The sequence below is a fragment of the Streptomyces sp. NPDC127595 genome, assembly GCF_042671685.1.
In the GTDB taxonomy this organism is placed as follows: Bacteria; Actinomycetota; Actinomycetes; order Streptomycetales; family Streptomycetaceae; genus Streptomyces.
In genome coordinates this window covers 114510-229852 of sequence record NZ_JBHXWK010000001.1, presented here as the reverse complement: position 1 = coordinate 229852, position 115343 = coordinate 114510, and the positions used below count along the sequence as shown (strand labels likewise).

At 69.8% G+C, this 115343-nt stretch carries 97 protein-coding genes and 2 pseudogenes (2 of these 99 cut by a window edge); 38 read left to right on the top strand and 61 right to left on the bottom strand.

From position 1 onward, the window contains the following. Nucleotides 1-405: the 3' end of a serine hydrolase domain-containing protein gene (locus ACFVKT_RS00990; protein ID WP_385726203.1), read on the top strand. Its footprint begins 822 nt before the window's first position; only the last 405 of its 1227 coding nucleotides appear in the window; the start codon falls outside the window, past its left edge; it ends in the stop codon at nt 403-405. 6 nt (nt 406-411) lie between these two features. Here ACFVKT_RS00990 and ACFVKT_RS00985 read toward each other — a convergent pair whose 3' ends face one another. From ACFVKT_RS00985 to ribA, 5 genes are all read right to left on the bottom strand, one after another. After that, nucleotides 412-1578 (bottom strand): saccharopine dehydrogenase family protein, encoded by a 1167-nt coding sequence (locus ACFVKT_RS00985; RefSeq protein WP_385726201.1) that lies wholly within the window; start codon nt 1576-1578, stop codon nt 412-414. 41 nt (nt 1579-1619) lie between these two features. Next, the gene (locus tag ACFVKT_RS00980; protein WP_385726199.1) at nt 1620-2675 is read right to left on the bottom strand and encodes a saccharopine dehydrogenase; all 1056 of its coding nucleotides are present in this window, start codon (nt 2673-2675) and stop codon (nt 1620-1622) included. After that, nucleotides 2672-3817 (bottom strand): NAD(P)/FAD-dependent oxidoreductase, encoded by a 1146-nt coding sequence (locus ACFVKT_RS00975; protein ID WP_385726198.1) that lies wholly within the window; start codon nt 3815-3817, stop codon nt 2672-2674. Before ACFVKT_RS00975 ends, ACFVKT_RS00980 begins: the two co-directional genes overlap by 4 nt. Nucleotides 3818-3881: 64 nt before the next feature. Further along, a complete protein-coding gene (locus tag ACFVKT_RS00970; protein ID WP_385726196.1) occupies nt 3882-4889 on the bottom strand; it encodes an ornithine cyclodeaminase family protein in 1008 nt (335 codons plus the stop codon). A gap of 3 nt (nt 4890-4892) precedes the next feature. Next, the gene (ribA, locus tag ACFVKT_RS00965; RefSeq protein WP_385726194.1) at nt 4893-5624 is read right to left on the bottom strand and encodes a GTP cyclohydrolase II; all 732 of its coding nucleotides are present in this window, start codon (nt 5622-5624) and stop codon (nt 4893-4895) included. Nucleotides 5625-5662: 38 nt separating this feature from the next. Between ribA and ACFVKT_RS00960 the strand changes: the two genes are divergently transcribed. Beyond that, nucleotides 5663-6538: a creatininase family protein gene (locus ACFVKT_RS00960; RefSeq protein ID WP_385726193.1), complete on the top strand. Its 876-nt coding sequence runs from the start codon at nt 5663-5665 to the stop codon at nt 6536-6538. Between the two features lie 131 nt (nt 6539-6669). On the opposite strand, the pseudogene ACFVKT_RS00955 reads toward ACFVKT_RS00960, so the two are convergent. The 5 genes and pseudogenes from ACFVKT_RS00955 to ACFVKT_RS00935 all read right to left on the bottom strand — a co-directional run. Continuing rightward, nucleotides 6670-7434: pseudogene (locus ACFVKT_RS00955) on the bottom strand (lysylphosphatidylglycerol synthase transmembrane domain-containing protein); the annotation flags it as partial. Nucleotides 7435-7841: 407 nt separating this feature from the next. Next, nucleotides 7842-8810 (bottom strand): class I SAM-dependent methyltransferase, encoded by a 969-nt coding sequence (locus tag ACFVKT_RS00950; protein ID WP_385726191.1) that lies wholly within the window; start codon nt 8808-8810, stop codon nt 7842-7844. Beyond that, on the bottom strand, nt 8807-10009 hold the full coding sequence (locus ACFVKT_RS00945; RefSeq protein ID WP_385726189.1) for a glycosyltransferase family 4 protein: 1203 nt from the start codon (nt 10007-10009) through the stop codon (nt 8807-8809). Before ACFVKT_RS00945 ends, ACFVKT_RS00950 begins: the two co-directional genes overlap by 4 nt. Continuing rightward, entirely contained in the window at nt 10006-10404 is a 399-nt protein-coding gene (locus tag ACFVKT_RS00940; RefSeq protein ID WP_385726187.1) for a 6-pyruvoyl tetrahydropterin synthase family protein, read from the bottom strand. Before ACFVKT_RS00940 ends, ACFVKT_RS00945 begins: the two co-directional genes overlap by 4 nt. Before the next feature lie 128 nt (nt 10405-10532). After that, complete coding sequence (locus tag ACFVKT_RS00935; RefSeq protein ID WP_385726185.1) at nt 10533-11513, bottom strand: zinc-binding alcohol dehydrogenase; 981 nt, start codon at nt 11511-11513, stop codon at nt 10533-10535. A gap of 105 nt (nt 11514-11618) precedes the next feature. Here ACFVKT_RS00935 and ACFVKT_RS00930 point away from each other — a divergent pair, with 105 nt between their 5' ends. Next, nucleotides 11619-12353 carry a CDP-alcohol phosphatidyltransferase family protein gene (locus ACFVKT_RS00930; protein ID WP_385726184.1) on the top strand — a complete coding sequence of 245 codons (735 nt, stop codon included), beginning with the start codon at nt 11619-11621 and terminating at the stop codon, nt 12351-12353. A 104-nt stretch (nt 12354-12457) separates the two neighbouring features. Next, nucleotides 12458-13246, top strand: a complete 789-nt coding sequence (locus tag ACFVKT_RS00925; RefSeq protein ID WP_385728068.1) for an SAM-dependent methyltransferase — start codon at nt 12458-12460, stop codon at nt 13244-13246. Between the two features lie 3 nt (nt 13247-13249). Here the strand turns inward: ACFVKT_RS00925 and ACFVKT_RS00920 are convergent, their stop codons facing one another. Next, nucleotides 13250-14368, bottom strand: a complete 1119-nt coding sequence (locus ACFVKT_RS00920; protein ID WP_385726182.1) for a serine hydrolase domain-containing protein — start codon at nt 14366-14368, stop codon at nt 13250-13252. Continuing rightward, nucleotides 14365-15816, bottom strand: coding sequence for an MFS transporter (locus ACFVKT_RS00915; RefSeq protein ID WP_385726180.1), 1452 nt, complete (start codon nt 15814-15816; stop codon nt 14365-14367). Before ACFVKT_RS00915 ends, ACFVKT_RS00920 begins: the two co-directional genes overlap by 4 nt. Nucleotides 15817-16141: 325 nt before the next feature. Between ACFVKT_RS00915 and ACFVKT_RS00910 the strand changes: the two genes are divergently transcribed. The 4 genes from ACFVKT_RS00910 to ACFVKT_RS00895 all read left to right on the top strand — a co-directional run bounded on the left by ACFVKT_RS00910 (nt 16142) and on the right by ACFVKT_RS00895 (nt 19353). Further along, entirely contained in the window at nt 16142-16720 is a 579-nt protein-coding gene (locus ACFVKT_RS00910) for a TetR/AcrR family transcriptional regulator (RefSeq protein ID WP_385726178.1), read from the top strand. A gap of 118 nt (nt 16721-16838) precedes the next feature. Further along, a complete protein-coding gene (locus ACFVKT_RS00905; protein WP_385726176.1) occupies nt 16839-17978 on the top strand; it encodes an ABC transporter ATP-binding protein in 1140 nt (379 codons plus the stop codon). After that, nucleotides 17975-18682, top strand: coding sequence for an ABC transporter permease (locus ACFVKT_RS00900; RefSeq protein ID WP_385726174.1), 708 nt, complete (start codon nt 17975-17977; stop codon nt 18680-18682). Before ACFVKT_RS00905 ends, ACFVKT_RS00900 begins: the two co-directional genes overlap by 4 nt. Nucleotides 18683-18696: 14 nt before the next feature. After that, a complete protein-coding gene (locus ACFVKT_RS00895; protein ID WP_385728066.1) occupies nt 18697-19353 on the top strand; it encodes an ABC transporter permease in 657 nt (218 codons plus the stop codon). A 73-nt stretch (nt 19354-19426) separates the two neighbouring features. Here ACFVKT_RS00895 and ACFVKT_RS00890 read toward each other — a convergent pair whose 3' ends face one another. The 4 genes from ACFVKT_RS00890 to ACFVKT_RS00875 form a co-directional block, all read right to left on the bottom strand. Beyond that, complete coding sequence (locus ACFVKT_RS00890) at nt 19427-20038, bottom strand: ATP/GTP-binding protein (RefSeq protein WP_385726172.1); 612 nt, start codon at nt 20036-20038, stop codon at nt 19427-19429. Continuing rightward, nucleotides 19989-20423, bottom strand: a complete 435-nt coding sequence (locus ACFVKT_RS00885) for a DUF742 domain-containing protein (RefSeq protein ID WP_385726171.1) — start codon at nt 20421-20423, stop codon at nt 19989-19991. Before ACFVKT_RS00885 ends, ACFVKT_RS00890 begins: the two co-directional genes overlap by 50 nt. A 64-nt stretch (nt 20424-20487) precedes the next feature. Further along, nucleotides 20488-20961 (bottom strand): roadblock/LC7 domain-containing protein, encoded by a 474-nt coding sequence (locus tag ACFVKT_RS00880; protein ID WP_384386605.1) that lies wholly within the window; start codon nt 20959-20961, stop codon nt 20488-20490. Between the two features lie 2 nt (nt 20962-20963). Further along, a complete protein-coding gene (locus ACFVKT_RS00875) occupies nt 20964-23513 on the bottom strand; it encodes an ATP-binding protein (RefSeq protein WP_385726169.1) in 2550 nt (849 codons plus the stop codon). Nucleotides 23514-23897: 384 nt separating this feature from the next. On the opposite strand from ACFVKT_RS00875, the gene ACFVKT_RS00870 reads away from it, so the two are divergent. Together ACFVKT_RS00870 and ACFVKT_RS00865 are read left to right on the top strand one after the other, a co-directional pair. Then, complete coding sequence (locus tag ACFVKT_RS00870; RefSeq protein ID WP_385726167.1) at nt 23898-24854, top strand: glycine betaine ABC transporter substrate-binding protein; 957 nt, start codon at nt 23898-23900, stop codon at nt 24852-24854. A 92-nt stretch (nt 24855-24946) separates the two neighbouring features. Next, nucleotides 24947-25387, top strand: a complete 441-nt coding sequence (locus ACFVKT_RS00865; protein WP_385726165.1) for a PAS domain S-box protein — start codon at nt 24947-24949, stop codon at nt 25385-25387. 191 nt (nt 25388-25578) lie between these two features. Here ACFVKT_RS00865 and frc (ACFVKT_RS00860) read toward each other — a convergent pair whose 3' ends face one another. Then, nucleotides 25579-26835: a formyl-CoA transferase gene (gene frc, locus ACFVKT_RS00860; RefSeq protein ID WP_385726163.1), complete on the bottom strand. Its 1257-nt coding sequence runs from the start codon at nt 26833-26835 to the stop codon at nt 25579-25581. 129 nt (nt 26836-26964) lie between these two features. Then, nucleotides 26965-28716 carry an oxalyl-CoA decarboxylase gene (gene oxc / locus ACFVKT_RS00855; RefSeq protein WP_385726161.1) on the bottom strand — a complete coding sequence of 584 codons (1752 nt, stop codon included), beginning with the start codon at nt 28714-28716 and terminating at the stop codon, nt 26965-26967. A 266-nt stretch (nt 28717-28982) separates the two neighbouring features. Here oxc and ACFVKT_RS00850 point away from each other — a divergent pair, with 266 nt between their 5' ends. After that, nucleotides 28983-30575 (top strand): FadD7 family fatty acid--CoA ligase, encoded by a 1593-nt coding sequence (locus ACFVKT_RS00850; RefSeq protein ID WP_385726159.1) that lies wholly within the window; start codon nt 28983-28985, stop codon nt 30573-30575. 9 nt (nt 30576-30584) lie between these two features. On the opposite strand, the gene ACFVKT_RS00845 is transcribed toward ACFVKT_RS00850, so the two are convergent. After that, the gene (locus ACFVKT_RS00845; RefSeq protein WP_385726157.1) at nt 30585-31520 is read right to left on the bottom strand and encodes a LysR family transcriptional regulator; all 936 of its coding nucleotides are present in this window, start codon (nt 31518-31520) and stop codon (nt 30585-30587) included. Nucleotides 31521-31574: 54 nt separating this feature from the next. Continuing rightward, on the bottom strand, nt 31575-32549 hold the full coding sequence (locus ACFVKT_RS00840) for a 2-dehydropantoate 2-reductase (protein ID WP_385726155.1): 975 nt from the start codon (nt 32547-32549) through the stop codon (nt 31575-31577). Between the two features lie 144 nt (nt 32550-32693). Here ACFVKT_RS00840 and moaA point away from each other — a divergent pair, with 144 nt between their 5' ends. Next, nucleotides 32694-33683, top strand: a complete 990-nt coding sequence (moaA, locus tag ACFVKT_RS00835; RefSeq protein WP_385726153.1) for a GTP 3',8-cyclase MoaA — start codon at nt 32694-32696, stop codon at nt 33681-33683. A 78-nt stretch (nt 33684-33761) separates the two neighbouring features. Here moaA and ACFVKT_RS00830 read toward each other — a convergent pair whose 3' ends face one another. Genes ACFVKT_RS00830 through ACFVKT_RS00815 form a run of 4 tightly spaced genes read right to left on the bottom strand, consistent with a single transcriptional unit; the run spans nt 33762 to nt 38902 of the window. Further along, complete coding sequence (locus ACFVKT_RS00830; protein ID WP_385726151.1) at nt 33762-33944, bottom strand: formate dehydrogenase subunit delta; 183 nt, start codon at nt 33942-33944, stop codon at nt 33762-33764. A gap of 31 nt (nt 33945-33975) precedes the next feature. Further along, nucleotides 33976-36816, bottom strand: a complete 2841-nt coding sequence (fdhF, locus tag ACFVKT_RS00825) for a formate dehydrogenase subunit alpha (protein ID WP_385726149.1) — start codon at nt 36814-36816, stop codon at nt 33976-33978. Further along, on the bottom strand, nt 36813-38426 hold the full coding sequence (locus ACFVKT_RS00820) for a formate dehydrogenase beta subunit (RefSeq protein ID WP_385726147.1): 1614 nt from the start codon (nt 38424-38426) through the stop codon (nt 36813-36815). Before ACFVKT_RS00820 ends, fdhF begins: the two co-directional genes overlap by 4 nt. After that, nucleotides 38423-38902: an NAD(P)H-dependent oxidoreductase subunit E gene (locus ACFVKT_RS00815; RefSeq protein WP_385726145.1), complete on the bottom strand. Its 480-nt coding sequence runs from the start codon at nt 38900-38902 to the stop codon at nt 38423-38425. The genes ACFVKT_RS00820 and ACFVKT_RS00815 overlap by 4 nt, the downstream gene beginning before the upstream one ends. Nucleotides 38903-39126: 224 nt before the next feature. Between ACFVKT_RS00815 and ACFVKT_RS00810 the strand changes: the two genes are divergently transcribed. Then, complete coding sequence (locus ACFVKT_RS00810; protein WP_385726143.1) at nt 39127-39816, top strand: GntR family transcriptional regulator; 690 nt, start codon at nt 39127-39129, stop codon at nt 39814-39816. A gap of 41 nt (nt 39817-39857) precedes the next feature. Here ACFVKT_RS00810 and ACFVKT_RS00805 read toward each other — a convergent pair whose 3' ends face one another. Beyond that, the gene (locus ACFVKT_RS00805; protein WP_385726141.1) at nt 39858-40658 is read right to left on the bottom strand and encodes an acyl-CoA dehydrogenase family protein; all 801 of its coding nucleotides are present in this window, start codon (nt 40656-40658) and stop codon (nt 39858-39860) included. 319 nt (nt 40659-40977) lie between these two features. Here ACFVKT_RS00805 and ACFVKT_RS00800 point away from each other — a divergent pair, with 319 nt between their 5' ends. Next, nucleotides 40978-41673 carry a GntR family transcriptional regulator gene (locus ACFVKT_RS00800; protein WP_385726139.1) on the top strand — a complete coding sequence of 232 codons (696 nt, stop codon included), beginning with the start codon at nt 40978-40980 and terminating at the stop codon, nt 41671-41673. A gap of 70 nt (nt 41674-41743) precedes the next feature. On the opposite strand, the gene ACFVKT_RS00795 is transcribed toward ACFVKT_RS00800, so the two are convergent. The 5 genes from ACFVKT_RS00795 to ACFVKT_RS00775 all read right to left on the bottom strand — a co-directional run bounded on the left by ACFVKT_RS00795 (nt 41744) and on the right by ACFVKT_RS00775 (nt 48379). Further along, nucleotides 41744-42295 (bottom strand): beta-class carbonic anhydrase, encoded by a 552-nt coding sequence (locus tag ACFVKT_RS00795; RefSeq protein WP_385726137.1) that lies wholly within the window; start codon nt 42293-42295, stop codon nt 41744-41746. A 121-nt stretch (nt 42296-42416) separates the two neighbouring features. Then, complete coding sequence (locus ACFVKT_RS00790; protein ID WP_385726135.1) at nt 42417-44708, bottom strand: FdhF/YdeP family oxidoreductase; 2292 nt, start codon at nt 44706-44708, stop codon at nt 42417-42419. 206 nt (nt 44709-44914) lie between these two features. Further along, nucleotides 44915-46144, bottom strand: coding sequence for a formyl-CoA transferase (gene frc, locus ACFVKT_RS00785; RefSeq protein WP_385726133.1), 1230 nt, complete (start codon nt 46142-46144; stop codon nt 44915-44917). A 172-nt stretch (nt 46145-46316) separates the two neighbouring features. Further along, nucleotides 46317-47027 (bottom strand): response regulator, encoded by a 711-nt coding sequence (locus ACFVKT_RS00780; RefSeq protein ID WP_385726131.1) that lies wholly within the window; start codon nt 47025-47027, stop codon nt 46317-46319. Continuing rightward, complete coding sequence (locus tag ACFVKT_RS00775) at nt 47012-48379, bottom strand: sensor histidine kinase (protein ID WP_385726129.1); 1368 nt, start codon at nt 48377-48379, stop codon at nt 47012-47014. Before ACFVKT_RS00775 ends, ACFVKT_RS00780 begins: the two co-directional genes overlap by 16 nt. A 217-nt stretch (nt 48380-48596) precedes the next feature. Here ACFVKT_RS00775 and ACFVKT_RS00770 point away from each other — a divergent pair, with 217 nt between their 5' ends. Next, nucleotides 48597-49289, top strand: a complete 693-nt coding sequence (locus tag ACFVKT_RS00770) for an ABC transporter ATP-binding protein (protein ID WP_385726127.1) — start codon at nt 48597-48599, stop codon at nt 49287-49289. After that, a complete protein-coding gene (locus tag ACFVKT_RS00765) occupies nt 49286-51643 on the top strand; it encodes an FtsX-like permease family protein (RefSeq protein ID WP_385726125.1) in 2358 nt (785 codons plus the stop codon). The genes ACFVKT_RS00770 and ACFVKT_RS00765 overlap by 4 nt, the downstream gene beginning before the upstream one ends. A gap of 55 nt (nt 51644-51698) precedes the next feature. Here the strand turns inward: ACFVKT_RS00765 and ACFVKT_RS00760 are convergent, their stop codons facing one another. From ACFVKT_RS00760 to ACFVKT_RS00730, 7 genes are all read right to left on the bottom strand, one after another. Beyond that, complete coding sequence (locus ACFVKT_RS00760) at nt 51699-52658, bottom strand: Ldh family oxidoreductase (RefSeq protein WP_385726124.1); 960 nt, start codon at nt 52656-52658, stop codon at nt 51699-51701. A gap of 254 nt (nt 52659-52912) precedes the next feature. Then, nucleotides 52913-54559: a thiamine pyrophosphate-binding protein gene (locus ACFVKT_RS00755; RefSeq protein WP_385726122.1), complete on the bottom strand. Its 1647-nt coding sequence runs from the start codon at nt 54557-54559 to the stop codon at nt 52913-52915. Next, nucleotides 54556-55353 (bottom strand): cyclase family protein, encoded by a 798-nt coding sequence (locus tag ACFVKT_RS00750; protein WP_385726120.1) that lies wholly within the window; start codon nt 55351-55353, stop codon nt 54556-54558. Before ACFVKT_RS00750 ends, ACFVKT_RS00755 begins: the two co-directional genes overlap by 4 nt. Nucleotides 55354-55379: 26 nt before the next feature. Next, nucleotides 55380-57761 carry a bifunctional salicylyl-CoA 5-hydroxylase/oxidoreductase gene (locus ACFVKT_RS00745; RefSeq protein ID WP_385726118.1) on the bottom strand — a complete coding sequence of 794 codons (2382 nt, stop codon included), beginning with the start codon at nt 57759-57761 and terminating at the stop codon, nt 55380-55382. A 14-nt stretch (nt 57762-57775) separates the two neighbouring features. Further along, nucleotides 57776-59512 (bottom strand): AMP-binding protein, encoded by a 1737-nt coding sequence (locus tag ACFVKT_RS00740; protein WP_385726116.1) that lies wholly within the window; start codon nt 59510-59512, stop codon nt 57776-57778. A 40-nt stretch (nt 59513-59552) separates the two neighbouring features. Beyond that, the gene (locus ACFVKT_RS00735) at nt 59553-60473 is read right to left on the bottom strand and encodes an acyl-CoA thioesterase (protein WP_385726114.1); all 921 of its coding nucleotides are present in this window, start codon (nt 60471-60473) and stop codon (nt 59553-59555) included. After that, on the bottom strand, nt 60470-60952 hold the full coding sequence (locus ACFVKT_RS00730) for a cupin domain-containing protein (RefSeq protein ID WP_266473210.1): 483 nt from the start codon (nt 60950-60952) through the stop codon (nt 60470-60472). Before ACFVKT_RS00730 ends, ACFVKT_RS00735 begins: the two co-directional genes overlap by 4 nt. Nucleotides 60953-61206: 254 nt before the next feature. Between ACFVKT_RS00730 and ACFVKT_RS00725 the strand changes: the two genes are divergently transcribed. Further along, a complete protein-coding gene (locus ACFVKT_RS00725; protein WP_385726112.1) occupies nt 61207-61629 on the top strand; it encodes a RidA family protein in 423 nt (140 codons plus the stop codon). A gap of 105 nt (nt 61630-61734) precedes the next feature. Here the strand turns inward: ACFVKT_RS00725 and ACFVKT_RS00720 are convergent, their stop codons facing one another. Both ACFVKT_RS00720 and ACFVKT_RS00715 read right to left on the bottom strand, forming a co-directional pair. Further along, nucleotides 61735-62589: a PaaX family transcriptional regulator C-terminal domain-containing protein gene (locus tag ACFVKT_RS00720; RefSeq protein ID WP_385726110.1), complete on the bottom strand. Its 855-nt coding sequence runs from the start codon at nt 62587-62589 to the stop codon at nt 61735-61737. A gap of 93 nt (nt 62590-62682) precedes the next feature. Continuing rightward, nucleotides 62683-62928, bottom strand: a complete 246-nt coding sequence (locus ACFVKT_RS00715; protein ID WP_385726108.1) for a hypothetical protein — start codon at nt 62926-62928, stop codon at nt 62683-62685. A 54-nt stretch (nt 62929-62982) separates the two neighbouring features. Between ACFVKT_RS00715 and ACFVKT_RS00710 the strand changes: the two are divergent. Then, nucleotides 62983-63861 (top strand): annotated as a pseudogene (locus tag ACFVKT_RS00710) (3'-5' exonuclease); the annotation flags it as partial. A 34-nt stretch (nt 63862-63895) separates the two neighbouring features. Then, entirely contained in the window at nt 63896-67354 is a 3459-nt protein-coding gene (locus ACFVKT_RS00705; protein ID WP_385726106.1) for a type ISP restriction/modification enzyme, read from the top strand. A 13-nt stretch (nt 67355-67367) separates the two neighbouring features. Here ACFVKT_RS00705 and ACFVKT_RS00700 read toward each other — a convergent pair whose 3' ends face one another. Together ACFVKT_RS00700 and ACFVKT_RS00695 are read right to left on the bottom strand one after the other, a co-directional pair. Continuing rightward, nucleotides 67368-67763 carry a hypothetical protein gene (locus ACFVKT_RS00700; protein WP_385726104.1) on the bottom strand — a complete coding sequence of 132 codons (396 nt, stop codon included), beginning with the start codon at nt 67761-67763 and terminating at the stop codon, nt 67368-67370. Between the two features lie 380 nt (nt 67764-68143). Beyond that, entirely contained in the window at nt 68144-68347 is a 204-nt protein-coding gene (locus tag ACFVKT_RS00695) for a DUF6153 family protein (RefSeq protein ID WP_385726102.1), read from the bottom strand. 516 nt (nt 68348-68863) lie between these two features. Here ACFVKT_RS00695 and ACFVKT_RS00690 point away from each other — a divergent pair. Both ACFVKT_RS00690 and ACFVKT_RS00685 read left to right on the top strand, forming a co-directional pair. After that, nucleotides 68864-70243: an SWIM zinc finger family protein gene (locus ACFVKT_RS00690; protein ID WP_385726100.1), complete on the top strand. Its 1380-nt coding sequence runs from the start codon at nt 68864-68866 to the stop codon at nt 70241-70243. Further along, entirely contained in the window at nt 70183-73041 is a 2859-nt protein-coding gene (locus ACFVKT_RS00685) for a DUF6493 family protein (protein ID WP_385726098.1), read from the top strand. Before ACFVKT_RS00690 ends, ACFVKT_RS00685 begins: the two co-directional genes overlap by 61 nt. A gap of 369 nt (nt 73042-73410) precedes the next feature. On the opposite strand, the gene fusA is transcribed toward ACFVKT_RS00685, so the two are convergent. Beyond that, nucleotides 73411-75552, bottom strand: a complete 2142-nt coding sequence (gene fusA / locus ACFVKT_RS00680) for an elongation factor G (protein ID WP_385726097.1) — start codon at nt 75550-75552, stop codon at nt 73411-73413. Between the two features lie 643 nt (nt 75553-76195). Here fusA and ACFVKT_RS00675 point away from each other — a divergent pair. From ACFVKT_RS00675 to ACFVKT_RS00665, 3 genes are all read left to right on the top strand, one after another. Then, nucleotides 76196-76855 (top strand): MSMEG_1061 family FMN-dependent PPOX-type flavoprotein, encoded by a 660-nt coding sequence (locus ACFVKT_RS00675; protein ID WP_385726095.1) that lies wholly within the window; start codon nt 76196-76198, stop codon nt 76853-76855. 219 nt (nt 76856-77074) lie between these two features. After that, a complete protein-coding gene (locus tag ACFVKT_RS00670) occupies nt 77075-77809 on the top strand; it encodes a translation initiation factor IF-2 (protein ID WP_385726093.1) in 735 nt (244 codons plus the stop codon). 390 nt (nt 77810-78199) lie between these two features. Further along, complete coding sequence (locus ACFVKT_RS00665; protein ID WP_385726091.1) at nt 78200-79618, top strand: FAD-dependent oxidoreductase; 1419 nt, start codon at nt 78200-78202, stop codon at nt 79616-79618. A gap of 161 nt (nt 79619-79779) precedes the next feature. Here the strand turns inward: ACFVKT_RS00665 and ACFVKT_RS00660 are convergent, their stop codons facing one another. The 3 genes from ACFVKT_RS00660 to ACFVKT_RS00650 form a co-directional block, all read right to left on the bottom strand. Beyond that, on the bottom strand, nt 79780-81138 hold the full coding sequence (locus ACFVKT_RS00660) for an 8-oxoguanine deaminase (RefSeq protein WP_385726090.1): 1359 nt from the start codon (nt 81136-81138) through the stop codon (nt 79780-79782). Between the two features lie 242 nt (nt 81139-81380). Then, on the bottom strand, nt 81381-82019 hold the full coding sequence (locus ACFVKT_RS00655; RefSeq protein ID WP_385726088.1) for a DUF305 domain-containing protein: 639 nt from the start codon (nt 82017-82019) through the stop codon (nt 81381-81383). A gap of 91 nt (nt 82020-82110) precedes the next feature. Then, nucleotides 82111-82524, bottom strand: a complete 414-nt coding sequence (locus ACFVKT_RS00650) for a DUF6153 family protein (RefSeq protein WP_385726087.1) — start codon at nt 82522-82524, stop codon at nt 82111-82113. Nucleotides 82525-82629: 105 nt separating this feature from the next. Between ACFVKT_RS00650 and ACFVKT_RS00645 the strand changes: the two genes are divergently transcribed. Continuing rightward, on the top strand, nt 82630-83475 hold the full coding sequence (locus ACFVKT_RS00645) for a patatin-like phospholipase family protein (RefSeq protein ID WP_385726085.1): 846 nt from the start codon (nt 82630-82632) through the stop codon (nt 83473-83475). A gap of 79 nt (nt 83476-83554) precedes the next feature. Here ACFVKT_RS00645 and ACFVKT_RS00640 read toward each other — a convergent pair whose 3' ends face one another. The 4 genes from ACFVKT_RS00640 to ACFVKT_RS00625 all read right to left on the bottom strand — a co-directional run bounded on the left by ACFVKT_RS00640 (nt 83555) and on the right by ACFVKT_RS00625 (nt 87686). Continuing rightward, entirely contained in the window at nt 83555-84706 is a 1152-nt protein-coding gene (locus ACFVKT_RS00640; RefSeq protein ID WP_385726083.1) for an acyl-CoA dehydrogenase family protein, read from the bottom strand. After that, nucleotides 84706-85575: an enoyl-CoA hydratase-related protein gene (locus tag ACFVKT_RS00635; RefSeq protein WP_385726081.1), complete on the bottom strand. Its 870-nt coding sequence runs from the start codon at nt 85573-85575 to the stop codon at nt 84706-84708. The genes ACFVKT_RS00640 and ACFVKT_RS00635 overlap by 1 nt, the downstream gene beginning before the upstream one ends. A 120-nt stretch (nt 85576-85695) precedes the next feature. Further along, a complete protein-coding gene (locus ACFVKT_RS00630; protein ID WP_385726079.1) occupies nt 85696-86328 on the bottom strand; it encodes a TetR/AcrR family transcriptional regulator in 633 nt (210 codons plus the stop codon). A 95-nt stretch (nt 86329-86423) separates the two neighbouring features. Next, the gene (locus tag ACFVKT_RS00625) at nt 86424-87686 is read right to left on the bottom strand and encodes a TetR/AcrR family transcriptional regulator (RefSeq protein WP_385726078.1); all 1263 of its coding nucleotides are present in this window, start codon (nt 87684-87686) and stop codon (nt 86424-86426) included. 182 nt (nt 87687-87868) lie between these two features. Here ACFVKT_RS00625 and ACFVKT_RS00620 point away from each other — a divergent pair, with 182 nt between their 5' ends. Next, on the top strand, nt 87869-89083 hold the full coding sequence (locus tag ACFVKT_RS00620; RefSeq protein WP_385726076.1) for an acetyl-CoA C-acetyltransferase: 1215 nt from the start codon (nt 87869-87871) through the stop codon (nt 89081-89083). Between the two features lie 161 nt (nt 89084-89244). Next, a complete protein-coding gene (locus ACFVKT_RS00615; RefSeq protein WP_385726074.1) occupies nt 89245-91410 on the top strand; it encodes a 3-hydroxyacyl-CoA dehydrogenase NAD-binding domain-containing protein in 2166 nt (721 codons plus the stop codon). A gap of 27 nt (nt 91411-91437) precedes the next feature. On the opposite strand, the gene ACFVKT_RS00610 is transcribed toward ACFVKT_RS00615, so the two are convergent. From ACFVKT_RS00610 to ACFVKT_RS00600, 3 genes are all read right to left on the bottom strand, one after another. After that, entirely contained in the window at nt 91438-92169 is a 732-nt protein-coding gene (locus ACFVKT_RS00610) for a YoaK family protein (protein WP_385726072.1), read from the bottom strand. 122 nt (nt 92170-92291) lie between these two features. Then, on the bottom strand, nt 92292-93242 hold the full coding sequence (locus ACFVKT_RS00605; protein WP_385726070.1) for a LysR family transcriptional regulator: 951 nt from the start codon (nt 93240-93242) through the stop codon (nt 92292-92294). A gap of 58 nt (nt 93243-93300) precedes the next feature. Beyond that, a complete protein-coding gene (locus tag ACFVKT_RS00600) occupies nt 93301-93936 on the bottom strand; it encodes a TetR/AcrR family transcriptional regulator (protein WP_385726068.1) in 636 nt (211 codons plus the stop codon). Between the two features lie 308 nt (nt 93937-94244). Between ACFVKT_RS00600 and ACFVKT_RS00595 the strand changes: the two genes are divergently transcribed. Next, nucleotides 94245-95300 carry a phosphotransferase family protein gene (locus tag ACFVKT_RS00595; RefSeq protein WP_385726066.1) on the top strand — a complete coding sequence of 352 codons (1056 nt, stop codon included), beginning with the start codon at nt 94245-94247 and terminating at the stop codon, nt 95298-95300. Between the two features lie 88 nt (nt 95301-95388). On the opposite strand, the gene ACFVKT_RS00590 is transcribed toward ACFVKT_RS00595, so the two are convergent. Next, a complete protein-coding gene (locus ACFVKT_RS00590) occupies nt 95389-96567 on the bottom strand; it encodes a DUF3500 domain-containing protein (RefSeq protein ID WP_385726065.1) in 1179 nt (392 codons plus the stop codon). Continuing rightward, nucleotides 96557-97900, bottom strand: coding sequence for a zinc-binding dehydrogenase (locus ACFVKT_RS00585; RefSeq protein WP_385726063.1), 1344 nt, complete (start codon nt 97898-97900; stop codon nt 96557-96559). The genes ACFVKT_RS00590 and ACFVKT_RS00585 overlap by 11 nt, the downstream gene beginning before the upstream one ends. Nucleotides 97901-98163: 263 nt before the next feature. On the opposite strand from ACFVKT_RS00585, the gene ACFVKT_RS00580 reads away from it, so the two are divergent. From ACFVKT_RS00580 to ACFVKT_RS00570, 3 genes are all read left to right on the top strand, one after another. Further along, nucleotides 98164-98949 (top strand): SDR family oxidoreductase, encoded by a 786-nt coding sequence (locus ACFVKT_RS00580; RefSeq protein WP_385726061.1) that lies wholly within the window; start codon nt 98164-98166, stop codon nt 98947-98949. 33 nt (nt 98950-98982) lie between these two features. After that, nucleotides 98983-99918, top strand: coding sequence for a dihydrodipicolinate synthase family protein (locus ACFVKT_RS00575; protein WP_385726059.1), 936 nt, complete (start codon nt 98983-98985; stop codon nt 99916-99918). Between the two features lie 132 nt (nt 99919-100050). Beyond that, nucleotides 100051-100956, top strand: a complete 906-nt coding sequence (locus tag ACFVKT_RS00570; RefSeq protein ID WP_385726057.1) for a LysR family transcriptional regulator — start codon at nt 100051-100053, stop codon at nt 100954-100956. A gap of 84 nt (nt 100957-101040) precedes the next feature. Here ACFVKT_RS00570 and ACFVKT_RS00565 read toward each other — a convergent pair whose 3' ends face one another. After that, on the bottom strand, nt 101041-101760 hold the full coding sequence (locus ACFVKT_RS00565) for a TetR/AcrR family transcriptional regulator (RefSeq protein ID WP_385726055.1): 720 nt from the start codon (nt 101758-101760) through the stop codon (nt 101041-101043). Nucleotides 101761-101850: 90 nt separating this feature from the next. Between ACFVKT_RS00565 and ACFVKT_RS00560 the strand changes: the two genes are divergently transcribed. The 5 genes from ACFVKT_RS00560 to ACFVKT_RS00540 all read left to right on the top strand — a co-directional run bounded on the left by ACFVKT_RS00560 (nt 101851) and on the right by ACFVKT_RS00540 (nt 107686). Continuing rightward, nucleotides 101851-102915 carry a zinc-binding dehydrogenase gene (locus ACFVKT_RS00560; RefSeq protein WP_385726053.1) on the top strand — a complete coding sequence of 355 codons (1065 nt, stop codon included), beginning with the start codon at nt 101851-101853 and terminating at the stop codon, nt 102913-102915. Further along, entirely contained in the window at nt 102899-104047 is a 1149-nt protein-coding gene (locus ACFVKT_RS00555; protein WP_385726051.1) for an FAD-dependent monooxygenase, read from the top strand. The genes ACFVKT_RS00560 and ACFVKT_RS00555 overlap by 17 nt, the downstream gene beginning before the upstream one ends. Continuing rightward, on the top strand, nt 104044-104889 hold the full coding sequence (locus tag ACFVKT_RS00550) for an alpha/beta fold hydrolase (RefSeq protein ID WP_385726049.1): 846 nt from the start codon (nt 104044-104046) through the stop codon (nt 104887-104889). The genes ACFVKT_RS00555 and ACFVKT_RS00550 overlap by 4 nt, the downstream gene beginning before the upstream one ends. 78 nt (nt 104890-104967) lie before the next feature. After that, nucleotides 104968-105870 (top strand): alpha/beta fold hydrolase, encoded by a 903-nt coding sequence (locus ACFVKT_RS00545; protein WP_385726047.1) that lies wholly within the window; start codon nt 104968-104970, stop codon nt 105868-105870. Between the two features lie 16 nt (nt 105871-105886). Beyond that, complete coding sequence (locus ACFVKT_RS00540) at nt 105887-107686, top strand: AMP-dependent synthetase/ligase (protein WP_385726046.1); 1800 nt, start codon at nt 105887-105889, stop codon at nt 107684-107686. A 79-nt stretch (nt 107687-107765) separates the two neighbouring features. Here ACFVKT_RS00540 and ACFVKT_RS00535 read toward each other — a convergent pair whose 3' ends face one another. Continuing rightward, complete coding sequence (locus tag ACFVKT_RS00535) at nt 107766-108899, bottom strand: lipocalin family protein (RefSeq protein ID WP_385726044.1); 1134 nt, start codon at nt 108897-108899, stop codon at nt 107766-107768. Between the two features lie 226 nt (nt 108900-109125). Here ACFVKT_RS00535 and ACFVKT_RS00530 point away from each other — a divergent pair, with 226 nt between their 5' ends. Continuing rightward, entirely contained in the window at nt 109126-109896 is a 771-nt protein-coding gene (locus ACFVKT_RS00530) for a TetR/AcrR family transcriptional regulator (protein ID WP_385726042.1), read from the top strand. Between the two features lie 101 nt (nt 109897-109997). Here the strand turns inward: ACFVKT_RS00530 and ACFVKT_RS00525 are convergent, their stop codons facing one another. Genes ACFVKT_RS00525 through ACFVKT_RS00505 form a run of 5 tightly spaced genes read right to left on the bottom strand, consistent with a single transcriptional unit; the run spans nt 109998 to nt 114486 of the window. Continuing rightward, a complete protein-coding gene (locus ACFVKT_RS00525) occupies nt 109998-110714 on the bottom strand; it encodes an ABC transporter ATP-binding protein (protein ID WP_385726040.1) in 717 nt (238 codons plus the stop codon). 3 nt (nt 110715-110717) lie between these two features. Next, a complete protein-coding gene (locus ACFVKT_RS00520; RefSeq protein ID WP_385726038.1) occupies nt 110718-111449 on the bottom strand; it encodes an ABC transporter ATP-binding protein in 732 nt (243 codons plus the stop codon). After that, the gene (locus tag ACFVKT_RS00515; protein WP_385726036.1) at nt 111446-112495 is read right to left on the bottom strand and encodes a branched-chain amino acid ABC transporter permease; all 1050 of its coding nucleotides are present in this window, start codon (nt 112493-112495) and stop codon (nt 111446-111448) included. Before ACFVKT_RS00515 ends, ACFVKT_RS00520 begins: the two co-directional genes overlap by 4 nt. Further along, entirely contained in the window at nt 112495-113370 is an 876-nt protein-coding gene (locus ACFVKT_RS00510; RefSeq protein WP_385726034.1) for a branched-chain amino acid ABC transporter permease, read from the bottom strand. Before ACFVKT_RS00510 ends, ACFVKT_RS00515 begins: the two co-directional genes overlap by 1 nt. A gap of 3 nt (nt 113371-113373) precedes the next feature. Further along, nucleotides 113374-114486 (bottom strand): amino acid ABC transporter substrate-binding protein, encoded by a 1113-nt coding sequence (locus ACFVKT_RS00505; protein WP_385726032.1) that lies wholly within the window; start codon nt 114484-114486, stop codon nt 113374-113376. An 855-nt stretch (nt 114487-115341) separates the two neighbouring features. On the opposite strand from ACFVKT_RS00505, the gene ACFVKT_RS00500 reads away from it, so the two are divergent. Continuing rightward, nucleotides 115342-115343 carry a 2-nt sliver of an extracellular solute-binding protein gene (locus ACFVKT_RS00500; RefSeq protein ID WP_385726030.1) on the top strand. The gene runs 1378 nt beyond the window's last position, so only 2 of the gene's 1380 nt are visible here; the start codon is cut by the window's right edge — 2 of its three bases fall inside, at nt 115342-115343; the stop codon falls past the right edge of the window.

Below are 115343 nucleotides of genomic sequence, written 5' to 3'. Positions count from 1 at the left end.
ATGGTGGCCACCGCCCACGACTACCACCGCTTCATGGAGTTGCTCCGCCTGCGCGGCGAACTCGACGGCACCCGCCTGCTGAAGCCGGAGACGGTGGATCTGATGGTGTCCAACCACCTCCCCGGCAACGCCGACCGCCGCACCTTCGGCAGCCCGGTCCACCGGGAACCGACCAACGCGGGCCTCGGTTTCGGCCTCGGCGTCTCCGTGGTGGTGGATCCGGAGATCACCCTGTCCCCGGCCGGCCAGGGCGCGTACGGCTGGAGCGGCGTGGCCAGTACGACCTTCTGGGTCGACCCGGCCAACGACGTGACCGTGCAGTTCCTGACCCAGGTCCGCCCCACCTCCTCCCACTCGATCTTCCGCGAGCTGAAGCGGCTGGTGCAGGAGGCGGTGCTGGACTGAGCGCGATCAACCAGTTCGCACCGTCCGCAGTGCGAAGTCCACTCCGTCCGCTGCGAGTTCGGCCAGCCACTCCTCGGCCCGCTCCGCCGTCTCGGCGGCCCGGCTGAGGCCCGGCGGGAGCGTGCCGTCGAGGATGTGGCGGACACCGAGGGCGAGCGTGCGGGAGACACAACGGGCCATGGCGCTCTCGTCCGCGGTGCCTTCAAGGTCGAGGAGATAGCGCCCCGACCACGTCTCCCCCGGGCCCGGGCCACCGCGCACCTCCAGCGAAACGGCCAGGACGACCCGGTCACGGTCGGCCTCGGTGGTCGGGTAGGCCGCCGCCAACTCCCGTGCGAGGGCGGCGATCCGCTGGTCGTCGCCCGCCTTCAGCTCCTCGAAGACGGCGTCCCAGGCGCGCAGCCAGCCCTCCAGGCGCAGGGTGCCGCGCACGAAGGTGCCCGGCTTCCAGGACTCGGGCAGCCCGTACTGGCCGAGGAAAGGGACGCTGTCGCGGTTGGGGTAGACCTCGAAGGTCTCGCCGTCGATCTCGTGGGGGCGCGTCGCCTCCCAGGGGCGGACCGCCGTCGTCACCGCGCCGTCCTCGACGTAGCGGGCGGGCGAGCGCAGGGCGCCAAGCACCCCCGCCGGCGCCCAACTGAAGCGGTACTTGAAGTCGTTGGGCACGGCCGGGATACCGCCGCAGTACGAGGTGAGGCTGTACGAGGCGGCCGGCTCGGCGACGGTCGCCTGCTGGGCGCGGGCGATCAGACTGTGCGCGAAGAGATGGTCGATGCCCGGGTCGAGCCCGCACTCGGTCAGCACCACGACACCCGCCGCCTCCGCGGCCGGCACCTGCTCCAGGACCGCGTCCGACACATAGCTGGAGCAGGCGAAGTGGGCGCCGCGCTCGACGCAGGCGGCGAGCAGCGGGGCATGTTCGGGCGCGGGCAGCATGGAGACGACGACGTCTCCGGGGGCGAGTTCGGCGGTGAGCTCGGGGAGCGTGTAGGCGCGTGGCTCGGCGCGCCCGGTCAGGCCCCGGGCGGCCAGGCTCCGTTCGGCGCGCTCCTCGGTGCGGTGCCACAGTCGTACGCGGGCAGCGGCGTCACAGATCGCGGCAAGACCGCTTCCGGTGGACAGGCCGGCACCGATCCAGTGCACGGTGCCGCTCGCGCCTTTCGCCTCAGACATCGTCGGACTCCCCCTCTCGTGAACCCCTCGCGCCCTTCGCCTCAGTCATCGCGGAACTCCCCTTCATCCAAGCCGAGTTCACGGCAGGCCTGGTGGAACCGGTCGAGCCCGCGGCCCCATGCCCCGCCGGTCTCGAAGTCCAGGAGCAGCGGCAGCAGCGCCGCGGAGAAGTCGACGCTCGCCTCGCGCGGCAGCAGCGAGGGCAGATTGTCGATGGCGATCAGATCGAGGGCGGGCCGCTCGCGCAGTCGTCGGACGGGATCCGTCCAGTCCGTGGTGGTGTCGTAGACCGGCAGGACGTTCATGGGCGAGCCGACATCGCAGGTGACATCGCACAGCGTGCGCAGCCTGCGGCCGGTTTCGTCTAGGTCCTTGTCGGTGAGGAAGGGCGGGACCGGCCGGGTGGTCAGCACGGTGTTGACCATCAACTCGTGTGCCAGCAGGGCGGGTCGGTCCAGGTCCCGGGTCTCTTCGAGGTCCCAGCAGGTGGGCTCGACCCCGGCTGTCTCCAGCGCGACCCGCGCGCCTCGGCCGCTGCGGCCGAGGGCGCCGATCACCAGTGCCTTCAACTCCGAGCCGTCCGGTGCCAGTTCCGCGTCCAGTTCCTCCTTGGAGGTGGGCCGCAGCGGAGTACGGAGCCTGCCCCTGTGGTGCAGTACGGCCAGCGCGGCACCGAGATATCCGGCCCAGTAGCCGAAGGCGGCGAGCCTGCGCCCGTGGTCGTCCACCAGGTATTCGAGGTCGAGCAGGGCTCCGCCGCCCGTGCGGAACCTGCGCAGCAGGGCTTCGGCTCCGGGCTGCTGCTTGTAGGCGTGCCCGAAGAAGATGTGGCGGTGCGTCAGCTCGGCCGGCTCGTCGGGGAGTTCCTTGAGTCCGAGGACGACCGCGTCCGGCGGCGCCGAGACCCAGGATCCGGTCTCGGCGACACGGCAGCCGGCCTCCTCGTACGCCTCGATCGGGAAGACCCGCTGCGGTGACTGCTCGACGGTGAGTGTCACGCCGCTCTCGACGAGTCGTCGGGCGTCCGCGGGCACGATCGGCGTGCGGCGTTCGGTCGTACGGGTCTCGTGGCGGAGCCACAAATGCAGGGCGTTCATACGCAGTTGATCTCCGGGCGCAGGGCGTCGGCGGCGAAGCGTTCGGCGCTGAGGGGGCTGATGTCGACGAAGGGTACGCGGCCCAGGTAGAGGTCGCGGACCACCTCGCCGACCGCCGGTCCCTGGAGGAAACCGTGGCCGGAGAACCCCGTCGCGTACAGGAAGCGCGCGCACGAATCCGCCTCGCCGATCAGCGCGTTGTGGTCCGGTGTCATCTCGTACAGGCCCGCCCAGCCGCCCGTACGGCGGAGGTCGAGCAGGGCGGGGGCGCGTCGCTCCATGGCCTCGCCCAGGCGTGGGATCCAGCGGTCGTGCGTTTCGGTGGCGAAGCCGGGGGTCTCGTGGGGGTCGGACATGCCGAGCAGGAGGCCTGGGCCCTCGGTGTGGAAGTACAGGCTGCTGGTGAAGTCGATGGTCATGGGGAGGTCGGGCGGCAGCCCAGGTACGGCCTCGGTGACGGCGATCTGGCGGCGCAGCGGCTCCACCGGCAGGTCCACGCCCGCCATCGCGCCGACGGCCCGCGACCAGGCGCCGGCCGCGCAGACCACCGTGTCGGTCTCGATGCGGCCCCGGCTGGTGACCACCGCGGTGATCTCCCCGCCGCGCAGTTCGATGCCGGTGACCTCGCAGTGCCGCAGCACGGTCGCGCCATGCCGACGGGCCCCGGCGGCGTAGCCCTGGACGACGGATTCGGGTGTGCAGTGCCCGTCGTCCGGGGAGAAGGCCGCCGCGAGCAGACCGTCGGTGGTGATCAGGGGCGAGAGGCGGCGCGCCTCGGCCGGGTCGATCATGCGGCTGGGCACGCCGAGGGAGTTCTGCAGCCGTACGCCTGCCTCGAAGGACGCGACCTCCTCGGGTGTGGAGAGCAGGAACAGATAGCCGACCCGGTGCAGCCCGATGTCCTGGCCCGGCTCCTCGCCGAAGCGGGCGAACGCCTCCAGACTCCGGGCGCCGAGCTGGATGTTGAGCTCGTCGGAGAACTGCGCCCGGATCCCGCCCGCGGCCCGCGAGGTCGACCCGGAGGCCAGCTCGTCGCGCTCGACGAGCACCACCTCAGGTACGCCCGCACGCGCCAGGTGGTAGGCGACGCTCGCGCCCATCACCCCGCCGCCGATGACGACGACCCGCGCCGTCCGGTTCACCGGGACGACTCCTTCGCGCGCGCCACGTCCACCGGTGTGACTCCCGTGTCCGCATAGGCCGCGTTCACCCGAGGGCCCCCTTCGCCCGGGCCGCGTGGATGACGGCCCAGGCTGCGGCGGCGTCCTGGATGCCGAGCCCGACGCTGTTGTAGAAGACGATGTCGTCGGGGTGCCTGCGGCCCTGGTGCGTGCCGGTGAGCACGCCGCCGAGCGGAATCAGGTCCCCCGGAGCCAGCCGCCCGTACCGCAGCGCGTCGACGACCGGGCCGGCATGCTCCGCCGCCGTCGCCGGATCGTCGACGACCACCGCCGCGGCCCGCCGCAGGACCGCCGCGTCGACCTCGCTCCGGCTGGGCTCGAAGGAGCCGACGCTCACGACCGTGCAGCCCGGCGCCAGCCACTCACCTCGCACGACGGGCGTACTGCTGAGCGTGCAGGCCGCGACCATCGGCAGCCCCGCCACGGCCTCGTCGGCCGTCTCGACCGCCTTGACGGCGACACCGAGTTCGGCGGCGAGCCGGTGGGCCGCGTGCGCCCGGCGACCCGGGTCCGGGCTCCACACTCGTACGGCCCGCACATCCCGTACCCGGGCGACGGCCCGCGCGTGGGCCAGGGCCTGCGTCCCGGAGCCGAGCAGACCGAGTTCCGCGCTGTCTGCGTTGGCCAGCGCGTCGAAGGCGACAGCGCTCGCCGCGGCGGTGCGCAGGGTCGTCACCGCTGTGCCGTCCATGACGGCTGCCAGCTGCCCGGTGACCGGGTCGAGGGCGTTGATCACCGCGTGGACGGTCGGCAGGCCGGTCGCCGCGTTGCCCGGGTTGACGCTGCCGAACTTGGCGACCGTGCCGGTGTCCGCGGACAGCCGGGCGAGGTAGGCGAAGACGACGCTGTCGTCGAAGCGGCTGGGATGCATGATCTTTCCCGGCAGCTCGGCCGTGCCGTCGCCGAGCGCGGTGAAGGCCGCGCGCTGCGAGACGATCGCGGTATCCGTGTCGAGCAGCTCCCGCACCTGCTCGCGCGACAGATACAGCGGACCGGGGTCGGCGGCGTCCTCAGCGGCGTCGTCTTCTCTCATGCGTCAGTGATAGCCGTCTTTCCCGATCCGCAAAAGATCGCGGTCGACCAAGTGGCCGCCGTTCAGCGCCGACCCGCCCAGGCGGGCGCCGTCCAGGTGCGGGAGGTGGTGGTCCATGCGCTCGCGCTTGGTCAGCAGGTAACTGAGGTTCTCCTCGCACGGCGGGATCAGCAGCGGGACCTGCTCGGCGACCCTGATGCCGTGGCGCACCAGCGCCTCGCGCTTGCGCGGGTTGTTCGACATCAGCCGCACCGACCGCACGCCGAGGTCGTGCAGGATGTCCGCCGCCACCCCGTAGTCGCGGGCGTCCACCGGCAGGCCCTGGGCGAGATTCGCCTCGACGGTGTCCATGCCCTCCGACTGGAGCTGCATCGCCCGGAGCTTGGCGAGCAGGCCTATGCCCCGGCCCTCGTGGCCCCGGAGGTAGACGAGGATGCCGCGCCCCTCCGCCACGATGGCGCGCAGCGCGGCGGCGAGCTGATCGCCGCATTCGCAGTGCATGGACCCGAAGGCGTCCCCGGTCAGGCACTCCGAATGCAGTCTGGTGAGTGTGTCCCCTTCACCGATGTCGGCCAAGTCGCCGTACACCAGGGCAACTTGTTCCTCTCCCCGGTCATGGTCGAGGTAACCGACTGCGTGGAAAGCGCCGTACACGGTGGGCAATGGGGCAATCACGACGCGTTCGACACCTGTGCGGTGGGCATTCCCGCCGAGTGCTCCAAAGTTATCTGTCATGATCTGATTCCTAAGCAGAGTCGAAAGGCCGTGAAAACATGAGTGGTTCGGGAACGCGCTCGACGGTATCCGGTCTGTTGCCGGTTGACACCACGGAGGACGTACGGGCGCGGGGGGCGGGTGTGTCACGGCAGGTCGCCGTGCTTCCCGTCGGCAGCTTCGAACAGCACGGCGCGTTTCTGCCGCTCGCGACGGACACGCTGGTCGCGTGTGCCATCGCGCGGGAGGTCGCGGCCGCGTATCCGGTCCATCTCCTTCCTCCGGTGACGATGTCCTGCTCGCACGAGCACGCCGCTTGGCCGGGGACCGTCAGCATCTCTTCCGTCACGCTCCACGCGGTGGTCAGGGACATCGCGGACTCGCTCCGCCGCTCGGGCGTCGACACCCTGGTGGTGGTCAACGGGCACGGCGGAAACTACGTACTGGGCAATGTGGTTCAGGAATCCGCGAGCAGCGGTACGCGCATGGCGCTTTTCCCGGCCATGGAGGACTGGGAAACCGCGAGGGAGCGGGCCGGAGTAGAGACCTCGCTGCTCAGTGATATGCACGCGGGGGAAATTGAGACCTCCATTCTTCTGCACGCTCATCCGGAATTGGTCAGGCCCGGATATGAGACCTCCGATTTCCTCGCGGACGATCGCCGGCACCTGCTCACTCTCGGCATGTCGGCCTATACCGAGTCCGGTGTCATCGGCCGTCCCTCGATGGCGAGCGCGGGGAAGGGGAAGGAGCTGCTGGCGGCGCTGACCGAGTCGTTCGGGGCGTACTTCTCCCTGGTGACGTCGGCGAGGCTGCCCTTGGAGGAACTGGCCTTGGAGGACGAGAACTCGGGGACCGGGACCACGGAAAGCGGTACTGCGGAAACCGGTACCCCGGAGACCGGGACGTCGGCGGTCGTCGATCGTCGGCATTGATCGTGCCCTCCTGCGCTCTCCTGCCGGGGGCGCCGGAGCGCCGCCGACCACCGGACGATCAGGACGGCCACGCCCGGCAGGCTCGCGACGAAGCTGAGCACTCCGTAGACCACGGCGACGGACAGGCCCATGCTCGCGCCGAGCCCCGCAGCGCCGAATGCCCAGGCCGTGACGCCCTCCCGGGGGCCGAAGCCGCCGACGTTCAGGGGCAGGCCCATGGCGAGCAGGGCCAGCAGCGCCAAGGGCAGCAACTCGGCGGCGGACGCGGTGGATCCGGCGACTCGGGCGGCGAGCAGGAACATGGCCAGGTGACCGGCCATCACCACGACCGACGAGAGCGCGAGGCCGGGCCAGTTCTCCCGTGCGAGCAGGGCGCCGCGCGCTTCGACGAGTGCGGCGCGCAGAGCCGTGAAACGCCGGGAGCGGCTGGGGGCCCACACCCTGCGCGCCGCTGCGAGGATCACCACGGCGCACACCGAGGCGATCGCCAGGACAAGCGCGCCATGGCGCATCTGCGTGAGCACCGGGGACGGCTGGGTGAGCAGCACCGCCACCCCGACGACCATGAACACGGCCTGGCCCACGGTCCGTTCGAGGACCACCGCACGTACGCCGCGGCTGATGTCCCCTTCGCTCTGGCCGTGCCGTACGGCACGGTGCACATCGCCGAGGATCCCGCCGGGCAGCGCCGCGTTGAGGAACAGGGCGCGGTAGTAGTCCGCGACGGCCGGCACCAGCGGCAGCCGGATCTTCAGCCCGCGCGCGACCAGGCACCAACGCCAGGCGCTGAACACGGTGGTGAGCAGCCCGAGCCCGAGCGCCACGAGCAGCGTCACACCGTCGATCCGCCGCAGCCCGTCCAGAAAGACTCCGGTGCCGAGCCGCCAGAGCAGCACTCCGAGAATCGCGGCACCGGCGGCCGTGCCGAGGTGGGTGCGGATCCGGCGGGAGTCGAAGCGGACACGCTTCGAGCCGGTGCTCACCTCCGCTGCCGCGATCACATCCGCTGCCGTGCTCACCTCCGCTGCCGCGCTCGCCTCAGCCGCCGCGCTCGCCTCAGCCGCCGCGCTCGCGTCAGGCGCCGCGCTCACATCCGCCGCCGCGCTCGCGTCAGGCGCCGCGCTCACATCTGCCGCCGTGCTCGCGTCAGGCGCCGCGCTCACCTCCGCGGCCGCGTTCGACTCCACCGCCGCGGTCACACCCGCTGCCGTGCTCACCACCGCCGCGGTGCTCACATCGGCGGCCGCGTTCGCCTCCACCACCACGCTCACTTGCGCCGCCGCACTCGCCTCCACCGCCGCCCTCACAGCGCCCCGCCCGTCGGCCGGGGCAGCGCCAGCACATCGCTGTGGTGGACGACCACGCGCAGCTCGCCCGCGGCGATCGCCGCCACGCGGGAGCGCAGATACGTCTCTGCGCGGGCGGCGAGTTCGGGGCGCTGTTCGCAGGCCGCGGCGACCCAGCCACGCAGCCACTCCTCGGTGAGCGCGGCGGTGTCGGGGCCGAGGCGCCACGGGCTCGGGTGGGTGCGGACCGTCGCGCCGTAGTGGGCGAAGGCCTCGCAGGCGACGGTGATGGAGTCCGGGCCGAGCAGGTCACCGCGCCGCTGGTGGGCGTTGAACGCCTCGGTGAACTCGGCGTCGAGCGGGTCGGCCGGGGCGAATTCGACCCGGCCGACGACGGAGAGCGTCAGCAGGGCCGGGACCCCGGCGCCCGCGCACGCCGCCGCGAGTCGGTCGATCTCCTCGCCGGTGAGGACGTCGAGGAGTGCGGACGCGGTCACCAGTGAGGCCCCGGCCAGAGCCTCGGCGGTCAGCCGGCCGATGTCACCGCGCTGGGTGGTGACGGTGACCCGGCTGCCGTCGGCCGCCGCGCGCGGCGCCCCCACGGTCGCGAAGTGGAGGAGGTAGGGGTCACGGTCGTGCAGGATCCAGTGCTGGCCGCCGTCGAGCCGCGGCGCGAGCCAGCGGCCCATGGACCCGGTGCCGCAGCCGAGGTCGTGGATCACCAGGTCGTCGCCGCGCCCGGGCCGGTTCGCGAGCCGGATGCGCAGGGGGTCGAGCAGGTCGGACGCCCGCGCGGCGGCATCGGCGCCCTCGCGCAACTGCAGCCACTGGGGCGCGTATCGAGGGGCGTCATCGGCGCCGAACGCGTCGACGCGCTCCCCCGGCGCACCCGCCCGCACCTCGTGCCCGGAAACGCCCTGAACACCTTCAACGCCCTGCACATCGGGCACGTCCGGCACCTCCGGCGGCGTAAGAGCCGTACTCATGCGGCCCTCCGGGGTTCCCGCGGCAGCCGTGCCAGGACGCCGGCCAGGGTGCGGGCCGTGGTGGCCCAGCCGTTCAGCGCGGCGCGCCGGCCGCGGGCGGCCGCCTTCAGCCGGCGGCGTACGTCGGCCTCGCCGAACCAGCCGCGCAGCTCCGTGGCGAGAGCGGCCGGGTCCTCCGGTGGTACGAGGATCCCGGGCACGCCGCCGTCGGGTGCGCGGCCGACCGCCTCGGGAAGGCCGCCGACGTCGGTCGCCAGCACCGGGATGCCGCGCGCGAGCGCCTCGGTGACGGCCATGCCGTACGTCTCGGCGTAGGAGGTGAGGACCATGAGGTCGGCGGCGGCATAGCTCGCGTCCAGCTCCGCGCCCGCCTGCGGTCCCACCAGGTGCAGCCGGCTGCCGAGCCCGTGCTGCTCGATCAGGGCGCGGATCCGGGCGACGTACGCCGGATCCTGGGCGAGTCCGCCGACCAGGACGCAGCTCCAGGGCAGGTCGGTGACGGTGGCGAGGGCCTCGACCAGGCGGTGCTGGCCCTTGCGCGGGGTGACCGCGGCGACGCACAGCAGCCGCGAGACCCCGTCGGTGCCGGAGGCGAGCGGCGCGATGTCGGCGCCGGGCTCGGCGACATGGACGCGCTCGGGGGCGAGCCCGTGGTGGGCCACGAGCCGGCGTACCGCCCATTCACTGGTGGCCACGACGGCGGACACTGCTCGCAGCGTCGTACGTTCCTTGGCGTCCAGCTCGGCGGCGACGGCGGGCGCGAGTCCCGTCTCGTCGGCCAGCGGCAGGTGCACGAGGACGGTGAGGGACAGCCGCTCGGCCTCGGGGACGATGATCTCGGGGACGCCGCAGGCCACGAGCCCGTCGAGCAGGACGGTCGTGCCGTCCGGCAGCTCGCTGAGCGTACGGGCGAGTTCCCTGCGGGCGGCGGCGCCGGGGCGCGGCCACTCGCCGGCGACGGCGTGCCGGTGGACCTGCCAGCCGAAGCCGGGCAGGTCGAGGCAGAGCCGCCGGTCGTAGGCGTTGCCGCCGCTGGGCGCAGCCGGGTCGTCGACACCGCCCGGCATGACGAAGTGCACGGAGCTCAGGGACATGGGAATGATCTCGGCCTTCTGGAGAGCCGCGTTCTGTACCGGCACGTAGTTCAGGGAAGCCTGGTTCCCGTTCACAGACGGCTGGTCGATGGTCGTGTCGGTCACAGCGCACGCTCGTAACTCGCCCAGGCGATGTGCGACTCGTGCAGGGTGACGGTGATGCCCGCGAGCCCGTGGGCGCCCTCGCCCAGTGCCCCGGCGTGCACGCGGTCGGCGAGGCGGTCGGCGATGACCTTGGCCAGGAACTCCGTCGAGGTGTTGGTGTCCTTGAAGACCGGTTCGTTGTCGAGGTTGCGGTAGTTCAGGTCGCTCACGACAGCGCCGAGCTCCTGCGTGGCCAGCCCGATGTCGACGACGATGTTGTCGTCGTCCAGCTCGGTGCGCCGGAAGGTGGCGTCCACCAGGAACGTCGCCCCGTGCAGGCGCTGCGCGGGCCCGAAGACCTCGCCACGGAAGCTGTGGGCGATCATCAGGTGATCGCGGACGGTGATGCTGAACAACGGACGACCCTCCAGGTGCGGTGCGTCTGATCCCCTGCCGGGACCGTGCCGTGTAGTACGGCTGGTCCGTTCTCCTTGTTCAGCCGCGTGTTCCCCATTCTTCGGAGGTCAGGCAGCTGGTAGCCGAATCAAACCCCGTCGTAGACCACGCGGTGGCACAGGGCGGGTATCGATCCGGACGACAGTTTCGCCATCACGTCGGGCAGTTCCCCGAATCGGCACTCGCCCGTGACGAGCGCGTCGAAGGCGGGTTCGGCGAGCAGTTCGAGGGCGAGCGCGAACCGGTCGGCGTAGGTGCGGCCCGCTCGGCGCGCCGGAGAGAGGGAGCCCACCTGGCTGCTGCGGATCGTCAGGCGCCGGGAGTGGAAGGCCTCGCCGAGCGGCAGGCTGACCCGCCGGTCGCCGTACCAGCTCAGTTCGATCACGGTGCCTTCCGGGGCGAGGAGTTCCAGCGCCTTCGTGAGCCCGGCCTCGGTGGCGCTGGCGTGCACGACGAGGTCGAGGTCGCCCGCCGCGTCCTCGGGAAGCGCGAAGTCGACACCGAGTGCCCGCGCGGTGTCACCGCGGGCCGGATCGGCGTCGACGAGCTGGACCCGCACGCCCGGGAACCGCGCGAGGAGCGCGGCGGCGGAGCAGCCGACCATGCCACCGCCCACCACGGCGATCCGGTCGCCGATCAGTGGCGTGGCGTCCCACAGGGCGTTCACCGCGGTCTCCACGGTGCCGGCGAGCACGGCGCGCGAGGCGGGCACGGAGTCCGGTACGAGAGTCACGGCGCCAGCGGGGACGACGTACCGCGTCTGGTGCGGATAGAGGCAGAAGACGGTCCGGCCGAGCAGCTCCGGGGGCCCCTGCTCGACCTGGCCGACGTTGAGATAGCCGTACTTCACGGGTGCGGGGAAATCGCCGTCCTGGAACGGTGCGCGCATCGACGCGTACTGGTTCTCCGGTACGCCGCCGCGGAAGACGAGGGTCTCGGTGCCCCGGCTCACTCCCGAGTAGAGCGTGCGGACCAGCACCTCGTCCTCGGCGGGCTCCGGAAGGACGACTTCCCGTATCTCGCCGCGGCCCGGCGCGCCGAGCCAGAACGCGCTGGCTGTGAGTTTCATGAGCGTCCCCTGAACGATCCGGCAGATCTTCACGTACGGAGCTTTGACAAGCCGCGCACTGTACGCGGCGTTGATCGACTCTGTCATACGGCCGGAGGACCAGCGGTGGCCCTGAACAACACAATCGATCTGAGGCTCCCCCAGCAGGAGACCATCGTTGGAGCGGGTGTGCAGCTCCTGGTGCTCGCCCTGCTGGGCTCGGCGATCGGCATGGGCCCTGCGGGCTGGCTGACGGGGCTGGTCTTCGCGATCGCCACCTGGGCGGTCCTGAACCGCGCCCTGCGCCGCACACAGCCCCGTTCCTTCGGGCCCGCCAACCGTGTCACCCTCGGCCGGGCCATCCTGGTCGGCGGTGTCACCGCCCTGGTCGCGGACTCCTTCCGGAGCCCGCCGCCGGTCACGCTCCTGGTCGGTCTGACGGCGGTCGCCCTGATCCTCGACGGCGTCGACGGCAAGGTCGCCCGCCGCACCGGCACCTCCTCCGCGCTCGGCGCCCGCTTCGACATGGAGGTCGACTCGTTCCTGGTCCTGGTCCTGAGCGTGTACGTCTCCATGTCGCTCGGCCCGTGGGTGCTGCTGATCGGCACGATGCGCTACGCCTTCGTGGCGGCGTCCTGGGCGCTGCCGTGGCTGAACGCCCCGCTCTTCCCCAGCATGGCCCGCAAGACGGTCGCCGCCCTCCAGGGCATCGTGCTGCTCGTCGCGGCCGCGGGAGTCCTGCCGTACGAGGTGATGGCCGGGGCTCTGCTGCTGGCGCTCGCGGTGCTGGTCTGGTCTTTCGGGCGGGACATCGGCTGGCTGTGGCGTTCGGGGGCGCGGGGCGAGCACGCCTTCGAGTAGAGCCCGGACACCGGCGCTTCCCGCCGGGGCTAATGTGTGCCCACGGCAGGCGGGCGGCGGTGTGTGAGGAGCTGAGCGGCGTGAATGAGCGGTCGACGGGCGGAATGGTCCCGATCAACTCCTCGGTGGCGCATCCGGCGCGGGTCTACAACGCCTGGCTGGGCGGCAAGGACAACTATCCGGCCGACCAGGAGGCCGCCGAGCTGGCCGCCGCCGCCAATCCGGAGATCATCCCCGCGGTCCGCGCCAACCGGGCTTTCCTGGGCCGGGCGGTGCGCGAGCTCGCCGGGGTGGGCATCCGGCAGTTCCTCGACATCGGCACCGGCATACCGGCCGCCGACAACACCCACGAGGTGGCGCAGCGGATCGATCCCGGCGCCCGGGTGGTGTACGTCGACAACGACCCGATCGTGCTGGCCCACGCCCGTGCCCTGCTCGTCAGCACACCGGACGGAGCGACGGACTACCTGAACGCGGACCTGCGCGACGTGGACCACATCCTCACCGCGGCGCGGGACACGATCAACCTGTCGCAGCCGGTGGGCCTCATGCTGGTGGCGATCCTGCAGTACATCCCGAACGCGGATGATCCCTACGCCATCGCACGCCGCCTCCTCGACGCGCTCGCCCCCGGCAGCCACCTGGTCCTCTCCCACCCCGCCTCCGACATCGGGGCGGACGAGGTCGCCGAGTCGATGCGCGTCTACAACGAACGGGCCGCCGCGCACGCCTCCGCGACACCCCGCTCACACGCCGATGTCACCCGCTTCTTCGCCGGTACGGAGCTGCTGGCTCCGGGAGTCGTCCAGCTCCCCCAGTGGCGCCCCGGCCCGAACGACGTGCCGCCCGCCGGCCCCCTGCCCATGTGGTGCGGGGTCGGGCGCAAGGCGTAGGTCCTAGGACGCGAGTGACCGGACCTCGTCCGCCAGGACGCGGCCCGTGTCCACCTCGGGAGAGACCAGCCGGGTGCGGGTGAGGGCGAAAGAGAGGCCGCGCTCGCGGTCGGCGAAGGCGATGCTGCCGCCGCTGCCGTGGTGACCGAAGGACGTGAGCTCGCCGGCCATCTCCGGCAGGCCCAGGAAGTAGCCGAGCCCCTTGGCGTGCCTGCTGAGCAAGGACTTGTCCTTGCCCTCGACGGCCACCGCGGAGACGAGCCGCGACCGCTCCGGGGTGAGCAGCCGTACGCCGTCGACCTCGCCGAGGAGCGCGGCGTACATACGGGCCGCCGCCCGTGCGGTGGTGGTACCGCCGGCGGGGAGGTCCGCGAGCAGGTAGTCACGGCCGTTGGCCAGTTCGGCTGTCGTCCACACGCTGCGGTTGGGCGCGACGAGCCGGACGAAGGGCACGGACGGCGGCAGGCTCGCCAGGAACGCCGCCCAGCCGCCCTCCACCAGCGGTGCCGTGCGCGCCAGCTCGCTCTCCGGCAGTCCGAAGAAGAGTTCGTCGGCGACGCCGAGCGGCTCCGCGACGTACAACCGCAGGGCCTCGGCCGGTGTCAGGCCGGTGATCCGGCGCACGGTCTCACCGAGGATCCAGCCGAACGTCCAGCCGTGGTAGCCGCTCGCGGTGCCTGGCTCCCACAGCGGTTCCTGTGCCGCGACGATCGCGCACATCGTGTCCCAGTCGCACAGTTCGGCCGGGGTGATGGTGGCGGGCAGTTGCGGTACGCCCGTCGCGTGGGTGAGGGCGTGCCGTACGGTCGCGCGGTCCTTGCCGTGGGCCCCGAACTCGGGCCAGTAGTGGGCGATCGGGGTGTCGTAGGCGATCAGCCCGCGGTCGGCGAGGACATGGACGAGGGTCGCGGTGAAGCCCTTGCCGAGGGAGAAACTGTGGATCAGCGTGTCCGGTGCGACGGCACGGCCTTTGGAGGCCACACCCACACTCGCGTCGACGATCAGCTCGCCGTCCAGATACACCGCCAGTTGGAGACCGTTCTCCTGCCCCGACTCCACGAACCGTTCGAGGAGGGCGCCGACCCGCGCCCGCATCCGTGCACCCACGCCGTCGCGATTCACCTGGGCATCATGGCACCGGGCTTGGCCTCCGTGCGCGACCCCTCCTCGGAGGACGCGCGGCGAGTTCCGGAGATACGCCCGGCGCGCTGCACCGGCACGAGGAGTGCCGCGAGCGCCGCGGCGAGGCAGAGCAGGGCCAGCAGCGTGAACCCGTGGGTGTATCCGGAGGCGTACGGAAGGCCCGAGGGCTGGAGCCGGCCGGTGACCAGGACGCTGGTCACGGCCGCGCCGATGGAGCCGCCGATGGTGCGGATGTTGGCGTTCATCCCGGTCGCGGCGCCGGTCTGCTCGGCCGGGACGCTGCCGACGATCAGGTTGGCCATCGAGGCGAAGGCCAGTCCGATGCCGAGGCCGAAGATGCCCGCAGCGACGGCGACCTGCCACTGCTGGTCGTGCCAGAGGGCGAGGAAGCCGCAGGCCACGGCGCCGAGCGCGGCGCCGGCCGTGAGCAGTTTCTTGGCGCCCAGTACGGGTTCCAGACGGCCGCTGAGCACACCCGAGCAGAACATCGCGATGAGCATCGGCAGCATGAGCAGTCCGGCCGCGGTGACACTCGCGCCGAAGCCGTACCCCGCGGAGCTGGGGGTCTGTACGAAGCCGGGGAGGAAGGACCAGATCGAGTACATGCCCGCGCCGAACAGCAGCGCGGCGGCGTTGGTTGTCCACACGGCGGGCAGCCGCATGATGCGCAGGTCGATCAGCGGGGAGCGGGAGCGCGCCTCGGCCAGCAGCCAGAGCGCGAAGAGCAGTACGGCGGCGGCGAACAGCCCGACGACCCGGGCCGACCCCCACCCCCACTGGCTCGCCTGGCTGAGCGGAAGCAGCAGGGCCACCAGCCAGCCGGACAGCAGGACGGCGCCGAGCCAGTTGACGCGTCCCTCGGCCCGGCTGGGCGACTCGGGAACGTAGCGCAGGGCGATGAGTGCGGTGACGGCGACGATGCCGACGGGGAGCCAGAACAGCCAGCGGTAGTCGAGCGCGGCCACGATGGGACCGGCCGCGACCATGCCGACCCCGCCGCCGGCGGCGATCACGGCGGACAGGTTGCTGATGCTGGGGCTGACCTCGGACGGGGCGAACTCGTCCCGGATGATGCCGAAGGACAGCGGGAACAGCGCGCCGCCGATGCCCTGGACGACCCGGGCGACGATCAGCACCCCGATGGTCGGGGCGAGCGCGGCGAGCAGACAGCCGATCGTCACGGTCACCAGGACGGCGACGAGGGTGCGCTTCTTGCCGATGAGGTCGCCGACGCGGCCGAGGATCGGGGTGAAGACCGAGGCGGACAGCAGGTAGGCCGTCATCACCCAGGTCGCGGTGGACTGCGAGGTGTGCAGGGCGTGCTGAACGGTCGGCAGGGCCGGTGCGATCAGCGACTGGAGCATGGAGAACACGCCGGCACCGGTCGCGAGGACCGCGAAGGTGAGGCGGGTGGACTTGCTGGGCATCAAAGAGCCTCTCCGAGCAGAACAGAGCGGAGCTGAGGGGTAGTGCGGAGGAGTGGAGCTGAATCGCTGCGGGGCAGCGGTGAGCACGCCGACGACCACCCCGAGCGGTCGCCGAAGGACGGTGAGGACGGGCGGTGCACAGGAGGCAGGGCCCGGTATGCGGTCGAACGGGGGCGGAGGCGTCGACGATGCGTGCGGCCGCACGCATCCACGCGGAACACACCCCGACTGGTAAAGTGGAGGTACGCCTCCACTGTAGCGGAGGCACTCCTCCGCTTCAACCTCGGACCGCTCCTTCAACCTCGTACCGCCCCGGGAGGCAGCAGTGACGGCTCAGCCGTTCCCCGTCAGCGAGATCGTCGCGTCCCGGCGCCCGCACCGTAAGGACGCCGCGCGCAACTACGACGCCCTGCTGGCCGCCGCCCGCGAGGCGTTCGCGGAGAACGGCGCCGAGGCCTCACTGGAGGACATCGCCCGCCGAGCGGGCGTGGGCATCGGCACCCTTTACCGGAACTTCCCCACCCGCCGCCATCTCTTCGAGAGCGTCTACGCCGCCGAGGTGAACGACCTGTGCAAGGTCGCCCAGGACGTCGCCGCACAGGAGCCGTGGGAGGCGCTGTCCTCGTGGCTGCGCCGCTTCGTCGACTACACCGTGACCAAGCGGGCCATCCGCGAGGCGCTCAACAACGAGTCGGAGATCTTCCTGGCCTGCCGCGACTCGATGTACGCGGCGGGCGGCCCGCTGTTCGACCGGGCGCAGCAGGCCGGCCAGGCGCGCACGGACATCGCCTTCGACGACGTCCTGCGGATGGTCGCCGGAATCACCTCGACGAACTTCCTCGACGACGCCCAGCGCGACCGCGTCCTGGCCGTCGCCCTCGACGGCGTCCGCACCGCCCGCTGAACCGCCCTGCTTCCCTACGGGTGCCGCATCCGGCGCAGACCCCAACTGGCTAGACTGCGCCCCTCGTACACGTGATCGCACCACGTGCGAGCCTGCGCTCCCCGAAGGGTTTCGACGCTTGATAGCCATCGAAGATGTCAGCAAGCGATACGCCGATGGCACCGTGGCCGTCGATCGCCTGTCACTGCAGATTCCGAACCACTCCATCACCGTGCTCGTCGGGCCTTCGGGGTGCGGCAAGACCACCACGCTGCGCATGATCAACCGCATGATCGAGCCCAGCAGCGGCACGATCCGGGTCGACGGCGAGGACATCCGGCGCAAGCCGGTCAACGCCCTGCGCCAGTCGATGGGTTACGTCATCCAGAACGCGGGGCTCTTCCAGCACCGCACGATCGTCGACAACATCGCCACGGTGCCGCGACTGCTCGGCTGGTCCAGGCAGCGCTCCCGGGCCCGTGCCGCCGAACTCATGGAACGGGTCGGCCTCGACAAGGACATGGCCCGCCGCTACCCCTACCAGCTCTCCGGAGGCCAGCAGCAACGGGTGGGCGTCGCCCGGGCGTTGGCCGCGGACCCGCCGGTGCTGCTGATGGACGAGCCGTTCTCCGCGGTCGACCCGGTGGTCCGCCGGGGTCTCCAGGAGGAGTTGCTGCGTATTCAGGGCGAGTTGGCCAAGGCGATCGTGTTCGTCACCCACGACATGGACGAGGCCATCAGGATCGGCGACCAGGTAGCGGTGTTGCGCGCCGGCGGCAAGATCGCCCAATTCGCCGCTCCCGACGAGCTGTTGTCCTCGCCCGCCGACTCCTTCGTGGAGGAGTTCCTGGGCGCCGACCGGGGCATCCGCGGTCTGTCGTTCCTCTCCACCCGCGATCTCCCCCTCGACCGCTCCCGGGTCCTCCCGGTCGGCACCGACTGGCAGGAGACCGCCGTACGCATCGGCAAGGAAGCCCCGGTCCTGGTCACCGACGCGGGCGGCAAGCCGCTGGGCTGGGCCGACCTCACGACGTGGAGCGGTGACGTCAAGACGCTGGAACCGTACGGGCAGAGCTTCCGGACCGGCCGGGACTCGCTGCGGGTGGCCCTGGACCGGGCGGTGCTGTCGCCCGCCGGCCAGGCGGTCGCCGTGGACGGCGCGGGGAAGGTGCTGGTTCTCGTCGGGCAGGAGAGGATCGCCGCCGCGATCCGCGCGGCCCGGCAGCAGCGGGCGGCGGACTCGCCGGAGCTTCCGTCGCAGGTGAAGGCCGCGCGATGAACGGCTTCTTCGACATCCCGAGCGACCTCCAGAGCAGCTATCTCGGCCTGATCTCCACGCACATGCAGGAGGCGCTGGTCCCGGTGGTCGTCGGCCTCCTGCTGGCGCTGCCGGTCGGGCTGCTGTGCGTCCGCTACAACTGGGTCTATCCGCCGGTCCTCTGGTTCACCACGGTGCTGTACGCGATCCCCTCGATCGCCTTCTTCGTCGTGCTCATCGACTACACGGGGCTCAGCAAGACGACCGTGATGATCCCGCTGTGCCTCTACAGCCTGGTGATTCTGGTCCCGGCGGTCGTCGAAGGCGTCCGCTCGGTGCCCGAGGAAACGAACGCGGCCGCCGCCGCGATGGGCATCGGTCCCGTGCGCCGCTACCTCCAGGTCCAACTCCCCATCGCCGTACCGGCGATCATGGCGGGACTGCGGGTGGCGACGGCGTCGAGCATCAGCCTGGTCAGCGTCGGCGCACTGATCGGCAACGAGGGGGCGCTCGGCAATCTGCTGACCACCGCGATGCTCTACCACCGCCCGCTCCTCGCCGTGAACTCGGTGGTCACCACCGCCGTCCTCGCGGTCCTTGTCGACGCCGTGCTCGTCCTGCTGCGGCGCGTGCTCACTCCCTGGCAGCCGCCCTCCGGCCGCGGAACCGCACGCCGTACGTCCACGACCGCGAGCCCCGCCCGCATCCAGGAGAGCGTCTCGTGACCGTACTCCACTACATGCAGTCCTTCTTCAGCGACGGGTCCCACTGGCACGGGTACGACGGGATCCCGCAGCGTGTGTGGGAGCACCTCCAGTACACCGCCTGGGCGCTCGCGATCGCCGCGGCCGTAGGCCTGCCCGTCGGCCTCGTCACCGGGCACACCGGCCGCGGCGGCAACGCGCTGGCGTTCGTGTCCTCGGGGGCCCGGGCGCTGCCCACCTTCGGCCTGCTGGTGCTGATGTTCGTCTGGCTGGGCCTCGGCATCGTGCCCGTGATGATCCCGCTGGTGGTGCTGGCGACCCCGCCGATCCTCATCACCACGTACGAGGCGATCCGCACCCTTGACCCCTCCCCCGCCGACGCCGCCCGCGGCATGGGCATGTCGGAGGGAAAGATCCTTTTCCAGGTCGAGGTCCCGGAGGCGTTGCCGCTGATCCTCAGCGGTCTGCGCTCGGCGGCGATCCAGATCGTGTCGACGGCCACCATCGCCGCCTATGTGGCCCTGGGCGGAGTCGGCCGGTACATCCTGGACGGCCTGTACCAGCGCGACTTCGAGAAGGTGACCGGCGGGGCCGCCCTCACGGCCCTCCTGGCGCTGCTCGTCCTGATGCTGTTCTGGGCGGTGGCCCGGGTGGCGGTGTCCCCGGGGGTGCGCGGGCGCCGTACCGCTTGACGGAAAGGCGGGAACGGAAACGCGAAAGGGGCGACGGGCACAGGCCCGTCGCCCCTTCTTCCGGTCTTCGGTCCTACTTCTCCGCCGCGGCCAGGGCGTGTTCGAGGACCACGAGGAGCGCGTCGCGCACCGATCCGCGGCTGCGTGCGTCGAAGACGGTGAGCGGTACGTGCTCGCCGACGTCGAGGGCCCACCGTACGTCGTTCAGGTCGTGCTCGACCTTGCCGTCGAAGGCGTTTATGGCCACCGCGAACGGGATCTGCCGGTGCTCGAAGTAGTCGACGGCCGCGTAGCAGTCGTCCAGGCGCCGGGTGTCGACGATGACGAGCCCGCCCAGCGCGCCCTCGATCAGGTCGTCCCACATGAACCCGAAGCGCTCCTGGCCGGGGGTCCCGAACAGATAGAGCTTCAGGGTCGGATCGAGGGTGACACAGCCGAAGTCCATGGCGACGGTGGTCGTCACCTTCTGCGGCGTGTGGGAGAGGTCGTCGACGCCCGCGGCGACCGAGGTGATGGATGCCTCGGTGGTCAGCGGCTCGATTTCGGAAATGGCGCCCACCGTCGTGGTCTTGCCCACGCCGAAGCCGCCCGCGATGACCATTTTCACCGGCAGCGGCGGCCGGACACCCTCGGTGTCAGTGCTCACGGATCGCGCCCCGGGAGTCGGGGATAGCTCGGAGACCATCGATAACCCTTCGCAATACGGTGGCGTCGCGGGCGGAGTCGGCCTGCGGTGCGTACAAGGCCAGTTGACCGTCGGCGCGCAGGTCGTCGGCGAGCACTCTGATCACATTCAAGTGCATCCGCAGTTTCGCCGCGATCTCCGCCAGCGACTGCGGCTGGCGGCAGACCGCGATGATGTCGCGGTGCTGGTCGAAGACGAAGGCGTCGAGCGCGGCCAGACCCATGTCGGTCGAGACCACCTGGGTCTCGATCGGCATGGGTGGCACGAGACTGTCGCCGCCCGCGATCCGTCCCGCGGTCAGCAGGAAGGGCCGGACGACCGACGCGGGAGCCTCCACTCCCCACGCGGTGTCGTCGTCACCCGATGGCTCGCCGGCCGTCGTCACGTCCTGATCCCCTTCGCCTCGCGGGTCGTCATGGACCGGCGACGTCCTCGTCGACCGTCGACCGTCAACCGTTCGGGGCGATGCCCACGGTGTTCTTCAGTTCCATGACCAGTTGAGGGCTCAGCACGGCGCCCGCGCGGTTGGCGAAGAGCGTCATCTCGTACGCGATGTTGCCGAGCTTCGCCTCCTTGGAGGCGACAACTCCGAGCACCGCTCCCGCGCCCAGCGCCGACACGAGGACGTGTCCCTCCTCCAGGTCGATGATGACCTTGTTCAGGCCACCGAGTCCGTAGTTGCCGGACGCCCCCATGGCGAGGCTGGTGATGCCGGAGACGATCGCCGCGAGCCTCTCCGAGTCGGCCTGGCCGCGCAGTTGGGACACCGCGAGCAGTAGTCCGTCCGAGGAGACGCCGATGACGTCCACGACTCCCGCGGTCTCGGTGGCGAATCGATTGAGCAGCCAATTGAAGTCGGCAGCGGCGGCCTTGACGTCCGTCACCGGTTCCGCGGCTCCGGATTCCGGCTTGCCTGTCCACATGGTCACTTGCTCGTGCCTTCCGGGAATGAGGATCTGTTGCTCTGAGTGGTCTGTTCGGTCGGGGCCCCGGGGCGGTACGCGCCGAGGCCCCTGTCCAGAGCCGCGCTCTCGCTCTGGGCCCGCAGGACCGCGGCCTCGAACTCGTCGAGTTCGGAGCGTGCGGCATCGGGGTCCACGGGCTGCCAGGCGGGCGGCCGTGGGGTCGGCATGGGCTGTTTGGGCAGCCGGGTCGAGGCCGTGGTGGACGACAGGGTCGCACCGCGCACCCGGCGCCGCAACGATCCCGCGCCTTCGACGGGTTCCGACGGGGCCTGGCCGAAACCGCCGTTGCCGCGCGGCCTGCCGAGTCCGTTCGCCGGATGGGCCAGGGCGTCCTCGCCGCCGCCGATTCCCGTGGCGGGTTCGGGCCTCCTCGTGTGACCGGGGAATTCCTCGCCCGGTCGGGAGCGGACCCTGCGGGGCAGGGCCGAGGAGCCGGGCGCCGGCTCGACCGTCGCGGGGCGCGGCTCGGGCGGGCCGGAGCGGCGGGCGGCCGGCATGATGTGCGGGGCCCGCGTCGCGGCTCCCGTCGGGTCGGCGAGCAGCAGGTGCGAGGGAGGAACCGCGACGGTGGCGGTGACACCGCCGCCCGGGGTGCGGGACAACACGACCTCGATGCCCCAGCGCCGGGACAGACCGCCGACCACGAAGAGGCCGAGGACCTCGGTGGGCGCGAGGTCGAGTCGTTCACGGCGGATCAGCCGGGCGTTCTCCTCGGCCAGCCGTTCGGGGCTCATCCCGAGGCCGTGGTCGATGATCTCGACGAGGGCGCCGCCGGAGGAACCGTGCCGCGGTCGCAGGACGACTTCCACGTTGCTGGAGGCCGGGGAGAACATCACCGCGTTCTCCAGCAGTTCGGCGAGCATCAGCGTCAGGTCGCCGACGATGTCCGGGGCGATGTTGACATCGCCCTCGGCGTGCGGGGTGACGCGCTGGTAGCCCTCGATCTGGCCGAGCGCGGCGCGGACGATGTTGCTGAGCCGCATGGGACCGGTGTTGAGGCCGCCCTCACGGATTCCGGCGAGCAGCATCAGGCTGTCGGCGTTGCGCTGGAGGCGTACGGCGATGTGGTCGATGCGGTAGAGCCGCTCCAGTACTTCAGGGTCCGTCTCGCCGCGCTCCACCGAGTCGATCAGCGCGAGTTGACGTGCCGTCAGGTTGCTGACGCGGCGGCCGACGTTGCCGAACATGACGGCGATGTTGCGGCGGCTCACGACCTGACGCTCCAGCAGGGCGGTCGCGGTGACCTGAACCTGGTTGAAGGCCTCGGCGAGTTCACCGATCTCGTCGCGGACCGGCACGGGTACGGCGTCCAGCCGCGGCGGACTCACGTCCTCGGCGTCGTCGTCCGCGACCCTGGCCAGCTCGGTCCCGGCCGCGGCGGCCACGTGCTGGGCCGCCCCGGTGAGTGCCCGCACGGTCCGCAGTACGGAGTGGCGGACCATCACGGAGAACAGGAACCAGGACACCAGGGCGAGCAGGGTGCCCGACACCAGCCAGATCACGTCCCACCAGGCGTCGATCGACGCGTCGTCGGCCTGGGTGGCGAGCTGTCCGATGAGCGTCTGGGTGATCTTGAGCCGGCTCTCGGCCTGGCGTGCGTAGGTGGGCTCGGCGGACAGCGCGTCGGAGAGGGCGGTGCGCAGCTCGGCCGGGCTTCCGGCGATCAGAGCACCCGGGTCGACCTGCAACTGGGCGAAGTGCTGCGCGATGACGCCCTGGTACGGGTTGTGTTCGACCCCGTCGATCGCGGCGGCCTGGTCCGGGTTGGCGAACCGGGTGAACCGGTCGGCCTGGGAGAGGTACTGGTCGTAGTCACCGACGGCGCTGGTGAACTCGATGAGCGCGTTGGCGTCCCCGGTACGGGCCGCGAAGACGCTGGTCTCGAAGGACGCGTGGGCGGTGTCGGCGCGCAACAGCGCGTCGAGCAGGCTGGCCGCGGACGTCGAGGACGCCTCGACCTGACCGAGCCGGAGACCGTTGATGAGGCCGTCGATCACCGATCCGTAGGCGGGGTCGATGTTGTCGGCGGGGATGGGCCCCTGCTCGACCGTCTGACGGAGGGTGTCCAGCCCCTCCAGCTCCCGGAGCACCTGGGCCTCGGCCTCGGGCAGCCGGTCCCCGAAGGCCGAACGGACGGCGTCCGCCTGGGTGTTGACCTTCTGCTGGGCGTCGAGGTAGGCGGAGGTGTTGGGCGCTTTGTCGTCGGAGGCCGCGGCCTCGTAGCGCAGGGCGACGAGGAGCGCCTGCCGGTGCTCGGACTGTACGGCGTCGATGAGCTTGGTGACCTGCGCGCTGTCCCGCACCAGTTGGGCGGTTCCGGCGGCGGAGATCGCGCGGTCGACCTGTGCGTAGATGACATAGGAGAGCATCGCCGTGACGACCGCGAGCGGCACGATCACCAGGACGTTGAGCTTCCGACGGAAAGGCCAACGGTCAAGAAGAGGCGGAGTCCGGCCTATTCGGGGGGCCGCTGACGGCTCCTCCAGGACGGCTTTCCTGTGCGCGGGCACCAAACCTCCTTGACTTCATTCCATGAAAGCCCGCTGTCAGGGCTTGGTGAGTGCAGGGTCGCGACAGCGCGCTCAGGCCGGCAAGTGGAACAAGGCCCTCGACTGCGCCAACATTAGCGGCTGCCAGAAGTGTTCGGCCATGATCAACCAAACTCTGACACACAGATAGGTCGGGTTCGCACACTTTTTGTGCGCGATGCGCCCACGGGTTGGAGCCAAGCGGTCTCCAAAGGTGATGCGGAGTTGATCCATCAGTGATGCTGTGGTCTCCGTCAGTGATCTATTCGTGTCTTGACGGTGCGTGAGTGGGCTCGCTTGGATCGTCACGACCGTTGCCACGCCGTGCCTTTCGGCCCGCCGCGCCACCCCCCACGCCAAGTCTGGATGACCCACGTGACCTTCGCACGAAGCACCCGAACGTCCGCAACGTACGCTGTTTCCCTGCTGGTTGTGGCCGCGGCCGCCCTGACGGGCTGCGGTTCCTCCGACTCCGGGAGCGACGACCCACTGCAGGACGACGCCGCCGCCGGCGGGACGGTTGTGGTCGGTTCCAACAACTTCCCCGAGAGCATCCTGCTCGCGGACATCTACGGCGAGGCCCTCAAGTCCAAAGGCATAAAGGTCAGTTACAAGCTGAACATCGGCAGCCGTGAGACCACCTACGGACTGATCAAGAACGGCACGCTCACGGTCATGCCCGAATACAACGGCGCTCTGCTGTCGTATCTGAATCCCGACGCGGTTCCGAAGTCGACCGAGGACGCCACCGAGCTCATCAACGCCGACCTCGACTCGAAGCTCACCCTGCTGAACGCCTCCAAGGCCGAGGACAAGAACGCGATCGGGCTCAACGAAGAGACCGCCAAGCAGTACGGACTCACCAGCGAGTCGTCGATCGCCGACCTCGCCGATGTGGCATCCGACCTGGTCATCGGCGGGGCGCCGGAGTTCCAGACGCGTCCGCAGCGGCTGCCGGGCCTCAAGACCCAGTACGGCCTCGAATTCAAGTCCTTCAAGGCGCTGGACGCGGGCGGTCCGCTGACGGTCGCGGCCCTCAAGGGAAACAGCATCCAGGTCGGGGACATTTTCACGACGGACCCCACGATCAAGGCGAACAAGTTCGTCATCCTCAAGGACCCGAAGAACCTCTTCAGTTTCCAGAACGTGATTCCGCTGGTGTACAAGAGCGATCTCCCGGCGGAGGGAATTTCCGTGCTCAACGAGGTATCCGCGAAGCTCGACACGGAAACCCTGATCGATCTCAACAGCCAGGTGCAGACCGACAGCGAGGACCCGCTGGACGTGGCCAAGGCCTGGGTGTCCTCTGCGGGCCTGTCCTGACCGTCAGCCGGGTCGATGGAGCCGCCGAACTGTATGCAGTATGAACTGTATGCAGTATGCTGACGGCTCCAACGCCCCGGCTCGGAGGAGACATGGAAGATCTGGATCCCGCGGTGGTGCTGGGAATGGCCGCCCAGGCACCCGACGGCATTGTGATCATCGACCGTGAAGGGCTGATCCGCTACTGGAACCACGGGGCGGAGCGCATCTTCGGGTACAGCGCGGGCGAGGTCGCCGGGCGCAGCCTGGACATCATCATCCCCGAGAAGCACCGGCAGCGTCACTGGGACGGCTTCGTGACGGCCATGGAGCAGGGGACCAGCCGGTACGGGGATGCGGACCTCCTCGCGGTTCCCGCGCTCGGGGCGGACGGCCGCAAGCTCTCCATCGAGTTCAGCGTGGTGCTGCTGGCCGATCCCGACGGCGGCGCGGCCCACTGCGGCGCGGTCATCCGGGACGTCACCGCACGCCGGGCACGGGAGAAGGAGCGGATGCGCCGTAACGAGGCAGCCGCGGGCCAGACCACGGCCTGAGGCATACGCACCACCGGGGCACCGGGACAAGGGCCACCGTCGCGACACACGACGGTGGCCCTTCCGCGTCCTACGCGGTCACTGACACCCCGCACGCGTCCCACGCGGTCACTGATGCCCCGCATCACATGCCGGTGCCCTGCGGGCGGTCCTCGCTCGCAGGGCACCGGGGTATTTCAGCCGAGGTCAGGTCAGGCGACGACGTTGCCCTCGTGCAGCTTGCGGATGTCGTTGGCGTCGTAGCCGAGGTCCGCGAGCACCTCGTCGGTGTGCTCGCCGAGCAGCGGCGCACCCTTGATGTCGGGCTTGAAGGAGGAGAACTTGATCGGGCTGCCCACCGTGAGGTAGGTACCGCGCTCCTTCTGCTCGACCTCGACGATCGTGCCGCTCTTGCGCATGTCGGGGTCCTCGGCGAGCTCCTTCATGCTGAGCACGGGGGCGCAGGGCACCTCCCACACGCGCAGGATGTCGACCGCCTCGTACTTGGTCTTGTCGGCCAGCCACTTCTCGATCTCGCCGAAGATCTCCATGATGTGCGGCTGACGGGCCCGGGCGGTGGTGTACTCCGGGTCATCCACCCACTCGGGGTGGCCGATGGCCTCGGCGGTGCGCTTCCAGTTCTGCTCCTGGACCGTGAAGTAGATGTAGGCGTTGGGGTCGGTCTCCCAGCCCTTGCACTTCAGGATCCAGCCCGGCTGACCGCCGCCGCCGGCGTTGCCGCCACGGGGCACCGCGTCGCCGAACTCGCCGTGCGGGTACTGGGGGTACTCCTCCAGGTAGCCGATCTTGTCCAGACGCTGCTGGTCACGGAGCTTGACCCGGGTGAGGTTGAGCACGGCGTCCTGCATGGACACCGATACCTTCTGGCCCAGACCGGTCGCGTTGCGCTGGATGATCGCGGTCAGCAGGCCGATCAGCAGGTGCATACCGGTGTTGCTGTCACCGAGCGCCGAGCCGCTGATGGTCGGGGGGCCGTCCCAGAAGCCCGTGGTGGACGCGGCGCCGCCGGCGGCCTGGGCGACGTTCTCGTAGACCTTGAGGTCGGACCACGAGGAGTCGTCGTTGAAGCCCTTGACCGAGCCGAAGATCAGGCGCGGGTTCAGCTCGTGGATGTAGTCCCAGCTGAGACCCATGCGGTCCATGGCGCCCGGCGCGAAGTTCTCGACCAGGATGTCCGACTCGCGGATCAGCTTCTCCATGACCTCCTTGCCGCCAGGGGTCTTGGTGTTGATGGCCAGCGAACGCTTGTTGCTGTTCAGCATGGTGAAGTACAGGGCGTCGAGGTCCGGGATGTCCCGCAGCTGATTGCGGGTTACGTCGCCGCCCTGGGGGCGCTCGACCTTGATGACGTCGGCGCCGAACCAGGCGAGCATCTGTGTACACGCGGGACCGGCCTGGACCCCGGTGAAGTCGATCACCTTGATTCCGGCGAGCGGCTTGTCACTCATGATGTATTCCTTCTCCTGATTGCTCTCGCTGCGAGAGTCGGCTGTGCGGGGGCAGAAGTTCGGGGTGAAGCTTCCGGGTGGAGTGCTCGGGGCCGAGGCGCTCCGTGTTCCAAGGGGCGGAAGGGCGGTTCACTTCTTCTTCGCCGTGATGTTGCCGACGGTGATGCCCTTCGGGTTGAGGTGCGCGATGTGGCCGCTCTCGGTGCCTGCCGAGGGGTCGATCACGCAGTCGATGAGCGCGGGGCCGCCCAGGGCCAGCGCCTCCGTGAGGGCGGCGGTGACCTCGGCGGGCGTGGTCGCGCGGTAGCCCTTGCCGCCGAACGCCTCGATCATCAGGTCGTGGCGTGCCGAGAGCATCAGGGTGGTCGGCGACGGGGCGTCGTCGAGGGGGTTGACGTCGTCGCCGCGGTACACACCGCCGTTGTTCATGATCACGGTGACCACGGGCAGCTTGTAGCGGCAGATCGTCTCCAGCTCCATGCCGCTGAACCCGAAGGCGCTGTCGCCCTCCACGGCCACGACCGGCTGGCCGCTCTCGACCGCGGCGGCGATCGCGTAGCCCATGCCGATGCCCATGACGCCCCAGGTGCCGCTGTCGAGGCGGTGGCGGGGTACGTGCATGTCGATCACGTTGCGCGCGATGTCCAGCGCGTTGGCGCCCTCGTTGACGAGGTACGTCTCCGGGCGCTCGACCACGATGTCGCGGATCGCCTTGAGCGCGCCCATGAACTGCATCGGGTGCGGGTCGGCCTTGAGGCGCTCCGCCATCTTGGCGACGTTCGTCGCCGAGCGCGCCGCCAGCTCCTCACGCCAGGCGGTGGGGGCGGCGATCTGGCCGGGCTTGGTCCGCTCGGCGATCGCGTCGAGCACGGACTCGATGTCTCCGACGAGCGGGGCCGCGATGGGCTGGTTGCTGTCCAGCTCCTTGGGCTCGATGTCGATCTGGATGAACTTCGCGTCGGGGTTCCAGCTCGGTGCTTCGCCGTGGTTCAGCAGCCAGTTGAGGCGGGCGCCCACGAGCACCACGACGTCGGCCTTCTTCAGCGCCAGCGAACGGGCGGTGGCGGCCGACTGCGGGTGGTTGTCGGGCAGCAGGCCCTTGGCCATCGACATCGGTACGTAGGGAATGCCGGTGGACTCGACGAACTCACGGACCTTGTCGTCCGCCTGCGCGTACGCGGCGCCCTTGCCGAGCAGGATCAGCGGCCGCTGTGCCCCCGCCAGCAGCTCGATCGCCCGGTCCACCGCCTCGGGCGCGGGAAGCTGACGCGGCGCCGGGTCGACGAGACGGCTCAGCGTCTTGGCGCCGGCCTCCGCGTCCATGATGGAGCCGAGCACCGCGGCGGGGATGTCGAGGTAGACACCGCCGGGACGCCCGGAGATCGCGGTGCGCAGCGCGCGGGCGATACCGCGGCCGATGTCCTCGACCCGGCTGACGCGGTACGCCGCCTTCACGAACGGCTGCGCGGCGGCGAGCTGGTCCATCTCCTCGTAGTCGCCCTGCTTCAGGTCGACGAGGTGGCGCTCGCTGGAGCCGGAGATCTGGACCATCGGGAAACAGTTCGTGGTGGCGTTCGCCAGCGCGACCAGCCCGTTGAGGAAGCCCGGTGCGGACACCGTCAGGGCGACGCCCGGCTTCTTCGTGAGGTATCCGGCAGCTGCGGCAGCGTGTCCCGCGTTGCTCTCGTGGCGGAAGCCGATGTAACGGATGCCCTGCGCCTGCGCGAGGCGGGCCAGGTCGGTGATCGGGATGCCGACCACCCCGTAAATGGTGTCCACGTCGTTCAACTTGAGAGCGTCTACGACAAGGTGGTACCCGTCGGTGAGCTCCGTCGGAACGTCGGCGGTCGCCGCTGTCTCCAGTGTCGAGGGGGCGGTCATGATCCGAGGTCCTCCTTGGGCAGGTCCTGCCAGTGCGGCTACTCATCTCACCATCCTGACCTGGGCTCCGCGCGTCCAAGACCCATCGACGACCAACTGATAAACAGCATCTATCGATGGCAGGTGGCAGCCACCTGACCTGGCAGGCAAGCTCTTGATAGACACCTGCTATCGGCCGTTCGCCAGTGCGTATTGGACGCACACCGCACACCGCCGCAGGCTCGCAGTGGACTGGTTCATTCAGACGTGGCGCGGGAGGTGGGGTCATGGCCGTTCCGGCGACGGCATCCGTGTGCGACGCGGACCGGTACGGGCCACCCTCGGTGACGGGCCTCGTCGACCTCCTGGACCGGCACGTCCGGGAGCGTCCGCACGCCCGGGCCCTCGTCGTCACCGGGGACCGGGTGCATCTGTCCTACCGCGCCCTGGCGGCCCTGGCCGACGACGTGGCGGCCCGGCTCGGCGCCACCGGACTGCGGCGCGGCGACGCGATCGGGCTGATCTGCGCCAACAACGCCGAGTTCGTCGTCGCGCTCCTCGGTGCGGCGCGGGCCGGTCTGGTGATCGCTCCGCTGGACCCGACGCTGCCCGCGACGCAGCTGTCCGACCGGCTCGAAGGACTGGGTGCCCAGGCACTCCTGCTCGGTCCCTCCGTGAACGACACCCCGTCGGCGGCTCAGCTCCCGGTCCCGACCTGGCCGCTCCGCGTCATCGCCTCCCGCGCCGGGACGGCGACGGTCACCCTGGACACGAGCGCGCCTGCCGTACGGGAGGTCCGGGGCGCGGCCGGCGAACTCTCGGCCCAGGACGCCCTCGTCCTGTTCACCGCGGGTACCACCGCCCGCGCCAAGATGGTCCCGCTGACGCACGCCAATGTGGCCGCGTCCGTACGGGGCATCTGCGCCACCTACGAGCTGGGGCCCGGCGACGCGACCGTCGCGGTGATGCCGTTCTTCCACGGCCACGGCCTGTTCGCGGCCCTGCTGTCCACGCTGGCCAGCGGCGGATGCGTACTGCTTCCCGAGCGCGGGCGGTTCTCGGCACACACCTTCTGGGACGACATGCGGGCCGCCGGAGCCACCTGGTTCACCGCGGTCCCGACCATCCACGAAATCCTCCTGGACCGGGCGGGGGCCGAGTACCCGGGCCCACAGACGCCGCCGCTGAAGTTCGTCCGGAGCTGCAGCGCGCCCCTCAACACCGCGACGCAGCGGGCGCTGGAGCGCACGTTCGGCGCGCCGCTGCTGTCCGCCTACGGGATGACCGAGTCCACGCACCAGGCAACCAGCGAGCCGCTGCCGTCGCGCGGGCCGCTGAAGCAGGGGTCGGTCGGCCGGCCCACCGGACTGGAGCTCCGGGTCGTCGACCCGAGCGGGCGTACGTCCTCGGTCGGCACCGAGGGCGAGGTGTGGGTGCAGGGTCCGACCGTCGCCCGCGGCTACCTCGGCAACCCGGGCGAGACGGCGGCCACCTTCATCGACGGCTGGCTGCGCACCGGTGACCTGGGCGTGGTGGACAAGGACGGGTACCTGTCCCTCACCGGGCGGATCAAGAACCTCATCAACCGGGGCGGCGAGAAGATCTCGCCCGAGCATGTCGAGGACATCATCGCCGGCTGCCCCGGAGTCATCGAGGCGGCCGTGTTCGCCGTCCCCGACGCGGTCTACGGTCAGCGGGTCGGCGCGGCCGTGGTCGTACGCGAGGGAGAGAGCATCGGGTCCGAGCAGATCCTGCGGTACGCCCGTGACCGGCTGGCGGCCTTCGAGGTGCCCGACAAGCTGGAACTCGTCGCCGAGCTGCCGCACACCGCCAAGGGAGCGCTCGACCGGCTGGCGGTGGAGGCCAAGTACGGGCAGTGAGGCCCCGGCTCAGCGCACGCGGTGCTCGGTGGGCAGCGGCTGGTTGAAGAAGTCGTCCAGCGCGAGTCCCGTCGCCGCGTTGACGAACGCCCGGGCGGCGACCGAACCGGGGGTCGCCGCGTGGATCGCCACCGAGACCTGCGCCCCGGCCTCCGGGTCGACCAGGTGCAGCGCTCTCGTCCGGCCGATCACCGGCATCGCGCGCAGCCACGCGTGGGGCACGATGCTCGCCCACTCGCCGCCGCCCACGTGTGCGTAGAGGGAGGCGATCGAGTCCGTCTCCACCTGCGGGGTCACCACGAACCCCTTGTCCGCGAACACGCTGTCGATGATCTGGCGGATCCGCATGTCGGGCGTCAGCAGCGCGAGCGGGAGCTGGGCCGCGTCCGCCCAGGTCATGGTGGAGGTGGTCCCCGAGGTCAGCTGATCGGCGGAGATCAGCAGCATGTACCGCTCCTGGTACAGGGGGACGACCTGCAGGCCCTCCTGGTCGCCGGGGTCGAAGTGGGCGATCGCCACGTCCAGCTCGTAGTCGCGCAGCTGGCGGTGGAGTTCCTTCGTCGACAGCCGGGAGCGGACCTGCACCTTGGCCAGCGGGTGCGCCGCGCAGAACGCGGCCACGGGAAGCGCCAGGGTCGTCGACGCGGTGGGGTCCGTGCCCAGCCGCAGCGTGCCGGTGATGCCGGACTGTACGGCGGCCACCTCGGCCTTGAACGCGTCCTGCTCGGCCAGGATGCGCTTGGCCCACACCACGAGCCGTTCGCCCTCCGGGGTGAGGCCCTGGTAGTTGTGCCCGCGGTTGATCAGCGTGACGTTCAGCTCGCGCTCCAGCTTGGCGATCGCCGCGGAGAGCGCGGGCTGCGAGACGTAGCAGGACTCCGCCGCCCGGGCGAAGTGCCTCTCCCTGGCCACCGCTACGAAGTACTCCAGCTGACGAAACAGCATGAACGACTCCTCGCTGGTGCCATGTGATCACCCAACCCTACCCAGCCCGAGCGATCACGCCGTCTGTCCGGTCCGTGCCAGCAGGTCGGTCGCGGCGTGGACCGCGCGCAGTGTGGGTGCCTCGGCGCCCGAGATGTCGGCCATCTCCACCACCGCGGTCACGATGGCGTCGAGCTCCAGCTGCTTGCCGGCCTCCAGGTCCTGGAGCATGGAGGTCTTGTGGTGGCCCACCCCTTCGGCGCCGCGCAGCCGCTTCTCGATCGAGATGTCGGGTGTGCTGCCGACCCTGGACGCGATGTCGAGGGTCTCCTCCATCAACAGGGTGACCAGCCGGCGGGTCGGCGCGTGCCCGCAGATGTCGGCCATCGTCGCCCGGGTGAGCGCGCTGATCGGGTTGAAGGCGACGTTGCCCATGAGCTTGATCCAGATGTCGTCGCGCAGGTTCGGCTCGACCGGGCTCTTCAGTCCGCCCGCGACCATGGCCTCGCTCAGGGCCGTACAGCGGTCGGAGACCCCGCCCGCCGGCTCGCCGATCGAGAATCTGGTGCCCTCAAGGTGCCTGATGACGCCGGGGGACTCGATGACCGTGGCGGGGTAGACCACACAGCCGATGGCCCGCTCGGGCGGCAGCACCCGGCTGGTGGCGCCGTCGGGGTCGACCGCCTCGATGCGGCGGCCTTCGTAGGGGCCGGCGAGCTTGTGGAAGTACCACCACGGCACGCCGTTCTGGCCGGCCACCAGCGCGGTCCGTTCGCCGAGCAGCGGGGCGATGAGCGATCCGCTGGACGGGTAGGAGTGCGCCTTCAGCCCCAGGAACACGTAGTCCACGGCGCCGACCTCGGCCGGGTCGTCGGTGGCGTGCGGCGTTGCCACGAAGTCGCCGCGCGGGCTGTTCACCCGGACCCCGTGGGCCCGGATCGCCTTCAGATGCTCACCTCGCGCGATGAGGTGGACCTCGGCGCCACCACGGTGCAGTGCCGCTCCGACATAGGCGCCGATCGCACCTGCTCCGAGGACTGCGATTTTCATGGTGGCTCCTCTCAGCGGGGGATGTGGTGAATACTGTATGCAGTATCCTCAAAGGATGTACAGACTCGTGCACGCAGAGCGAGAGGGGCGGCCCGTGTTGGTCGAAGCGAAGCTCGTGTGGGCCGAAGCGAAGGAGGACAGCTCGTGCTGATCGACACGTACGGCCGGATCGCCACCGATCTGCGGGTCTCGCTGACCGACCGCTGCAATCTGCGGTGCACGTACTGCATGCCGGAAGAGGGCCTGCGGTGGCTGCCCAAGCCCGAGCTGCTCACGGACGACGAGATCGTGCGCATGGTCTCGATCGCGGTGGCGGAACTGGGCGTCACCGAGGTGCGCTTCACCGGCGGCGAGCCCCTGCTCCGCCCCGGCCTGGTGGGCATCGTGGAGCGCTGCGCCGCCCTGGACCCGCGCCCCAGGATCTCCCTCACCACCAACGGCATCGGCCTGGCCCGCACCGCCGAGGCCCTGCGCGACGCCGGGCTCGACCGGGTCAACGTCTCCCTCGACACCCTGGACCCCGAGGTCTTCCGCACCCTCACCCGCCGCGACCGGCACCACGACGTCGTCGCGGGCCTCACCGCCGCCCACGACGCGGGCCTCACCCCGGTCAAGGTCAACACGGTCCTCCTGCGCGGCGTCAACGACGGCGAGGCCGCCGACCTGCTCGGCTGGGCCCTCCGCCACGACTACGAGCTGCGCTTCATCGAGCAGATGCCGCTCGACGCCCAGCACGGCTGGCAGCGCGAGAACATGGTCACCGCCGCCGAGATCATCGAGCGGCTCGCGGCCCGTTTCGCGCTAACCCCCGAGCCCTCCTCGGTACGGGGCTCCGCGCCGGCCGAGCGCTGGCTCGTCGACGGCGGGCCCGCCCGGGTCGGCGTGATCGCCTCCGTCACCCGGCCGTTCTGCCGTGCCTGCGACCGCACCCGGCTCACCGCCGACGGGCAGGTCCGCGACTGTCTGTTCGCCCGCGAGGAGACCGACCTGCGTTCAGTGCTGCGTTCCGGTGCACCCGACCGGGAGATCGCCGACAGCTGGCGCGCCGCGATGCGGGGCAAGAAGGCAGGCTCCGGCCTGGACGACCCGTCCTTCCTCCAGCCACAGCGCCCGATGTCGGCGATCGGCGGCTGAGAGGCCTCTCCGGCAGCGGGCCCCCTGGACGGGAGCCGGTGGGCCGCACCGGCCCCGAGAGCCGGTGCGGCCCGCCGGTCACCGCATCAGCCTTACCGCGGCGACCACCAACGGGTCGAGCCCGTCCGCTCCGGCGTCGACGAACTCGTAGAGCCGGTTGCGCATGCGCGGGTCCCAGAACCTGCCCATGTGCCCGGCGATCGCCTCGGCCGCCACCTCGCTCGGCAGGTGGACGTGGTTCGCCGCGATGTCGTTCGCCATCCGCGACTCCGGTGGCACTCCGCCCGCCATCTCAGTCCACCACCGTGACGAGTTGGTGGTCGTCATCCGCCTGATGGTCGTCCTCGACGACCTCCGTACCGCTCTGCGCGAGCGGATGCGCGAGGCCGACCTGTACGGCGGTCACCTTGTACTCCGGGCAGTTGGTCGCCCAGTCGGAGTTCTCGGTGGTGACCACGTTGGCGCCCGTCACGGGATGGTGGAACGTCGTGTAGACGACGCCGGCCGGCATCCTGTCGGAGATCTCCGCGTGCAGCGTCGTCTGCCCGACCCGGCTGGCCAGGGTGACCAGGTCGCCGTCCCTGATGCCGCGCGTCTCGGCGTCGTGCGGGTGCAGCTCCAGGATGTCCTCGGGGTGCCAGGCGACATTGCCGGTACGACGGGTCTGCGCGCCCACGTTGTACTGGCTGAGGATGCGGCCCGTGGTCAGGACCAGCGGGAAGCGCCGGGTGCTGCGCTCGTTGGTCGCCACGTAGCTGGTGACCACGAACTTGCCCTTGCCGCGCACGAATTCGTCGACGTGCATGACCGGCGTGCCCTCCGGCGCCGACTCGTTGCACGGCCACTGGACGCTGCCGAGCTTGTCGAGGACCTCGAAGGAGACACCTGTGAAGGTCGGGGTGACCGAGGCGATCTCGTCCATGATCTGGCGCGGGTGGTCGTACGACATCGTGTAGCCCATCGCGGTGGCGATCTCGCTGATGATCTGCCACTCGTGCTTGCCCGTCTTCGGCTTCATCACAGCGCGCACCCGGTTGATCCGGCGCTCGGCGTTGGTGAAGGTGCCGTCCTTCTCCAGGAAGGACGCCCCGGGCAGGAAGACGTGTGCGAACTTGGCCGTCTCGTTGAGGAACAGGTCCTGTACGACGACCAGTTCCATCGCTTCGAGGGCGGCGGTGACGTGCTTGAGGTTCGGGTCGGACTGGGCGATGTCCTCGCCGTGCACGAACAGGCCCCGGAAGGTGCCGTCGATCGCGGCGTCGAACATGTTCGGGATGCGCAGTCCGGGCTCCGACAGCAGCGTGCCGCCCCAGAGCCTCTCGAACACCTCGCGCACGGCGTCGTCGGAGACGTGCCGGTAGCCGGGCAGTTCGTGCGGGAAGGAGCCCATGTCGCAGGAGCCCTGCACGTTGTTCTGTCCGCGCAGCGGGTTCACCCCGACGCCGTCACGGCCGATGTTGCCGCACGCCATCGCGAGGTTGGCCATACCCATGACCATGGTCGAGCCTTGGCTGTGCTCGGTGACGCCGAGGCCGTAGTAGATGGCCCCGTTGGGTGCCGCCGCGTACAGCCGGGCGGCGGCCCGCAGTTCCTCGGACGGTACGCCGCTGATCTCCTCGGTGGCCTCCGGGCTGTTCTCCGGACGGGCGACGAACTCGGCCCACTCGGCGAACCCTTCGCACCGCTGCGCCACGAAGGCCAGGTCGGCCAGGCCCTCGGTGACCACGACATGCGCCATCGCGTTGACGACGGCGACGTTCGTGCTCGGCTTGAGCTGGAGGTGGTGCGCGGCCTCGATGTGCGGCGAGCGCACCAGGTCGATGCGGCGCGGGTCGACCACGATCAACTCGGCGCCCTCACGCAGCCGGCGCTTCATCCGGGAGGCGAACACCGGGTGCCCGTCGGTGGGGTTGGCGCCGATCACCATGATGACGTCGGCCTCAGCCACCGAGCGGAAGTCCTGCGTTCCCGCCGACTCGCCGAAGGTCTGCTTGAGTCCGTATCCCGTCGGGGAGTGGCAGACCCGGGCGCAGGTGTCGATGTTGTTGTTGCCGAAGGCCGCGCGCACCATCTTCTGTACGACGTAGACCTCTTCGTTGGTGCAGCGCGAGGAGGAGATGGCGCCGATCGAACTCGGCCCGTAACGCCCCTGGAGTTCGCGCATCTTGGTGGCGACCGTGCCGATGGCCTCTTCCCACTCGACCTCGCGCCACGGGTCGGTGATCTTCTCGCGGACCATGGGCTTGAGGACGCGGTCGGGGTGCGAGGCGTAGCCGAAGGCGAAGCGGCCCTTCACACAGGAGTGGCCCTCGTTGGCGCCGCCGTCCTTGTGGGGCACCATCCGGACCAGTTCGTCGCCGCGCAGCTCGGCCTTGAAGGAGCAGCCGACGCCGCAGTAGGCGCAGGTGGTGATCACCGAGCGGGTGGGCATGCCGAGTTCGACGACCGACTTCTCCTGGAGCGTCGAGGTCGGGCAGGCCTGCACGCAGGCCCCGCAGGAGACGCACTCGGAGTCCATGAAGGTCTCGCCGGCTCCCGCCGACACCTTGGACTCGAAGCCGCGCCCCTCGATGGTGAGCGCGAACGTGCCCTGCACCTCGCCGCAGGCCCGCACACAGCGGGAGCAGGCGATGCACTTGGAGGGGTCGAAGTCGAAGTACGGGTTGGAGGTGTCCTTCTCGGCGTCGAGGTGGTTCTCGCCCTCGTAGCCGTAGCGCACCTGCCGCAGCCCGACCACGCCCGCCATGTCCTGCAACTCGCAGTCGCCGTTGGCCGGGCAGGTCAGACAGTCCAGCGGATGGTCGGAGATGTAGAGCTCCATGACGCCCTGGCGGAGCTTCTCCACCTTCGGCGTCTGCGTCCGCACCTGCATGCCGTCGGCGCACGGCGTGGTGCAGGACGCCGGGGTGCCGCGCCGGCCGTCGATCTCCACCACGCACAGCCGGCACGAACCGAACGGCTCCAGGCTGTCGGTGGCGCACAGTTTGGGTATGTCGATCCCGGCCTGCGCGGCGGCGCGCATCACCGACGTGCCTTCCGGGACGGTCACCGGCATCCCGTCGACCTCCACCGAGACGGTCGCCTCGCCGGGCCTCTCCGGGGTGCCGAAGTCGGGTTCCTTGAGCAGTGTCATGCCGTGCCCTCCGTCCTCAAGCCGGTCGCAGTTACGGGTTCGATTCCCAGGCTGCGACGGCCGCCGAGGAAGTCGTCAGGGAAATGGGTGATGGCGCTGCGTACGGGCATCGGCGTCAGGCCGCCCATCGCGCACAGCGAGCCGTCGGTCATCAGGTCGCACAGATCCTCGAGCAACGCCAGGTTCTCGTCCCGGTGTTCACCGGCGACGATCTTGTCGATCACCTCGACACCGCGTACCGAACCGACCCGGCACGGGGTGCACTTGCCGCAGGACTCCTCGGCGCAGAACTCCATCGCGAAGCGCGCCTGGGCGGCCATGTCGACGCTGTCGTCGAACACCACGAGTCCGCCGTGGCCGACCATCGCGCCGGCGGCCGCGAACGCCTCGTAGTCCATCGGCAGGTCGAACATCGACGTCGGCAGATAGGCGCCGAGCGGGCCGCCGACCTGCACCGTGCGCACCGGGCGCCCGGAGAACGTACCGCCGCCGTAGTCCTCGACGAGTTCGCGCAGGGTGACGCCGAACGCGGTCTCCACGATGCCGCCGTGCGCGATGTTGCCGCCGAGCTGGAACACCTGGGTGCCGCGGGAGCGTTCGACGCCGAGTTCCTGGTAGGCCTTGGCGCCGTCCGCGAGGACTACGGGGACGGTGGCCAGGGTGAGGACGTTGTTCACGACGGTCGGCTTGCCGAACAGGCCCTCGATCGCGGGGATCGGCGGCTTGGCGCGGACCGTGCCGCGCTTGCCCTCCAGGCTCTCCAGCATGGAGGTCTCCTCGCCGCAGATGTACGCGCCGGCGCCGACGCGGACATGCAGGTCGAAGTCGAGCGAGGAGCCGAGGATGCCCTTGCCGAGCCAGCCGTGCTCGCGGGCGATGCCGATCGCCGCGCGCATCGTGGCCACCGCGTCGGGGTACTCCGAGCGGATGTAGAGGTAGCCCTCGCTCGCGCCGACCGCGTGGGCGGCGATCGTCATGCCCTCGATGAGCATGAAGGGGTCGCCCTCCATGACCATCCGGTCGGCGAAGGTCCCGCTGTCGCCCTCGTCCGCGTTGCAGCAGACGAACTTGAGCTCGTCCGTGCAGCCGAGCACGGTCTTCCACTTGATTCCGGCCGGGAATCCCGCGCCGCCGCGGCCGCGCAGTCCGGAGTCGGTGACCTCGGTGACCACGTCCTCGGGAGCGAGCGCCAGGGCGGCTTTCAGCCCCGCCAGTCCGCCGTGCTCCACATAGTCCTCGGTCGACAGTGGGTCGGTGACGCCGATTCTGGCGAAGGTGACGCGGGTCTGGCGGGCGAGCCAGGGCAGTTCGTCCACCAGGCCGAGGCGCAGGGGGTGGTCGGCGCCGTCGAGCATGCCGGCGGCGAGGAGACCCGCCACGTCCTCGGGGGCCACCGGTCCGTAGCCGACGCGGCCCTGCGGGGTCACCACCTCGACCAGCGGCTCCAGCCAGAGCATGCCGCGCGATCCGTTGCGTACGATCTCGATGTCGAAGTCACCACCGACGGCGGCCAGTTGAAGGGCGTCCGCGACCTCGTCCGCGCCGACGGACCTGGCTGCCGAGTCACGGGGGACGTAGACCTTCGCGGTGGCGTGCGAGACGTCGTTCACGATGACACCGCCCCGTTGAGGATCGCGCCCAGCTTGGCCGGCCCCACTCGTCCGTGCAGTCGGCCGTTCACCTCTACCGCAGGACCCAGAGCGCAGTTGCCGAGGCAGAAGACCTGCTCCACGGTCATCGCGCCGTCCGCCGTCGTCTCCCCCAGCGCCAGTCCGGCCTCGCGGGCGTAGCTCACCAGGCTGTTCGCACCCAGGGACTGGCAGGCCTCTGCGCGGCAGATCCGTACCGTGGTGCGGCCGGCGGGCTCGCGGCGGAAGTCGTGGTAGAAGGTCACCACTCCGTGGACGTCCGCGCGGGAGAGGTTGAACTCGTCGGCGAGTACCGGTATCGCTTCCTGCGGCACATGGCCCAACTCGGCCTGAACGGCGTGCAGTACGGGCAGCAGCGCCCCCCGCTCCCCCCGATGTCGGGCCGCCACCCGCCGCACCACGTTCTCGACCGTCACATCACTCCCGCTGGTCGTCATGATCGCTCTCCAAGAGCCGATAGCGATGCTTGCAGGGGACTGAGACAATACCCCATACAGGCTTCTGTATACAGAACTCGGTCATACTCCACCGCGGAACAGCGGCCACCATCTTGCATACCAAAACCTGTATGCTGAACCCGCCGTCGGCAACCCTCTCGGCAACCACCACTTGGCAAAGCCGTCGGCCCCACAGGCCCGGTGGCAGAACGGGGCAGGCCATCATGCGCGAGGCACTCAACGCCGCCGCGTCCCGGCGCGTCACCCGCCCGGCGCCGCTGCGCCAGGCCGTCTACGACGCCCTGACCGAACTGATCGTCAGCGGCTCCCTCAAGCCCGGCCAGCACCTCGTCGAGGCCGAGCTCGCCCAGCACCTCGGTGTCAGCCGCCAGCCGGTCCGCGAGGCACTGCAACGGCTCCAGACCAACGGCTGGGTCGACCTCCGCCCCGCCCAGGGCGCCTTCGTGCACTCCCCCACCGAGGAGGAGGCCGCCCAGCTCCTCAGTGTCCGCGCCGTCCTTGAGACCTACTCGGCCCAGCTCGCCGCCGGGAACGCGAAGCCCGAGGACATCGAGCGGCTCTGGGAGCTGCAGGAGGAGGGCGTCCAGGCGCTCGCCGCGGGTGACGTCGAGCGCCTCGTCTCGGCCAACACCGCGCTGCACGCCTTCGTCACCGTCATCGCCGACAACGCCGTGCTGTCCGAGCTGATCTCGCTGGTGGGCCAGAAAGTGCGCTGGTACTACACGCCGATCGCCCAGCCCCGCGGCAAGGAAGCGTGGAACGAGCACTCCCAGCTCATCAAGGCCATCGCCAAGGGAGACGCGGACCGCGCGAGCGAGATCATGCGCACCCACACCGAACACACCACCGACTTCTATCGCAAGCAGATCGCCGCCGGGGCCACCCAGGGCTGACCCGACGAGCGGCCGCCCCTCAGGCTGCCCCACGGCCGCGCTCATGACGCCGTGAGCGAGTCGGCGGCCCGGTGAGCGGCCCGCCGCGGGACCTCGGCCACCGCGGGATGGACCGACTCGGAGCCGACGGCCGCCTGGAGTTCGAGCAGCCACGGCAGGACCGTACGCAGCACGATGTCGAGCCCTCCGCCATCGCGTCCGAGCATCGCGTCGGCGGGAACCAGCACCGGGTCGGCGAACACGGTGGAGGTGGCGCTGCCGCCCGGCCCTCCCCCGTCGGGCCGGGCCGGCACGAACAGGTCCGGGGCGTGCGCCGGAACCACCCAGAGCGTCAGTCCGTCCGCCGCGCCGAGCGGCCGGGAGGACCAGACGTAGCTGTCCGCCTCTCCCGCCGCGACCACCTGGTGTTTACGGGCCCGCAGGGCGACCACGTCACCGGAGCGGGCGGCGGTGGAGCGCGACGCCCAGAACTCACCCTGCACGCCCTGTTCACCAGGGGCGTCCTCGGCCAGCGCGAGGCTGCCGAGATGGCGTCCGGCGGCGACCTCACCGCGGATCCAGGCGCTGCCGTACGACTCGATGACGGCGACCGCCGCGTAGTGGGACTGGAGCACAGCCGCGGTCGCCGGGCAGACGCGGGCGATCCGCGCCACCACCTCGGCGGCGTACGGCAGGTCCATCCCTCCGCCGCCGAATTCGGTGGAGACGGTGAGACCCAGCAGCCCGGCACGGCCGAGGGCCGTCACCGAGGCGCGGGGAAATCTCGCCTTCGCGCCGGTCGCTTCGGCGGTCGGCTCGATGACGGTGCTCAGGACTTCAGAGAGAGCGGTGCGGTACGACACGGGGTGACCCCCTCCTCGGGAGCGCGGCTCCACTGGGCAGCGCAGATGATTGCATACAGTATTCTGCATCCGACCAGATGCGCCAGAGGTGCGGCAAGGGCAATTGGCGAGGGAGGTGATTTCCGCGATATTCACGTCACGGGCGGCGCTCAACATGGCTATTGCATACTAAAGTCAGTATCCCGAAGCCAATGGCTGTGGATCAGCAGTCCAACGGGGATTGGCAGCCCAACGGGGATCAGCGGTCCAACGGGATCGGCAGTCCAACCAGGACCGGCGGTCCAACGGGGATCAGCAGTCCAATGACGGGGAGGGTTCCATGCCCGACACACCCACCGTGACAGCCCGCGGCCAGATCACCCGGCCCGCACCGCTGCGCCAGGCCGTCTACGACGCCCTGACCGAGCTGATCATCAACGGCTCCCTCAAACCCGGCCAGCACCTCGTCGAGGCCGAGCTCGCCGACCATCTCGGCGTCAGCCGCCAGCCCATACGCGAGGCGCTGCAACGGCTGCACACCACCGGCTGGGTCGATCTGCGGCCCGCGCAGGGCGCGTTCGTGCACTCACCCACGCCGGAGGAGTGCTCACAGCTCCTCAGCGTCCGCGGCGTCCTGGAAACGCACTCCGCGCGGGGGGCCGCTGAACACGCCACACCCCAGGACGTCGAGCGCCTGTGGGAGCTGCAACAGGTCGGGCTCACCGCCCTCGCGGCAGGCGACGCCCGCGCCATCGTCGAGGCGAACGCCGCCCTGCACGGCCACATCACGCATCTGTCCCGCAACGCGGTCCTCGCGGAGCTCATCCCCCAGGTCGACCGGCGCGTGCGCTGGTACTACATGCCCATCGCCAAGCCGCGCGGCACGGACGCCTGGAGCGAGCACGCCCAGATCATCCGCGCCATCGCCGACGGCGACCCCGAGCGCGCCGAACACCTCATGGGCCGGCACACCCGCAACACCGCCGACTTCTACTGCGCGCAGATCGCCGCGGTGACCGCCCGCCCCATCCGGTGACCGGGGCAGGGGCGGCTCACCGGCCCGGGCCTCCTCGCACAGCTCACCGCCCCGGGCCTCCTCGCCCGGCTCACCCCTCCGGGTCTATCTCCCGCAGCAGCCCCGTCGTCACATCGAAGACGAAGCCGCGTACATCGTCGGTGTGCAGGAGGAACGGCGAGGTGCGCACTCGCTGCATCGACTGGCGTACGTCCTGATCGACGTCCGTGAAGGACTCGACGGCCCACGCCGGCCGCTGCCCGACCTCCATCTCCAGCTCGACCCGGAAGTCCTCGGTCAGACTCTGCAGACCGCAGCCGGTGTGGTGGATGAGGACGACGCTGCGGGTGCCGAGGGCGCGTTGGCTGATCGTCAGAGAGCGGATCGTGTCGTCGGTGACCACACCGCCCGCGTTGCGGACGGTGTGGCAGTCGCCGAGTTCGAGGCCGAGCGCGGCGTGCAGGTCGATCCGGGCGTCCATGCAGGCCACGACGGCGACGCCCAGGACCGGGCGGGCGCCCATACCGGGGTCGACGAATCCGGCCGCGTAGGCGCGGTTGGCCTCCAGGAGCCGGTCGGTGACCGTCCCGCCGTCGGGAGTCGTGCTGGTGGGCTGAGCGAGACGGGTGGCTGGTGTCGACATGCTGAGCTTCCTCACTCCGGTCGAGCGCCCGAGGAAAAGGATCTCCGTCGGACCTGTATACGGTATGAAGTAGCCAGTATTCTTAATCCTGCCGCCCCTTGTCCAGGGTGCGTGCAAGGGTTCAGGCGGCCAACACGGGCTCCAGCCGGACGACGACGCCCTTCGACGTGGGGGTGTTGCTGATGTCGGCCACGCTGTCCAGCGGCACCAGCACGTTGGTCTCGGGGTAGTACGCGGCTGCCGAGCCGGGCGTGGTCGGATAGGCGACCACCCGGAACTTCGGCGCACGGCGTTCCACACCGTCGTGCCACACGCTCACCAGGTCCACCTCGCTGCGGTCGGCGAGCCCGAGTGCCTCCAGGTCGGCCGGGTTGACGAGGACCACGCGGCGGCCGTTGTGGATGCCCCGGTAGCGGTCGTTCATGGCGTACGGGATGGTGTTCCACTGGTCGTGCGAGCGCAGGGTCTGGAGCAGCAGATGGCCCGCGGGTGCGCTCAGCATCTCGAAGTCGTTGCAGGTGAAGACGGCCTTGCCGCTCGGGGTGGGGAACACGCCGGAGTTCACCGGGTTGGGCAGCCGGAAGCCGCCGGGACGGTCGACCCGGACGCTGAAGTCGTCGAAGCCCGGGACGACCCGGGAGATCCGGTCGCGGATGGTGCCGTAGTCCGCCTCGAACTTCTCCCAGGGGATGGACGGGTTCTCGCCCAGGGTCCGCCGGGCCAGCCGGGAGATGATCGCCACCTCGCTGAGCAGGTGCGGGGAGGCCGGGTGCAGTCGGCCCCTGGAGGCATGCACCTCGCTCATGGAGTCCTCGACGGTGATGAACTGCTCGACGCCACCCTGGATGTCCCGGTCGCTGCGGCCCAGCGTGGGCAGGATCAGCGCGGTGTCGCCGCAGACGGTGTGGGAGAGGTTGAGCTTGGTGGAGATGTGCGCGGTGAGCCTGCAGCGCCGCATCGCCCGCTCGGTGACATCGCTGTCGGGGGTGGCCCGGACGAAGTTGCCCGCGACGCCGACGAAGACCTTGGCCTCGCCGTCGCGCATGGCCCGGATGGCGTTCACCGAGTCGAGGCCGTGCTTGGTGGGCGGGGTGAAGGCGAACTCTCGCTCCAGGGCGTCCAGGAAGCTCTGCGGCATCCGTTCCCAGATACCCATGGTCCGGTCGCCCTGCACATTGCTGTGGCCGCGCACCGGGCAGACGCCCGCTCCGGGCTTGCCGATGTTGCCGCGCAGCATGAGGAAGTTGACGACCTCACGGATGGTGGGGACGGCGTGCTTCTGCTGGGTGAGTCCCATCGCCCAGCAGACGATGATGTTCTCCGCTGCCAGGACCCGCTCCCCCACGGCCTCGATCTCCTCGCGGGTGAGCCCGGTGGCCTCCAGGATGTCGTCCCAGTTGGCCTTGCGGGCCTGCGCGGCGAACGCCTCGAAGCCGATCGTGGAGACGTCGATGAACCCGCGGTCCAGGACCGTTCCGGGATTCGCCTCCTCCGCTTCCAGGATCAGCAGGTTCAGCGCCTGGAAGAGGGCGAGGTCACCGCCGGGGCGGATCTGGAGGAAATGGTCGGCGATGGCGGTGCCGCGGCCGACGATTCCGCGGGCCTTCTGCGGGTGCTTGAACCGCATCAGACCGGCCTCGGGAAGCGGGTTCACAGCGACGATGTGGCCGCCGTTGAGCTTGGTCTCCTCCAGCGCGGAGAGCATCCGCGGGTGGTTGGTCCCCGGATTCTGGCCCACCACGAAGACGAGGTCCGAGTTGTGGATGTCGTCCAGGCTCACGCTGCCCTTGCCGATGCCCAGCGTCTCGTTGAGCGCGGAACCGCTGGACTCGTGGCACATGTTGCTGCAGTCGGGCAGGTTGTTGGTGCCGTAGGCACGGGCGAAGAGCTGGAGGAGGAAGGCGGCCTCGTTGTTGAGCCGGCCCGAAGTGTAGAAGAGGGCCTCGTCGGGCGAGTCGAGCAGGCGCAGTTCCTCGGCGAGCAGGCCGAGCGCGTCGTCCCAGCCGATCGGCTCGTAGTGGTCGGAGCCGGGCCGCTTGACCATGGGTTCGGTGAGCCGGCCCTGCTGGTTGAGCCAGTAGTCGGACTTCTGGCTCAGCTCGGAGACCGAGTGTTCGCGGAAGAAGTCGGCGGTGACGCGGCGCGAGGTCGCCTCGTCGTTGATGTGCTTGGCGCCGTTCTCGCAGTACTCGTTCTTCGCCCGGTGGCCCGGCGCGGGTTCCGGCCAGGCACAACCGGGGCAGTCGAAGCCCTTGGTCTGGTTGATGTTCAGCAGGGTCAGGGCGGTCCGCCGGACCGAGGTCTGGCCCAGCGAGTATTCGATCGCGTGCGTGACCGCGGGCAGTCCGGTCGCCCAGGTCTTGGGCGGAGTGACTTCCAGACGGTCTTCCGACGGGTCTTCCAGCGTGCTCATGATCTGGCCTGTGCCTCTCTAGCCACTCGCGCGCGACCGGGCCGGCGCCGCGACGGGAATCGAATTCCCGCTCTAGATCAGCTTCGGCCAGGCCGCGAGAAGTAGTCAAAGAGACATCAACTTCTACGTGATAAACGCCGCCTATCAAGCGGGCGGCGCCCACGTTGACCTGCACGGACGACAGTCGTCCGGCGGAGGAGAGTCGGTCAGATCACACCCTGCGCCCTCAGCAGCGGCAGCTCCTCGTGCGAGATGCCGAGCTCTTGGAGGTAGATCTCCTCGTTGTGCTCGCCGAGCAGCGGTGACCGCTCCACCTTGACCGGGGAGTCGGACAGCTTCAGCGGGTTGCCGACCGTGACGTACGAGCCGCGCTCGGGATGCTCGACCGTGACGACGATCTCGTTCGCGGCGAGCGAGGCGTCCTCGATGATCTCCTTGGTGGACAGGACGGGCCCGCAGGGGATGTGGTGGGCGTTGAGCGCCTCCAGGACCAGCATTTTGGGGAGCGTGCGGGTCCACTCCTCGATGAGCTGGAACATCTTGCCGAGCTTGGGCAGCCGGGCCTCGGGGGTGGCCCACTCGGGGTCCTCGGCCAGCTCGGGCCGGCCGATGAGCTCGCTGATCGGCTTCCAGCCGACGGGCTGCACGATGACGTACACGTAGTCGTTGGGGCCGCCCGGCGCACACCTGACCGCCCAGCCGGGCTGGCCGCCGCCGGAGGCGTTGCCCGAGCGCGGCACTTCGTCGCCGAAGTCCTCGTTCGGGAACTCCGCGAGCGGGCCGTGCGCGAGCCGCTGCTGATCGCGCAGTTTGACCCGGCAGAGGTTGAGCACGGCGTGCTGCATCGCGACGTTGACCCGCTGGCCGCGGCCGGTGTGGGTGCGCTGGAAGAGGGCGGCGAGGATCCCGGCCACGGCGTGCATACCGGTACCGGAGTCACCGATCTGCGCGCCGGTCGCCATGGGCGGCCCGTCCTCGAAGCCGGTGGTCGACATCGACCCGCCCATGGCCTGGGCGACCACCTCGTACGCCTTGTAGTTGGTGTAGGGGCCTTCGCCGAAGCCCTTGATGGAGGCGTAGACGATACGAGGGTTGATCTCGCGGATGCGGTCCCAGCTGAAGCCCATGCGGTCGATGGCGCCCGGCCCGAAGTTCTCGACCATGACGTCGGAGGTCCGGATCAGCTCGGTGAGGATCTCTTTGCCGCGTTCGGTCTTGGTGTTGAGGGTGATGCTGCGTTTGTTGCTGTTGAGCATCGTGAAGTAGAGGGAGTCGACGTCCGGGATGTCGCGGAGCTGCTTGCGTGTGATGTCACCGGTCGGCGCCTCCAGCTTGACCACGTCGGCGCCGAGCCACGCGAGGATCTGCGTCGCGGAGGGGCCGGACTGAACGTGCGTCATATCCAGGACGCGCACGCCCTCAAGAGCTTTCGTCATGTTCGCCGCCTCACTTTGTACGTGGTCCGGTTCGGGAGTTCGGAGCAAGCATCCATACTGTAGATTGCATACCGTATGGAGTTGCTTCATGGTTGCGGCACACGCGAGGGATGTCCAGAGGGCGTGGACAACATTTCGCGTCGCTGAAGTGCCTCGACGCCTGGGCAGCCGGCTATCGGCGTCCCGTGTCGGCCGAACCACCCGGCGAGATGAGTCCCGTCTCATAGGCGAGGACGACGGCCTGTACCCGGTCACGCAGGTCCAGCTTCGACAGAATGCGGCCGACGTGCGTCTTGACCGTGGTGGGACTGAGGAACAGCCGGTCCGCGAGCTCGGCGTTGCTGAGGCCCGTCGCGAGCAGCCGGAGCACCTCCAGCTCACGGGGGGTCAGACCGGAGAGGTCACGGTGCGGGGCGGCCGCCCGGTCCTCCACCCGGTGCGCGAAGCGTTCGATCAGCCGGCGGGTGATCGCGGGCGCGAGCAGGGCGTCGCCCGACTGCACCAGGCGTACGGCGGCCACCAGATGCTCGGGGGTGACGTCCTTGAGCAGGAAGCCGCTGGCGCCGGCGGTGAGCGCCGCGTAGACGTAGTGGTCGAGGTCGTACGTCGTGAGGATGATGACCCGGGTCTCCTCCCCCGGTGCCGCGGCGGCGAGGATCCGCCGGGTCGCTTCGATGCCGTCCATCCGTGGCATCCGGATGTCCATCAGGACGACGTCGGGCCGGGTGCGCCGTACGGCGGCGACCGCCTCGTCCCCGTCGGCCGCCTCGGCCGTCACCTCGATGCCGTCGGCGGCGAGGATCATCCCGAAGCCCGTACGCACCAGGGCCTGGTCGTCCACGATGACGGCGCGCAGCGGCGGCCGGTTCACGTGGTCCGCCACGGGACACGGGCCGTGATCAGGTATCCGCCAGCGAGGGTCGGCCCGGCCGTGAGCTCACCGCCGTACACCGCGAGGCGCTCGCGCAGTCCGATCAGCCCGCGGCCGTTGCCGTCCGCCGGCGGGGAGTCGTGGTCCACGGGCGGAGAGTCGTAGGCGGCGCCGTTGTCCATGACCTCGATCTCCAGGCGGTCGTCCGCGTAGCCGATCGTGACGAAGGCGTCGGCGCCGGGCGCGTGTTTGATCGTGTTGGTCAGCGCCTCCTGCACCACGCGGTATGCCGCCAGCTCCACCCCGGACGGCAGCGGTTCCGGCGGCAGCGACACCGCGACGCCGACCGGTGTCCCCGCCGCGCGTACCCGCTCGATCAGCGCGTCGAGCTGTCCGAGGCCGGGCTGCGGTTCCAGACCGTCGGCGGGGCTGTCGGCGCGGCCGGTGTCGGGGGCGGCCAACAGGCCCATCACATGCCGGAGTTCGGCCATCGCGGCCCGGCCGCCGGCCTCCACCGCCAGGAGCGCTTCCTTCGACCGCTCCGGCGCCGCGTCCATCACCTTGCGCGCCGCCCCCGCCTGGATCACCATCACGCTCACATTGTGGGTCACGACGTCGTGCAACTCGGCGGCGATCCGGGCGCGTTCCTCCTCGACGGCCCGGCGCATGGTCTCCTCCTGCGCCTTCTGCAGCTCCGTGAACCGGTCCCGGCTGGCCGCGAGACGCCGCCGTGAGAAGCGGACGAGGCCGGCCCCCACCCCGGCGACCAGCAGCACGACCGCGGGACTCGACCACGCCGGCAGCATGGGCTCCGCGTCCCGGAACGCTAGACCGGCCAGTACGGCGGCGACGACCAGGCCGGCGAGTGCGCCCGCACGGTAACGGCTGTACATGACCGCGCTGTAGGCGCCGATGACGATGGTGAGCACGTTGATCCAGGAGGCCTCGTCGCCGATGGCCAGCACCGCGGTCATCACCACCGCGAACACCGTCAGCGGATACCTGCGCATGGCCGCCAGCGGCAGCGCCGACAGGACGACCAGGACCCAGGGCACGGACGGCATCCCACCGTCCGGAGGCCGCTCTCCGGGTGCGGGCGGCCGTGGCGGGACCGGGAACCCGTACTGGTCCTTCGTGACGATGCGTACCGGCCCGTCGCCCGGATAGCGCGCCGCCACGATCAGCGCGACGACGGTCAGTACGACCGCCAGCACCACGTCGGCGCGTACCGCCCGCCGTGACAGCGGGGCGCGCTTCGCGTCCGGCCGCAGCGCGTCCCACAGTTGCCGGCGCCATCCGCGCCGGTCCTCGGTCTCCGTCACCGGTTGACGCCATCCGCGCCGGTCCTCCGTCTCCGTCCCCATCAGCACATTGTGTGGCCCCCCGCCCCGTCCCGCGTCCGCCTGTGCGACCAGGTCGCTGTCCCGCAGGCGTACTTCGCAGGGATGACCCCGCGGCCGGGTCGTCCGCGGGGAGGGCCGGATGTCGGTGCCACGGCCGACGCGCCCTGGCGGCGCCCGCCCCTACGTTCGCTGGGCCCGGCAACACACCCCTCCACGAACCCAAGGACGGACGACTCCCATGACCCAGGTGATCCAACTGGAGAACGTGGCCAAGCGCTACGACAGCTCCGGCGCACCCGCGCTCGGACCGCTCACGCTCTCGGTCCGCAAGGGCGAGGCGCTCGCCGTGACGGGCCCCTCCGGCAGCGGCAAGTCCACGCTGCTGAACCTCGTCGCGGGCCTGGACAAGGCGACCGAGGGAACCGTGTCCGTGGCCGGCCGGCAGCTCAACGAACTGAGCGAACACGCGCTGGCCCGGTTCCGCCGCGAGCAGATCGGCATGGTGTTCCAGTTCTTCAACCTGCTCGACGACCTCACCGTCACCGACAACATCCAGCTCCCCGCCCAACTGGCGGGCAGCGCACGGCGGAAGACCGCGGCCCGCGCCAATGAGCTCATGGAGGCCCTCGGCATCCAGAAGCACGCCCGCGCCTACCCGGGCCGGCTCTCCGGCGGCGAACGCCAGCGGGTCGCAGTCGCCCGGGCGCTGGTCAACCGGCCCGCGCTGCTGCTCGCCGACGAGCCGACCGGTGCCCTCGACACCGCCTCGGGCCAGGACGTACGGGAGTTGCTGGTGGACCTGCACCGGGGCGGCCAGACGATCGTGCTGGTCACGCACGACCTGGCGCTGGCTCAGGCGTGTGCGAGCCGCACGATTCATCTGGTCGACGGCCATCTCGCCCTCGACAGCCACGCGGAGGCGGTCCGATGAGAAGCCTCTTCGGCACCGGCGCGCTCGGCCGGGTCGTACGTTCCGGGGTGGGCCGGCGCCGGGTGCAGACCGTGGTGATCGCCATCGCCACGATGATGGCCGTGGCCTCGGCCGTGGTCGCCGGATCGCTCATGGTCGCCGCGAGCGCGCCCTTCGACCACGCCTTCGCGGAGCAGCACGGTGCGCATCTCACCGCGGAGTTCGATCCGACCAAGGTGACTGCGGCGCAACTCGGGGCCACCGGGCAGTCGGACGGCGTCACCGCGAGCGCGGGGCCGTTCCCGACCTCGGTGATCCACGGGCCGGACGCGCCGACGCTGACCGTCGTCGGCCGGTCCGGGCCCCGGAGCGACGTGGACGACCTCGACCTCAGGTCCGGCCGCTGGGCGGAGAAGCCGGGCGAGATCGTGCTGTCCGTGGAGTTCGCCGGACCCGCCTTCGAGCTCGGCACCACGCTGCGGACCTCGGACGCCGCGGACGCCCAGGTCCTGACGGTGGTCGGCCTCGCCGTCTCTGCCAGCAAGACCGCCGACGCGTGGGCGACCCCCGCGCAGGTCAGGGCGCTGGGGTCCAAGGACAACCCGGTCACCAGCCAGATGCTGTACCGCTTCGACGCGGCGGGGACGAAGGCGCAGATCGCCGCCGCCCGCAAGACGCTCGCCGCCGCCGTGCCGTCCGGGGCGCTGATCGGCACCACGTCCTATCTGGACACCAAGCGCGCCGCCGACCAGGGCGCGGCCGCGACCATCCCCTTCCTGCTCGCCTTCGGCGCGCTCGGCATCGTCATGTCGGTGATCATCGTCGGCAGCGTGGTCAGCGGGGCGGTCGGTACCAGCCTGCGCAGGATCGGCATCCTCAAGGCCATCGGCTTCACACCGCGCGAGGTGGTGCGCGCCTACGTCGCCCAGGCGCTGATCCCGGCGGGCGCGGGTATCGCGCTAGGGGTCGTCCTCGGAAACCTGCTGGCCGTACCGCTCTTGGAGGACACCGAGCGGGCGTACGGCAGTGTCTCGCTGACCGTGGCCTGGTGGGTGGACGTCGTGGTGCCGGCCGCCGCGCTGGCGGTCGTCGGGATCGCGGCGCTGGTCCCCGCACTGCGAGCCGGAAGACTGCGTACGGTCGAGGCCATCGCCGTCGGCCGGGCGCCGCGCACGGGGCGTGGTCAGTGGGCACACCGGGCGTCGGGGCGGCTGCCGCTGCCACGGGCGGTGACCTACGGCCTCGCGAGCCCGTTCGCGCACCCGGTCCGCACCCTCGCGATGCTGCTCGCGGTGGCCTTCGGCACGGTCGCGGCGACGTTCGCGGTGGGGCTGACCCAGTCGCTGACGGCGGTCGGCAACGCGGCGGATCCCGAGGAGAGCGCCGCGGTCACCGTGTTCAGCGGCGGGCAGCGCCCCGGCCCCGGCCAACGTGCCCCCGCGCCGGGCATGGCGGAGCCCACGACCGCCGACCCGGCGAAGGTGCGCGCCGCCATCGAGGCCCAGGCGGGCACCGCCTCGTACTACGGCTTGGCCCAGGCGGAGGTCACCGTGGCCGGGATCTCCGGCGAGGTCCGGGCCAACTTCTACCAGGGTGATCTGGGTGCGGGCAGCTACGAGATGATCTCCGGGCACTGGATCACCGGTGCGGGGCAGGCCGTGGTGCCCACGGGTTTCCTGGAGAGGACCGGCACCGAGATCGGTGACACGGTCCGGGTGACCTACGAGAAGCAGACCAAGACCCTGCGGATCGTCGGCGAGGCCTTCGACACCTCGGACGACGGCATGCACCTCCACGCGGACCTCGCCACCTTCGGGGCGGCCGAGCCCGAGTCCTTCCTCATCGAGGTGAAGCCGGGCGTCTCCCCCGCCGAGTACGCCGAGAAACTCGCCACGGAGGTGGAGCCGTTGGGCGCCCATGCCATGGCCAACTCCGTGGACGGCGAGAGCATGATCCTCATCCTGGAGGCGATGGCGGTGCTCCTCACCCTGATGCTGGTGTCCGTCGCCGGCCTCGGCGTCCTCAACTCCGCCGTCCTGGACACCCGGGAGCGCGTCCACGACCTCGGCGTCTGCAAAGCGCTCGGCATGACACCGCGGCAGACCGTGAGCGTCGTGCTCGCCTCCGTGGCCGGTATCGGCGTACTCGGCGGCCTGGTCGGCGTACCGCTCGGATTCGCCCTGCACGGCTTCGTGTTGCCGGTGATGGGGCACTCCGCGGGCACCAATCTGCCGCCGTCGGTCCTCGAGGTGTACGAGCCGTGGCAACTGTTCCTGCTGGGGCTGGCGGGCATCACGATCGCGCTGCTCGGCGCGCTGCTTCCGGCGGGCTGGGCGGCGAGGACGCGGACGGCTACGGCTCTGCGTACGGAGTAGCTCACCGAGTTCCTCATGGAGGCCGTGCCGGTTCCCGAGTCGCTCGAGGATCTCGCTAGGACGGGGCGCTCAGCGTGATGCCCACCGTCGTGGCGGTCTCCCGCAGCGCGGCGAGGACTCTCCTGTCGAGCGGGACTCCGGCTCGGCGCGCCGCGGTTTTCCGCTCGGCCTCCAACTGGCCCGGCAGCAAGAGCCGTTCGGCGCCGGACGCCTTCGGTGAGCAGGTGGTCTGCGCGGCGAGTTCGGCTACGCGCTGTTCGAAGCCGGCCCGGTTCCCGAAGGCGGGGACGGACAGCGCGAGGAAGAAGTGCGCGCAGTCGACGGGCTCCGAGGTGTCGGCGTTCAGGTCGCGGACACCGCTGCCGAAACCGCCGCCGGAGAGTACACCGGTCAGCACTTCCACGACGAGCGCGAGCCCGTACCCCAAGTGTCCGGCCGCGGGCAGCAGCAGTCCTGCCAGTGCCTCTTCGGAGAGGCCGGCGGAGAGGACGATCGGCTCGCCGTTCTCGGTGGGGACGGCGACGGCGAGGGGATTCTCGCCCACCGCCGCTGCCGCTCCGCCCGGGGCCGGCAGGAGCGGGCCGCTGTTGGCCGCGGCGATACCGATACAGCCCGCGTACGCGGCCGTGCGCGCATAGCGGTAGGCGCCGCCGAAGTGGAAGGCGTGGCGTACCGTCACCACTCCGATCCCATAGGTGCGGGCCTTGAGGACGGCCAGGTCCATCGCCTGGTCACCGGTGAGCTGGCCGAGTGCGTGCCCGGCGTCCAGCACCGCGATCGCCCCCATGTCGTGCACCACCTCGGCGCTCTCATGGGTGCCCACGGAACCCTTGCGGATCCGCTCGGCGTACACGGGTACCAGCATCACGCCGTCGGACGGTGTGCCCCGGAGGTCCGATTCCACAAGACCCCGGGCCACCGCCGTCGCGGCCCTCGGCCTGAGGCCCGCGGCCGCGAGCACCGAACCGACGGCTTCGACCAGCCAGTCGGGCGAGACAGTGATACGGGCACTCATGGGATCTCCCCACGCGGTGACTGAAGTTCGTTCTCCACGGTCGGCGACAGCGGCCCTCCACAGTCGGCATCCGTGGCCCTCCACGGGGTCGGCATCTGTGGCCGCGATCCCATGGACGGCAGTGAAGCTGCCAGAAAATATAGGCTCGGGGTGAATTGCCCGGCTATCCGCGTTCCGCGGTTCGCCATCCACTTTCCGCGGAGCACGGATTCGTCACCCGCCTCCTGCGGAAGGCGGCACCCGCCGTCTGGCACTCAGTGCCCGCGGAACGCCTCCTCCAGCCACCAGGCGCCGTGGTCACCGACCACTTTGGCGTCGATGAGCAACGGCGCCGACCGGGGGCCGGCCACCCAGTCCTGCACCGCCTTCAGGTCCGCGGGCGTGCGTACGGTCACCGCCTCGAAGCCGTATCCCCGGCCCACGGCCGCGATGTCCGTCGGCGGGAACTCGACCGTGTCGAGCGGGAATCCACCGGGGCCGAAGTGGTGCACCTCCGCTCCATAGGCCTCGTCGTTGTAGACGACGACCACCATCGGCAGCCCGAGCCGCCGTACGGTGTCGAGTTCGACGGCGCTCATCATCGTGCCGCCGTCGCCCAGCGCGGCCACCGGCAACCGGTCCGGCCGCGCGAGCGCCGCCCCGATCGCGGTGGCGAGCCCGAGGCCGATCGACTGGAACGCCTGGGTGAAGCAGAAGCCGAGGTGGTCCGGGACCGACAGATACGTGCTCGGGTAGCCCATGAAGTTGCCGGAGTCCACGCCGATCACCCGCTCGGCGGGAAGGATGTCGTCGAGCGCGATGCTCAGCGTGCGCGGGTCGATCCGCTCACGGGTGCTCGTGTCCTCGTACGGCACGTCGCGCCAGTGGACGCGTGCGGCGATGGCCGTCTCGATGTCGGCGGTCCGGTATCCCTGCCGCTGTCCCCCGCCTCCCGTCGTGTCGAGCACGCGCCGCGCCGTGAGCTCCACATCGCCGGTGACGCCGAGTTGTACGTCCCGGTGGGTGCCGAGCGCCGACTCCTCGTCGTCGACCTGCACGACGGTCGCGTCCTGTCCGATCAGGTTGCCGTGCCGCATGGTCCACATGTTCAGGGCGCAGCCCCAGCCCACGATCAGGTCCGCCCCCTGGATCAACTCGGCCGCCAACGGCGACGAGAAGCCGCCGGACACGTCGAGTGACCAGGGGCTGCCGTGGAACAGCCCGCGGGCGACGGCCGAGGTGGCGAGCAACGCGCCGTGGTGTTCGGCGAGTTGGGCGACGACGTCCCGGCCGCCGGGAGTGCGTGCTCCCCGGCCCGCCACGAAGACCGGCCGTCGCGCCCGTTCCAGCACCTCCACCAGCGCTGCCGTATCGGCTGCCGCCGGCTCGACCGCGGCCCGCGCAGCAGGCGGGGCGGCCAGGTCCAACGCTCCGTCCGGGACGTCCAGAGCCTGTACCTGCAGGGGCAGGTTGAGCAGCACCGTCCGCCGTTCGTGCAGCGCACGTCGTACGGCGGCACACGACTCCTCGACCGCGTCCTCGGCCGAGGTCACCCGGGCCGACACCGCGCCCACCGCGTGGGCCAACTCCTCTTGGCCGATATGGAAGTTGGACTTCGGCTCGGTCACCTCGGCCGCCAACACCACCAACGGGGTACGGCTCTTGGCGGCCTCGGTGATTCCGGTGAGGGCGTTCGTCAGGCCGGGGCCCTGGTGCACACTCAGCGCCGCCACCGTCCCGCTCATCCGCGCGTACGCGTCTGCCATCGTGGCCGCGCCGCCCTCGTGCCGCGCGGCCACGAACCGCGCGCCCGCCGCCAACATGGCGTTCGTCAGATGGAAGTTGCCCGACCCGACGACACCGAAGACACGCTCGACCCCGCACGCCACCAGCGCCCTGCCGACGGCTTCCCCGACCTTCATGACCGCTCCACCAGGGCGAGCACCCGCGCGGGAGCGCCCGATCCCGTGACGATGGGCAGCGGTCCGGCGATGACGACGGCGCCGGTGGGCGGCAGTTCTGCCACGTTCCGAAGCTGGGTCAGCCCGTACTTGCCGCTGCCCATGAGGTACGAGTGACACGGAAAGGCCGGGTCGAAGGAGTGCGCGGCTCCGGCGTCGGTGCCCACCGTCTCGACACCGAGGCCGATCACCGGCGACTCCTGGGCCACCCAGCGGGCACAGTCCGCCGACAGCCCGGGGGTGTGCGGGCCGTTCTCGTCGGCGTTGAGGAACGGCTCCTGCGCGTGCGCCCGGGCGTCCCAGCCGGTACGCACCAGCAGCCAGCCGCCGTCCGGCAGCGGTCCGTGCTCGGCCTCCCAGGCCTTCACATGGTGCACCTCGACGAGGAAGTCGGGGTCCTTCGCCGCCTCGGCGGAGAAGTCCATCACCGCGGCGGGCGCGATCAGGCGTCGCGCGGGCACCGACGCCACGTCGCCGAGATCCTTACCGGTGGCCCAGTGGTTCGGTGCGTCGAAGTGGGTTCCGGTGTGCTCACCGCTGCGGAAGTTGTTCCAGTACCAGCCCGGGCCACGGTCGTCGTATCTGCTGATCTCCTCCAGTTCGAAAACCGCCGTCTGGCCGAATTCGGGAGGCAGTTGGATGACCGGCGTGGACGCGGAGAGCGGCGAGGTGAGGTCGACGACTTCGACCGACCCGTCCCGCAACGCGGTTACCAGGGCGGAGAGGACGGACGGCTCGGGCGGCACGGGCGGCATGAAATCCTCCTGGGGCGACGACGCACTCACACAGTTGCCGGTTCACGCGACGGCGTCCAGCGTAGATGCACGTTCCGCTCGGAGGCGTCGGCCCGCAGCAACGAAAGCCGCGGCCGTACGGCGTCGGTGCGCGAGGTCGGCGGCTTGCGGCGCCCCGCGCCGAACTGCTCCGGCCACTGCGCCGCCGCGCCCCGGTACTCCTGCTCGGCCGCCGCGTGCAGGGTCCAGTGCGGGTCGTAGAGGTGGGTGCGGCCGAGGGCGCACAGATCGGCGCGGCCCGCGAGCAGGATCGAGTTCACATCGTCGTACGAGGCGATGGCGCCGACCGCGATGACCGCCGCCCCGGTGGCGGCGGCGACCTCGTGGCGGATCCGGTCAGCGAACGGTGTCTGGTAGGAACGGCCGTACGCTGGCCGCTCTTCCTTCGTCACCTGGCCCGAGGAGACGTCGATCGCGTCCGCCCCGTGCGCGATGAAGGCGCGGGCGATTTCGACGGCGTCGTGCTCGGTGTTGCCGTCGGGCACCCAGTCGGTGGCGGAGATGCGCACGATCACCGGCCGCCCGGCCGGCCAGGCGGCGCGCACGGCGTCGAACACCTCCAGGGGGAACCGGAGCCGGTTCTCCAGCGAGCCGCCGTACTCATCCGTGCGGTGGTTGGCCGCCGGCGAGAGGAAGGAGGACAGCAAGTAGCCGTGCGCGCAGTGGAGTTCGAGCAGGTCGAAGCCCGCTTCGGCGCCCCGCCGCGCCGCACCGACGAAGTCGCCGACGATGGCATCCAGTTCGGCGCGGGTGAGCTCACGGGGAACGGCCGATCCGGCGCCGTACGGCAGCGGTGAGGGTCCGGTGACCTCCCAGTTCCCTTCCGGCAGCGGCTCGTCCATGCCCTCCCACATGAGCCGGGTGGAACCCTTCCGCCCCGCGTGGCCGAGCTGGAGGCCGATGCGCGCGGTGCTCCGGTCGTGGACGAAGGACACGATCCTCGCCCAGGAGTCGCGCTGTTCGTCGGTCCACAGACCCGTGCAGCCGGGGGTGATCCGGCCCTCGGGCGAGGGGCAGACCATCTCCGTCATCACCAGTCCGGCGCCGCCCATGGCCTTGGAGCCGAGGTGCACGAGATGGAAGTCGCCGGGTACGCCGTCCACCGCGGAGTACATGTCCATCGGGGAGACGATCACCCGGTTCTTCAGCTCCAACTCCCCCAGCCGGAAAGGCTGGAACATCGCCGGCACGCCACCGTCGAGCCCGTCGATCCCCTGGGACGCGGCGAACGCGGCGTCGACCCGGCCGGCGAACTCCTCGTCGCGGGCGCGGAGGTTGTCGTAGGTAATGCGGCGCGACCGTGTGAGCAGGTTGAAGCAGAACTGGGTCGGCTCCTGGTGGACGTACATGCCGATGTTCTCGAACCACTCCAGCGAGGCCTGCGCCGCCCGCTGGGTGGACTCGACGACGGGCCGCCGCTCGGCCTCGTATGCCGTCAACGCGGCTTCCACGTCCGGGTGTTCGTGCAGGCAGGCGGCGAGGGCGAGCGCGTCCTCCATCGCCAGCTTGGTCCCCGAGCCGATCGAGAAGTGCGCGGTGTGCGCGGCGTCGCCGACCAGGACGAGGTTGCCGTGGTGCCAGCGTTCGTTGCGTACGGTGGTGAAGTTGAGCCACTTCGAGTTGTTGGCGAACGCCCGGTGACCGGCGAGTTCCGCCGCGAAGAGGTCCCGGATGCGCTCGACGGCCTGCTCGTCGGAGACGCCCGGCGCGAACTCGACCCCCTCGGTGGCGTCGAAGCCGGCGCGACGCCAGACGTCCTCGTGCATCTCGACGATGAAGGTGGAGCCGTTGTCGGAGTACGGGTAGCCATGGACCTGCATGGTCCCCCACTCGGTCTCCTTGACGAAGAACTGGAAGGCCTCGAAGACCCGGTCGGTGCCGAGCCACATGTACTTGTTGTGGCGGCGGTCCAGGGTGGGGCGGAAGACGTCCGAATGGGCCGCACGGGTAAGGGAGTTGGCGCCGTCGGCGGCGACCACCAGGTCGTGCGAGGCACGCAGGCCCTCGGGGGCGGGCGTCCGGAAGTGGACGGCGACCTCGAGGTCGCGGCATCGCTCCTGGAGCAGGCGGAGCAGCTCTTTGCGGCTCATGGCGGCGAAGCCCTGGCCGCCCACGGTGTGGCTCTCACCGCGGAAGTGGATGTCGATGTCGGTCCATCGGGCGAAGTGCCGCGCCATGGCGTCGGCGAACTCGGTGTCGGAGTTCTCGATACCGCCGAGCGTCTCGTCGGAGAAGACCACGCCGAAGCCGAAGGTGTCGTCGGGGGCGTTGCGCTCCCAGACGGTGATGTCGTGGGCGGGGTCGAGCTGTTTCATCAGCGCGGCGAGGTAGAGGCCGCCGGGGCCACCGCCGATGATCGCGATCTTCAAGGGGGTTGTTCCTCTCACTGCTCGCCGCCGGGCGGGGAAGGCGCGGTGGGCGCGGCGGCCTGCTGGGGCTGCTGGGCCTCGGCCTGCTCGGCCTGCTCGGCCTGCTCGGCTTCGATGATCCTGCGGAGTGCGAAGCGCTGGAGTTTGCCGCTCGTGTTACGCGGCAGGGAGTCGCAGAACCGCACGTCGCGTGGGTACTTGTAGGGAGCCAGGACCTGTTTGACGTGGTCCTGGATCTCCTTCGCCTTGGCCTCGTCGCCCGGCACACCCTCGCGGAGCACGACGAAGGCGCAGACGACGGAGCCGCGTTCGGTGTCGGGCCGGCCGACGACGGCGCACTCCAGCACATCGGGGTGGGTGTCGACGGCGGCCTCGACCTCGGGCCCGCCGATGTTGTAGCCCGAGGAGACGATCATGTTGTCGCTGCGGGCCCGGTAGAAGAAGTAGCCGTCCTCGTCCCGGTGGAAGATGTCACCGGTGACGTTCCAGCCGTTCACGACGTAGTCCTTCTGTCGCTCGTCGCCGAGGTAGCGACAGCCGACCGGACCGATGACACCCAGCAACCCCGGTTCCCCCGGGCCGAGTTCCGCGCCGTCGGGGCCGAGGACGGCCGCGCGGTAACCCGGTACGGGCTTTCCGGTGGCGCCGGGCCTGATGTCGTCTCCGGCGGCCGAGATGAAGATGTGCAGCAGCTCGGTGGCGCCGATGCCGTCGATGACCCTGAGTCCGAGCCCGTCGCGCAGCCGCTCCCAGGTGTCCTGCGCGATGTGTTCGCCGGCCGATACTCCGGCGCGCAGTCCGGCGAGCCGCTGTTCGTGCCCTTCACGCACGATCGCCTTGTACGCGGTGGGCGCCGTGGCGAGCACGGTGACGCCCTCCCGCTCGACGAGCTCCGCGAGTTGCGGCGGGGTGGCGGCCTCGGTCAGCAGGGCGCAGGCGCCGGCCCGCAGCGGGAAGACGACGAGCATGCCGAGACCGAAGGTGAAGGCGAAGGGTGCGGTGCAGGCGACCAGGTCGTCCGGGACGAGCTTCAGCGTGTGGCGCCCGAAGGTGTTGTCGATGGACAGGATGTCGCGGTGGAAGTGCATGGTGATCTTCGGGGTTCCGGTACTGCCGGACGTCGGCCCGAGCAGTGCCACGTCGTCCGCGGCGGTCTGCACGTTGGTGAAGTCACCGGACTTGCCCGCGGCGCGCTCGACGAGATCCCCGGCACCCGCACCCCCGTACTCCACCACCGTCAGCGACGGCAGGGTGCTGGCCCGGACGGCATGGGCATCCTCGGCGAAACGGTGGTCCACCAGGGCTATTGAGGGCTGCGTCCGCTCGACGACGGGGGCGATCTCGCGGGCCCGCAGTGCGGCCATGGTGGTCACGACGACACCGCCGGCCTTGAGAACACCGAGCCAACACGCCACCGCCCACGGGTTGTTGGGCCCTCGCAGCAGGACACGCTGACCGGGGACCAGAGCGAGGTCCTCGGTCAGTACCTGGGCAACCTGGTTGGCGCGCGTGCGGAGTTGGCCGTACGTCCAGGTCTCCCCGGCCGGGGTGCGCAGCGCCGGGCGGTCGGCCCCGTACGTCGCTACGGGGATGTCGATGAGCTCGGTGGCGGCGTTGAGCCGGTCCGGGTAGTGGAGTTCGGGCGTGGTGAACTCGATCGTCGGCCACAGGTGCGCGGGCGGCAGGTGGTCGCGGGCGAAGGTGTCCAGGTGCGCCGAGGTCGAAAGGGACAACGGAGTCGGAGGAGACAACGGAGGAGTCCTTCCGGGAGCCCGCCGACGGGGCGGCGGATCAGGCGGTGCGGATCATGCCCTCCTGGACCACGGTGGCCAGGTGACGGTGGTCGCGTGTGAAGAAGCGGCCCGTGCCCAGCCCGCGGCCCGCGTCCGCGGCCACCGCTTCCTGGACGTAGAGGAGCCAGTCGCCCACCGGTCCCGGACGGTGGAACCACATGGCGTGGTCGAGGCTGGCGGTGATCAGCCCGGGCTTGGCCCAGGGCAGGTCGAGCACCCGCAGGACGGGTTCGAGGATCGTGTAGTCGCAGACGTAGGCGAGGGCGGCCAGGTCCCGCTGCGCGTCGGTCAGGCCCTCGACGGACCGCAGCGGGTCGAAGGGCTTCAGCCACACCGCCTGGTGCGGTACCTGCTTGCCCTCGACGGTGAGGTAGACGGGGCCGGGCACATGCCGCATGTCGAAGCTGCGGCCGCCCGACCAGTAGGCCCTCGATTCGTCGGTCATCGTGCCGCCGGCGCGCTCCGCGAGGTAGGCGGCCGAGTCGGGCAGCTCCTCGGGCTCCGGGACGACCTCGGCGAGTGGGGCCTGGAAGGTCCCGCCGGCCTCACCCGCGGCGAAGTTGGCGAGGCAGACATAGAGCGGCTTGCCGTTCTGGTAGCCGCGTACCTGCCGGGTGCTGTAGCCCCGGCCGTCGCGCAGCACCTCCACCTCGTACCGCACGCTCGCCCCGATGTCGGCCGGGCGCAGGAAGTAACTGTGCATCGAGTGCAGCGACTTGCCGTCGGTCACCGACCGCATCGCCGCGGCCGCGGCCTGGGCGACCAGATCGCCGCCGTACGCCTTGGGCCACGGGCACGGCTGGGTGACGGCCGTGAAGGCGAGGTCGAAGTGCTCGGGCTCGGCGGGGGTCAGCGCGATGGCCCTGGTGAAGGTCACTGAGGTGAAGTCGGCCTCCGCAGTGCCGTCGGCGGTCGTCATCGGTCGAGCCAGTCGCGCAGGTCGGCGTCGGCGACGTCGGGGAGGTTCACGACGATGTTCTCCGGAGTCCGGGTCGTCATCCACGTCAGCGGTTTCGTGCGCGAGAGGTTGCATTCGACGTGCGGCATGAACGGCGGCACGAAGACCCAGTCGCCCTCCTCCATGTCGACGTAGTCCTCGAACTTCTCGCCGAAGTAGATGCGCGCCCTGCCCGACAGGACGTACCCGCCGGTCTCGGCCTCACCGTGGTGGTGGGTGACCGAGCGGTAACCGGGGTCGTTGCTGACCTTGCCGAACCAGAGTCTGGTGGCGGGGGTGTGCTGGATGCTCACGCCCGAGATCCGGACGGCCCCGCCCGAGTCCGCGGTGCCTCCGTCCTCGGAGCCGCCGCGGGTCACGACGGGGGCGACGAGACCGCTGGGCAGTCGGTACATGGAGTTGTCGCCTTCGAGGCGGTACTTGCTGAGGTCGGGCTCCACGGGGTCGGCTCCGTTTCGGTTGTCGGGGGACGGGCCGTATCGGTAGGCGTGGGACGGGCGTTTCGGTTGTCGGGGGGGAGGGGCCGTGGCGGGGCCCGTACCGGTGCCAGTGCCGGTGCCGGTGCGGGTGCGGTGCCGCCGGGCGGGTGGGACCGAGCGCGCCATGTCTCGTATTTTTCACCGTCGTCATTTATTGTCAATACGCATCGCCGGACGGATCGGAACGGATCCGAACTCCCCTGGAGGCCCGCCGCATGACTTCGCCCGTCGCCGTGAACCCGGCCGCCCTGCCGACGCCCCGCGGCTACTCACACGGAACCCTCGCGGGAAACACGCTCCACCTCGGCGGCCAGACCGCCCTCGACGCCGATATGAAGATCGTGCCGGGCGGCATCGTCGAGCAGTTCCGTCAGGCGTTCGGCAACGTGCTGACCACACTGCGCGAGGTGGGGGGCGAGCCCGGTGACCTGGTCAGCGTGACCATCTACCTCACCGACATCCCCGACTACCAGGCCCACGGCAAGGAGATCGGCGAGGTCTGGCGCGAACTCGCCGGCCCCGTCTACCCGGCCATGGCCGGCATCGGCTGCACGGCCCTGTGGCAGCCGGAGGCTCTGATCGAGATTCTGGGGGTGGCGGTGATTCCTGAGGAGCGGCTCCGGGTGCCGCGCGGGTGAGCGGGGCGCGTCGGTGGTGCCGCCATCCCATCCCCTGGATGACCGCCAGCGCGTGCACGCCGCGGATGAGCGGTGCGCGCCGGCGGCTCACCGCCTCCGGTGCCGCTATCCAGCCCCGCGGATGACCGCCAGCGCGTGCTCGCGCGCCGGCGCGCCCAGCGCCGCGTTCAGCTCCTGGAACATCTCACCCGCGGTCACCCCGTTCCAGCCCGGCGGCAGCAGGGCCAGCGGAAGTCCCGGATCGCGGTAGGGCAGCCGCCGCCACTGGGTGAGCATGGGAATGTACGTCCGGAACGCCTCCGGCGCAGTCGTCCCGCCCGCCGACGTCCGGTCGCGGACAGGGCCGTAACGCCGCACGAAGTCCGCGTACAGCGCGGTGAGTTCGTCCAGGTCCCACCACACGCGGACCTTGGCCCGGAGGTCGCCGAAGGCGAAGTGTTCCCCGGTGAAGAGGTCCACGTACGGGGACAGCCCACGGCGCTCCAGGGTCCGCCGCGTCTCCCCCGCCAGGTTGCCCGGCGCCACCCACACCCCGGGCGCGGCGGTGCCGAAGCCCAGACGGGTCAGGCTCGTCCGCAGCGCGTGCCGCTTCTCGCGCTCGGACTCCGGCACCGAGAAGACGACCACGAGCCAGCCGTCCTCCTGGACCGCGCGGACCCGCTCGAAGATACGTACGTCCCCCTCGGCGAGGACCTCCAAGGTCGGCTCCGCGAGGGAGTAGCCAGCCGCGTTCGCATGACGCTCGCTGCGCAGCACCCCACGGCGCTTCAGACGCGACACCGCGGACCGTACGGCCTGTCCCTCCGCCCCGAGTTCCGCCATGAGGCGCACCACCGACGCGACCGAGAGCCAGTTGTGCTCACCCCGCGCGTACAGGCCGAAGACCGTGATGATCAGCTGGCCGAGGCGCGTGTCGCCACCGCCGGCGGCGACAGAGGACGACTGAAGATCCGCTGTCATGCGAGCACGATAGCCATCGAGGGCTGTCGGAGAACACGTCGCGGGCGATCCGCGGGGCTGGTACATCTCTCGTCAACCGTGGAGGACCTCTCCTCAGCGCCTTTCCCGCGGAGCAACGCAGGTACGCGGAGTGAAGATCCACACGCCTTTGGTGTAGGTAGCACCGAGAGTCCGTCCAGTCTCGCGCAACCACGGATAACGGCTTTGCAGTTCGACAAAGTTGTCGTTGGTCACGATCACCGCATCCGACTCATCCGCGATGGCCACGACAAGGGCGCCCCCCTTCCCCTCCGTTCCCGTCGGCGGTTGGATGATGTCCCCCTTACTCAGTGCGGCCACGACCTCGTCTCGCTCCTCCGAGGCTCTGTGCCTGAAGCTGGCATCCACCACCACGAGGAATTCACGCAACGGCTCGCCGCGGACGGGCTGCGAACGTACCTGGGCACCTGCGGGGAAGCCACCGATCGTCTGCGGGCGGGGGACCGAGCTACCGGCACGTCGTGGTCGACGAGGCTCAGGACCTTCACCCCGCCCAGTGGCGACTGCTGCGTGCCGCGGCCAAGGAGCGACCCGACGACCTGTTCATCGCGAGTGATCCGCACCAACGCATCTACGACACGAAGGTGTACCTGAAGGCCGTGGGAATCGCGGTCTCCGGCCGGACCACGAAGATGCGCAAGAACTACCGCTCCACGCACGAGATCCTCAGCTGGTCCACCGCCCTGCTCATCGGCCGCCCCTTCGAAGAACTGGCCGACGGCTCCCGCAACGACACACTCCTCGACTACCGCCCGGCGCTGCACGGCAAAGGCCCCGAGGTGCACGGCGCGACCACGGAGGACGCCGGACTCGACGCGCTCGTCGAGCGTGTGAACGCCTGGGTGGACAGCGGTGTCGCCGCCCGTGAGGTCGGGGTCAGCGCCCGCTACAACAAGACGTGCGACAGAGCGGCAGCAATGCTCAAGGCCGCCGGTGTCCCGGTCCTGCGGCCGCGCAGCAATGCGGCGACTGATCCGAATGCGGTCAACGTCGGCACGATGCACTCCTTCAAGGGGTTGGGGTACAGGTGCGTCGCGGCGATCGGTGTGAGCGAGGGCGCTCTGCCGTACGCGAAGGCAGTGACGCCTGCTGAACTCGACCGTCTCCAGCACGAGACCGACCTGCTGGCGGAGCGCTGCCTGCTGTTCGTTGCCTGCACCCGGGCTCGGGACGGACTGTATGTGTCTTGATCCGGAGAGCCGAGCCCCCTTCCTCCTCGACGCCGGGGTGTGAGCCGGGCGCACACAGGGGAGCACGGGGCCGGAGTGTGCGCCCGTTGCGCTGCATATTCCTGAGGAAAAGACCTGCAGCGCCCTTGGCCTTGAATGCAATATCCGTTGAAACTAAGGCAGTTGAGGCCTGCGCCCACCGTCGACGGCGGCCTCGCACTGGGGGGCCTGTGCAGAGAGACGAGTACGGCTGGCTGCGCTCTGCCGTGACACGGTTCGGCGCCTCGTGCAAGCAGAAGCTGTCGGGCGGCGGGAGTCCGGAGGCAGCGATACGCGGCCCACTGGAAAATCTGCTGCAGGCGATCGGCGAACATCACAAACAGCACGAGGTGACCTGGCACGACGAGTACCGACTGCCTGACCTGGGGGTGCGGCCCGACTACGCGGTGCGGGCAGGGCAGGACATCATCGGTTACATCGAGTTGAAGCGCCCCGGCCTGTCCGTGGATCCGGAAACCTTCGGCAAGAGCAACCGCGAACAGTGGGAGAAACTGCGGGACTTGCCCAACCTGCTCTATTCCAACGGGACGGAGTGGAGACTCTTCCGGGACGGCCGACAGATCGGCGACGGGGTCTTCTTCTCGGGCTCGCTCAAGAGCACGGGTGAGAAGCTCGCCGTCAGTGATCCGGCAGCTTTCGACGCCCTGCTCAAGCAGTTCCTAATGTGGAAGCCCCAGCCCATCGCGCAAGTGGCACGGTTGGTACAGCACGTCGCCCCGTTGTGCCGACTGCTACGCGGCGCAGTGCTCGAACAGCTTGCCGCCGAGGCCAGATCAACCGCTCCGGACCACGACATGCGTGCTCGGCCATTCACCGGGCTCAGGAACGATTGGCGACGGTATCTGTTCCCCTCCGCGGACGATGGCACATTCGCCGACGGCTACGCACAGACCGTCACCTTCGCACTTCTACTGGCTCGCACCGAGGGCATCCCCCTCGAACCCGATTCCTTCCACGAGATCGGCCGGCATCTGGACGCCGACCACGCCCTCATGGGCAAGGCTCTCCAGCTGCTCACGGACAACATCAACGAACGCTTCACTGTCACGCTCGACCTGCTGACCCGCACCATCGCCAAGGTGGACTGGGCCGCCATCCGGAATGGCAACCGGGATGCCTACCTCCATCTGTACGAGCACTTCCTCACGGTCTACGACCCCAAGCTGCGCCAGCAGAGCGGCTCGTACTACACGCCTCGCGAGGTCGTCGCGGAGATGGTCCGCCTCACGGAGGATGTGCTCCGCACGCGGCTGGATCAGGAGCTGGGCTTCGCGGGGGACGACGTGAGAATCGTCGACCCCGCAATGGGCACGGGCACTTTCCTCCATACGATCATCGAACGGGTCGCCGAGCAGGCCATCGAGCGTCATGGCCCCGCGATGGCCCGCGACGCCATCTCCCGGCTCGCAACAAGGCTGTTCGGCTTCGAGTTACAGATGGGGCCCTTCGCGGTATCCGAGTTGCGGGCATCCGACCTGCTGAAGAAGTACAAGGTGTCCTTGCCTGAGGGCGGGCTCAACCTTTTCGTCACCGACACTCTGGACAACCCTTATGTCGAAGAGGAGTACCTGGCGTCGACGTACGATGCCCTCTCCCTCTCACGCAGACGCGCCAATCAGGTAAAGGCAACCATCGCGGTCACCGCCGTCACCGCGAACCCTCCTTACGACGACAAGGCGGAGGGCCGCGGGGGATGGGTGGAGAAGCGGCCGGAGGGGAAAGAGCCGCCCACTCTCGACGCCTTTCGGTACGAGGGAAACGGACGCTATGAGCATGTTCTCAAGAACATGTACGTGTACTTCTGGCGCTGGGCCACCTGGAAGGTCTTCGACGCCCATGCCGAGGACCGACATGGTGTGGTCTGTCTCATCACCCCGTCGGGGTGGGCCACCGGCCCCGGCGGCCGTGGCATGCGGGACTATCTGCGGCGAACCTGCGACGAGGGCTGGGTCATCAACCTGTCCCCCGAAGGTCAGCGCGCCGAGATCGCGACCAGAGTTTTCCCGGGAGTCGCTCAGCCGCTCGCCATCTACATCTTCGTCCGCAAGGCGGGCATGGAACGCGGCCAGGAACGCCGGGCTCGCATCCACTACCGGGCCGTGAACGGGAAACGCTCCGAGAAGTTCGCACAGCTCAAGCAGATCCGTCTTGACGACGACGGATGGCGTGATACTCATGCGCAAGGATCACGACCACTGACACCAGCCACAGAGTCCGGTTGGGACGACTTCCCCGAACTGAACGATTTGTTTCCTTGGGGCAGTCTGGGCATCACATCGAATCGCTCCTGGGTGAGCGCGCCCTCCGCCGAAATCCTGCGCCGCAGATGGGCACGGCTGATCCGCGAGGCCGACCCGGCACAGAAGGCAGAACTGTTCAAAGAGACGCGCGACCTGAAACTCACGGACAGAAGACAGCCATTACCGGGCATAACTTCCCCAACGCGCCCTCTTCTCGATGAAACGCGTACCACCCCACACCTCATACGCACAGCGCTGCGCAGCTTCGACCGCCAGTACCTCATCGCAGACAACCGCGCACTCGACTATCCACGCCCCGACCTCTGGGCATCCCGCCTAGGCGACCAGCTCTTCCTCAACCAGCAGTCGTCGCACGAGATCAGTTCTGGTCCGGCGGTGGTGGCGACACATCTGATCCCCGACACACACCACTTCAACGGCCGCGGGGGCCGCATCATGCCATTACTGCACCCCGACGGCACTCCCAACGCGCCCACGGGTCTTCTGTCATACCTCGCCCGAGCTCTCGACCGCGCAAGCCTCAGCCTGGACGACCTGGCGGCCTACACCATCACGGTTGCCGGGCACTCCGGTTTCACCGAGCGGTTCACGGAAGAACTACTGACCCCGGGCGTACGCCTGCCCCTCACCCGAGTCAGTGAGCTGTGGGACGAGGCAGTGGCACTCGGCCGGGAGATTCTGTGGACGTCCACTTTCGGCGAACGGTACGCGGAGCCGTCGACAGGACGCCCGGCCGGGAACGTCCGATTCGCTCCCGGTGACACACGGCAAGTGAAGTACGTGACCCACATCGGCGACACACTCCCCGCTCGGATGCGCTACGAACCCGAGTCGGAGACGCTGCACGTCGGTGACGGCGCCTTCAGTCCGGTGACCGAGGCAGTGTGGGCGTACGACGTCGGCGGCATGGAGATCATCAAGAAGTGGTTCGGCTATCGCAAGGCATCGCCGAACAGCAAGAGGACCAGTCCGCTGGACGACATCCATGTCGAGAGCTGGCCCACTGAGTGGACCAGCGAGCTCATCGAGCTGCTCTCCCTGCTACGTCGGCTGACCGATCTCGCCCCGGCTCAGGCCGAGTTGCTCTCAGGGATCCTGGCCGGCCCGACCGTGACACTGACAGATCTTCAGAGTGCAGGAGTCCTGCCGGTGCGCCCGGCGGCCCGTAAGGCCAGACTGCGCGCGACCGGTGGGCTGTTTCACGATCCAGGAGCAGGCAATGTCGCCGGCGGATGAGGCCATCCCGGGTTCAACTCTTCTGGTCCACGCTCGCGAGCGCCTGATCAAGCGTGACATCGCCCTGCACCAACTGCCGCACGACGCGCGTCAGATGAGGTTGGTCGTCCTCAACGGCTGCGGCCAGCCGCACCACATCCCCCAGCCGGGACTCCGCGACCTCATAGAGTGCCTGATAGTGGATGGCCGCGCCCAGATCAGTGGCAACCACCGCACCGTCCTCCCTCAGAACGAGCCCCAGGAAACCAAGCTCCTGGATATCGCGCAGGACCTCACTTAGGTCCAGCCCCCGCGCGAAAGTGACCACTTCCACCTCATCGCCCTCTGCGGGATCCGGGAGTGGCTGAAGCACCAGCTCGGCCAGCAAGTGACGCTGCGAATCGGTAAGCACAAGGCGCGGGAGCGGCATGCGCCCATACCTAGCACAGCGCCGCGTCCTGTTGCCCTTTGCCGTGCGCCGCGTGGCTGGTCTCCCCGTCGATCCAGTGGTCGCGCCCTTCCCCATAGCCACGCCGGGTGCCTCGCAGCCGTCCCCGTCGTTGTGACCGCCGGCCTTCGCCGAGGCGGTCGCGGTCGGGCTGGAGTCGGACTCCATGGACCCCATGTCGTGCCCCGCCGCCGCTGCTACAGGCGGCGAGTACGAGTGCGGCCACGCCAACAGTGGCGGCGAGAGCGTTTCGGCAGATGATCTTGCGGTGAGCTGCCATGGTTGAACTCGTGGGATCGGAACGGTGAAGGGCATGCCTGCGCGTGGCGCGCCTCACGGGCGGCGGCGTCACACAGGCTGCTCTAGATCCGCAGGAGTTGGAGTTCGGCCAGGACAGGTGGTGCGCGGCCACCGTCGAGCCCGCCGCCGGCCGACGCGGTACGCGCATCCGGCTCCCCGGCACGGACCACCACATCGGGCACCAGCACCGGCACCACCGCGGGAGACGCGGCGACAGACGTGGGAGCACACCCGATCACCATGTTCCGCGCGCCCCGTGCAGCCACTCTCGTCGTGATCGCAAACGTCTGGCACGGACGCCATGAGAGCCACGGAGGCGGGCGCCATCGTCCGGTCGTGTCCGGAGGCAGCGGTGGCGTGCGGGACCGGCCCCAGACCGTGCATCCGAACAGGCCCGACAACAAAACGCTTACGAACAGCCCGGAGAACCGCAACGTCAATCGCGGTCAAGCAAGCTGTCCGAGGCGCATCACGGAATCATCGAGTTATCGCGATCGAATGCCCCTCGGCGCCTCGCACCCCAGGGGTAACAGCAGCCGTTCGAGAGTTCCCGTGGCCTGACAGCCAGTTGTGCTCACCCCGCGCGTACAGGCCGAAGACCGTGATGATCAGCTGGCCGAGGCGCGTGTCGCCACCGTCGGCGGCGACAGAGGACGACTGAAGATCCGCTGTCATGCGAGCACGATAGCCACCAGTCGCCGTCGGCGAACACGTCGCGGGCACCGGCCGTGTCTGTCAACGGCTCTCGTGGCCTTGTCACTGCCCAGCCGTAGCGTGTCCACGTGACCTCACACATACAGTCCTACTCCTACTTACAACCGTCGGCCGTGCACGAGTCCACGGCCGGGCGGCGCACCCTCACGCTGGAGACCTCCGGCGGTGCCACACCGTCCGGCGAGGCGGCCCATCCGCGGTTCTTCAGCGGATTCCTGACGGCGCCCGTCGCCGCGGCGGCGGGATTGCTCACGGTCGCCGATGTCGCGGCGACCCGCTACTACCAGCCGGCGGCGCCCGCCTCACTGGACCCGGTGGTGACGGCCGACGGCGACCGGCTGCGGATGGAGTCCTTCTCCGGCTGCTGCGGCGCCTACGCCCGGCTCGACCTGCTCGGCGCCGCCCTCGACGGCGACGTCATCGGCCACGGCACGACCAACGTCGATATCAACTTCCCGCTCCGCCGGGCGCTCGCCAGGCTCGGCGGCCTTGATCCACTGCAACTGGCCGTCGGACCTGATGAGTTGGAGGTCACCACGTTCGACGGCCGGTTCGTGGAGAAGCAGGTCCCGCTGCCGGAGCGCTGGTTGCGCGGCTTCGCCGAGGCACAGGTACTCGCGGCGGGCTTCACCCTGCGTGCCGAGGTACCCGCCGCGGCGGCGGCCACCTTCCTTCGGACGCTGCCACGTCCCACCCGCCGGTCAAGTGCCCGTACAACACGCTGGGTTGTGCCGGTGGGCGGCACCCTGCGCCCCACGAGCAGGCCGGTTCCCGGCGCCGTGTGTCTGCCCGGCCCCGAGCGGCTCCTGGTGCTTCAGCAGGTACTGCGGCACGCGACGACCCTGCGGGTGTACGCCCCGGACGTCACGGAGGGGCAGGCCACGGCCGTCGCGTGGGAGGCCGAACTGCCAGAAATGCGGCTGACGTTGATGCTCTCCCAGGATGCCTCGCGGGGGTTCTCCGGCGAGGGCGGTGTGCTGAACGACCTCGCCACGGGGTCGGCCGCGGAGGACGCGGACCTGGTCTCGGCGCTGCTGGCCTGGGAACCGAGGGTCGATGTGGCCGAGCTGTCCCGGCAGGCCGGCTTGTCTCCCGAGCGGGTGCGCGCCGCGCTGACCGTGCTGGGGACGTCCGGGCAGATCGGCTACGACCTCGCGGAAGAGGCGTACTTCCACCGGCAACTGCCGTTCTCCGCGGGCGCCGCGGAGGCGCGCAACCCCAGGCTACGCGGAGCGCGGGCGCTGGTGGCGGAGGGGGCGGTGCGGCTGGACGGCGCGCTGGCCTCGGTCGGCAAGGGTGATCACGAGCATGTGGTCCGCGCCGACGACACCGGGCGACTGAGCTGTACCTGCCTCTGGTGGGCGAAGTACCGGGGAGGACGCGGACCATGCACGCACGTGCTCGCGGTGCGGATGGTCCGGGACACGGCGACGGAGGCGGCACGATGAAGCTGGTCGAGCTGGTGGAAGCCGGTGACGTCGCCGGCGTCGTACGGGAACTGGGTGCGCTGACGCCTGATCAGCGAGGTGCGTGCGCCGCCGAGTTGACAGCCTTCTTCGAGGTCTTCGCCCGGCGTGAGCACACGGAGGAGGAGAGGATCGCCCTGTGCGCCGCCCGGCTGGGGTGTCAGGTCACGCCGGAGGCTGCGGCGGTCTGGATCCGGACGTACCCGTACTTCACGATGGACACCTGGACAGTGGACCTCCTGGACCTGTACCCCGTCGCATGGCGCACCGAGTTGGCCGCGCACCTCGGCGAACAGGCGACCACCGTCGGCGCCGTGTTCGCGGTCACCGAGCACCTCGTCCGCGACACCGGCTGTCCGCTGCCGGCCTCGCACGAGTTCGTCCTGGCCTGGCTGTACGACCGCGCCGAAAGCCGGGAGCGGCGCCCTCGGGTGCTGGGCGGAGCGCCGGGTGCCGACTTCCTGGAGCGGTTGCGCGCGGACGACTTCACCCCGGAACTCCTCCCCCTGGCCGTGGCCCGACCGGGGCCCCTCGTCTTCAGTTGGCACACGTGGCAACGGCCGATGAAAGCGCTCATCGGCCTCGCTGCCGAAGGCGTCGTGGACCGTGACGAGCTGATCCACAACCTCTTCGCGGACATGGTCGGCGATCCGCCCCATGGGACGCAGGCGGTGGTCACGCTGGAAGCGTTCGCCCTCACTCCTGCCGAACATGCCGGTGTGGCCCGCGAACGCGCCGCCCTTGTCGACCATCTTCTCGGGCGTCTTCTCGAAGACGGTACGCGCAGGGAGATCGCGCCCTTCCTCGTGTTCCTGCGGGCTCTGGCCCCCACACCGGCCGAGCAGGCGCTCGTGGTGAGGGACTACCTGGCGCTGCTCGACCGGTCGCTGCCTGTCGCCACCTACGCCCAGGAGGTCCTGACCGGGCTGGACGAAGCGGGGCTGCTGGAGCCCGAGTTGCTCACCGAGGCGTGCGAACGGGTCCTGCTCCGCCCGGAGAAGAAGCTGGTGCGCACTCAACTCGGCTGGCTCGGCCGGGTGGCGCGGCGGGATCCGGCGCGGGCGGGCCGTGCCCTGGTCGACGCGGCGACGACGTTCGGCCACCGGGAGATGACGCTCCAGGAGCAGGCGCTCAAGCTGGTCGCGAAACATCTCAAGGCCGCCGACGACTCGGTGCTGCCGGAGCTGCGGTCGGCCGCCGGACAACTCAGCCCGGGCCTCTCGGCGCGAGCCGCCGAACTGCTCGGCACGACCGAGCTACTTGGTACGACCCAACGGCTCGGCACGACCGAACCACTCGCCACGACCCAACCACTCGGCACAACCGAACCACTCGCCACGACCCAACCACTCGGCACGACCGAATCGCTCGGCGCTTCCCAGGACGCCCGCAGCGGGCAGCCGTACGCGGACGTCCTGCCCGCCGTGCCCGAACCCCGCCCCGTGCCGGGCCCCCTCGCGACGGCCGCCGAGGTCGTGCAGGAGGTCGCGATGGTCCTCGCGAACGTCCAGGACGTGGTGGCGTTCGAGCGCGCCCTGGACGGACTGGTCCGCCACGCCCACCTCGACCGGTCCTCGCTGGCCCGGGCGCTGAAGCCGGTCATGCGCCAGGAACCGAAGAGCTACGTCGACTGGATACCGGCCGACCTCTACGACGTGGCGAGCGTGGTGCGGGGCGACGAGCCGAGGAGACGGGCCGTCATGATGCGCCGGGCGGTCCAGGTCCACCAGAGCGGTCCGAGCCGTACCTACTCCCTGGCCGGTTCGATGCTCGCGGCCCGCCTGACCGAGGCGATGGACGTCATCGAGTCCGGCACACAGCCGTTCCTGCTGGCCGTGCCGACCCTCGCCACCGGCGCGCTGGACGCCGCTGTACTGGTGGAGCGGGTCTCGGCGCTCGACGAACTCGGCGTCACTCCCGCACCGGTCGATCTGGCGCAGGCTCTCCTGCGCGTCACCCCGACACCGGACGAACAGGTGCTGCGCGCGGCCGATGAACTCGGCTCCGACGCCGGGCGGCGGTTGGCACGCTGGCTGCGCGAGGGCGGCCTGCCCCACCAGGATTCGGAGCCCAAGGGCTGGCCGCACTGCAAGCCGCCCAAGCCCGCGTCGCAGGGGTGGTGGACACCCGTACGCCCCGGAGTGGTCGTCGATCCCACGCTTCCGCCGGTCGCCGCGGCCCTGGTCGGCCCCTACCTCGGCAACAACGGTCTGGCCGACCCGATGACACCCTTCTGGGTCACGCAATTGCCGCACCACCGCGAGGAGTTGATGGCACGCGACTACTTCGAACCGCGGATGTCCCACCAGGGATGGCCCCGCAACCTGCCGTTCGTCGCGGAGTCCGGCGGTCCGGCGGGTTACTCCGTGCACCTGGCGTTGGCGTTCGGACTGATCTGGCACATCGATCGCGACGCGGTCGTGGATGCCCTGCTGGTCCTCGCCGCGCGAGGACAGTTGGACACGGGCCTGCTCGGACGACAGTTGGAGGCCCTCCTGAACGACGGCCGGCCTGGCGCGAACCGAGCGAGCGACTCCCTGCGGGCCGCGGCCGAGACGGGCGCCTACGCCACGGTGTGGTCCGTACTCGAAGCCGCCCTTCCCGGCCTGCTTCGCGACACCCCGGTCCGGGGTACGGCACTTCTGCTCTCCCTCGCCGTCGAGTGCGCCTCGCGCTGCGCGGCCAAGGGAGAGATCCCCGAGGTCACGGTGGTGGCCGAACGCGCCGCGTCCAGCCAACTGGTGAAGAACGCGAGGCTGTTGCGCGAGGTGTTGGGCTGAGTCTGCTGCGCGAACTGGGGGCACGGCATGTGCTGTGCCCCCAGGGGAGCTGGAGCTGGTGAGCCGGGTGGGCACCGGCACATCCGCCGTGGACGGTCCCGCCCCGCGTACGGGCGGGACCGTCATTGCGGCTACCGGACCGGTGTCCGGCCGGACGCCGTGCTCGGTGCCGGGGCGTAACCGGGAGGCGGTGAAAACTCCGCCGCCCGGAGTCCGGCGCCGCGCAACCGGGTCGCATAACCGGACTCAGCGCGGCTACCGGGCCGGTGTCCCGTCGGACGCCGTACTCGGTGCCGGGGCGTAACCGGAGGCGGTGAAAACTCCGCCGCCCTGAGACCGGCGCCGCGCACCCGGGTCGCATAGCCGGACTCAGCGCGGCGACCGGACCGGTGTCCCGTCGGACGCCGTGCCCGGTGCCGGGGCGTAACCGGTGGGCCGGGTGGTGAAGACTCCCCGGCCCTGAGTCCGGCTACGCAGCCGGGTCGCGTAGCCGAACAGCTCCGCCAGCGGCACGGTGGCGGTGACCATCACCGCTCCCGCCCGCGCGGTCGAGCCCGAGACCCGGCCGCGCCGTGCCGCCAGGTCGCCGAGCACACCGCCCACGGCCTCGTCGGGCGCGGTGACCGTCACCTCGGCCACCGGTTCCAGCAGGACCATCGCAGCGGCGCGCAGTGCTTCCCGGAGCGCGAGTCGCCCGGCCGTCCGGAACGCCATCTCCGAAGAGTCCTTCGGATGGGTCGCTCCATCGGTCAGGACGACGCGCAGCCCGACCACCGGGTGACCACCGAGTGGACCCTCGGCCAGGGCGTCCCGGCACCCCGCCTCCACTGCCCGGACGTACTCCTGCGGCACCCGCCCGCCGACGACGGCGGACCGGAACTCGAAGCCCGCCGCGCTGCCACCGGCGTTGTCATGAGCGCCACCCGCGGCGGCCGCCTCCAACGGCTCGACGTCGATCACGACATGGGCGAACTGCCCCGCGCCGCCATCCTGTTTGACGTGCCGGTAGACCAGTCCGGCAACGCCCCGGACAACCGTCTCCCGGTACGCCACCTTCGGCCGGCCGACCCGGACATCCAGCCCGTGGGCGCGCCGGATCTTCTCCACCGCCACCTCCAGATGCAGTTCGCCCATGCCCGACAGCACCGTCTGCCCGGTCTCGGGATCGGTCCGGACGACCAGCGACGGATCCTCCTCGACCAGCCGCGTCAACGCCGACACCAAGCGCTCCGTGTCGGTGCTCGCCCCAGCCTCGACCGCCACGGACACGACCGGATCGGCCGTGGTCGGCGGTTCGAGGACCAACGGTGCCCCGGGCGCGCACAGTGTCGACCCGGCGCGGACCGACTTCAGCCCGACCACCGCGACAATGTCTCCGGCCACCGCGAGGTCCAGCTGGGCGTGGCGGTCGGCCTGGACCCGCAGGATCCGCCCGATCCGCTCGGTTCGGCGCGCGCCCGCCTCCCACACTGCCTCTCCCTTCCGGATCGTTCCCGAGTACACACGCAGATACGTCAGCCGCCCGGTGGCGGTAGCGCTCACCTTGAAAGCCAGCGCCGCGAACGGCACCGCCGGGTCGGCGGCCCGCTCCTGCTCCGTACCGTCGAAAGTGCCGCGCACGGCAGGCACATCGAGCGGCGAGGGCAGATACGCCGCCACGGCGTCCAACAGCGGCTCGATGCCACGGTTGCGGTAGGCCGAGCCGCACAACACCACCACTGCGTCACCGGTACGGGTCAGGTGGCGCAGCGCGCTCTCCAGGGTCTGCGCGGAGACGGTGGCCTCCGCGCAGAACTCCTCCAGCGCCACGGGATGGAGTTCCGCCACCGCTTCCTCCAGCACCCGGCGGCGCCGGTGCGCCTCGTCGAGCAGCGCCGCGGGCACGGGCCCCTCCTCGACCCCGTCACGGCCGTCGGCCCAGACCAACGCCCGCATACGCAGCAGGTCCACCACGCCGGTGAACCCGTCCTCCGCACCGATCGGCAACTGCACCACCAGCGGCGCCGGATGCAGCCGCTCCCGGATCGACGCGACCGCCGAGTCGAGGTCCGCACCGGCGCGGTCCAGCTTGTTGACGAAAGCGATCCGTGGCACCCCGTAACGGTCGGCCTGCCGCCAGACCGACTCACTCTGCGGCTCGACACCGGCGACGGCGTCGAACACCGCGATCGCACCGTCGAGCACCCGCAGCGAACGGGTCACCTCGTCGGAGAAGTCGACATGGCCCGGGGTGTCGATCAGATTGATCCGGTGGCCGTCCCAGGCACAACTGACGGCCGCGGCGAAGATGGTGATTCCACGATCTCGCTCCTGAGGATCGAAGTCGGTGACGGTCGTGCCGTCATGGACCTCACCGCGCTTGTGCGTTGTCCCGGTGAGATAGAGGATCCGCTCGGTGACGGTGGTCTTCCCCGCGTCGACGTGGGCCAGGATGCCCAGATTGCGGACAGCGGTCAGCGGGTTGACGGGGTGAGCGGGACGGGTGAGGTGTCGGTGCAGGTCTGTACGCACGGCCCATGGCCTTTCAGGATGATCCGGAACGGGTCGGCGCGATTACCGGACGAGACAACCTGTGCCCGCGAGCACGCCTGAGAAGACGCAGACTCACGGGGACGCACGCGCCCGGTTCACTCGGTACCGGGCGGGCAGAGAGGTCAGGTGTTCGTCACGGACATCCGGTTCCGGCCGCGCAGCCGGCACCGGACACACGGAGACACGAGGATCACCTCGTACCGTGACGGGGGAACGACGACAGCGGTGCGGTAACGCACGGCCGGCCTCCCCTCATTCGTCACGGCGCGCGCCGTGTTGTTGTACGGCGCGCATGGTGTGGCGAGTGTAAGGAGCCGGGCGGGGGCGCGTCACCGGGTTTTCCTGCCTCTTGGCATACCCGATACCGACTGCAGACGCCGACGCCGACGCCGCTCGGGCACACCGGACTGCTGTCCGAACGGCCGAGCAGCGTCGGACCCGCCGGCTGTAGCGGCGTTCGGGCCGCCCCCACGTCGCCCGTGCCGCCCGGACGCGCAGCGCGCCACCCGGCACGGGGCGAATTTCGCGGCCAACTCACGCAGATGTCGGCGCGACAGCCCGCAGAAAGCCGGACAGGACACCGACCAAGATCAGTCGCAGGTCGGCTCTTAGGGTTGGAGACATGACGACACCTCTTACCGGCAGTGCCTTCGACCTGCTCCGCCTCGACGCCGTGCCCGACCAGGAGGCGTTGCGCCGGGCGTACGAACTCCCCGGCGACGCGGCCGTGCGCAAGCAGATGACCGAACTCACCGAGCACACGCGGCGGTTGATCGGCTGCTCATCGCTGGTTCTGGTCGCCAGCGCGGATGCCGAGGGCAACTGCGACGTCTCGCCGCGCGGCGGCCCCGCCGGGTTCGTCGCCGTCCTGGACGCACGGACGGTGGCGATTCCGGACGCGACCGGCAACAAGCGTCTGGACACCCTGCAGAACGTCATCGCCACCGGACGGGCCGGACTCCTGTTCGTCATCCCCGGGCGGACGACCACCCTGCGGGTGAACGGCCGGGCTGTCGTCTCCACCCGCCCGGAACTGCTGTCGCAGCTGACCGCCGTGGGAAAGCCGCCGGCCAGTGCGCTGGTGCTGGGGATCGAGGAGGTCTACCCGCACTGCCCCAAGTCGCTGCTGCGCAGCGGAGCCTGGAAGCCGGAGCAGTGGCTGCCGGCGGACGCCCAGCCGACCTCGGCCGAGGTGACCCTGGCCCAACTGCGCATGCCGGAGTTGACGATCGCCGACATCGAGCAGGCGGAGGCTGACTCGCTGAAGTACCGGTACGAGTAACGGACCGATCCGCGAGTGAACACCAGCCCGCCGAACCCCCGGGCCGGCAGGCCCCAGGACCAATCACGGTCAGCCCGTAGTCGCGAACGGTTCTACCGCTGGTCCCCAACGCCGGGATGCGCCCATGTCCGGCCGCCGCACCGGCTGAGTACGATCACCTACGCCGGTCCGAGTACGCGAGCGGTTGCCCGCCGAGTGCGGCGCCGGAAGGGTGGCCGCATGCGCCGACTGCTGCTTCTTGCCCCGCTGTTGCTGTTCACCGCCGGCTGCGGGGTGGTGCCGTCCTCCGAGGACGAGGCGACGGACGCCGCACGGGAGGTGGCCAGGAATGCGGGCGAGCGGCTCTACAGCCAGCGTCCGCGCACGGCGGAGGAGGTCGGGCGCTCCGCCTCCGGCATCGACGGGGTGGAGGTACTGCGGGTGACGGGTACCTCGACACACGACGGGGACGGCATCGACGTGGTCATCCGCACGTCCGGCTCGGCGTACAACGAATGGCTCGACCCTGACGAGGTCAACGTGCGGCGCTGTTTCTCAGTGCGGGTGTCACCCGAGTCGGAGTGGGGTGAGGATCCCCGTGACGTGGACTGCCCTGATGGCCGTCCGCTGACCTTCGCCCCGCCACCGGAACCGCCCCAGTTGCCGTACGAGGAGCTCCGCGCGAAACTTCCGCGGGTGCCGGAGGGCGGCCGGGTCGACGAGGCCGAGGTGCGCCGTACGCTCGCCGCCCTGGATCTGGATCCGGCGATCCGTACCGAGGTGAAGGCCGACGACGGCCGAGTCGGCGTTCTCCTGTCGGTCAAGGGCAACGGCTTCGACCCGCAGGACTGCCTTCTTGCCCGCGTCGGCCCCGGCACAACCGAGGTGTGGGTGCCGTCCAGGATCCAGCGGATGCCCGGAGAGGGCGGCTGCACCATCGGCAACGCCCTGGACCCACAACCGGCACCGCACTGAACGGGGTGCCTGGCTCCCTCGGGCACAGGCCCGCGTGCCCCGTCAGGATCGGCGGGCGGAGGTGACGCGGCGCGACCGCCGCGAAGCGCGCCGGATCGTGCGACGCGTGCCGGGTCGTACGACGCGTGCCGGGTCGCGCGACGCGTGCCGATCCTGCCCGCCCTGCTGCACTCCCGATCCGCCATGCCACCTCCCCGCCCTGCTGCACTCCCGATCCACCAGGCCACCTCCCCGCCCTGCTGCTCCCCCGATCCACCAGGCCACCTCCCCGCCCTGCTGCTCCCCCGATCCACCAGGCCACCTCCCCGCCCTGCTGCTCCCCTGATCCACCAGGCCACCTCCCCGTGACACCTCTGCCCGTGGCGCCAACTTCCTCTCCTGGAGGCTTACATGCCGGACGATTCCGCCGCGGTCTTCGAGCGGCTCAGCGTTGTCACTACGCCGAGAGACGCGGAGGTACTCATCCGTACCGCGCATGTCCTGGGCGGGAGTATCGGCGGGCTGCTCGCCGCGCGGGTGCTCGCCGACCACGCCGAACGAGTCGTGATTGTCGAGCCCGACAGGGCGGAGACCACGGCGGACGGCGAGCCTCGCCCCGGTGTCCCGCAGGGTTACCAGGTCCACACTCTGTTGCCGGGCGGCCGTGCGCAGCTTGAACGCTGGTATCCCGGGATCGTCCAGCAAGCCCTCGACGGAGGCGCCGTCCTGTCGAGTCCGCACTACGCCGCCATCTATCTGGACGACGTGGAGCAGATCGCGACGCCCAACGCGGAGCTGGTCACCAGCAGCCGCCCCTTCCTCGAAGCGCTGATCCGGAGCCACACCCTCAGCTTGCCGAACGTCCACCTGATCACTGGCCGCGTGACCGGCCTGAACTACGCGCGCGGTGCCGTCGGCGCGGTGCGCTACACGGCCGACGGCAAGGAGACGGTCGACACCACTGACTTCGTACTCGACGCCACCGGCCGCGGCAGCAGGCTCTCCGACTGGCTGGACGAAGGTGGGTGGCCTCGGCCATGGATGGAACGACTGAAGGTCGACATCCGCTACTTCACCGCCTGCTTCAAACGCTCCCCCGACTGGACCGGCCCCACCAGCGGCATCAACCGCTACAGCCCGCACTTCCCATCGAGAGGGCTGGCCACGGCGGCCGTCAACGCCATTGAGAACCAGAAGTGGGCACTCATGCTCGCCTACTTCGGGGACGAGAGCGAACACCTGGGCCCCGAGAGCTTCTTCAGCCGCTGCCGCGAGCTGCCACCGGTCTACCAGGAGGCGGCTGCGGGCGAGTTGCTCGGCGAGGTGGTCTCGTTCCGCCACCCCGACAGCAGGTGGCGCCACTTCGAGTCCCTCGACCGCTTCCCTGCTCGCCTCGCGGCGGTCGGTGACGCCGTGGCATCGTTCAACCCCGTCTTCGGACAGGGCATTTCATCCGCCGCACTCCACGCATCCTGCCTCTCGGAGTACCTGCGCTCGACGCCGGACCTCGATGCACCGGCCAGGCACTTCTTCGACCTGCAGCAAGTCGTGGTCCGGGCCGCATGGGAGATCTCCACCGCCGCCGACTCCGCCCGGCTGGGCGTCGCCAGGAAGCCGACCACTGTGCAGGAACACCGGCAGGCCTGGGCCATGCGGCAGGTGATGGCTGCGGCCGGCCGTGACGTACAGGTAGCCACCGCCTTCCGGGCGGTCAGCTATATGACCGCCCACCCGGCAACACTGTTCGCACCGGAACTGGTGCGCCGGGCAGCAGCGGGCAATGGCGTATCCGGCGAAGAGTTCGTCCGCGAATACGGACTCCGCCTGTAAAGCCGGGCGCCGCTTGTTCTGCCCTGGACGTCGGGCGTCTCCGCCAGACGGACGATCGCTCCACCCCGCTCCACCCGCTCCACCCGCTCCGGCCGACTCAGTGCGCCCTCGGGCCCCGCCTCTGCTCAGGACGGGCGGGCGCGATGATGGTGGCGGCGGCGCTACACGAGGTTCTGGATGCTCCGTGCGATGCGCGTGTGGTCACGCAGGACGCCGGCGAGCGCGGGCAGTACGGGTTCCCCCCGCTCCACCAGCACCTGACCGCCGATCACCGTGGTCCAGGCCCGTGCGGGCCCGCAACGCAGCCAGGCCTCGACGGGATCGCTGAGCGCGCCGGCGAGAGCCACCGGGTGCGCGTCCCAGACGACGAGGTCACCGCAGGCCCCCGGCCGCAGATGGCCCAGCTCCTCCGCCCGCCCGAGGCAGCGCGCCGATCCCCGGGTCGCGATGTCGAGGGCGTCGCGCGCGGTCATCGCGCCCGGCCCGCCCCGATAGCGCCCCAGGAGCAGGGCGCCCCGGGTCTCCATCCAGAGCGAGGCGTGGTCGGTGGAGGCGGAGCCGTCGCAGCCGATGCCCACCGGCAGGCCCAGCTCGCGCATCTCCCGGACCCGGGCGGTGCCCCCGCCGATGAGCATGTTGGAGCTGGGGCAGTGTGCGACCCCCACCCCGGCCGCCGCCAGCCGCCGCATCTCCGCGTCGTTCGGGTAGATGCAGTGCGCGACCCAGGTGCGGTCGCTCATCCAGCCGGTGGCCTCGAAGTACTCGACGGGCCGGCAGCCGTACATCTCCTGGCAGTACGTGTCCTCGTCCCGGTCCTCCGCCAGATGCGTGTGCAGGCGCACGTCGAGCCGCTCGGCCAGCTCCGCGGTCGCGATCATCAGTTCCCGGGTCACCGAGAACGGCGAACACGGCGCGAGCGCCACCTTGATGAGCGCCCCAGGCGAGGGATCGTGGAAGGCCTTCACGAGGCGTTCGCTGTCGGCGAGGACTTCCTCCTCGGACTGGGTGACGCTGCGCGGCGGCAGCCCGCCGTCCTCGACGGAGCGTGTCATCGACCCGCGAGTGGCGTGGAAGCGGAAGCCGATGTCCTGCGCAGCCCTGATCTGCGCGTCCACAAGACCTGGGCGCGGATGGACGTAGAGATGGTCCATCGAGGTCGTACAGCCGCCCATCAGGAGCTCGGCCATCCCGACGTACGCCGAGACGTACGAGGCCTCCTCGTCCAGCGCCGCCCACAGCGGATAGAGGGTGGTCAGCCAGTCGAAGAGAGAGCCGTTGACAGCCGGGGCGAAGGACCGGGTGAGGTTCTGGTAGATGTGATGGTGCGTGTTGATCAGTCCGGGTGTCACCAGGCGACCCGACGCCGACACCACCTGCGTGGCCGCCGGCTCCGAGCCGGGAGCCCCGACCGCGCTCACCCGGCCACCGCTGATGCCGACCCAACCGCCTGGAATCTCCCGCTCGCTGTCCACGACGAGCAGCAGGGCGTCCTTCACCAGCAGGTCAACGGGTGGGTCCACGGACACGGACAACCTCCGGCAGGCAGCAGCGACTTCACCCGACTGACGCGCGGGATCGCGCGCCGCACAGCCTAGCGGGGCATGAGGTTCGCCCCAGCAAGCTCGTCAACTCATCGCTGACGTGGCCGAGTTCCGGGCTGCATGCTGTGCACACCCGCCAGGCGCCCGTCGTTTGGCGTGTTGCTGACCCGCCGGGTGGACCGGCAGGCCCTCGCCTCGCCGGTCCACCCTTTGGCTGTACGTCAGCTCTCGTCGAGCATCTGCTTCATCTGCTCGATCTCGGCGGTCTGGGCCGTGACGACTGCGTCCGCGAGCTGCTTGGCGGGACCGTACATACCGTTGGCCTGTTCGGTCTTCGCCATCTCGATGGCGCCCTCATGGTGCTGGACCATCATCGTGAGGAACATCGTGTCGAAGTCGGCGCCGGACGCCTTCTCCAGCTTGGCCATGTCGGCGTCGCTCATCATGCCGGGCATGGCGGACGAGGTGCCGTGCTCCATGCCGGACATGTCCTCGGGAACCGCCTCGCCCCAGGAGGTGAGCCAGCCGGACATCGTCTTGATCTCCGGGGCCTGCGCTCCCTTGATCTTCGTGGCGAGGTCCTTGATCTGCTGCGCGGAGGCGCGACTGTCGGCCAGGCCGGCCATTTCGATCGCCTGACGGTGGTGCTGGATCATCTCGGTGGCGAAGGAGACGTCCGCGTCGTTGTGCTCGCCGGGCTTGGCCGAGGCCGTCGCCGTCGGGCCGGAGCCGGACTCCATGGAACCCATGTCGTGCCCGCCGCTGCCGCCTTCGCTGCCACAGGCAGCGAGTACGAGTGCGGCCGAAGCGACAGCGGCGGCGAAGGCGGTACGACGGATGATCGTGCGGTGTGCGGTCATGGTGGAACTCCTGGGATGTGACCGGATCGGTGAAGGGCATGGCTGCACGCGACGCCGCACCTCATGGGTGTACGGCGCCACGTGGGCCGCTCTAGATCCGCAGGAGTTGGAGTTCGGACAGCGAGGGTGGTGCCCGGCCGCCGTCGGGCCCGCCGCTCGGCGGGGCGGTGCGTACGTCCGGTAGCCCGGCGCAGACCTCCACATCAGGCACCAGCACCGGCACCACCGCCGGAGCCCCGGCGACCGACGCGGCGGCACACACCGCGTCCGCGTGATCCGCGTGCCCCGTGCAGCCGCCCTCGTCGTGATCGCAGCTGTCCGGCATCGACGCCATGACACCCAGGGGCGCGGCCGCCACGGTCCGGTCGTGTCCGGAGGCAGCGGTGGCCACGGAGACCGGTCCCAGGCCGTGCATGCCGAGGAGGCCCAGCAACAGAGCGCTGACGAGCAGCCCGGTGCACCGCAACCTCGGTTGCGGCCCGGCAAGCTGTCCGAAGCGCGTCACGGCCTCATCGTAAGCGCGGACCCGTGGGCCCCTCGTATCCCAGGGGCGACCACAGGCGTTCGTTCTAGAGTTCCCGTGGACACGTCGCGCGCGAGAGGACACGAGATGGCTGAGGCGTTGGTGCTGGGCGGTGGGGGTGTCGCCGGGATCGCCTGGATGACCGGACTGCTGGCGGGTCTGGCCGATTCGGGTCAGGACGTCGTGGGGGCCGACGTGATCGTGGGCACGTCCGCGGGCTCGACCGTCGCCGCGCAGCTGGGAAGCGGGCTGAGCCTGGAGGAGTTGTACGCCCGGCAGGCCGAGCCCGAGCGGCAGTCCGCGGAGATCCCGGCCGATGTCGACCTGGAGAACTTCGGTGCGCAGATGTTCGCGCTGCTGGAGAGCGCCTCCGCCCCCGCGGACATGCGGCGCGCGGTGGGCAGGTTCGCGCTCGACGCCGAGACCGTTTCGGAGTCGGAGCGGCGTGCGGTGATCGAGTCGCGGCTGCCGTCGCACGCATGGCCGGCCCGTACGTTGAGGATCGTCGCGGTCGATGCCGAGACCGGGGAGCCGCGGGTGTTCGACGGTTCCTCGGGCGTGAGCCTGGTGGACGCCGTGGCGGCGAGCTGCGCCGTTCCGGGTGTGTGGCCGCCTGCGACGGTCGACGGGCGGCGGTACGTCGACGGAGGCGTCCGCTCCGCTGAGAACGCGGACTACGCCGTCGGCGCGACGCGGGTGCTGGTGATCGCACCCATGGGTGGCAGCGAGCTGTTTCCGAGCGAGAAGCCGCTGGCCAAGGCCATCGAGGAGCTGCGGGCGAGTGGCGCCGGGGTCGCGCTGATCGAGCCGGACGAGGCGTCTCGGACAGCGATCGGCGCCAACCCGCTGGACCCGTCCACCCGCACGCCCGCCGCCGAGGCGGGCCGCGCACAGGGCCGCGGGCTGAAGATCGAGTGGAGCAGTCCGGCCTGAGGGAGAGAAGTCCTCAGGACCGGCTCTCCACTCCGCCGACCGCGCGACCGGACCCTCTGCCCGCCGCCCCCGCGCCCCGTCACAGCGACCGGGCGATGAGCTCCTTCATGACCTCGTTCGCTCCCGCGAGCACCCGCAGCACGCGGTTGTTGGCGTACATGTGGGCGATGGGGTACTCCAGGCAGTAGCCGTAGCCGCCGAAGAGCTGTTGGCAGCGGTCGACGACCTCGCCGGTTCTGTCGGTGATCCAGTACTTGGCCATGGAGGCGGTGGCGGCGTCGAGTTCGCCGCGGAGGTGGCGCTCGATGCAGTCGTCGAGGAAGGTCGCGTTGACGCGCGCGATGGTGGCGCACTCGGCGAGCTCGAAGCGGGTGTTCTGCATGCTGAACAGCGGTTTGCCGAAGGCCTCGCGCTGCTTGGTGTAGTCGAGGGTGACGGCCACGGCAGCCTCGGTGACCGCCTGGGCGATGACCGCGGTGATCAGCCGCTCCTGCGGCAGCTGCTCCATCAACTGGTAGAAGCCGAGGCCTTCTTGGCCGCCGAGGACGTTGCCGACGGGGACGCGCAGTTCGTCGAAGAACAACTCGCTGGTGTCCTGGCCCTTTTGGCCGACCTTCTTGATGATGCGTCCGCGGGTGAAGCCCGGGGTGTTGTCGTCGACCTCGGCGACGAGCAGCGAGATGCCGGCGGCGCCCTTGGTGGTGTCCGTCTTGGCCGCGATGATGATCAGGTCGCACAGATGGCCGTTGGAGATGAAGGTCTTGGAGCCGGAGATGAGGTACTCGTCGCCGACCCGCTCGGCCCGGGTGGCGATCGACTGGAGGTCCGAGCCGGCGCCGGGTTCGGTCATGGCGATCGATCCGACCCACTCACCGCTGCACATCTTCCGCAGCCAGGGCCGCTTCTGTTCGTCGGTGGCGTACGCGAGCAGGTAGTGCGCGACGATGCCCTCGCTCACGGCGAAGCCCATGCTGTCCGCGCCGCTGCGGATCTGCTCCTGGATCAGCACGGCCAGGTTGGCGAAGGTGCCGCCGCCACCGCCGTACTCCTCAGGGATGGTCATGCCCAGCAGGCCCAGCTCGCCCGCGCGGGCGTAGAGCGACTTGTCCGGGTGGCCCTGCCGGGCGTGCTTCTCCTCGTTGGGCGCGACCTCCTTCTCGAAGTAGGTACGCGCGAGGGCGCGCACCGCTTCGAGTTCGTCGTCGCTCCAGCGGGGTCGGGTGGCGGGCATCAGTTCATCTCCGGGGTGTCGGTACCGGTGCGGGTGCGCCAGGGCAGAAAGTCCGGCTGGTCGCTGCCGGTGAGGCCCTTGAAGTCAGGGGGACGCCGTTCGAGGAACGAGACGACTCCTTCCACTGCGTCGGCGCTGTGCGCGCAACTGGCGATGAGCTGCGAGTCGAGGGCGAAGGCGGGTTCGGGAGAGTCGAGGGCGCTCATGCGGTAGAGGGCCTGCCTGATGACGGCGACCGAGACGGGCGCGGTCTTCTGGACGAGGTCGCGGGCAAGCTCGTACGCCTTGTCCAGTACGTCGGCGGAGGGGTGGACGGCGCTGACGAGTCCGGACCTCAGTGCCTCACGGGCGGGGATCAGCCGACCGCTGACCATCCAGTCCAGTGCGCGTCCCATGCCCACCAGGCGGGGCAGGAACCAGGCGGAGCCGCCTTCCGGGTAGATGCCGCGGCGGGAGAAGACGAAGCCGAACCTGCTGTCGTCGGCGGCGAGGCGGTAGTCGGCCGGCAGGATCATGGTCGCGCCGACCCCGACCGCTGCACCGCGCACGGCGGCGATGACCGGCTTGTCACTGCGATACAGCTCACGGGTGACCCGGGTGGCGGGTTCGGTCCAGACGGCGGCCTGCGATTCCTCGTCGGACTCGGTGACGCCGAGTTCACCGCCGCTCAGATCCGCTCCGACGCAGAAGTCGTCGCCCGCGCCGGTGAGCACGACGACGCGTACCTCGTCATCGGTGTTGGCGGTCTGCAAGGCGTGAGCTATCTCGTCGGCCATCCGGATCGTGTAGCCGTTGCGGGCCTCTGGACGGTTCAACCGCACCGTCGCGATGCGCCCGCTCACCTCGTAGCCGATCTGCGTGTACTCCATTGTGCTCCTCCGCAGGGCTGATGAGGTCCAGCATGGCGATTTTATTGGCGCAGTGTCAATAGAGGTGGGTGACGACTGCCCGGGACGTCGGCCGTGCGACCGGGTCCGCGGGGGCAGCGGCTACCGGGTCGCCCTGCGGGAGGCGCACAGCGCGGGGAACGTCACGTTGAGCAGGTGCAGCAAGGTATCCGTCAGCAGAACATGCAGGTCACTGCGGGTGAAGGCGCCGCGCACGAGCCATTCCCTGGAGGCCGCCCGCATCATGCTGCCGAAGGACCGGACGGCCGCCCTGAGCTCGGCCACGCACTCGTCGGATTCCGTGAGCCGAGCGGCCTGGATCACCCAGTCGGTGGCGGTCTCGTCGCCCTGGAAGAGGATCTCATCGATCTCGGGGTCCCGGCCGGCCGCCTCGCTCCCGATGGCCGTGAGCCACATCGGGGCATTGCGTTCGACCAGGTCGAGCCAGCGGTCGATGAGCACGGTGACGCGCCGTTCGACCGTAGAGTTGGGCAGGTCGTCGGCGATGGGAGAGGGCGCTGTCACCATCTGGCGCACGACGGCGAGGTAGAGACCCCGCTTGCCCCCGAAGTAGTGGTTGATCAGCCCCCGCGCGACCCCGGCCTCGCGGGCGATGTCGGTGGTGGCGACCGCCTCGTACGGATTCTCGCCGAACAGTGCACGGGCCACCTTCATGATCTGGGCCCTGCGCTGGTCCGGCTCCAGCCGCTGTCTCACCCGTGGCTCGACGCTCATGTCAGTCCTCACTGCCTGGGGTGTCAACAAGGCGGGTTCCCCGCACTGGAGGTCAGTGTAGATCGGCTCTCCCGGATCGCCTTGTTGCCGTTACGTCAATAGCTGGCATCGGCTTCCCCCGCCCGGCTCCGGTCCGACAGGAGGACGGTGAGCATGAGCGGGTGCAGGTCGTCGGCGAGGTACGGACGGGCCATGAAGCGCTTGGTCTGCGCGATGTCGTTGACCAGGGCGAAGGCGGCGTGGACCCGGATACGGGTCTCCTTGGCCGGCCACTCGGGGGCGACCGCGGCGACCAGGTCGACCCAGTACTGGGTGTACGCCTGCTGGAACCGGCGTACCTCGGCGCGGTCCCGGCCGGGCAGGTTGTGGCCCTCGCGGAAGTAGGCGGCGACCAGGTCCCGGTGTTCGGTCACCGTGTCGGCGTACGACCTGGCGAGCAGGCCGAGAGTTGCGCCGGATTCCAGATCGGCTCTCTGTGCCTGGAGGACGGCCTGCCGCAGGTGCTCGCCGATGCGGTTCGCGACCGTCTGGAGCAGCTCCATCTTGCCGCCGAAGTGGCTGTAGATGCTGGGGCCGGCGATCCCGGCGGCGGCGCCGATCTCCTCGATGGTGACGGCGTGGTAGCCGCGGTCCCAGAACAACCCCGCGGCCACGGCGAGGAGTTGTTCCCTGCGGGAGTCGTGCAGAGCGGCTCGCGGCTGTGCCGCCGGTGACCGGCCGCCGCGTTCTCGCGCCGCGGGCAGGCCGGCGGCGAGGACGTCCAGCGCGATGGCCGTCAGCAGGTCTTCCAGCGCGGTCTGCGGCAGCCGTACCCGGTGGTCGGAGATGCTGCCGAACACACTGAGGGCGGCCCACGTCAGCAGTTCGGCGTCGCCCTGGTTCAGCTCCGGCCGCCGTTCGCCGAGTGCCGCCGCCAGGGGGATCGTCGCCCGCGCGGCCGCCTTGGCGACTTCCTCCGCGTCCGCTGCCGCGAGATGCCGCCCCTCGCGCCGCCACAGGACGCCGAACTCGGGGTGGCCCACCACGAAGGCCGCCAGTTCCTCCTGGGCCGCCGCCAGCCGCTCCGCCGGAGGGACACCGGCGCCGGCGGTGGCGTCGCCGAGATGCCGCTCCACGATGTCCGCGGCCTGCGCGAGCCCCCCGCACACCAGGTGCGCGAGGATCGCCTGCTTGTTCTTGAAGTGCCGGTAGATGGCGGGACCGCTGATTCCGGCCGCCGCGGCGATGTCGTTGACCGACACGTTGTGGAACCCCTGTTGCGCGAACAGCCCTGCGGCGATCAGCGCGAGCTGGTCGCGGCGGGACGGCCGCTCCGGGGCGGCGGTCCTGGTGCGCTGGCGAGGTGCGGGCGTCGGCATGCGATAGATCCTCTCACCACTCACCGTTAACAGAGATTAAGTGCACCTGAATGGGCAAAGACCCTTGACATCAGGAACTTGTGTCAATCAAGTTAATGAGCATTAGGTTGCCTCGATCGAGTGGCGACACAGCGGGACGGCAGCCGGACCACGGCGGGCCCGCAGAGAGAGGACCGTCTCCCTTGACCACTGAAGCCTTTGTCTACGACGCGCTCCGCACCCCCCGGGGCCGGGGCAGGAAGACCGGCTCACTGCACGGGATCAAGCCCGTATCGCTCGTCGTCGGCCTGATCGACGAGATGCGGGAGCGCAATCCCTCGCTGGATCCGCAGCTGATCGAGGACGTCGTCCTCGGTGTCGTCAGTCCGGTCGGCGACCAGGGCTGCGACATCGCCAAGACGGCCGCCCTCGCGGCGGGACTGCCCGACACCACCGCGGGCCTCCAGGTCAACCGGTTCTGCGCGTCCGGCCTGGAAGCCGTCAACCTCGCGGCGCAGAAGGTGCGTTCGGGCTCCGAGGACCTGGTGCTGGCCGGCGGTGTCGAGTCCATGTCCCGGGTTCCGCTGGGCTCCGACGGCGGGGCGTGGCCGCTGGACCCGGCGACCTCGTACGACACGTACTTCGTCCCGCAGGGCGTCAGCGCCGACCTGATCGCGACCATCGAGGGCTTCTCCCGCGAGGACGTCGACAGCTATGCGCTACGGTCGCAGGCGCGCGCCGCGGCAGCGCGGGAGGCCGGGTACTTCAAGGACTCCGTCGTGCCGGTGCGGGACCAGAACGGCCTGACGGTCCTCGACCACGACGAGTTCGTGCGGCCCGACACCACGCTGGAGGGCCTCGCCGCGCTCACGCCGTCGTTCGAGATGATGGGCGAGGCCGGCGGCTTCGACGCGGTGGCGCTGCAGAAGTACCACTGGGTCGAGAAGATCAACCACGTCCACCACGCGGGCAATTCCTCCGGCATCGTCGACGGCGCCGCGCTGCTGCTCGTCGGCAGCGAAGAGGCCGGCCGCACGGCGGGCCTCACCCCCCGTGCCCGCATCGTGGCCACCGCGCTCTCCGGCGCGGACTCGACGATCATGCTCACCGGACCGGTGCCCGCCACCCGCAAGGTGCTGGCCAAGGCGGGGCTGACCGTCGACGACATCGACCTGTTCGAGGTCAACGAGGCCTTCGCCGCCGTGGTCCTGCGCTTCGCCAAGGACATGGGCGTCCCGATGGACAAGATCAATGTCAACGGCGGTGCGATCGCCCTCGGCCACCCGCTGGGCGCGACCGGCGCCATGATCGTCGGCACGGTGATCGACGAGCTGGAGCGGCGCGGTCAGCGCTACGGACTGTGCACCCTGTGCGTCGGCGGCGGCATGGGCATCGCCACCGTCGTCGAACGGCTCTGACCCCGCTCCCCCACCACGACGGCGACCGAACGGCTCCGGCGCCGCGCCCCGACCGCGACCACCGAAGGGCTCGGGGCCCACGCCCCGACCACGACGGCGACCACCGAACGGCTCCGGCCCCGCGACCCGACCGCGACCACCGAGACGAGAGACATCAAGCAATGACCGAGCAGAAGCACATCCGCTGGGAAGAGGACGCGGACGGCGTCGTCGTCCTCACGATGGACGCCCCCGGGCAGTCGGCCAACACCATGAACCGCGCGTTCATCGAGGACCTCGCCGTGGTGGTGGACCAGCTGGAGGCCGAGAAGGACACGGTCACCGGCGTGGTGATCACCTCCGCGAAGAAGACCTTCTTCGCGGGCGGCGACCTGACGGAACTCATCCAGGCGAGCCCCGAGGACGCCGCCGACATTCTGGCGTTCGTCACCCGTATCAAGGCCCTGCTGCGCAGGCTGGAGACCCTCGGCAGGCCGGTCGTCGCGGCCATCAACGGCGCCGCGCTGGGCGGCGGCCTCGAGATCGCCCTGTCCTGCCACCACCGGATCGCGCTCGACGCCAAGGGCTCACAGATCGGCCTGCCCGAGGTCGGCCTCGGGCTGCTGCCCGGCGCGGGCGGCGTCGTACGCACCGTGCGGCTGCTCGGCATCACCGACGCCCTGCTCAACGTGCTTCTCCAGGGGCAGCGCCACAAGGTGCGCAAGGCCCTGGACCTCGGACTGCTGCACGAGGTCGTCGACACCCCCGAAGAACTCATCGGCCGCGCCAAGGCCTGGATCGCCGAGCACCCCGACGCCGTACAGCCATGGGACGTCAAGGGTTACCGGATCCCCGGCGGCACCCCGTCGAACCCGAAGTTCGCCGCCAACCTGCCGGCGTTCCCGGCCAATCTGCGCAAGCAGCTGCGCGGTGCGCAGTACCCGGCGCCGCGCAACATCATGGCGGCCGCCGTCGAGGGTGCCCAGGTCGATCTCGACACGGCCTTCCTCGTCGAGGGCCGCTACTTCGTGCAGCTCGTCACCGGTCAGATCTCGAAGAACATGACCAAGGCCTTCTTCTTCGACCTCCAGCACATCGACAACGGCGGCAGCCGACCCGAGGGGTACGACACCTGGCGGGCGACGAAGGTGGGGGTACTGGGCGCCGGGATGATGGGCGCCGGGATCGCGTACGTCTGCGCCCGCGGCGGCATGGAAGTGGTCCTCAAGGACGTCTCCGCCGAGGCCGCCGACAAGGGCAAGGCCTACTCGGCCGCTCTGTTCGACAAGGCCGTCAGCCGCGGGAGGAGCACGCGCGAGCAGGCCGACGAGGTCCTCGCCCGGATCACCCCGACGGCACAGGCCGAGGATCTGCGCGGCTGCGACCTGGTCATCGAGGCGGTCTTCGAGAGCCCCGAACTCAAGCAGAAGGTCTTCCAGGAGATCCAGGACGTCGTGGAGCCCGGCGCGCTGCTCGGCTCCAACACCTCCACGCTGCCCATCACCCAGCTCTCCGAGGGGGTGAAGGACCGGGAGAACTTCATCGGCCTGCACTTCTTCTCCCCCGTCGACAAGATGCCGCTCCTGGAGATCGTCGTCGGTGAGAACACCTCCGCCGCCGCGCTCGCGAAGGCGCTCGACATCGCCCGGCAGATCAAGAAGACGCCCATCGTCGTCAATGACAGCCGGGGCTTCTTCACCAGCCGGGTGATCGGCAAGTTCCTGGACGAGGCGGTGGCCATGGTCGGCGAGGGCATCCACCCGGCCTCGATCGAGCAGGCCGCGCTCCAGGCGGGATATCCGGCTCCGGCCCTGCAGCTGATGGACGAGCTGACGCTGACCCTGCCGCGCAAGATCCGCCAGGAGACGATCGCCGGCTTCGAAGCCGATGGCGGTACATGGGTCACGCACGGCTCCGAGGCGGTCGTCGACCGGTTGATCGACGACTACGACCGCAAGGGACGCTCCAGCGGCGCCGGGTTCTACGCCTACACGGACGGAAAACGGACCGGCCTGTGGCCCGGGCTGATCGAGCACTTCACCGAGCCGGGCCACGAGATCCCCTTCGAGGACATGAAGGAGCGGATGCTCTTCGCCGAGGCCATCGACACGGTCAGCTGCTTCGAGGAGGGCGTGTTGCGCTCCGTCCCCGAGGCCAACATCGGGTCGATCTTCGGCATCGGGTTCCCGGGGTGGACGGGCGGAGTCATCCAGTACATCAACCAGTACGAGGGCGGCCCGGCCGGCTTCGTCGCCCGGGCGCGCGACCTCGCGGAGCGGTACGGCGAGCGTTTCGTCCCTCCGGCGTCGCTGGTCGAGAAGGCGGAGAAGGGCGAACTGTTCACCTGAGCCCGGGTGCACGCTGGTGCACCCGTGTCACAGCGGAGCGGTCCAGGGGCCGTCGGACCTGGTCAGCCTGAACGCCGCGACGGTGACTGCCGCGAGCAGCACGGTGGCGAGCAGCAGGGGCAGAGCAGGGGCGCCGTGCAGAGCGGCGGCGGCGCCGACAATGGCACCGGCGAGCATGGCGAGCGCGGAGAGGGTCCGCCGTCCTGCCTTGCCGCCGCTGCCTCCGGCGGCCCGGCTGTCGGAGGCGATGCCGGTGATGGTGAGAGTCAGCACGGTCGTGGTGAGGTCGGGGACGGCCAGGGCTCGGGATGTGGCGTTCTGGACGCCCAGACCGAGCCCGAGGAGCGCGATCAGCCCGTAACGGACGGCTCCCGTGTAGGGGGTGTCGACGATCTGGGCGATGACGTACGCGGCCAGGATGAGGAGGGTCTCCACCAGCAGCGCCTGATGCAGCATCCGCCCGCGGTGGCGGGCCCGGTGGGCGATGCGGCCGCCGAGGAGGGCCCCGACCGCGAAGGTGCCGAGCGCCACCAGCGGGGCGGCAAGCGAGAATCCGGCGGCGCCCACGATGGCGAAGCCCAGGAAGACGACGTTACCGGTCATGTTGGCGACGAAGACATGCCCCAGCAGCAGATAGCTGAAGGCGTCCACCAGGCCGGTCACCACCGTCAGGGCGAGCATCAGTGGCGGGAGCGGGCCGTGCCGGTCCCTCATGTCGGGGACCACGGTGGCCCATGCTTCCCGCAGTGCGACAGCCATGACGGAGCTCCGTTCGCGAGGCCCGGGAGTGCGGTGTACTCCCGGTGGATCTCCTCCAGAGTCGGCCCGAAGCAGCCTGAGGTCCAACATATGGATACGCCCTCAGCGATCTGTCTCACCGATCAATCAGGCAGCCGGGGCTCGTCCACGACGTCCGTGTGGCGGTCCACGATGTCGAGGAACGCGGCGGCGGCCGGTGCCAGCCGCTTGCTGTCGTAGACCACGGAGACGTCGTGCACCGCTTTCTCGTCCGACAGGCGGAGCGCCCGGGCGCCTTCAGGGAGAACAGCCTGGGGGTACGGCCCGAGAGGGGATCCCGCCGCGAAGACGGACCAGCGCGGTACGACGGTGACGCCGACGCCGCGTGCGGCCAGCCGGACCATGTCGTACACCTGGCCGACCTCGAAGTGCCTGCCGGGTGCCACCCCGGCTCGGGCGAAGGCGGCCTCGACCTGGTGGCGCAGTCCGGTGCCGCGGGCGAACTGGATGAGCTGGTGGCCATCCGGCAGGTCGGCGAGGCCGATGACGTCCCGGTCCGCCAGCGGGTGGTCGTGCGGCACGATCACCATGAGCGGGTCGCTGCCCAGGAGCCGGTGGTCGAGGCCGTCCGGCACCTCGTGCGAGCCGAGGCCGACCACGGCGACGTCGAGACCGCCGGACAGGACGGCGGCGGTCAGCTCGGAGCTGGTGGCGTTGGCGACGTCGAAGTCGATGCCGGGATGGCGGGCGTGGTACTCGGCCATCACCTCGACCATGTCGATCGAGCCGGCCAGCGTCTGCACCAGCCCCAGCCGCAGCCGCCCGCGACGCAGCCCCGCCAGCGCGTCGACCGCGGCCTGCGCGTTGTCCACGTCGGCCAGGATGCGCCGGGCCAGCGGTTCGAGCAGCTCACCGGCGGCCGTCAGTCGCACCGAACGGCTGGTGCGGCTGAACAGCGCGGCGCCGACGGTCTTCTCCAGGCGGGCGATCTGCTGGCTGAGCGCGGACTGTGCGACGTAGCAGTTCGCGGCGGCCTGGGTGAAGTTGCGTGTCTCGGCGACGGCGAGGAAGTACTTCAGATGCCGCAGCTCCATCTCTCATGCCGATCGACTAGGAGTGAACGATGTGCCGGACCGATTCATTGTGGTGCTCTCACTCCGATTCCGCCCGTCGGACCTCTTCGAGTCCGTCGAGCAGCAGATCCAGGCCGAACCGGAACTCCTCGCGCAGCGGTACGGAGGTCAGTTCCTCGGCCCCGGCTGTCGTGGCTGGGTAGAGAGCCGGATCCAACGAGCGGTAGTAGTCCCGGAGTTGTGCCTCGTCCTCGGGGCGCGCGGCTCCCGGGCCGTGCTGCTGGACGGCGAAGCCGATCACGTAGTGGCCGATCGCGGTGAACGTGCGGGCGGCCAGGGCGACCGAGAACCCGTGGCTCAGGAGCAGTCCGAGGCTGCGCTCGCGGTTGAGGAGCCCGTTGGGGCCTACGGGGACCTGTGCCACCAGCAAGGGCAGTGCTCCGGGATGTCTGCACAGGGTTTCGTAGAAGGCCTCCGCGCCGGCTTCCGCGGCTTCGCGCCAGGTCGGACCGTCCGGCGCGGCAGGCGGAACGCATACGTCGACGAAGATCCGGTCGACCACATGGGCAAGCAGTTCGTCCTTGCCGCCGAAGTGCCGGTAGAGCGTGGCCGTGCCCGATTCCAGGGCGTCGGCGAGCATCCGGAGGGTCAGCGCCTGGACTCCGACCTCGTCGACGAGCTTCAGGGCCATATCGATGATCCGGCCGGTGTCCACGGGTGGACGCCCGCGACGGTAGGCGGGAGCGGGCGGGCGGCTCGCCCACCAGGCGGGGCTGCCGGGGACAGCAGGCACTACAGCAGGCACTACGTCAGGCACCACGTCAGGCACGACGTCAGGCACGACGTCAGGCACTTCTGAAGCCACGGAATTCTTCCCTCCCATCGAGTCGCCGAGGGCCACCGAGAGTCACCGGAGTGATCCAGCCGTTTACGGAGTCGACGTATCCAAAATAATCTTTTCGGTGCTAGCGTAGCCGTTATGCACTCCAGCACCGCTCCAAGACCGAATCCGGGCAGGATCAGGTGAACGCGACGCAGGCGGACCTCTCCCCCCTGGTACGGCTGGACAGGCTGGCGCCGGCCCTGGCCGTGGCCCTGCACGACGAGCGCTGGCTCCGCCTCGACGCGACGCTGCTGGCCGGCGGAAAGTCCAACCTCACGTTCGAGGTCACGAGTGAGGCCGGCTCGGTCGTCCTGCGCCGGCCTCCGTCCGGGGCGCTCCTGCCCCGCGCGCACGACATGGGACGCGAGGCACGGGTCCAGCGGGCGCTGCGGGACACGGCCGTCCCGGTCGCCGCCGTTCTCCTGGAGGACGTGGCCGGCGAACTGATCGGTGCGCCGTTCTACGTGATGGAGAAGGTGCCCGGGCACATCATCAGTGCCTCGTTCCCACCGGGGTACGCCGACACGGGCGCGGACCGTACCGCGCTCGCCGACGCTCTGGTCGACGTACTCGTCGCGCTGCACGCCGTCGACCCCGCCGAGGTCGGCCTCGCGGACTTCGGCAGGCCGGCGGGCTTCCTGGAGCGGCAGGTGCGTCGGTGGCAGGGGCAGTGGGCGAAGTCGAAGACGCGCGACGTTCCCGCACTCGACGAACTCGGCGCCGGTCTCGCGGCGGCGCTCGACAGGGTCGCCGTGCCGAGGTCCTCGATCGTGCACGGCGACTTCCGGCTCGACAACTGCCTGATGGACCTGGCCGATCCGGGCCGCGTCGCCGCCGTGCTCGACTGGGAGCTCTCCACACTCGGCGACCCCATGACGGATCTCGGACTGCTGTTGTTCTACTGGCGCGAGGCGGGCGAGAGCGTGTCACCGCTCACGCCGACCGTGACGACCGGAGCCGGTTTTCCGGACCGGGCCCACCTCGCGGAGCGCTACGCGGCGGCGACCGGTGCCCCCTTGGACCACCTCGCCTTCTACGAGGCCTTCGCCCACTTCAAGTTCGCCGTCATCGTGCAGGGGATCGCCGCCCGGGTCACCGCCGGAGCCATGGCGGGACAGGACTTCGGAAACCTCGACGCCGAGGTGGTCCGGTGCGCGGAAGAGGGCCTGGCACGGCTTGGACAGCAGGGACGCTGAGCGAGGGCATGGAGGACGGAGGGCGTGCGCCCGCGCGGGGACTTCGTACCGGAAACGACCCGCCCGGATGGAGTGTGCGTACGGGCTCCTAGTGGGCGGAGCGTGCCCGGTGCTCGGCGAGGATGTCGAGCCCGAAGTCGGAGGTCAGGTCCCGCCATACGGAGTGGGCGTGGTTGGCTCCGCGCTGGGTGTTGTCGTACTCGATGAGCACGTGGGGGCCTTGGACCCGGTAGTAGTGCGGCTCGCCGGCGTCCGTACCGCCCGCCCAGCCGAAGTACACCTCGTCGAGCACGGACTCGGTCGCGTAGTGCGCGGCGTACGCATCGGCGAGTGCCTGCGGAGCCCGGCCGGTGTACAGAGCGATCAGCCGCCGTAGACCCGCACGCTGGTCGGCGTCCATGTCGCGGGCGCTGAGCCCCTTCGGCGAGAGGGAGATCGCCAGAGCGGCATGGTCGCTCTCGGTGTAGCCGCTGCCTTCCTCCGCGCGCCGGTCGATGTCGTCGACGAGGTCCACGAGGCTCGGGTCGGCGAACTGTCCACGCCACAGGTCCTGCATATGCATCATGGTGTCGCCATGGGCGACGGTCGGCCTGTTGCCGGACACGATGTCGGACACGGCCCGTTCATGGAGCAACGCCTGCCGCCGCTGCCTCGCGCCGAGCGAGGAGATCAACTGCCGGGCGCCGTGCTCCAGTCCGTGCAGGGGGCGCAACGATCCGCCCAGGAGCACGGTCTCCGCGGGGTCGGCCCCCACGAAGCACGGCGTCGTCGACACGACTCTGCCCGCGACGATCAGGTTGTTCAGGGAAATGTGGTGGCCGCCGAATCGCCAGGCCCAGACCGGCTCCCCGGGCCGGCCGAAGAGCCTGAGCCAGTACAGCCCCGGGTCGCGGCCCCGCTGCCTGCCCCAGCTGACCTGCCAGCCTTCGACCTGGTCGAGGATGTTCTCCAGACCCATCACCGTCGCGACCGTGGCGAACCCCGCCTCGGACAGTCCGGACGCCACCAACTGCATGGCGAGGCTCTGCTGACGGGGCGTCTGGTCCCGGACGGCAAGACCGCCGTGATCGGTCGGCGTGTAGAACCACCTCAGGCGCTCGGCCTCCGCCCCCGGTGTCAGCGGGGAGCCGTGCTGGGCGACGGCCACCTGGTCCGGTGCGAGGGAGCCCAACCACGCCGCCGCCGCGGCGGTCATGGCGGCAGCCACCCGTTCGCGCCCCGCGGCCGTGGCACCGGGCACCGGCCGCGACGGGCTCTCAGGCGACACGAGACGGTTCCGTGTCCCCGGGCACCACGGGGTCCACGGACACCACAGCCCCAGGCACCACGCGGTCCACGGACACCACAACCCCAGGCACCACGCGACCCGCGGACACCACAACCCCAGACACCACGCGACCCGCGGACACCACAACCCCAGGCACCACGGGCTCCCCCGACGCCAGGCCCTCCAACACCACGGGCTCCCCCGACGCCAGGCTCTCCGACACCACCACGTCGTCGTCGCCGCCGGACACCACGTCTTCCGACACGTCCAGCATCACCTTGATGGCATTGCCTCTGCGTTCGGCGTAGGTGTCGAAGGCTTCCGCTATGTCCTCGAGACCGAAATGGTGTGTCACCAGCTCGGCGGTGCGGAGCCGGCCTCGGCCCGCCAGTGAGACCGCTCTGGCCACCGAGCCGGCCCCCTCGCCCCGCACTGTCTGGATGGTGATGCCGTTCATCACGGCATGGTTGAGGTCGGCCGTGACCGGCCGGTCGAAGAAGCCCACGAGCACGACCTTGCCGGACCGCCTGGCCATGCGCAGAGCGTCGTCGACCGCGCTCGGAGCGCCCGAGCATTCCAGGACGATGTCGGCGCCCAGTCCCCCGGTGACGTTACGGACCGCCGCGACAGCATCCTCGTCACGTGAGTTGACGATCAGGTCGGCGCCGAACTTCCTGCCGATCTCCAGCCGGGCATCCCGCGTCCCGGTCAACACGACCACCTCGGCCCCGAGTTCGCGGGCCACCTGCGCCCCCAGCAGTCCGATGGGGCCAGGACCGATCACCGCGACGCTCGCGCCGACGATCAGCGAGCCGAGTACATCGAGGGCGTGCATGACGGTGCCGACGGTGGTGAGGACCACCGCCGCGTCGAAGTCGACGGAGTCCGGAAGCCGGTACAGGGTGGACACATGGTTGAGCGCGTATTCGGCGAAGCCGCCGTTGACGGTCATCCCCTGCACCCGATGGCCCTTGCGGCTGTTCCCGTAGTTGAGGCAGTCGGTATACGCCCCGGCCAGGCAGTTGGCACACCGCATGCAGCCCCGGTGGGCCTCGGTGACCACGCGGTCGCCGATCTGGAACTCGTCGACGGCGCTCCCGACGGCCGCCACCACTCCCGCGTACTCGTGGCCGGGTACGAACTGATCGGAGGCGGGTTTGCCGTCGGCGAAGAACTTGTGGCTGCGAATCTTGAGGTCTGTTCCGCACAGCGATGCCCTTCGGACGTGTACGAGAACGTCCTCCGGTCCGACCTGCGGGAGGGGCAGCCTGCTGGTCCTGATGACCCCCGGGCCACCCAGCACCGCGGCCAGCATTGTCTCCGGCAACGACATGACGTGGCTCCCTTCGTGCCCCGGCGGGCATCACGGCTCTTGCCCCGGCGGGCATACCCGCAAGTCTTTGCGGGCCGGGCATTCCTGTCCAAGAGGATTCTTTGCCGACTCGTATAGACAGCGCCTATACAAGTCGCATAGGCACTTCCTATCGGCGGTGGGGAAAATTCTTATTGGTACCCGCACTGCCGCTGTGCCACAGTCGCCGAATCAGGCATTCGCGAGCGAACGGGAAACTGGTTCGCCATGTGAGGAGCAGCGCTGTGGATCTGGGGATTGCCGGCAGGACCGCGCTTGTGCTGGGCGGAGGCGGCGGCATCGGAGGCGCGATCGCCCAGATGCTGGCGGAGGAGGGTGCCAAGGTGGCGGTCGCGGACATCAACGCCGAAGCCGCCGAACTGCGGGCCGAGTCCATCATCAACGCGGGCGGACAGGCATTGGCCCTGGGATGGGACATCGGGGAACTCAGCGCCATCGAGGGAAACACGAGAGCGATCGAGGAGTCCCTCGGCCCCGTCGACATCCTTGTGAACAACACGGGCGGACCGCCACCGTCACCCGTTCTCGGCCAGGATCCCACGGTCTGGATCAACTACTTCCAGTCCATGGTCCTCTCGGTGATCGCCATCACCGACAGTGTCGTACCCGGCATGAGGAGCCGGGGCTGGGGGCGCGTCATCACCAGCACCAGCTCCGGTGTCGTCGCGCCCATCCCGAACCTGGGCCTGTCGAACGCCCTCCGCGCCGGCCTTCTCGGCTGGTCCAAGACGCTGGCCCGGGAGGTCGCCGCCGACGGTGTGACGTGCAACGTCGTCGTGCCGGGGCGAATAGGGACACAGCGAACCGAATTTCTTGACCGGGCCAAGGCCGAGCGCGAGGGAAAGACCGTCGAACAGATCTCGGCGGCAAGCCTCGCGACAATTCCGGCGGGCCGCTACGGAAATCCACGTGAATACGCCTCCATGGTCACCTTTCTCGCGAGCGCCCCGGCCTCCTATGTGACCGGCTCGCTGGTGCGGGTCGACGGTGGCCTCATTGCGAGCCTTTGATCCTCAGTACACTGCCGTAAGGGAGTTCGGACCATGGTGATGCTGACCCGCGAGACGAAAGGGGTTTTCGCCATTGTGCCGACCCCTTTCGACAGCGAAGGAAGCGTCGACTTCGACTCGCTCAGTCGACTTGTGAACTTCTATGAATCGGCCGGTGTATCCGGTCTGACGCTGCTCGGGCAGATGGGCGAGGCGCCCAAACTGACTCACGGCGAAGCGGTACGGATAGTCACCCATGTCCTGAAAAGGACCACGCTTCCCGTCGTTGTCGGAGTGTCCGCACCCGGATACGCGGCCATGGGCACCCTCACCTCGGATGTCATGGCGGCCGGAGCGGCCGGCGTCATGGCTGCCCCGCCGAACACCCTGCGAACCGACGACCAGATCGTTTCCTATTACCAAGGGATCACCGAGGAAATCGGCGGGGAAGTGCCGCTGGTGATCCAGGATTACCCGCTGTCCTTCTCCGTCGTCATGACCCCCTCGGTCATCGCGCGCATCGCACGCAACGCACCGGGTTGCGTCATGCTCAAGCACGAGGACTGGCCGGGCCTGGAAAAGATCAGTGCCCTACGACGGCTCGAAGCTGCCGGGGACATGCCGCGGCTGTCGATCCTGTGCGGCAACGGCGGGCTCTTCCTGGACTTCGAGACCGAGCGTGGCGCGGACGGTGCGATGACGGGTTACTGCTTCCCCGAAATGCTCGTGGAAGTGGTCGAGCGCACGGCGGCGGGAGACCGCGATTCCGCTCACGACATCTTCGACGCACACCTGCCGCTGCTGCGATACGAACAGCAGCCGGGAATCGGTCTGGCGGTGCGCAAATACGTCATGAGGCGGCGCGGTCTGCTCGCATCCGACGCCCAGCGCAGCCCGGCACCGGCTCTGTCGCCCAAAGCCCGGGAAGAGGTGGACTATCTGCTGGCACGGCTGGCCCGCCAGGACAGCAGCATCTCCGTCGCGGGATAACCGGACAGGGGCAACCGCAGTTCAAAGGCTCGCTGACCAGGCTGCTCGCGCAGCAGATCGGCAGGCCGATGACCGCACATCACCGCGGTCGCGGCTGTTCCGGGCAGGCCTGGTGTCAGGTAGCTTGACGGCATGCAGCTGCGCCAGCTGGAATACTTCCTCGCCATCTGGGAGAGCGGCTCGTTCAGCGGAGCCGCAACCAGGCTTTACGTCACCCAGCCGTCGTTGTCGCAGCAGATCCGCATTCTGGAGAAGGAACTCGGCTCCGCGCTCCTCGAACGGGGCCGTCATGGCGTAACCCTGACTCCTGCGGGCCGGGCCTTCCTGCCCCAGGCGCAACGCGTGGTCCAGGCCGCACAGGATGCCAAGGACGCCGTCCGCCAGGTGACCGAAGGCCGCAGGGGCGATGTGCATGTGCTGACCGTGAGGTCGGTGGCCTCAGGTGTGCTGCCCCCGTCCGCCGCCCGGTGGCACTCCCTGTTCCCCACGACGGTCCTCCGCCTGCACGACTTCTCGCACCGCCGTGACCTCGAGGAGGCCGCTCGCGGCGGGCAGGGTGACCTGGCCGTCGGGCCACGGCCACCGGCCTGGGAGGGACCGGCCGTCTCGCTCGGTTACGAGCAGATGGTGGTCGTCGGACCGGACGAACACGAGAGTGGCGCGGCCGCGGAGCCGGCTGAACTCGCGTCGGCCGACTGGGTGCTGTACGAGCCCGAGCAGGGCATGAGCGAGGTCGTCGACTGGGTGACGGCCGGTCTCGGCTTCGCTCCTCGGGCGGTGGCTCGGACCGGCCAGGTGTCCGCGGCCCTGCAGTTCGCCATCGAGGGCATCGGAATGGCGGTGGCTCCGGAGAACGCGGTGCCCAGTGCCTGGTCGAAGCATGCGCGGCGGATCGGCTCCGGCTATTTCCGCGAACTCGTGGCCTTCAGCCGCAAGCAGCCTTCCCGGCTGGCGGAGGAGTACCGCGACATGCTCACTTCGGCGCAGCTGCCGCTGGTTGCCGGACGCGACCTGCCGCCGGACGCGCTCTGCTGCTGAGTTGTCCCCAAAGCCGAGCTGCCCCTGATCACCGGACACGTTCTACTGCTGAGCAGCCGCCCCGAAGGCGGCCGTCGCGGCTTGTCACCTCGCCTTCCTGACGCGCTCCAGACCGTCCAGGAGAAGGTCGAGTCCGAACCGGAACTCCTCGCGCAGAGGGACACCGGTGAGTTCCTCCGCGGCGGCTGCCGTGGCCGGGTAGGCCGCCGGGTCGAGGGAACGGTAGAAATCGAGCAGCTGCGGCCCGTCTTCGGGGCGCGCTGCTCCCGGCCCGTGCTGCTGGATGGCGAAGCCGATCACGTAGTGGCCGATCGCGGTGAACGCGCGGGCGGCGAGGTCGACGGGGAAGCCGAAGGCAAGGAGGAGTCCGATGATGAGCTCCCGGTTGCGCAGACCGTTCGGACCGACGGGAACCTGCTCCACCAGCAGCGGAAGCGCATTGGGATGCCTGCACAGGGTGTCGTAGAAAGCCTCGGCTCCGACCACGGTGGCTTCTCGCCAGTTCAGCCCCTCCAGTGACGCCGGGTCCACCCGTACGTCACCCAGGATCCGGTCCACCACATGGACCAGGAGCTCGTCCTTGCTGGCGAAGTGCCGGTAGAGAGTGGCCGTACCCGACCCCAGAGCGTCGGCCAGCATCCGCAGGGTCAGCGTCTGGATCCCCACTTCGTCGACGAGTTTCAGCGCCATGTCGACGATCTTGCCCACGTCCGCCGGGGGCCTCCCCCGGCGGTGGACCGGGACCGGCGGGCGGCTCGCCCACCAGGCCGGACTGCCCGGAACGGCAGCTGCCTCTACGGCCATGAAAGCTTCCCTCATCTCTCCACACGATCTCGACCACGATTACGGAGTCCGCGTAGCCGTAACGCACTTTTCGGTGCTAGCGTAGCCGTTATGACCTCCAGCACCACACCCACGATTCCGAGTCACATGCGCTCGGCCCAGGCCGAACGGTTCGGCGCAGCCAAGGACGTCTTCCAAGTGGTCGACGACGCGCCGACCCCCACGCCTGGGGTGGACGAAGTTCTTGTACGCCAGCGGGCCACCTCGGTCAATCCGATCGACTGCCGCAGACGGGGCGGGTACGGCCAGAAGCTGATGAGACTGCGTGGACTCACCGGGTTTCCGCTCGTCCTGGGCAATGACGTCTCCGGGGATGTCGTCGCGGTCGGCTCCGGTGTCACCGGCCTGAAGACCGGGGACGCCGTTTTCGGCGCCAAGCGACCCGCGCCGCAGGGCACGTACACCGAATACTGCGTCGTCAAGGCCGACGATGTCGTGGCCAAGCCGGCCGGCCTGTCCTACCGCGAAGCCGCCGCGCTGCCCTACGCCTTCCTGTCCGCGTGGGCCGCGCTGAAGGATGCCGGGTTCAGTCCGGAGAACGCTGCCGGAAAGCGGGTGTTCCTCCAGGGCGGGTCGGGTGGCACGGGTGTGGTCACCCTGCAGATCTGCAAGGCGCTGGGCGCCCATGTGGCCACCACGGCCGGACCCGCGGGCATCGAACTGTGCGAGAGCCTCGGCGCGGACCAGGTGATCAACTACCGGACGCAGGACTTCGCGGAGCAGCTGCGCGACTTCGACTTCGCCATCTGCCTGGCCGACGACGCCGAGGAGCGCAAGATGCTCGGCATCCTGCGCCGCGGTCCCGGCGCCGGTTACGGCACGCTCGTGCATCCCCTGATGCGCTTCGTCGACGAGCGAGGCCTGTTCCTCGGTGGCGTTCAGGCCGTCGCGACCCTCCTTGGCCGGCGCCTTCGTGAGGCGCTCCAGCGCCGGAATTACGGCTGGAGCCTGTTCGGTCCCGACCGCGCCGCACTGGAGCTGCTGGCCCGCCTCGCCGCCGAGGGCAAGGTGCGCGCCGTCATCGACCAGACGTACCCGCTGACCGAGATCGCGGCGGCTCAGGAGTACGTCGAGCGCGGACGTTCTAAGGGGAAAGTCGTTGTCGACATCGCGTGATCACGTACTGATCGTCGGAGGAGGCGTCGGTGGCCTGACCACCGCAGTGGCCCTTCAGCGGCGCGGCATCCCCTGGACACTCATCGAGGCGGCGCCCCGTCCCACGGCGATCAACACGAGCATCCTCCTGCAGCCCAACACCGTGCAGGTGCTCACCGAGTTGAACCTCGGCCGCCAGGTGACCGAGAAGGGGCGGCGGGTCACCCACACCTCGATCATGTCGGTAGCCGGGAAGGTCCTCACCGAGGTGCGGGCCGAGGACGTGGAGGGGGCCGTCGGCTCCCCCGCCGTCGGAATCCACCGCGCCGACCTCCATGAGGTGCTCCTCTCCGAGCTCGACGACACCAACCTGCTCACCGGTGACCCCGTGATCGGATTCGAGACGGACGCCGGCGGAGTGACGGTGCACCTGCGCTCCGGCGAGCGGGTGCGCGGGCGCGGACTGGTGGGAGCGGACGGGATCGACTCCCTGATCCGGGCGCGTCTGCACGGCGACCCGCCGGCCGTGGGCTCGGGCACGAGCTGCCTGCGCGGGGTCACCGAGGTGTCGGCGGACCGGCCCGACGAGGTTCTCGAATGGTGGGGCTACCGCCTGCAGTTCGGGATCATTCCGCTGCGCGACGGACGCAGCTCCTGGTTCGCGCTGATCCCCACGCCGCCGCACCCGGTGCGGGATCCGGCGGACCGTCTCACGTTCTATCAAAAGCTCTACCGCGAATTCCCCGCTCAGGCACGGGACTTGCTGGCGGCGACCGAGCCGAAGGACACCATCGAGGTCGAGCTGCGGCAGCGAGAGTGGCGCGGCGGCTCCGGCATCGTGACCCTGCTGGGCGACGCCTCGCATCCGATGCTGCCCAACCTCGGACAGGGAGCCGGTCAGGCCATCGAGGATGCCGCGGTGGTGGCACGCCGGCTGGCGGGGACCGCTTCGGTGGCCGACGCCTTCCGGGCCTTCGAAGCAGAACGCCGTGCGCGGGTCCAGTGGATCCAGCGCCAGGCGGTCCGCATGAACCAGCTCGCTTCTGTGCCCTCAGGACCGCTCAGCACCGCGCGGGACGCCGTGCTCCGTGGCCTGCCTGCCCGCATTGAGCACACCTCGGTGATGCGCATGTTCGACGGAGCCCACACATGACAGCTTCCGAGACCCACCGCGAACCCTATGCCGACGAGGAATCCCGCTTCACCTGGATCGACGGGGTGCGGGTGCACTTCAAACGAGAGGGCAGCGGTCCCCCGCTCCTCCTGCTGCACGGCAGCGGTTCCTCTCTTCAGGCCTTCGACCCCATCGTCGCCGACCTCAAGAACTCCTGTGAGGTCATCAGGCTCGACCTGCCGGCCTTCGGCCTGACCGGCCCCCGCCCCGACCGGGACTACCGCATCGAGGCCTACGTCTCCTTCGTCGCGGAGTTCCTCGCCGGGCTGGGCCTCGACAAGGTGAACGTGGCCGGCAATTCGCTGGGCGGAAACATCGCCTGGAACCTGGCGGTCGAGCACCCGCAGCTGGTGCAACGGCTGATCCTGATGAACGCCACCGGATATCCCGAGAAGTCCCTGCCGACGGCGCTGAAGATGGCCCGTAACCCCCTGCTGCGCCCGCTGCTTCGCCGGTGGGCCCCGAGCGGGGCGGCCGAGCAGAACCTGCGTTCCTCCGTCGGCCCGCTCATGGTCGTGGACCAGGCTCTGATCGACCGGGTCACGGCGATGATGAACCGGCCGGGCAACCGGTCCGCCTTCATCGACTTCGCCAACACCGACCAGACGGACCGCTCCGGCCACATCGCGGAGATCGCCGCCCCGACCTTGGTCCTGCGCGGTGACCTGATCGACGGCCAGCACTTCCACCGGGACATCCCCGACAGTCACGAAGTGGTCCTCGCGGGTGTCGGGCACCTCATGCCCGAGGAAGCCCCCGCGGAGGTCGCCGAAGCCATCCGCTCGCATCTCGGGCTCTCCTCCTCGACCACCCGGGAATAGGTCCCTCACCCGCTCAGGAATGAGCCCCGCACTTCCTCAGGAAAGAGTCCCGCACCCTTCCAGGAATTGAGTTCCGCCATGCCCAAGATCTACCGAGCCAGGGGCGAGAACCTCCCCCTGAACCCGGACACCCGCAGCCGCCTGCGGGGAAGCTTCATCGAGCTGTCCGACGGCATCACGCACTACGAACTCACCGGACCCGACGACGGTGAACTGGTCTTCCTCCTCGGGGGCCTCACCGTCCCGCTGTTCTACTGGGACGGCGTCGTCGGGCATCTGCACCGCCGCGGGCTGCGGACCCTCACCTACAGCGCCTACGGCCGCGGCTACTCGGACCGCGTCGCGGGGCCCTACGACCGTGAACTGTTCGTGCGGCAGGCACACGACCTGGTCAAGGCGCTCGACGTACCGGAGTCCTGGCACACCGTCGGTTCCTCCATGGGCGCGCTCACCGCTCTGGGCCTGCTGCAGCGCACCCACGAACAGACGAAAACGCTGACCCTGCTGGGCCCGGCGGGATTCACCGAGGGCGACGCCCCGCCCGTACAGCTGGCCACCAAGCCGACCATCGGCCCGTTCCTCGGCAAGAACCTGGGCCAACTCCTGCTGCGCGCGCACCTGTCGCACAACGTCCGCACCCCCGCACAGGTGCGAGCCCTCACCGACATGGTGTGCGACACCTACCGCTGCGAGGGCTCGATGTACGCCCTCCTGTCCACTCTGCGCGACTACGCCTTCCACCGCCAGCACGACCTCTACCGGCAGGCCGGGGCTCTCGGGACGCCCACCCTGCTCCTGTGGGGCGAGGAGGACAAGGTCACCCCGATCAGCAGACTGCCTGAGGTCAAGGCCCTGTTGAACCCGCAGCTCACTCAAGTCATCGCCGGGTGCGGGCACATGGTGCCCTTCGAGTACCCGGAGAAGACCGCGGTCGAAATGGCCGACTTCTTCGCAGGGATGAAGCGCCCGCTCACCCCATGACAGAACGAGGAACAGCATGGAGAACACAACGATGTGCGCTCTGATGCAGCAGACCATCTCCGATCACGGGGACTCGGTGGCGCTGCGGGACGCCGGCAACAAGTCGGTACTGACCTGGCGCGAATACGGGGAACGCGTCGAGGCAGTGGCTCGCGGGCTGGCCGCCCGAGGGATCGAGCGGGGCGACACCGTGGCACTGATGCTCACCAACCGGCCCGAGTTCCACATGGTCGACGCGGCCGTCATGCACCTGGGAGCCATCCCCTTCTCGGTCTACAACACCAGCAGCACTGAGCAGATCTCGTATCTGTTCGCCAATGCCGGCAACCGGCTCGTGGTGTGCGAGGAGCAGTTTCTGAGCACCGTCCGGGCGGCCGCCGAGGGCTCGTCCGTCGAGGCGATCGTGTGCGTGGACATCGATGCGGCCGCAGCCGCGGCGGGCAAGGATGCCGGCCCGGTGGTCCTGTCGCTGGCCGCCTTGGAGACGTCGGGCACCGACGACTTCGACTTCCACGGAGCCTGGTCCAGCGTGTCCCCACAGGACGTGCTCACCCTGATCTACACCTCGGGAACCACCGGTCCGCCCAAGGGCGTTGAGCTCACCCACGCCAACCTCATCTATGTGCTGAGGCAGCTTCCCGTGGTGCTGGCCGAATCCACCGGCGGTCGCGTCATCTCGTATCTGCCGGACGCGCATATCGTCAACCGGTTCAGTGCCCACTACGCACCCATGATGTTCCACACCACCACGGTCACCCTCAACGAACCCAAGCGGCTGCTGGAGGTCCTGCAGCAGGTGCGCCCGACCGAGTTCGTCGGCGTACCGATGCTGTGGTACCGCTTCATCGGGTCGATCCAGGCCGGCCTGGATCAGCAGTCGGGGGTCAAGGGAGCGCTCGCCCGCTGGGCCCTGCGTACCGGCACGGCCCGGGCCCGGGCCACCTCGCTGGGGCGCGGAACCCCGCTCAGGGCCCGGCTCCCCGAGCTGCTGGCGGACCGCCTTGTGCTCGCCAGGATCCGTGGGCAGATCGGGCTGGACCAGGCGGTCAGTGTCGTCACCGGTTCCGCCCCGCTGGACCAGGACGCGATGGTCTTCCTCTACGCGCTTGGCCTGCCGATCAGCGAGGCCTGGGGCATGTCCGAGACCACCGGTGTCACCACCCTCAACACCGCGTCGAAGCCGCGCCTGGGCACCGTCGGAACTCCCCTGCCGGGCACGGAGATCCAGGTCGCCGAGGACGGCGAGATCCTGGTCCGCACCCCCGCACTCATGAAGGGGTACCGCGGTGACCCCGCCAGGACGTCGGAGACCATCGACTCCGACGGCTGGATCCACACCGGGGACGTCGGCAGCGTCGACGCGGACGGTTACGTGACCATCGTCGACCGCAAGAAAGAACTGATCATCAACGCCTCGGGCAAGAACATGTCGCCCGCCAATATCGAGAACATTCTGCAGACCGCCTGCCCGCTCGTCGCGGCCGCCGTCGCGATAGGCGACCGTCGTCCCCATGTCAGCGCGCTGCTGGTCCTCGACGCGGAAGCCGCCAAGGCCTTCGCGGATCAGCGGGGCCTGGCCGACACGTCCGTCGCCGCTCTGGCAGCGTCCCCGGAGGTAAAGGCCGCCGTTCAGCAGGGTGTTGACGCCGCCAACGCGCGTCTCTCCCGTGTCGAGCACATCCGCTCGTGGACCATCCTGCCGCACGCCTGGGAACCGGGCGGCGACGAGCTGACGCCCACCCTGAAGCTCAAGCGCCGCTCCATCATCGCCAAGTACGCCGCCGAGATCGAGGGGCTGTACAAGGCAGGTGCCTAGCGGGCGTTGACAGGACGGCGGGCCGGGAGAGCGATAAACCGCTCTCCCGGCCCGCCGTCCTGGTCCCTGGGTGTCTCGGTCAGAGGTGGGGGAAGATCTCGGTGTATCCGACGCCGGCCACGGACGAGCCGCCGATGTTGCCGCTCACGGATACGGAGCCTTCCCAGTAGGCGAGGCCCTGGGTGGACAGGAGGTCGACCTCCTGATTGACCAGGTTCGGGGTGATGGTCAGACTCCCGCCGGGCACGGTCACCTTCCATCCGGAGCTGTAGGTGATACCCGACGTGGGGCTGGTCCATGAGCCCGTGGCCGTGTCAGTGACCTTGGAGGGATCCAGGTTCGTGGTCCGGCCGAAGGAGTCGACCAGGGTGCCGATGGTCTCGACGATCGCCCCGTCCCGGTCGCGGACGAAGTACAGCATGTACTGCTTCCCGTTGGTCAGCTGGACGCTGAACCAGTCCCAGCCTGCGCCGGTCTCGAAGTCGAACGCACCCCACTGGTGGTCCGACCACGAAAGCCCGGTGACCTTCACCGGAACACCGTGGTCGACGATCGTCCCGTTGGCTTGCAGGGACGTCCATGAGTAGTACTTCGAGGTACCCAGCGGCCCGTACGGGATGTTCCCGCGGTCGCCGTGCAACGCGGCCGGCTTCGTGGTCTGGAGCTGGAGGTCCAGCGCGTAGTCGGGCAGGGCAGCATGCAGCTTGCTCTTGCCGGATCCTCCGCTCATCGTCCATTCGCCGGTGTGCAGCGAGAAGCTGCCGGGGGTGCTGGGGACCGGATAGGAGTCCTGCCTGCCGTCGTACTGGAACGTTCCCCTGGTGAGATCGGTGATGGCGAAGTGCCCGAAGTACACGGGCTCCGGCGCCAGTTCGAGGAACTGGAAGACCACCTGCTCGAATCCGTAGCAGTGCACGCGCCCGGCCGCGTCCACGCCCGAGAGGTGCCCGACGTAGTACCACCACTCGTCCGGATCCTGGTGGGGAGCCTCGTCCCTGGGGATCTGGACGCTGCTCACTCGGTCCCGCGTGGCAGTGGACGATGTCGACGATGTGGACGCCTGGCCCGGCGCGGCCGAGCCCGTGCAGGTGCTCGCGGTTCCAGTGCTGTCGGTCGCGGCCTGCACCGGCCCGGTCGCGGTGACCTGCAAGGCCAGAGCGACCACCGCACAGACCGCGAGCCAGGGTGTGACAAGACGAGCACGTACTCCCATGGGTTGCCACCATCCGTAATCGGCTACAGTGAGCCCGGTGCGGGAACACTGTTGCCATGGACAGTAGGAGTGGCCCAGGGCCCGGTCAACCCTTCGCGCACGCCCGAAGGGAAATGGAAAATCCACCCAACTGAGAAGCGGGAAAAGGGGTTTGCGGGCGACCGCGTCGGCCTCGGGTGCAACGGTCCAGGGCAGGCGCATGTCCCGCCATGGGTACATTGTTCCTGTGACAGGAACACAAGCGCATGAGACGGGCGATGACTGGCAGGACCTGAGGGCCCCGGGCTCGCCGGCCTGGTGGGCGGCGCGCCAGGGCAGGGAGGAGCCGTCCCGGCGCCCGCCCATCACGCTGGACCGCATCGTCGCCGGTGCCCTTGCGTTCATCGACCGCGAGGGACTGGCCGCGTTGAGCATGCGGAATCTGGCCGCCGAGCTGCAGACGGGCACGACGACGCTCTACCGGTATGTCGCCGGCAAGGACGAGGTCCTGGTGCTGGTCGCGGACGCGGTGCTGGGCGAGGCACAGCTCCTGCGTCCCGTGGACGGGCTCGGGTGGCGCGGGGTCCTCGAGGAACTGGCCCGCTCCATGCGGAGGGTGCTGAGCGCCCACCCGAGTGTCGCCACCCTGCACGCCACCGCGATCCCGGTCGGCCCGAACTCGCTGCGCGCCAGGGAGCTGGCCCTCGGCGTGCTGCGCGAGCGCGGCTTCGACCAGGCTCTGGCGGCCGACGTCTACACCGCGCTGGCCCATCAGGTGTTCGCCTCGGTCCTTCAGGAATCGACCAACGACTTCCGCACCGGAGGCCTGGGCGCCTCGAAGAGCCTGACCCTGCGCGACTTCTACCGCTCGTTGCCCGTCGAGCAGTTCCCGCAACTGGTGGAACTCGCCGACGCGCTGACATCGCGTACCAGCACGGAGGAGTTCGAATTCGGACTGCAGTGCTTGCTGGACGGCGTCGAACTGCGGTTGCGGCGGGCCGCCGAACCGGAGAACTGACCACCACCACGGATCGGTTCATCGCTCGTCCTTGTCCGAGGCATCGGGATGTGCGGAGGTCGGCCGGAGGCGCCGAGATCGTCAGGATGCGCCGAGGTGCGTCAGGAGGCGCCGAGATAGAGACGTCCGACCTCGGGGCTGTTGAGGAGCTGGTCGGCGGGGGCGGCCAGCCGGATGGCACCGGCCTCCAGGACGGCACCCTCCTGCGCGAGGGCCAGCCCGGAGCGGGCGTTCTGTTCGACGAGCAGGATGGTCCGCCCGTCGCGGCGGAGTTCGTCGAGGATCCCGAAGATCATCCTGCGTGCCCGTGGTTCCAGGCCGATCGACGGCTCGTCGAAGCAGAGAACGGGAGGGTCGAGCATCATGCTCCGGGCGATCTCCACGGTCTTCTGCTCGCCACCGGACAGGGAGCCCGCCAGGTCGTGACGGCGGCGGGCGACGATCGGGAAACGCTCGGCGACCTCGGTGGCCCGCCGCGCCACGGCGTCGCGGTCGTTGTTGATGTACGCGCCCATGAGGACGTTGTCCCAGACCGACATGGCCGGGAAGAGGCTGCGTTCCTGGGGCACATGGGCGACGCCGTGCCCGAGCATGGCCGAGGGCGAGCAGCCGGTGACCTTCCGCCCGGCGAGCAGGACGTGACCGGCTCGCGGGGCGAGCAGGCCACTGATGACCCGCAGGACCGTGGACTTGCCGGAGCCGTTCGGCCCGATGAGGCAGGTGATCCGGCCCGCGGGCACGTCGAGGTCGAGACCGCGCAGGATGTCACCCTGGCCGTAGCCGGCGACGATGCCGTGCAGCTCCAGCCCTGCGGCCATGGGTCAGTCTCCTAGGTAGGCGTCGAGGACACGGGGGTCGTTCTGAACCTTCTCCGGGGCGGCACAGGCGATGAGGCGACCACGGTCCAGCACGATGACGGGATCGCACAGCCGCATCACGAACGGCATCTCGTGCTCCACGATCAGGAAGGTGACACCCTGCGCGTGCCGTCGGCGAATGTGCTGTTCCATCGCCTCGACCATGACCGGGTTGACCCCGGCGGTGGGTTCGTCGAGCAGCACGAGCAGCGGCTCGGCCATGAGCACCCCGGCGAACTCGAGCAGTTTGCGTTGTCCGTACGACAACTGCGCGGCGGGCTTGCCGGCATGGGCCGCCAGCCCGAACTCGTCGAGAAGCTCCTCGGCGCGCAGCCGGTCCTGACCGGGCACCCGGCGGCGGAGCAGGGCGTGCCAGGGTTGACCGCGGCTGAGCACGATGTTCTCCAGCACCGACAGTCCGGGAAAGACCCGCGCCTGCTGGAAGGTGCGGGCGAGGCCCAGCCGCTGCAGACGGCACGGGTCGGGACGGCGGATCGCGCGCCCGCGGAACGCCAGTTGGCCCGACTCGGCGCGCTGGTAGCCGGTGATCACGTTGAACGCCGTTGTCTTTCCGGAGCCGTTGGGGCCGATGAGGGCGCTCACCGACCCTTCGGCGATCTCGAAGCCGCACTCGTCGAGGGCCCGGATCCCTCCGAACGACTTGGTCAGCCCCTCCACTTTGAGCAGCGCGCTCATCCTTGTCCTCCTCGGGTCGAGACGGGGCCCACCGCCGCCGGGTCACGCCGCGCGTGGGCGCGGTAGGCCGATCGGAGCCGCCGCAGATGCCGGGTGGCCGACGGGACGATCCCGTCCGGGAGGAGGTAGATGACCAGGAGGAACAGAGCGGCGTACGCGATGAGATAGAGCTGGCTCGCCCCGTAGCGGTAGGCGAAGTACTGCTGGGCGGGGACGATCAGAGCCGCGCCGGCGACCGGGCCCCACAAGGTGCGCCGCCCGCCGAGGAACGCCATGAGGACGGCGCCGAGCGAGAGCAGCGGATCGAAGGCGAAGGGCGGATACACGTAGGTGATGTAGTACGCCCACACCGCCCCGAAGCCCGCGGTGAGACCGGCGCTCAGCGCGAAGGCGACCATCTTGACCAGCTCGGTCTGCACACCGAGTCCTCGGGCGCGGTCCTCGTCGTCGCGCACGGCGTTGAGCGCCAGCCCGAGCTTGCTGGTCCGCACCACCCAGCAGACAGCCACGGTCAGTGCGAGCAGGGCGGCCATCGCGTAGTAGAAGGGCCGCTCGAAGGTGGCCACGTCGAACGGCGCGACCGGCACGGGCAGGCCCTCGGAACCCTTTGTCAGACCACGGACGTTGTAGACGAGCGTCGCGACCATGAACATCACCGTGATGCTCAGCACTGCGAAGGCGGCGGCCCGCGTCCGCAGGAGCAGCCGCGCGATCGGCAGTACCGCAAGGGCGGTGGCGGCGACGATCGGGAGGACGAGGAGAAAGGGGCGGTAGCCGTTGCCGACGCCGAGATGCGGGGCTGTGATGGCCATCGCATAGGCCCCGATGCCGAAGAAGGCGCCGTGGCCGAGGGCGGGGTAGCCGGCGTAGCCGCCCAGCAGGTTCCAGGCGCACGCGAGACCCGCGTACATCACCGTGAACACGAGCAGGCTGACCTGCCAGTGGCCGGCGAAGACCAGCGGGAGTACGGCGAGGAAGGCGACGAACGCGGTCGCGCGGACGGCGCTCGCCGGTCGGATTCGCGGTTCCGTGCCGCGTCGCGCCATCAGGCCGCCCCTCGTAGTCGCTGCCCGAACAGGCCCTGCGGTCGGAAGGTGAGCACGGCGAAGAGGACGACGAGGAAGGAGAAGGAGGACCAGTCCGGTGAGATGTTGACGGCCACGACCGATTCGATGACGCCGAGGATGACCGCGGCCACGATGGTTCCCGGGAAGCTCGCCATTCCGCCGAGGACGCCGATGGCCAGGAGCTTGTTCAGCAGGTCGAGTTGGCTGTTGCCGCTGAAGGGAATGACCATGCCGAACACGGCTCCGGCGGCCCCCGCCGCGGCGACTCCCAGCCCCATCGCGATGGCCGAGACCCGTTCCACGTCCACGCCCAGCAACCGGGCGGCGTCCGGATTCTGGGTGGTGGCCCGGAGCGCCCGGCCGAACTTGGTGTACTGGCGGATCAGGTGCAGTGCGCCCAGGACCGCCACCGCGAGGAGGAAGGCGAAGAAGCGCACCGCCGGGACCTGGTAACCGAGGACGGTCCAGGAGTCGTTCGCGTACGAGGTGGCGATGACCCGGGTGTCGGTCTTGTAGAAGAAGTCGAGCACCCCCTGTATCCCGATGCCCAGCGCGAAGAGGACGAGCAGGGAGAGTTCGGCGCCGGATCTGCTGAGCCGGCGCAGCAGGACGATGTGGATGGCGCCGCCGAAGACGAACATGGCCGGCACGAGCACCAGGACGGAAAGGAAGGGGTCGAGCCCGAAGTCCTGGAAGAGGGTGTAGCTGAGGTAGGAGCACATGACCGCGAAGATCGCCTGGGCGAAGTTCACGGTGCGGGTGACCCCGAAGATCATCGCCTGACCGCCGGCGAGCAGTGCGTAGACGCCGCCGATCAGGATTCCCACGATGATGGCCTGCACGAGCAGATGCACGGCTCACCCGCCCCAGGAGGGCTTGGCGATCGGGTCGGCGAGGGCTTCGTCCTTCGGGTACACCGGCGTGAGCCGGCCGTCGATCCACTGCACGACGATGTTCTGGCCCTGGGGAGCGCCGTACGCGTCCCAGCGGAGGTCGCCCACCAAGGTGGGCCAGGTGCCCTCGTGGAGAGCCGAGATGATGGTCTTGTTGTCGACCTTGTTCTCTCGCTCCGCCACCAGTTCGAGGAGCTGGCCGCACGCGAACGCCTCGGCCGCGGCGGAGTCGATGTCCTCCCCCTTGCCTCCGTGCTTCTCCGTGTAGGCCTTGATGAAGTCGGGGGTGCCGGCCGTCTTGGCGGTCGGGAACCAGTCGCCGGTGCTGAAGATCCCCTCCGCGTTGGCCGCTCCGATCTTCGAGGGGAAGGACGGGGAGTTCGGGCCGCCGGTGAAGAACAGGAACTTCGGTGTCCAGCCGGACTGGACCATGCCCTTGACCTCGGCGACCGCGTCGGGGCCACCGGTCCCCGAGACGATGAGGTCGGGCTTCTCCTCGACGAGCCTGGTCACGACGGGGCTGAGGTCGACGGTCTCGGCCGAATAGGTCTTCGAGTACACCGTCTTGACGCCGGCGCGCTCCAGTCGTTCGCGGATCCGGGCGACGATCGGGGAGGTGAACGGGTTGTCGGCCGTCGGGTAGGCACCTGTCTTCGGCCGTTGGTCCGCGGGCAGCGAGAGGATGTACTCGGCGAAGGCGTCACCGGAGTTCACGATCGGCGCGGGCTGGACGAAGAACAAGTTGCGCATTTTCAGGTCGAATACCTGAGGTGCCCCGCCCGAGGGTTCGATGAACGCGTAGTCGAAACGCTTCGCGACTCCCGCCGCCGGGATGGTGAGCAGGCTGGAGAAGGGGCCGAACACCAAATCGACGTGATCGCGGGTGATCAGGTTCTGGTAGTTGGTGACCGCCTGGGTCGGGTTGGACGCATCATCGACGATCTTCAGGCTGACTTTCCGCCCGAGCAGACCGCCCTTCTCGTTGACCGTGTCGGCCCACAGCTCGTACCCCTTCTTCGCCGGTTCGGCGAGTTCGGCGAAGTCGCCCGACAGCGACAGCGACGCCCCGATGACCAAGGGCGAGGAGTCCTCCGAACCCTCCCCTTCCGGGGCGGAGTTCGAGCACGCACACAACATCAACAAAGCCGCCGTCAAGCATGCCGACAGGGCTCGACCAGGCCTTTTCACAGTTCGCACCATGCTCTGCCCGCCATCTTCCAGGTACATCGCTCCCGGTACGGGAACAGTGTTGCCGTGAAGTTACTGCTGTACCCAAACTCGGTCAAGGTGTTCAACAGCCCTTGCAGGGAAGGCGGTCCGCGGAGGCCAGGCGCGAGTGGGCGGCTCCGCCACACGAGGGTTCAGCAGGGCTGGAAGGCCGTGGGGGACGAGAAGCACCGGCCGGCCTTCGGCAGTGAATCCCATCATCTCCCTGGGAGTCTCCTTTGAGTTTGCTGAGAATCCCGCTTTACCTCTTGATGACCCGGAGCTCCCTAGTAGGTTTCTGTGGTCTCTCCAACCGATCCGGATCGGCCCACCCGGCGAAGGAATACCGTCATGACGCGATTAGTCCCTGTCGAAGGCCGACCCGGACGCCGGTATCAACGGTCGCCCGGGCAGTTTCCCGGCGGACGGTCGCGCGATATCGCCCAGCTCGGCCTCGCCCCGTCAGCCGGGGCCGCCGGCGCCACTCCGGGGATGTTCACCATCGGCGCACCCCGTCACCACAACTCACCTACGCTGTAGGGATGTTCGGTGGTCGACGAAGGTCATCAGTACCGAAAGCACCCCCCTTTCCGTCCCGCACGGACGATGTGATTTCCGGCAAGGCAAAGGAAGGCTGCCGTTCACTGCCGTCAAGAGCGGACCTCGTTCTTTTCTCAGTCAGTCCATTCCGAATAATCAGTCAGTCCATTCCGAATAAGGAGCACGAT

Coding starts and splice junctions, on each gene's coding strand:
- ACFVKT_RS00985 (WP_385726201.1), bottom strand. CDS start 1,578: ATGTCTGAGGCGAAAGGCGCGAGCGGCACCGTGCACTGGATCGGTGCC.
- ACFVKT_RS00980 (WP_385726199.1), bottom strand. CDS start 2,675: ATGAACGCCCTGCATTTGTGGCTCCGCCACGAGACCCGTACGACCGAA.
- ACFVKT_RS00970 (WP_385726196.1), bottom strand. CDS start 4,889: ATGAGAGAAGACGACGCCGCTGAGGACGCCGCCGACCCCGGTCCGCTG.
- ribA (WP_385726194.1), bottom strand. CDS start 5,624: ATGACAGATAACTTTGGAGCACTCGGCGGGAATGCCCACCGCACAGGT.
- ACFVKT_RS00960 (WP_385726193.1), top strand. CDS start 5,663: ATGAGTGGTTCGGGAACGCGCTCGACGGTATCCGGTCTGTTGCCGGTT.
- ACFVKT_RS00950 (WP_385726191.1), bottom strand. CDS start 8,810: ATGAGTACGGCTCTTACGCCGCCGGAGGTGCCGGACGTGCCCGATGTG.
- ACFVKT_RS00935 (WP_385726185.1), bottom strand. CDS start 11,513: ATGAAACTCACAGCCAGCGCGTTCTGGCTCGGCGCGCCGGGCCGCGGC.
- ACFVKT_RS00925 (WP_385728068.1), top strand. CDS start 12,458: ATGGTCCCGATCAACTCCTCGGTGGCGCATCCGGCGCGGGTCTACAAC.
- ACFVKT_RS00915 (WP_385726180.1), bottom strand. CDS start 15,816: ATGCCCAGCAAGTCCACCCGCCTCACCTTCGCGGTCCTCGCGACCGGT.
- ACFVKT_RS00900 (WP_385726174.1), top strand. CDS start 17,975: ATGAACGGCTTCTTCGACATCCCGAGCGACCTCCAGAGCAGCTATCTC.
- ACFVKT_RS00895 (WP_385728066.1), top strand. CDS start 18,697: ATGCAGTCCTTCTTCAGCGACGGGTCCCACTGGCACGGGTACGACGGG.
- ACFVKT_RS00890 (WP_385726172.1), bottom strand. CDS start 20,038: ATGGTCTCCGAGCTATCCCCGACTCCCGGGGCGCGATCCGTGAGCACT.
- ACFVKT_RS00880 (WP_384386605.1), bottom strand. CDS start 20,961: ATGTGGACAGGCAAGCCGGAATCCGGAGCCGCGGAACCGGTGACGGAC.
- ACFVKT_RS00870 (WP_385726167.1), top strand. CDS start 23,898: ATGACCCACGTGACCTTCGCACGAAGCACCCGAACGTCCGCAACGTAC.
- ACFVKT_RS00865 (WP_385726165.1), top strand. CDS start 24,947: ATGGAAGATCTGGATCCCGCGGTGGTGCTGGGAATGGCCGCCCAGGCA.
- frc (WP_385726163.1), bottom strand. CDS start 26,835: ATGAGTGACAAGCCGCTCGCCGGAATCAAGGTGATCGACTTCACCGGG.
- oxc (WP_385726161.1), bottom strand. CDS start 28,716: ATGACCGCCCCCTCGACACTGGAGACAGCGGCGACCGCCGACGTTCCG.
- ACFVKT_RS00850 (WP_385726159.1), top strand. CDS start 28,983: ATGGCCGTTCCGGCGACGGCATCCGTGTGCGACGCGGACCGGTACGGG.
- ACFVKT_RS00845 (WP_385726157.1), bottom strand. CDS start 31,520: ATGCTGTTTCGTCAGCTGGAGTACTTCGTAGCGGTGGCCAGGGAGAGG.
- ACFVKT_RS00840 (WP_385726155.1), bottom strand. CDS start 32,549: ATGAAAATCGCAGTCCTCGGAGCAGGTGCGATCGGCGCCTATGTCGGA.
- ACFVKT_RS00830 (WP_385726151.1), bottom strand. CDS start 33,944: ATGGCGAACGACATCGCGGCGAACCACGTCCACCTGCCGAGCGAGGTG.
- fdhF (WP_385726149.1), bottom strand. CDS start 36,816: ATGACACTGCTCAAGGAACCCGACTTCGGCACCCCGGAGAGGCCCGGC.
- ACFVKT_RS00815 (WP_385726145.1), bottom strand. CDS start 38,902: ATGACGACCAGCGGGAGTGATGTGACGGTCGAGAACGTGGTGCGGCGG.
- ACFVKT_RS00810 (WP_385726143.1), top strand. CDS start 39,127: ATGCGCGAGGCACTCAACGCCGCCGCGTCCCGGCGCGTCACCCGCCCG.
- ACFVKT_RS00800 (WP_385726139.1), top strand. CDS start 40,978: ATGCCCGACACACCCACCGTGACAGCCCGCGGCCAGATCACCCGGCCC.
- ACFVKT_RS00795 (WP_385726137.1), bottom strand. CDS start 42,295: ATGTCGACACCAGCCACCCGTCTCGCTCAGCCCACCAGCACGACTCCC.
- ACFVKT_RS00790 (WP_385726135.1), bottom strand. CDS start 44,708: ATGAGCACGCTGGAAGACCCGTCGGAAGACCGTCTGGAAGTCACTCCG.
- frc (WP_385726133.1), bottom strand. CDS start 46,144: ATGACGAAAGCTCTTGAGGGCGTGCGCGTCCTGGATATGACGCACGTT.
- ACFVKT_RS00775 (WP_385726129.1), bottom strand. CDS start 48,379: ATGGGGACGGAGACGGAGGACCGGCGCGGATGGCGTCAACCGGTGACG.
- ACFVKT_RS00770 (WP_385726127.1), top strand. CDS start 48,597: ATGACCCAGGTGATCCAACTGGAGAACGTGGCCAAGCGCTACGACAGC.
- ACFVKT_RS00765 (WP_385726125.1), top strand. CDS start 49,286: ATGAGAAGCCTCTTCGGCACCGGCGCGCTCGGCCGGGTCGTACGTTCC.
- ACFVKT_RS00760 (WP_385726124.1), bottom strand. CDS start 52,658: ATGAGTGCCCGTATCACTGTCTCGCCCGACTGGCTGGTCGAAGCCGTC.
- ACFVKT_RS00755 (WP_385726122.1), bottom strand. CDS start 54,559: ATGAAGGTCGGGGAAGCCGTCGGCAGGGCGCTGGTGGCGTGCGGGGTC.
- ACFVKT_RS00750 (WP_385726120.1), bottom strand. CDS start 55,353: ATGCCGCCCGTGCCGCCCGAGCCGTCCGTCCTCTCCGCCCTGGTAACC.
- ACFVKT_RS00735 (WP_385726114.1), bottom strand. CDS start 60,473: ATGACGACCGCCGACGGCACTGCGGAGGCCGACTTCACCTCAGTGACC.
- ACFVKT_RS00725 (WP_385726112.1), top strand. CDS start 61,207: ATGACTTCGCCCGTCGCCGTGAACCCGGCCGCCCTGCCGACGCCCCGC.
- ACFVKT_RS00720 (WP_385726110.1), bottom strand. CDS start 62,589: ATGACAGCGGATCTTCAGTCGTCCTCTGTCGCCGCCGGCGGTGGCGAC.
- ACFVKT_RS00700 (WP_385726104.1), bottom strand. CDS start 67,763: ATGCCGCTCCCGCGCCTTGTGCTTACCGATTCGCAGCGTCACTTGCTG.
- ACFVKT_RS00685 (WP_385726098.1), top strand. CDS start 70,183: ATGCACGCACGTGCTCGCGGTGCGGATGGTCCGGGACACGGCGACGGA.
- ACFVKT_RS00675 (WP_385726095.1), top strand. CDS start 76,196: ATGACGACACCTCTTACCGGCAGTGCCTTCGACCTGCTCCGCCTCGAC.
- ACFVKT_RS00670 (WP_385726093.1), top strand. CDS start 77,075: ATGCGCCGACTGCTGCTTCTTGCCCCGCTGTTGCTGTTCACCGCCGGC.
- ACFVKT_RS00665 (WP_385726091.1), top strand. CDS start 78,200: ATGCCGGACGATTCCGCCGCGGTCTTCGAGCGGCTCAGCGTTGTCACT.
- ACFVKT_RS00655 (WP_385726088.1), bottom strand. CDS start 82,019: ATGACCGCACACCGCACGATCATCCGTCGTACCGCCTTCGCCGCCGCT.
- ACFVKT_RS00645 (WP_385726085.1), top strand. CDS start 82,630: ATGGCTGAGGCGTTGGTGCTGGGCGGTGGGGGTGTCGCCGGGATCGCC.
- ACFVKT_RS00640 (WP_385726083.1), bottom strand. CDS start 84,706: ATGCCCGCCACCCGACCCCGCTGGAGCGACGACGAACTCGAAGCGGTG.
- ACFVKT_RS00635 (WP_385726081.1), bottom strand. CDS start 85,575: ATGGAGTACACGCAGATCGGCTACGAGGTGAGCGGGCGCATCGCGACG.
- ACFVKT_RS00630 (WP_385726079.1), bottom strand. CDS start 86,328: ATGAGCGTCGAGCCACGGGTGAGACAGCGGCTGGAGCCGGACCAGCGC.
- ACFVKT_RS00625 (WP_385726078.1), bottom strand. CDS start 87,686: ATGCCGACGCCCGCACCTCGCCAGCGCACCAGGACCGCCGCCCCGGAG.
- ACFVKT_RS00615 (WP_385726074.1), top strand. CDS start 89,245: ATGACCGAGCAGAAGCACATCCGCTGGGAAGAGGACGCGGACGGCGTC.
- ACFVKT_RS00610 (WP_385726072.1), bottom strand. CDS start 92,169: ATGGCTGTCGCACTGCGGGAAGCATGGGCCACCGTGGTCCCCGACATG.
- ACFVKT_RS00605 (WP_385726070.1), bottom strand. CDS start 93,242: ATGGAGCTGCGGCATCTGAAGTACTTCCTCGCCGTCGCCGAGACACGC.
- ACFVKT_RS00585 (WP_385726063.1), bottom strand. CDS start 97,900: ATGTCGTTGCCGGAGACAATGCTGGCCGCGGTGCTGGGTGGCCCGGGG.
- ACFVKT_RS00575 (WP_385726059.1), top strand. CDS start 98,983: ATGGTGATGCTGACCCGCGAGACGAAAGGGGTTTTCGCCATTGTGCCG.
- ACFVKT_RS00570 (WP_385726057.1), top strand. CDS start 100,051: ATGCAGCTGCGCCAGCTGGAATACTTCCTCGCCATCTGGGAGAGCGGC.
- ACFVKT_RS00565 (WP_385726055.1), bottom strand. CDS start 101,760: ATGGCCGTAGAGGCAGCTGCCGTTCCGGGCAGTCCGGCCTGGTGGGCG.
- ACFVKT_RS00560 (WP_385726053.1), top strand. CDS start 101,851: ATGACCTCCAGCACCACACCCACGATTCCGAGTCACATGCGCTCGGCC.
- ACFVKT_RS00550 (WP_385726049.1), top strand. CDS start 104,044: ATGACAGCTTCCGAGACCCACCGCGAACCCTATGCCGACGAGGAATCC.
- ACFVKT_RS00545 (WP_385726047.1), top strand. CDS start 104,968: ATGCCCAAGATCTACCGAGCCAGGGGCGAGAACCTCCCCCTGAACCCG.
- ACFVKT_RS00540 (WP_385726046.1), top strand. CDS start 105,887: ATGGAGAACACAACGATGTGCGCTCTGATGCAGCAGACCATCTCCGAT.
- ACFVKT_RS00535 (WP_385726044.1), bottom strand. CDS start 108,899: ATGGGAGTACGTGCTCGTCTTGTCACACCCTGGCTCGCGGTCTGTGCG.
- ACFVKT_RS00525 (WP_385726040.1), bottom strand. CDS start 110,714: ATGGCCGCAGGGCTGGAGCTGCACGGCATCGTCGCCGGCTACGGCCAG.
- ACFVKT_RS00520 (WP_385726038.1), bottom strand. CDS start 111,449: ATGAGCGCGCTGCTCAAAGTGGAGGGGCTGACCAAGTCGTTCGGAGGG.
- ACFVKT_RS00515 (WP_385726036.1), bottom strand. CDS start 112,495: ATGGCGCGACGCGGCACGGAACCGCGAATCCGACCGGCGAGCGCCGTC.